Here is a 115,343-nt window from a genome sequence, read left to right as displayed (position 1 = left end):
GTCCTCCATTGTATAACCAATTTGAAAAATCATCTATAAACATCTCTTCTTTAAATTGTTTTTTCAAATCATCGAAGTGCTGTTTTCCATAAAAAATATATTGTTTTTCAATTGGTTCTCCTAAAACAAGCTCTGTAATAAAATCGCACGAACCTTCTTTTAGGGTATGGTGTAATAATGAGTTGTTTTCATTTGGTTTTTGTTGTGTGTGTACATATTCATGAATATTTAGTGAAATAATATTATCAAGTGATTGCTTCGCAAAAACATTTTTTAGCCAATCATTTTCAAATTCTGAAACATCTGTTTTTGGAATTCCTGTAGCGATTTCAGAACCAACTAAAACCATATTTTCATATAAAGTTCCACCTGAACGCAAGCCACCAATTGTAAAATACATTTCTCCTTCTTTTAGCTCAGGATATAGTTTTTTTAGTTTTTTTACAGCTTTAGTTAATTCTTTTGTTTTATTTTTTATGGTAAGTGTATTAGGTCTAATAGAATTCCAAAACTTAGGATAATTATCAATAAGTTTAATATAAAGAGTATCATTATAATCTCTTACTTTCATAAAGGATTTTAAACCTTTTGTCCCTTTATCAATGTATAAAGTATTAATGAATTTTATTTTTTGTGAATAATTATTTGTAGTTTGAATACTATCAAAAGCTATCCAGAAATTATCTATATCAGAAGTGTAAATTTTATTAGCTATTGAATTTTGTCCAAATGAAATACTCGTAAGAATAAAAAATATTAAAGCTAAAGTTTTATTTTGCATATTGTGTTTTTATATGAGATGTCAATTTAATCAAAAAGTTACAAAATGATTCAAAAAAAAAAAAGCAGCTCTTCTCAGAACTGCTTTTGTATATTGTGATGAATTATTTCTTACAATTTAGTGCATTTTACAATTTCCAAACCGTATTGCGTCGTATGTGGTTCTTCTAAAGTGCGTGTAATCAAATTCATTTTTTGGATGCCTAAATCTTTGATGATTTGAGAGCCAATTCCGTGATCTTTTTCATCGGCTGGTAAAACACCTGATTTAGATTTTCCTTCAGAAAAACTTTTGAAAATCTCTAATTTTTGTTCAATCAACTCAGAACTTTGAATGTTATTAATAAAAATTACAACACCTTTTTCTTCTTCATTGATGATGTTCATTGTTTTTTCTAACAATGGTGTTTCGCCGTTTTGTAAAGCGCTAAACAAATCATAGTAGCTATTTGTCGATTTTACACGAACTGGAACTACATCATCTTTTGTCCATTTTCCTTTTTTCAAAGCGAAGTGAACTTGATTATTTGTTGTTTGTTGATAAGCGATTAATTCATATTCTCCGAATCTTGTTTTTGCAGGAAATTGCTCGATACGTTTTACCAAGGATTCATTTTCTAATCGGTAAGCAATCAAATCTTCAATCGAAACAATTTTAAGATCAAATTTCTTCGCAATCTCTAACAATTCTGGCAAACGAGCCATTTCTCCATCTTCTTTCAAGATTTCGACAATACATCCAGCAGGATAATGTCCCGCCATGCGAGCTAAGTCAACAGCAGCTTCTGTATGTCCCATGCGAACCAAAACTCCACCATCTTTTGCTATAAGAGGGAAAATATGTCCTGGTTTTCCTAAATCATCTGGATTTGTATTTTCGTCAATTAAAGCTTGAATAGTTTTAGAACGATCCGAAGCCGAAATTCCTGTCGTACATCCGTGACCTTGTAAATCCACAGAAACCGTAAAATTAGTTTCGTAAATTGCAGTATTGTGTCCAACCATAAGATCTAAACCTAATGCTTTACATCTTTGTTGTGTAAGTGGTGTACAAACTAATCCGCGTCCGTGCGTAACCATAAAGTTGATGACTTCTGGCGTTGCAAATTCGGCGATACATAGGAAATCTCCTTCATTTTCACGATCTTCATCGTCAACTACAATGATAACTTTTCCTTGTTTTAAATCTTCTAAAGCTTCTTCAATTGTGTTTAATTGAGATGATCTATTTTCCATTGTTTTATGTTATTGATAACGAGAATGCTCCTCGTTTTTGTTTGTTTTCTTAAACTTATTAAAGTATCTTACAATTGGATCAACGTAAATACTGATGTCAAATAATCCAGAATCTTGATTGGCTTTGTAACTAAACAAAATAGAGAACGGAAGCGCAATAATATTAGCTGCCCAAGCGGCAAAAGTTGGATCTAATTTTCCGTTTTTCGCCATATTTTCCGCAGAGAAATTAAGGATGAAATAAATAACGAAAATGATAATTGAGATGACAACTGGCATTCCGATTCCTCCTTTTTTTACGATTGCACCTAATGATGATCCAATCAAAAAGAAAATAATACACGTTACTGCATACGAGAAATTTCGTTGGTAATGAATATTTACTTTTGAATATAATTTTTCTCTGTTTACAATTTCTTGTTCAGAAAACGTCATATTTTCTTGATCACGATTTACCATTTGTATAGCTTGATTAAGCACTTGATCTTGTTCTTGGCGATTTCGCTTTTTCAAGTCAAAAATCATATTTGTTTTTACCGTATCAATATCTTTTATTTTGATTGAATAGAAATAGTTTTGATTAAACATATTCGTTTTCAAATCTTTGTAATACTTCTTATAATCTGTATTTAATGAATCGATAAGATGTCTTAAACCTTTTCCGTCCAAATATTTATAAGAGTTTCCTGGGTCTTCGTCTTTACCAGAATTTAAAATATCCGAAATGTCAATATAATAGTTTAATGTATCAAATTTAGTATATTGATTTTCTTGACGTTTGCGTTGATCAAAGTTTTTATTTTTGATGTTGTCGGTATAAGCAATTCCATCAAAAAGTTCCATTTTTAGATAATGATTATCGTTTTTGTCTGGCGCAAGATTTCCTCTTTTAGAAATAATTGTCATCGTATTTTCACCAAACGGTGCATTTTGATGAACAAAAACATCTTCTAATTTTTCTGAATTTTCACCCGAAACTTTATTTATTTTCATCTGAAATCCTGGAACGGTTTCGATAAAAACGCCTTCTTTCATACTTACCGTTGGTTTGGTTTGTAAGATATTGAAGTACATTGTTCGCGCTTTTTGTTGGGAATAAGGCATTACTTTGTCTCCGAAAAAATACAATCCGACAGACATTAAAGCAACTAACGTAAACAATGGTGCAAGGATTCTGGTAAGTGAAATTCCAGACGCTTTCATTGCAGCTAATTCGTATCGTTCTCCAAAACCTCCCATGGTCATAATAGACCCCAAAAGAATTGTAAGCGGTAATACAAGCTGAATAACGTTAATTCCTAACCAAAAAAGTAATTCGGTAATAGTGTACCATTCTAAACCTTTTCCAACAAATTTTTCCATTTGTTGCCATGCAAATTGCACGATAAAGATGAAAAACAGAACACTAAATATGAAAAAAAATGGACCTAAAAAGGTCTTGATTATATACCAGTCAAGTTTTTTTAACATTGATTATAATTGAGTAATCATATAGCCTTGCGACTTATATTTCTTTTGGTCAAAGTTAAAGTAACTTTTGTGAATAAGTAAATTTTGAACGTAATCTTTTACAATGATTGATGTTGTATCACCATTTTTACCATATTCCTTGTAATCGTAGATTTCATTATTCGCTGTATTGACTCCTAAAACCGAATATTTGATTGTTGAAGTTTTAGTTGGCGTTAATTTTATATACTGAATTGTTTTTCCTCCAACGGTTTTTTTATCTGTTAAAGCGTAGCTGAAATCAGTACGATATGTGTTTAAAACTTTAGTTGGTGTTAAGAAATCATCTGTGTTAGATGCATCAGAAATAGTTACTTCTTTGTCATCTTTTGCAATTGTATATAATTTAGTTCCTGTGAAAATTTGGTTGATATCGCCTACATTCAAGTTAAATTTTTGTTTCATTGCAAAAACTTCTCCCGAACGACTTGTTGATTTTCCATTTGCATTATGGCTAAAATCAAATTTGATGTAATACGAGTTTGCGTTGGTATATTTAGCGTAAACTTTGTCTAAGATTTGTTTTGCTGATTGAGCGTTTAATGTTCCAACCCCTACTAATAAGAGTATGAAAGAATAGATAATCTTTTTCATACAATTTAATTTTCTATCTGTTTTTAATAAATTTTAGTTCAAATTATTCAACAACTGTTCCAAACTCATGTCATCTTGTATCAATACCTGTCTTGCTTTACTTCCTTCGAAAGGACCAACAATTCCAGCAGCTTCCAATTGATCAATTAATCGTCCGGCGCGATTATATCCTAATTTTAATTTTCGTTGTAATAAAGACGCGGAACCTTGTTGATTCATTACAATTAATCGTGCAGCATCTTCAAAAAGTACATCACGATCAGATAAATCAATATCTAAATTAGATCCACCTTCTTCACCAACATATTCTGGTAAATGCATTGCATCTGGATAACCACGTTGTTCACCAATAAATTCGGTGATTTTATCGACTTCTGGTGTATCAACAAACGCACATTGTAAGCGAATTAATTCGTTTCCAGTGGTGTACAACATATCACCTTTACCAATTAATTGATCGGCTCCTTGCGAATCTAAAATCGTTCTCGAATCGATTTTTGACGTTACACGGAAAGCGACACGTCCTGGGAAATTGGCTTTAATTGTTCCTGTAATCACATTTACAGACGGACGTTGAGTTGCAACAATCAAGTGAATACCAACAGCACGAGCCAACTGAGCTAAACGAGCAATCGGTAATTCAACTTCTTTACCAGCTGTCATAATCAAATCTGCAAACTCATCCACGATTAATACAATATATGGTAAGAATCTGTGACCAGCTTCTGGATTTAATTTACGTTGTTTGAACTTCGCGTTATATTCTTTGATATTTCGAACGAAAGCATTTTTCAATAATTCGTAACGATCATCCATTTCAATACAAAGTGAATTTAACGTGTTAATTACTTTTGTATTATCTGTGATAATTGCTTCTTCCGAATCTGGTAATTTTGCTAAATAATGACGCTCGATTTTAGAATATAAAGTAAGCTCAACTTTCTTTGGATCGACCATCACAAATTTTAATTCAGATGGATGTTTTTTATAGATTAACGAAGCGATAATTGCATTCAAACCAACCGATTTACCTTGTCCCGTTGCACCAGCCATCAACAAATGAGGCATTTTTGCTAAATCGGCAACAAAGGTTTCGTTCGTAATTGTTTTCCCGAAAGCAATTGGCAATTCCATATCAGCATTTTGGAACTTTTGCGAAGCAATTACCGAATGCATGGAAACCATCGAAGGATTAGAATTTGGAACCTCAATACCAATTGTTCCTTTTCCAGGAATCGGCGCAATAATACGAATACCAAGCGCAGCCAAACTTAAGGCAATATCGTCCTCAAGATTTTTGATTTTAGAAATACGAACACCAGCTTTTGGTACAATTTCGTACAATGTAACTGTAGGACCGATTGTTGCAGAAATTTCATCGATTCCGATTCCATAGTTTCCTAAGGTTTCGACAATTCTATTTTTGTTCGTTTCTAATTCTTTTTGATCAATTAAGGTATTTCCGTTGTCATATTTTTTTAACAATGAAATAGGAGGAAATTGATAATTTGGTAAATCTAAACGTTGATTGTATTCACCTTGCTCTTGTACCAATCGAGCAGAAGTCGCTTCAAATTCTTCTTCTTCATCAACGTGTTGAACTTTTAATTCTAATCCATTTTCAGAAGAGTTTTGAGTTGGTTGAATTTCTGTTTCTAAATTTTCTTCATCATTAATTGATAAAAAATCTACTTGATTATTTTCTTCCTCATCATCTGCCAAATCTTCAACCACTAATTCTGTAATATTAAGTGGAGTTTCTTCGATTGTTTCTTCCTCTTTTGGTTGATTAATTTTAAATTCTTGATGAAATGCTTCGTTTGGATTTACTTTATGAGATTGAATTGCTTCTTTCTCTTGTTGTTCTATCAATTCTAATTCTTGCAATAAACTATCTTCCTGTTGCTTTTCAGCATCTTGATTGAATTTATTTATCTTTTCTTGTTCTTCTTTTTCCTTACGTTTTCTTAATTCAAGCTGTTCTCTCTTGATTTTTTCTTGCTCTTTTTCTATGCGCTCAATTTCTTTTTGTTTCGCACGTTCTTCCATTTTTTCTTGGATAGATTGGTACGTCATTCGGAAATGAATGACACAATAAATCAATAAACTAACGAAAAGCAATAAAATTACACCCCATTTACCAATAAAGCTATTTAGGAAATCATTAATTTCAAATCCCATTACGCCAGAAAGCATGTGTTGAGTAGGTAAAATACAACCAAAAAATATTGGTAACCAAATCATGAAGAAAATGCTTTGATAAAGCGTTGTGAAAGGTTTAATTTTTTTCCAATTTGTAGCAACTTTAACTCCTAAGAGAATAAAGAAGACTGGGACAAAAAATGAAACAATTCCGATTCCTTGCAAAATGAATGTTTCACCTAATAATGCGCCAAACTTCCCGAAAATATTTTCGGCGGTTTGACTTTTATCTAATAAATCAGAGATTTGGCTCTGATCCATAAAACCATTAAAAAAATAAGAAATAAACGAAGCTAATAGTAATAAACCGATTACTAAAAACAGTATACCTATAATTGTTTTGACGATTTGTTTTTTAGGAGTTTTTGGTGTTTCCTGTGTGTTTTTTATAGCCATTTTAAGGTTGAGTATAATTGAAGCAAAAATAATAAATCTAAAAGTACGAATCTAACGAAAAGTATTTAATTTTATATAAAATGATAAAGACTAAGATGATTTAATTTTTTTTTATGATGAATACAGAAAGCCCTTTTTTTATTTTATCCTTATTATTTGGTCTAATATTTATAATTATGGGAATTGTACAATTAATTTTTCCTGCAAAAAATATTAATCCATTATATGGTTATAGGTCAAACTTATCAATGAAAAATATTGAGAATTGGAATTTTGCACAAAAATATTCCAGAAAAATTATGTTTTATTTTGGAGTAATTTTTTTATTAATTGCCTTATCAGGACTTTTATTTGAAATAAATTACATCTTTGCTTCAATTATTTCACTAGGTTGTATGACTACCTTTTGTTTTTTAACATTCGTTTTGACAGAAAAAAAAATAAAAAAAATGAATAGATTTAATTCTTAAAATTATAACCATTATATTTGCCAATAGTATGGAAAATTTTGTTGTTTCAGCCAGAAAATATCGCCCGTTAAATTTTGAAGATGTAGTTGGACAAGCGTCTATTACAAATACTTTGGAGCAAGCGATAAAGTCAAATCAATTGCCACAAGCTCTTTTATTTTGTGGACCAAGAGGTGTTGGAAAAACAACATGTGCTCGAATTTTAGCACGTAAAATCAACGAAGAAAATGGAGTAGAAGGCGATCAAGATTTTGCTTTCAATATTTTTGAGTTGGATGCGGCATCTAATAATTCGGTTGATGATATCAGAAATTTAATCGATCAAGTACGTATTGTTCCTCAAATTGGGAAATATCGTGTCTACATTATTGATGAGGTTCATATGTTGTCAACAGCTGCTTTCAATGCGTTTCTGAAAACCTTAGAAGAGCCACCAGCGCACGCTATTTTCATTTTGGCAACTACAGAAAAACATAAAATTATTCCTACTATTCTTTCTCGTTGTCAGATTTATGATTTCAAACGAATTGGAGTTGAAGACATCAAAGGGCATTTGAAAAATGTTGCTGAAAAAGAACAAGTAACTTTTGAAGATGATGCATTGCATTTGATTGCTCAAAAAGCAGATGGTGCGTTACGCGATTCTTTATCAATCTTTGATAGAATGTCAACTTTTACCAATAAAAATTTGACCTATTCTTCAGTAGCAGAAAACTTGAATGTATTAGATTACGATTATTACTTCAAGATGACAGACGCGTGTTTGGAAAATGATATTCCGCAAGCGATGTTGCAATTGAATGATATTTTGAACAAAGGTTTTGATGCACATTTATTTATTTGCGGTTTGGGCGCTCATTTCCGAGATTTATTGATGGCGAAAACAGCTAATACAGTAAGTTTGTTGGAAGTTGGTGAGCGTATAAAAGCAAAATATTTGGAGCATGCACAAAAATGTTCAGCAACGTTTTTATTTGGAGCAATTGAAATTTGTAATGAGGCCGATTTAAACTACAAATCGAGTAAGAATCCTCGTTTAACAGTTGAAATTGCATTGATGCAATTGGCTTCGTTAACGGCAGAAGAAAACGGGCTTAAAAAAAAAAGTATAGGATAGTTCCGCCAACGTTTTATTTTTCTGAACAACAAACTTCTAAAATTGAAGTTCTTCAAATTCAGCAAAATAATTCTATTCCTCAAAATGGACAAACTTCACAACAGGTAAATACGCAACACGTTAAAACTTCGATTTCAGAAGAAGTCAAAGAATATACGCGTGCTTCAAAACCGATTAGAACAAATGGTAATTCGTCGTTTAGTCTTAAGATGGCTTTGCCTGGAGCAAAAGTAGAAGAACATCAAGAGGAGATTTTACGAAATGATTTGCCTCGAGAAAAGTTTACATTGGATCAAGTAAAAGAAGGCTGGAAAAGATTTTTGGATCGATTAAAAATCGAACATAATATTCCGTCCTATAATGCTTTGATGACAACTGAACTTGGCTTGGAAGGTGATGAAATTATTTTCGAATTTACTTCTCATTCATCGGAACAAGAATTTGAGGAATACCGTGATCGAATCAGAAATAGTTTGAGAGCATTCCTTAAGAATCACTATTTTAGTATTCAAATTAAGTTTTCTGAGAAGGAAGCAACGAATCATATCTTATCAAACAAAGAAAAATTTGAGAAATTATCAGATAAAAACCCGATTTTGTTAAAATTAAAAGAAGAATTTGGTTTAGATTTGTATGATTAATGAAAGTTTCTTATTAAACTTGCAATAAATTTTTATAAATAATGAAAAAAGTTCTTTTAGGGATTTTTGTTGTTGCGTCGTTAGTGTCTTGTAACAAAGGAAAATCTGTAGACAAATTAGAAAGCGAAGATCAAAAAGCTTCTTATGCTTTCGGAACTGGTCTTGGTGAGCAAATCAAAGGTCTTGGAGGACGTTTAGTTGAAACTGATAGTATCAACTACGATCAATTAGAAAAAGGGATCCGCGATTACTTAAAAGCAGGTAAAGAAGGTAGAGAATCTTACGCGATTGGTCAACAAGTTGGTCAGCAAATTGAGACGGTTATTAACCAACAACAATTAGATCAAATGGACAAGGATATCATTGTTCAAGGGATTATGGATGTTGTACGTCACAAAAAATTGTTGATTACACAAGAAGCGGGAATGGGAATTTTAGATACGTATGCAAAAAATCACCAACAAAACTTGGTGAAGAAAAATGCAGACGAGTCTAAAAAATTAGTAGACGAGAAGAAAAAAACTTCTGGTGCTAAAACAACTGCTTCTGGATTAGTTTATGTTGTAGAAAAAGAAGGAACAGGTGCTAAACCAAACATTAATAGTATTGTTAAAGTAAAATATACTGGTAAAATTTTAGCTACTGGTAAGACTTTTGACAGTACAGATAAAAACCCTGAAGCTAAAGGAGGTGTAGAATTTCCTTTGAATCAAGTTATTCCAGGATGGTCAGAAGGTTTACAATTAATGTCTAAAGGATCTAAATACAAATTCTATATTCCTGCTAACTTAGGTTACGGTGAAATGGGAGCTCCTGGAGGACAAATTGGACCAAACCAAGCATTAGAGTTCGAAGTAGAATTAGTAGACTTTAAAGAAGGTCAACCAGCTCCACAAGGACAACCAGGTGCGCAAGGAGGACAAGGTTTATCTGATGAGCAAATCAAAGAATTACAAAAACAATTCGAAGCTCAATCACAACAAGGTAAATAATCATCGATTAGATATAACAAAAAAATCCACTCAATTGAGTGGATTTTTTTATGGATTAATTTTTAAATTATTTCAAATATTTAAAAATTTGATTTGCTTCTACAGAACCTTTTTTGATTGTAACAAGATTTTGATCCTTGTCGAATAAATAAAATGTAGGAATAGAAGTTGGTTGAAATGTTGGACCAAATTCGTAATTAGAATCATATAATAATTCTACATTTTTATTGTTTACAAAATTAGGTGCATGCTCTTTTAGGAAAGGGATAGCGTCTTTTGCTTCGTATTCAGAAACTAAAATAATCTGAGTATTTTTTAAATGTTCTTCGTAATTATTGCTAAAATGATTCAAGGCTAATTGGCAGTGAATACATGTTGGCGAATATAAAACGATTAACGTTTGTTTTCCTTTTTTGATATCTTTTGAACTGAAAATTCCTTCGGATTGCATTTTTACGAAAGAAAATTCTGGAATAGATTTTAGCGTATTTTCTGTTTGTGCAAATGTAAAAATCGAACAAAAGAATATCAATAAAGCAGTAATTTTTGTTTTCATGTTTTAAGAAAAATTTTGACGGAAGTTAGTCAATTCTATCCAAAGTAAAAACGACAGTTTATAAAACTGTCGTTTTCCTATTAAATAAATGCTAAAAATATGTTTAACTCTGAGAAAATTAGAATTTAAATACTACTTGTCCTGCCATGTTAAATGGATCGATTTGGTTGATGTAACCTCCTCTGTAGTATGAGTTGTATCCGATTTCGTCTGTAATATTATTGAAGAATAAACGGAAATCGAATTTGCGTGTAGAATATCCAATTTGCGCATTAAGCGTTGTATATTCTGGCATTAAGAAAGGAGCTTGTCCATTCATTACATTTCCATGTGCATCTTTTGTTGTGCTTCTATCATTAACAGGTCGTGATCCAACATAATAAAGACCACTTGAAATAGATAATCCATCAATAAAAGTGTTTGTTTTCTGGAATTTATATTGTACCCATGCATTAGCTGTATTACGAGGAGCATTCATTGGACGAGAACCATCTACATAAGAAGGAGAACCTTGGTATTGTGTGTCTAAATAAGAGTAACCAAGCATTACTTGAACATTAGGTAAAGGACGCCCTGTTACTTCTAATTCTATTCCTTTACGTTTTAAATCTCCTGCTAGTTGATATAACCCAGTTCGTGTATTTCCATTCACAATTTCATACGCTAAGTTCTCGTTAACCATATCGAAGTATGTAACATTTGCTCTAAGTCTGTCATTAAACCAATCTGTTTTAATACCAGTTTCAAATTGTTTTGTACGAGAAGTTCCAACTGTTCCTCCACCCTGTAAAGGATTTGAAGCAGAACGTAAAGATGACGTTGTTGTATATGATCCAAATAAATTAATATTTTTAATAGGAGAAACCATTAATCCAATCATAGGATCTAAAATGTCTTTTGAATTTACACCAGAATATGACCATCTCAAAGCTCCAACAACTTTTACGTAATCTGTAATATTAAGATGATGTTGAGTCATAAATCCGTAGTAATAACCATTATCAAGAGGACTTGATGTATTGATTGTTAATTGAGAAAAATCAAAATTATTAGGTAATTTATTATTGATATTTTGTAGTACATTAATAGGGTCTTCTACCACAGGAATAGTAGATGTCATAATAGGGTTACCATCTTTATCTTTTTTTCCTGAATCGATTTGTGCACTACGAGAATCTACACGATAGGTTGTATAATCATAACCAGCTTGCCAACTCCATTTCAGAATTCCAGCTTGAAAATCTTTTCCCATTACATCAATTTGAATTGTTGTATTTCTATCATTTCTAGTAGAATGTCCTAATGATCTAGTTCTTAAAGAGTAATCGGCTACATTTCCTGCCTTGTCTTTTATTGTAGCTAATGAAGTGCTCTGTTGATCTCTATCATTAATAGAACCATAATATGCAGCACGTACACTAATCTTATCAGTTAATTGACGTGTAGCACGTAATGAGTATGTTGTTGCTTCACTTTTATCAAAGTCAGTATCAAAACCTAAGAAGCGATGTCCCATATTAGCTAATGCTTGCGTGAAGTCATTATTTAAATTTACTGTACCTGCATCAGGAACGCCTTCAAAATTTAAATAATCCATTTCTGCAATTACTTCTGTTTTATCATCAGGTCTCCAAGCAAGAGAAGGTTGTATATAGAATCTTTTATTGTTTACAACATCTCTATAACTATCACCTTGTTGATATGCACCATTTAGACGAAATGCAAAGCTTTTAGCGTTATCAACTACGCGTTGAACATCAAAAGTTGTACGAACTTGATTCCAAGACCCTACACGTAAACCTATATTTCCAGCATTTATAAAACGAGGCGTTTTTGTAGCTAAATTAATTACTCCACCAGCAGAACCTAGACTGTTTCCAACTCCTTGAGTAATTGCAGCAGATCCTTTGATTACCTGTATAGACTCTATTCCCTGCATATCAGCTATTGCACCAGCAGTTCTAAAATCTGAATCTTGTCTAACTCCATTTCTTAAGACTGGTGTTCCTCTATATCCACGAATTGACATAGACTCTCTATTTCCTCCGTAAGAACCGAATAAGGTAACACCAGGAACATTACGAGCTGCGTCTGTAATGGTTAGAGCTCCTTGCTCTTCAATTAATTTTTCTGAAATTGTAGATATAGTTTGTATTTGTTGATTTGGCGAAACAGGAAAACGGGTAATAGCTTCTAACCCTCTTTGTTTTTTATTTCGGTCCCCAAAAATCTCAACTTCTTGTAGATTACTTACTGTATCCTTTTTTTCTTTTTCTTGTGCGAATGCAGTAGAAAAACTTAGTATAGTAAGTGTAGCTAGTAAAAGTTTATTCCTTTTCATATGTTATATATATTTATTCTAAATAAAATTAATGCTGCAAATTTAATTAGACTTAGTATAAATAAAAAAAAGAAATCGACTGATAGATATCATCTATCAGTCGATTTTGTTAAATATTTTAAGAAAATGGATGTTTACTCGAAAAAAGAGAAGTGTACGTTTCCGTATTTTTTGTGCTGTACAAAGTTTGGATGCTCTTCAAAAGAAATGCTTGATGGATGTTCTAAAACAAAATTTCCACCTTCTTCTAACCATTTATTATCGATAACCAAATTTGGGATTTTTTTGTAAATTTCTACATCCAAATCGTAAGGAGGATCAGCAAAAATAATATCAAACTTTTTGATTGGTTGCTTGTCCAAATATTTCATGACATCACTTTTTACAGTAGAAATAACATCATCTAATTTTAATTGTTTCGCTGTTTCGTCCAAAAATTTTACACAACCGTAGAAGTTATCAACTGAAGTTACTTTTTTTGCTCCACGTGAAGCAAATTCTAATGAAATACTTCCAATTCCAGAGAATAAATCTAAAACGGTAATTTCGTCGAAATACCATTCGTTGTTTAAGATATTAAATAAAGCTTCTTTCGCGAAGTCTGTTGTTGGGCGCACCGGCAAGTTGGTTGGTGCTGTGATTCTTTTTCCTTTTAATGTTCCTGAAATGATTCGCATTCGAATAATTTATATAATGTAAAATATTGACCAAGTTGTTTGTCTGCTTCGTTAAACGAAATATGACGCACATATTTTTGTAAAGTTTCGTAATAATCTGGCGAATTCATGATGTCACCAAAAGCATACAACGAAACGGTATTTGGACTAATATTTAATTGATTTAATGTATACAAAATGTAAAACAAAAAGTCTTCTTTCGTTTTTGTTTCAAATAGATTATAAAAAATAAATTCTCCATTGCTTAACACACAAACTTCTAATTTTTGATGCATTAAATTGATATAAATTTCATCGTTCTTGGTATTAATCATTCCATAATCTATCAAGAATTTGCCCGAATGATACAAACGCGCATTTTGCAAATTCGGTAACGAAAGCAAAATATCTTTTAGCGGATAATGAATGTTGTATACAATAGAAGCATCTATATTTTCTAATGGACAATCAATTGCTAATTTGATAGGACTATAATCCGAAAGAGATAACAAATCTTCGAAAGGCTTGTGCGAAAGATGTGAGGGAACGACATTGATTGTAGTCGATAAAAAACAAATGTGCACATGGTCGTATTCTTGCAATAGAGTTAAATTAGAACGCAATTCATGTTCAATTTCAATCTCCGTTTTGTTAAGATTTGTAAAATCCACCGAATAGTCATACACATCCGAATACGAAGTCGATATTCCGTCGGTTGTTTTGGTAATATAACTAAGCATATCGTGTGATAATAAAATCGCTAACGAACGTTGAGTTGGTTTTGACATAAATTTTTCTTTATCCTTGAATTTTTAACTCGCTGATTAAGATGAAAATCAATCCTAATGAAATCAAAAAATAACAAAATTTTGAAAGCAATCTTCATACAGAAAATTTATTTCAGTAAAGATACTACAATTATTTTATTGATTAAAAATGCATTTCAGCCGAATCTACTTAAATTTACAGAAATTTGAAATAAAAAGTAGTGAAAAAAATAGCCGTAATTCCAGCTCGTTATGCAGCAACACGTTTTCCAAGTAAATTGATGCAACAATTGGGCGATAAAACTGTGATAAGAATGACGTACGAAAATGTTGCCGCTACTAATTTGTTTGACGATGTTTTTGTGGTGACAGATTCTGATTTAATTTTTGATGAAATTGTTTCGCACAACGGAAAAGCAATCATGAGTATCAAAGATCACGAAACAGGAAGTGATAGAATTGCCGAAGCTATCGAAAATATAGAATGCGATATTATTTTGAATGTTCAGGGTGACGAACCATTTGTGAACGAAAAAGCTTTGGCAGATATTTTATCCTCTTTTGATGGAGAATTGGGAAAAACTGTAGATGTGGCGACTTTAAAAGAATCCATTACAAAGGAAGAAGATATTAACAATCCTAATTTTGTAAAAGTGGTCACTGATATTAACGATTTTGCACTTTATTTTTCGCGTTCAGCAATTCCATTTGCACGTGAAACTAATTTTACACCAAATTATTTTCGTCATTTAGGGATTTATGCGTTTAGAAAAGAAGCTTTGTTGAAGTTTTCAACACTTGAAATGCGTCAAAATGAGCGTGCAGAAAAATTAGAACAATTACGTTATTTGGAATATGGAATGAAGATTAAAGTGATTGAAACTGAATCGATAGGAGTAGGAATTGATACACCAGAAGATTTAGAGCGTGCAAAAAAGTACTTATCCACTATTGTTAAAAAATAATCTTTAAACTTTTTATGATTTATATTTGCCCTAAAATTAGCTATACTTGACATGGAAATGAAACAATTAAGTTAATTAATACTTAAAAAAATATTTCGGTATGAATGTTGTTGTAAAATGGAGTAAATAAGTAAAATAGTGATTATGAGTGATTCATGGAAAGAATACGAAGCAGAAGGATTAATTGAAAAAAGATCCTTTTTAGTTTCAAAAGATGGTCTTGTAAAAAAATTATACACAGGACAAGATAAATACAAAATCTTAGAAGGAGCGATTAACAACGGTTATCGTGCGATTTGGGTAACAAAAGCAGACGGAAAACGTACGGCTAAATATGTACATAAAATGGTTGCCGAAACGTTTTTACCAAATAAAGACAATAAAGAATATGTAGTGCATTTGGATCATAACAAATTAAACAACGCAATGGATAATTTAAAGTGGGCTACTTTAGACGAATGGAAAGAACACAACAAGGATTTATTTAGAATGATGAAAGGACGTTCTCGTTTAGACAGTATTCCAAATAGTAAGTTGACAGAAGCACAAGTTATTCGTCTAAAAAAGAAATTAATTGATCCAAATAGAAAAACAAAAATTTCTACACTAGCAAAACAATTTAATATTTCTCAAGGTCAGGTTTACCGTATTTTAAGAGGTGAAAATTGGGCTCATATAGAAGTTAAAAAAGACTAAAAGACAATATTTCTTTACAGAACTTTAAATTAGTTTTTATATCTTGTTCGACAGATTGTTAAAAATTAAAAAAGTTCTTATGTCGAAATTGACGTTTAGCACGCTTATGATTTCATTATTTTCTGTGACTACATTTGCACAAAATGCAGATAAAATAATAGAAACTCATATTAAAAAAACAGGAGGAGAAGCAGCTTGGAATAATTTGAACAGTATTATCCTAAAAGGAGAAGCCATTATAAATGTTGGAGATTCTTATCCAATGATTGTTTATCATCAACGCCCTTACAACAAAAAAGTAGTGTTTGTGATGAATGGAAAAGAAATCTTGAACGAAGGATATGATGGTAGAATGGGATGGACATACAGCGAAGTTGCTAAGAAAAATGTAGCTGTAAAAGATTATAAACCAGACTCTTTTGATTCGGATATTTTGAAATATAAACAAAAAGGATTTAAAGTAAAATACTTAGGTGTAGATAAATACGATCAAAATAATAGCTGTTACAAAATAGAATTAACAAAAAATACAAATTCTACAATATACTGTTTTGATAAAAATTCGTACGAAATTGTAATGGAAAAAAATAAAGACGAAACACTTTATTACTCTAATTTCAAGACGTATAACGGATTATCTTTCGCCACAAAAGTGGTAGGAAAACCAGTTGATGGAGGAGAATATGTGATAAAATTTAATGACATAAAAATCAACCCAGCAATAGATAAGAAAAATTTTAAATTCTAAATATATAAAAAGTGGTTCATCAAGAATCACTTTTTTATTTCTTTTGATTTATACTGCTTAGGTAGTATAAGTTTTTTACTTTTGTACTCTGAATGAAGAAATTAAAATATGGCTTTAGACTCTATATTTGATCAAAATAAAAAATACGAGAAGAGCTTTTTTCTAAGATTATTAGAGAAAGCAAGAAAAGATTATCCAGATTCAATTTCTTTTATAGATGATCTAATTTCTAAACTTCAAAATAACCCTACATATCGATTAATTTTTCGCGAAGAACTTCAAAATACATTCGGGAAAATCAATTTCGTTAGCTATTTAGTAGATAGTGGAATTCATCTGGAAGATAATTTATTATCCATTTTTAGAAAGAAAATAATGGATTCTCTTTTACCGGATATTGAAGATAATAATGAATTAACTTCTGTGGTAAATGAGATTTTTTATAATTCGAAAAACTTATCAGCAATCCGAATTATTCCAAGAGATCGTTGGCGAAAATTTTTCGAAGTATTGTATCAAGATATCGAACCAGATAATTTTAAAGGAAACGTTAATAATATTCAAAATCAGCTTTTACAAGCAATTTCTATTTTGACGGTTCGTATTACTGGTGGGTTTTCGGACAAAGAAATGATGCGTTATAGTAACGAGGTTAATTATCTTGATAATCCTTTCTCTAAACTTTCGATGCAGATTAGTAACATTATCGAAAATCCACAAGCTGGCTTTGATATGTTAGAAATTAAAGAAAGTATTTCGAAATGTAAACATTTGTTAAACGATATTTTAACACAAAAAGATTACAAAGGAATTTCATTGAAAGTTGCATCAAAAATCAATCGTTTGCAACAACAATTAGTTCGTTTGCAAACAATTTTAAATAGTTATAATGAACTAAGATTACACGGAATAATTTCTTTCTATAGTCTTGCAACAAAGAAATGGGTTGAGTTTTATGCGCCAAAGAATTTTATGAGTAATCAGTTAGGTTCTACGGTTTATTTAATCACTTTCTTAGTGACTTATCATAATGGTAAAACGGGCGAAAAATATATTACGCAGACAGCCAAAGAGTATAATAAGATGTTTTGGACAGCTTGTGGAGGTGGCTTTATTGTTTCTTTTTTGTGTTTTATCAAAACTGGAATTGGAAATATACATGATACATCGCCACTGTTTAAAGCGTTTTTCTTTAGTATTAATTACGCTGTTGGTTTCTGTACGATTTATTTGACACATATGACGCTTGCTACAAAACAGCCTTCTATGACAGCGGCTCGTTTAGCTCGTTCGCTTGTGCCAACTTCTGGTTCTGAACTGAATGTGAAAGATTTTACAACTTTATTTGCGCAATTAGTAAGAAGCCAAATGATTGCTTTTTTAGGAAATGTTGTTGCGGGTTTTGTGGTTTCATTAGGAATATTTTATTTACTCAACGAAATCTTAGGATTAGAAGTTTTAAAATATTCTAAAGCTTATCATTATTGGGAAGAAGTGGTGACAATGGATTGGCATATTTTTTACTTCGGAGCAATTGCGGGAGTCTTCTTATTCCTTTCAGGATTAATTTCGGGAATTACAATTAATAATCAACGTTTTCATAATATTCCAGAACGTATTTATAATCATCCAATTTTGAAGAAATCATTTTCAGAACGTAGAAGAAGAAGAATTTCGAATTGGTTTGAGAAAAATATGGGAGGAGTTGTCGGTAATGTTGCATTCGGTTTTATGATGGGATGTGCCTTTTTGATTGGGGATTTTACAGGTCAACCTTTCGATATTCGACATATTACTTTCGTTTCAGGAAACTTCGCGATTGGTATTGGTGGAATGGGCTATCATTTTGATATTGGACCAATGATTATAGGTTTTATTGCAATTTTCATGGTTGGTTGGAGCAACTTCTTAGTTAGTTTTATCTTATCATTATTAATGGCAATGCGATCTAATAATATTCCTTTTTATAAGATTTTTACGATGATTTCACATACATTAAAAGCATTTTTCCGAAATCCATTACCATTTTTTATTCCGCCTTTATGGACAAAAAACAAAGAAGAAGCTTAGTTAGAAATGGAAACAAACTTTGAAAAACTATTACGTTACGATAAAGCTTATCTTAAAATGGCTTTTGAATGGGCGAATCTATCCTATTGTGAACGCAAAAAAGTTGGTGCAATTATTGTTAAAAATCGAATGATTATTTCTGATGGTTACAATGGTACGCCAAGTGGTTTTGAGAACAAATGCGAGGACGAAGCAGGGAATACAAAATGGCATGTTTTGCACGCCGAAGCCAATGCAATTCTAAAATGTGCAACGTCTACACAATCTGCAGAAGGAGCGACATTGTATATTACACTTTCGCCTTGTACAGATTGTAGCAAACTTATTCTGCAAGCAGGTATAAAGCGCATTGTTTACATTCAACAATACAAAGATCTTTCTGGGTTAGAGTTTTTAGAAAAATCAGGAATTACAATTCGACAAATTACAGAAGAAGAATTATACAGTTAGCATTTTAATGAGAAGTTTTTTCAAGGTTATTAATATCGTATTAGTTGTGATGATTATTTTCTTAATCGGTTTTATGGTTGGGAAAAAATACGACTTTGCGTTCGATGAAAACAAGGATATTGTAGGTTTGCAATATTCGGATAACGAACAAAAAATTCGTCGATTAGTTTCTTTGATTGACAATGAATATGTGAACGATGTTAATTCGGATAGTTTGGTTGATGATGCGATTCATTATATGGTTGCCAAGCTAGATCCACATAGTACATATATCGACAAAGCTTCTGTACAAAAGGCAGAAGAACAATTGAAAGGTGAATTTGTTGGAATTGGTATTCAATTTCGTACAATGAATGACACCATTGTTGTTGAACGTACATTACTTGGAACGAAAAATTATGGTAAACTAGAGTTTGGAGATCAATTAGTTGCTGTAGATAATCAATCTTTGGTTGCAAAAGATAATAAAACAATAGAAGGTTTATTGAAAGGTAAGAAAGGATCGGAAGTTAAACTATCTGTTATTCGCGATCGAAAACCAGTTTCTGTTACGCTAAATCGTACTATTGTTCCAATTCCTACGGTTACTGGAAAACATATGTTAACGAAAGATATTGGTTATCTTAAATTGACTCGTTTTTCTGAAAATTCTGCAAATGAAGTTCACGAAGGTTTACAAAATTTATTGGATCAAGGCATGAAAACTTTGGTGTTCGATTTACGCGGAAATCCTGGAGGAATCATGCATATTGCAGAAGAAATTGCAGATGAATTTTTGACGAAAAACGAATTGATAGTTTACACACAAGACAAACAAAAACGTAAAAAATATATTTACGCTACAAATAGAGGTCTTTTCGAGCAAGGGAAAATTTATGTTTTAATGGACGAAAATTCTGCTTCCTCGAGTGAGATTGTTGCGGGAGCTTTGCAAGATTACGGACGTGGAATTATCGTTGGTCGTCGTTCGTTTGGTAAAGGTTTGGTGCAACGTGAAATTAATTTAGGCGATGATACTAAAGTTCGTTTAACGGTTGCAAACTATTACACACCTTCTGGACGATCTATTCAAAAACCTTTTGATAAAAAAACGGCAAAATACAGCGACGATTTATACAAACGTTTAAAATCGGGTGAATTATATAGTAAAGACTCAATTAAAATCAATAAAGACTTAGAGTTTACAGCGCCTTCAGGTAAAAAAGTCTACGGCGGTGGTGGAATTATTCCTGATGAATTTGTTGCATTAGATACAAATTCGGTTTCGAACTGGTTGTATTATAATCAAGATGCAAATTATTTTAATGACTTTTTATTCAAGAAAATTTATTCAATTCACGATTTTTTCATGTTTCATAACGAAGCAATTTATTTGAAATATTTCAGTGCTGGAATGTATAGAAATGAGTTTTTAGGTGTTTTAGGAATTCCTTCAAATGAGTTTAACCCTGTCTTTTCAACAACTGTTGATAACTATATGAAAGCCACAATTGCTGGAACTTTATATGGTTCTCGTGCATTTTATCAAGTTTGGATGCTCGAAGATGAAATGATAAAGCGTATTTTTGAACTTGAAAAAATAACGAAGTAAATGCTGTGGAAAGATGCTTTGTATGACTATCAAATGTATCTGAAATTAGAAAAAAGAGTTTCTGCCAATACAATTGAAGGTTATCTACGCGATATTCAAAAATTAATTAATTATTCTGATAAACAACCTTTAGATTATTCACAAGATGATTTGAGGGATTTTGTACACGATTTTGCATCGAGTGAATATAGCGTGCGTTCGCAAGCGCGTGTTATTTCTGGCTTGAAAAGCTTTTTTGGGTACTTACAACTCGAAGATTTTAGAGAAGATAATCCAACTTCTTTGCTCGAAACTCCAAAAATTGGGATGAAACTTCCTGATGTACTTTCTGAAAAAGAAATTGATAAAATGATTGAAGTAATTGATTTATCAAAACCAGAAGGACAGCGCAATCGTGCGATTATAGAAGTGCTTTATGGTTGTGGTTTGCGTGTTTCGGAATTGATAAATCTCAAAATTTCTGATCTTTTTTTTGATGATGGTTTTATTCGTGTTATTGGGAAAGGAAACAAACAAAGACTTGTTCCGATTAGCGATTATACGATAAAATATATTAACTTGTACAAGGATAGTATTCGTATTCATCTTCCTATACAAGCTGGTTTCGAAGATTTTTTGTTCTTAAATAGACGAGGTAAAAACCTTACTCGTGTGATGATTTTTACAATCGTGAAAGAATTATCGATAATTGCTGGAGTTAAAAAAACAATTAGTCCGCATACATTTCGTCATTCTTTTGCGACTCATTTATTGAAAAATGGAGCAGATCTTCGTGCAATTCAGTTAATGTTGGGACACGAAAGTATTACGACGACTGAAATTTATACGCATGTTGATCAAGAATTTATTCGAGATGCGATTATCAAATTTCATCCAAGAAATAAATAATAATCATTAACCTAAAAAGATGATAAAATCGTTTAAATTTTGTCCAAATTGTGGACATTCTATCGATCATTTTGATTTTAGAAAAATGTCGTGCAACAATTGTGATTTGGTTTATTATCAAAATGTGGCAGCTGCTGTGGCGGTTATTCTAAAAAAAGAAGATAAAATTCTTTTTACAGTTCGAAATAGAGAACCAAAGAAAGGAATGTTAGATTTGGCTGGAGGTTTTACAGATCCAAATGAATCGGCAGAAAGGACCTGTCAACGAGAGATTGAGGAAGAATTAGGAATTAAAATTCCTTTAGAGAATTTCAAGTATTTTCTTTCTCAACCTAATACATACGAGTACAAAGAAGTTCCATATAAAACGTGTGATTTAGCGTTTATTGCTGATTTTCCAGACGAAGAAATTACGCTTGAAAAAGATGAAATAGCAGAAGTAAAATGGGTTTCTATCAACGAAATTAATTTAGATGAAATTGGTTTTGATTCGTTAAGAAAAGTGGTGGAAATTTATATTACTTCTTTGAAATAACTAATGTGATGCGATGTTGAAGCGAGTTCAATATGACCTGTATGCCAACCTGAACTTGTTTCAGGTACTCATCTTAAAAATTAAAACAATGAAAAAAATACTTTTACTAAGCGCGTTATTTTTAACAATTGTTTCATGTAGCACGCAAAATATAGCGGTAGATTATGACCGAGATTTTGATTTTGAAACAAATAGAACGTATTCTTTTACACAAACGGGAAATTTAGGTTTGAATGATTTAGATTCTGCCAGATTATATTCGTCGATTGAAAAAGGAATGTTGTACAGAGGTTTTCAGAAAACCAATGAAGGGAATTTAATGGTTGATATTAAACCAGAAGAATTTGTTTCGACACAACAAAATTCTAATGTTGGAATTGGAATGGGAACGGGTGGTTATGGTTTTGGAGGTGGAGTTTCGGTTGGAATTCCGATTATGTCTCAAAAATTAAATCAAAATTATACCATTTCGATGAAGGATGAAGGAAGATTGGTTTGGGAAGGAACCTTGAAAATTCAAATGCCCTTGAAAGCTTCGCCAGAAGTTCGTGCAGCAAATATTCAGAAAGGTGTAACGAAATTGCTACAAAAATTTCCACCTAAAAAGAAATAATAATTAAAAAATCCCTCGAAAACTAAAATTACGAGGGATTTATATTTTGTCCGATTTGGATATGCCGTTTCAACGGCAGAATGCGCCTTACAAAGAAGTTTCTGAATCAATTTTATTTATCCAAAACAGCACTTTCACAATATCAATAATTTAACCTAAATTATTTAGATAGATAATAATCATTATGTTTAGTAAGAAAAATTTTGTTTTTTTATAAATTATTGTATTTTAGTTTTAATTAAAACTAAAAATCTATGAATAAACACTCTTTTAAAGTATCTACTGATGCTTATTCCTTGTTTGTTTTTTGTATACAGTTGTGTGTCAGAAGAAGATATAATGCAGACAGAAAAAATAGAACAAGAGAAAAAAACGTTTGCTATTTTTTCACAATCTTCAAAAATTCAAGGGAAAAGTAATAAATCTACTATTGATTACGCAAATGGTTTTTCAATATTAATGCAAAGATATGACAGTATACATCATACTAATATATCAGGTCTTGTAAACACAACAAACATTATCGAGCATAAAAAGAATTCTCGACAAAATATTATTTTAGAAAGTAGAGATTTTTACATTGAAACTCGATTACATTCACAAACTATTTTTGATGAGAATGGCGATATATGGGTAATGTATCCGAAAATTAAAAACAAACAAGTTAAAGATTTACTAATTGCAAGCTATACAGATGATGGGACAAATGTTTTTTTTAGTTATGTAAAAAAGGATAGTAAATTATTTGCAATTAATATCAATTTATTTCAACTTGAATATGATAAGCAATTTAACAGCTCTATAAATAAAAAAGCAAACGTAGATGATTGCGGTTTTGAAGGTTTGCCTTCTTGTGATTTAGGCGAGGTAATTATAACTCCAAATCCAGGAGGAAGTGGTTGTTCCAACTGTTATACTACACCTCCTGAAAATGGAGGAAGTAGTGGTTGTTCTCAATTTGTTGAGTGTCTTGATAATCCTCCAGGAGGAGGTGGAGGAGATGGTATTGACCCTATAATAGATCCTTGTTTACAAGCCTTAATAAACAATATAGTAGCGAAAGATTATTTGAATTCACCTGAAGTTAAAGAAACTCTTGAAAAATTAAAGAAAGGATTACCTTTAGATGAAATAGAAAAATATTTTTTATTTGCAAAGTATAATTCTTCTGGAATTATCAAACCTACACCTATTATAGATGGTAATAAAGGTAATACAGGTAATGTAAGTGTTGGCCCAAGTGATACTAAAAACATATTAGGAAGAGTTCATAGTCATACAAACGGTTATTATTCAGCTCCTTCTCCAGGAGATTTTTATTTTTTATCTAATGCAAATATAAAAAGTTCTAGTTTTTCTTTTTGGTATACTGTTTCTTATAATGGAGATATTTATGTTTTGTCTATTAATAATTACCATTATTTCATTAGATTTCAAGATAATTTTCCTAAAGATATTTACCTAACTGATAAAGGTGAATGGAAAGAAGGTACTTCTATATATAATGACTATACAAATGTTTATGACAGTTTTTTTGCTAATGGTAAATCAGATAATGAAGCCGATTTTTTAGCAATGAGTTTTATAACAAATAAATTTAATATGGGATTAGGTATTAGTAAACAAGATAGTGATGGTAATTTTAACTCTACTTTCGTCAATGAATCAAAAAATCAAAGTAGCGGAAAAAGTGAATTTTCTGAATCAAGTGATTGTAATTTTAAATAATTAATAACATGAAAACATTGTATATGAAAACGTTTTTTATAATAGCATTTTTTATAAGCTCTATTTGTTTTTCACAACAAATAGATACTTTAAGCTATATAAAACAATTTGAAATAAATAAAGCAAACTATATAGGTAAACCATTTTCAGTTTTATTAAATGATATGACAAAAATAAAACCAAAAACAGTTTGGTTTACACCACTTCGTGAGAAAAACATCATTAAAACCTCTCGTTTTAAATTTACAAGTAAGGAATATAGTTTTGGAAATGCTATAACATTATTAATTACTTGGAAAGATTTTATACCTTATCGTGATGTAAAATATCTTTATCAAAAAAATGATTTTTATTTCACAAACGAGGAAAAGGATTTTTATGGAGAAAAGATAATTCAAGATATTTCTGTCTATAGATAGGTATTATTAACATCTATAACACCTTTTATGTTAAGTAAAAGGTGTATTATATTTTAAAAATTAACTCATTTTCTTCTGATTGTTGAAGTTTAGATTTTTGTAAAAGTTTTAACGTTTCGGGTTGATTTGCATTTGCTTTTGCAGCAATTTTATCTAATTTCAATTCATTTTTTGCATAATCTACAATCGTATTCAAAACTTCTGTTCCGTAACCTTTGTTCTGAAATTTACGTTTCAGACGAATGTTGATAACTGCGCCGTATTTTGTTTGACGCAAACCTCCCCAACCAACAAATCGTCCGCTTTTTTTCTCGTGAACACCCCAAAGACCAAAACCATGTTCTTGGTAATGTTTCTCCATATTTTCGATAAAAAACTTCGCTTCGTCTTCAGATTTATATGGTTTTTCGTTGACGATTTTCATCAATTCTTTGTCAGAATTTAATTGAAATAATTCGAATGCATCAATTTCGAAAAACTCTCGTAATACCAAACTTTTTGTTTCGCAAATAACTTTCATTAAAACTTTTTAGTTCTTGCAAAGTTACTTCGATTTAGAGAATAAAAAAAGTCTTACCAATTATGATAAGACTTTTATATTTACTTTTTTGTTGTTGTTTTTGGTTTTGCTGGAGTTGTTGTTTTAGGAGGCGTAGCTGTTGCTTCCGAAACCTTTTGGTTAATCTCTTGTGTTAAGATTTGTCTTTTTAGATTGAAGATTTCTGTATCTTTTTGATCAATCTTAGCATCTAAATCTTTTACTTTTTGCGTTAATTCTGCAACTTGCTTTTCTTTTTCGTTTAATTGAGTATAGAAAAGTTTTGATTTTTCTCCAGAACTATTCAATGCAGAATACAATTCTTGCAAATTAGTATCATGTTCTTTTTGAGCCATTCTAATCATAGCTTGTGCATTTGTCAAAGCTGTATCTTTGATGTATAATTCGCTTTTAGCTTTTGCTAAATCTTTTTCAAGAGTTTCGATTTTCAAATTAGCTAATGTCAAATCTTTAGATGTATTTGATTGATCGTCTAAAGCTCTGTAATAATTAGCTTCCAATTCTTGGTGTTGTTTCTGAGGTACGCAACTTGTAATTGCGAAAAGAGCGAAACAACAAAGTACAATTTTTTTCATTTCTATAATCTTAAACGTCTAATTCTAATAAAACAGGACAATGATCTGAGTGCTTTGCTTCTGGTAAAATCGTGGCACGCGTCATATTTTTTTCTAATGTATTACTCACCATATTGTAATCGATTCTCCAACCTTTGTTATTATTGCGCGCATTTGCACGGTAAGACCACCACGAATAATGATGAGGTTCTTTTACAAAATAACGAAAAGAATCAATCATATTACATTCATCAAGAAAAGCAGTCATCCATTCTCTTTCGACAGGTAAAAAACCAGAAACTTTTGCATTACGAACAGGATCGTGAATATCAATTGCTTCGTGACAAATGTTATAATCTCCACAAATCACAATGTTTGGATGAGAGATTTTAAGTTCTTTGATATAATCTTTAAAATCTTCGCAAAATTGTAATTTAAAATCTAATCGATCAATATTTGTTCCACTTGGCAAATACAAACTAATTACCGAAACATTGTCAAAATCAAGTCTCAAAACGCGACCTTCTCTGTCAATATAATCTATTCCAGTTCCTATTTGTACATGATTTGGTTTTATTTTCGAGAAAATAGCCACTCCGCTGTATCCTTTTTTCTCTGCTGCATGCCAATAAATGTGATAACCCAATTCCTCAAACGGTTTTGTGTCCACTTGTTCTTGCGTTGCTTTTGTTTCTTGAATACATAAAACATCTGGTTGTGCAGCTTCTAACCATTCAACCAAACCTTTCGTCATCGCAGCGCGAATTCCATTTACATTGTAACTGATGATTTTCATAGTTAGCGAAATTACTAAATATTTATGACGGATTGATTTAGAATGATAAATAAAGTGAATATTTTTTGTAACTTTTTAGAAGTTAATGCGTCTATATAATAAAAGACATCTATATGAAATACATTTTTCTTCCAATTTTAATATTCAGTTCGTTAGGATTTGCGAGCTGTTCGGTAGATTTAAATTCTAAATCGCCAGTTTCTAATTATTTAGACCGAGTAGAGGCAAGTAGTAATACAGTTACAGAAATGCGTAAGATATCTTCTTTTGAAGGAATTGATGTAAGCAGTGCAATAAGTGTTACAGTCGAGGATGGTAATTATAATGGTCAAATTTCGGTTGAAGCGCCAGATAATATTATGAATAGAATCACGACTGAAGTGAAAAATGGTGTTTTGGTTATGAAAATTAATGGAACAGTAAACTTGAAAAATTCTTCTATTAAAATTAAATTCCCTCATCAAAAATTACGTTCATTTAATCTTTCTGGAGCTACGAATGTAACCGTTTTACCAACACAAAAAGTAGAAAAAATGGCGGTTGATTTATCAGGAGCAAGTAATTTGAAATTAGATGTGGTTTCTAATTCTATTTCGGTTGATAATTCTGGTGCATCAAGTATGAAAATTTCTGGAAATGTACAGGATTTAAACATTTCAGTTTCGGGAGCTTCTTCATTTGTTGGAAAAGAATTGAAAGCTGCGAATGTAGTTGTTGATTGTTCAGGAGCAAGTTCTACAACAGTTTGGGCTGTGAATAGTTTGACTGCTGATAGTTCTGGAGCGAGTTCTGTTCGTTATGTAGACGAAAATGGTTTGAAAACGAAAGTGAGCACTTCTGGAATGTCTTCTATCAAAAGAATAAACTAATAGTTTTTGTTTAAAACTATATTACGTTAATATTTAGTACTACAAAAAAAAATCGGATGAATTTCATCCGATTTTTTTTATATCTATTTTCTTTATTAGAATTGCCAACCTAATGTCAATAAGAATAAATTGTTGTTTAATTTAACTTTTGGAGCGTAAGTGTTAGGTAAAGAAACAAATTCATTATTAGTATTAATATAATCTGTTCCACCAATCAATTGTTGATATTTTTGAGTTTGATACTGATAAGCTGCATCTATATAGAATCCGCCAAAATCATATCCTAAACCAAAACTTGCACGATTAATATCTCCTTGAAATGCTTTCGATAAAACAGCAGCGTTTGTTACAACATTATTTTCGTTTGCAATATCCATTGTAAAATCTTTGTAAGGAGAAGTTATATAATTATAACCAGCTCTTACTTTGAAACGATCTACACGGTATTCCGCACCAACTCTAACTTCACTTGATTTTTTTACAAAATCATTGATGAAATTATTAGAAGAATTAAAATATTGTGATGGTTTTAATTTTGTATCATTGTTCATGTGATAGGTATAATCAGCACCCAGAGATAAATTTTTACCCACAACAAAACCTAAACTTCCTACAAGACGTCCACCACGAGTCATATCATAATCAGAAGAATACATATAATAAGAATCTACAGCAGTTCCGTTATTGATGAAGTTTGCTGCATAATAATCTTCCGAAACATTGTACCAAACAGGAGAATGATAGGCTGCGCCTAAACGTACATTATGATTCACTTTGTAAATAGCACCTAAAGAGAAAGAAAATCCTTGTCCAATTTCACTATATGGAGCTCCATCTGCATTGTATACGTAGGTTTTTCCATTGTTGTCATCACGTTCTGCGTATTGTTCGTAACCAGAATAGTTAGTTTCGTGGAAGTTTAATCCAAGTCCTAAATAAACTTTGTCATCGTAACTAGTTCCTAGATTAACAGAAAATTTAGATTTGTATCCATCTATATCTTTGATGTAGCCATTGAAAGTTCCGTCTGGATCAGCAAATTTAATACCTTCATTTGTTCCAATTGATGAATAATTGTCTAAACGCTGATTAAGATAAGCGACACCAACTGTGAAACGATTCCATTTTGAAGCTTCATTTGCAAAAACAAATGTTCCTCCAAATTGTTGGAAATCAAAATTACTTTCAGATTCTTTGATATTTGTTCCGAAATTAGTTTTGTTGCTAAAAGTAGAAACACCAGCTGTTACTTGGACATCAGAGTTAATTGCTACTCCTAATCCAGCAGGGTTTTGCTCGACAGAAGTAATGTCACTTCCTAATGCACCAACAGCTCCACCAACACCAATATATTTAGCATTTCCGCTGTTAATATCTTGCGAATATAAATTTATAGCATTTGTAGAATACTGAGTTTCGTATCCTTTGTTCTGTTGTGCAAAAGCCAATGTACCAACAAAGGTACAAAGGCTTAATAATATTTTTTTCATTTATATATGATCTAAATCTAGTTATCTTCTTCCTCCACGAGAGCCTCCTCCTGTGCTACTTCCGCGAGAACCACCTCCCATGCTTCCGCTACTCATACTACTACCTCTACTTGGAGAAGGTGTAGAATATGATGGGCGAGAATTGTTCATGCTATTTGTTCTTTCATAGCTTCTCGTTGGTTGTTGGTATTGTTGAGCTTCGCGAGTCGGTCTTGTGTTGTAAGTAGGCTGTTGTGTTTGTGTCGGTCTTACTTCACGAGTTGGACGCGTGTTGTTCATTTGTCCTTGATTAATTGAAGGTCTAACTTCTCTTGTAGGACGAGTTCCGTTAATTTGACTTTGGTCTACACTTGGTCTTACTTCACGAGTTGGACGTGTATTATTCATCTGTCCTTGATTAACAGAAGGTCTAACCTCTCTTGTAGGACGAGTTCCGTTAATTTGACTTTGGTCTGCACCTGGTCTTACTTCGCGAGTTGGACGTGTTGTATTGTTAATTGTATTATCACGAGTTGGTCTTAAACCTGTAGAGATTTGGTTGTTTCTACCATTTAAACTTCCAACAGGACGAGTAGAATTAATCGTGTTATTTAAACGACCACCATTTCTGTAACCTGGTTGAGAATAAATTCCTCTTGGACGATTGTATCCATATCCATATCCATAATAACCAGGATATCCGTACCAATTGTTCCATCCGTAGTAACCTCCGTAATATCCACCGTAGTAAGGTCTATTCCAACCCCAACCATAATATCCATTATACCATGGATCGTTCCATCCCCATCCGAATGAAATACCAAATCCGTTTCCGTACCATCCACCATACCAAGGATTGTAATATCCCCAACGATATGGATTATAGAAACCTCCCCATCCGTAGCTGTACCAAGGATAGTTGTTCCAGATATTAATTTCTACACCATCATTACGTCCCCAGTTATAATTACTCGATCCGTTATAAGTTAATGTATAGTCGTTGTTTCCAAAATAATTGTAACCACCTAAACCATATCCGTTAATTTTAACTTTGGTTGCTGATTTAGATTGAGTATTATCATTTGTGCTATCAACATCATCTTGGTAATAAAATTGTTCAGCACCATTTCCTTCTGCATCGAAGTATGGACTACCAATTTTTATTTCCCCTTTATTTTCTTGTTCTCCTTGCTCGTTACCATGTTGTAGTTGAGCTTGTTGATAGGTTTTATCTGTTTTCGGATTATAGTAAACTCCGTCGCTTTCGTAACCACTTGGTTGATAAGTCGAACAAGATGAAATTCCTAATGCAGCCACAAGAATTAATGTAGTTGCAGAAATTTTATTAGAAATTTTATAAACTTTGTTCATAATTATAAATTTACATCGTTTGTAATAATTAAATTTGCATAAATTTATAGGCAATTTTAATGCCAAGTAAAGATACGAAACTTATCAACAAATATAAAAGATTATGGCAAAATTAACAACTCGTGCTGAGGATTATTCTAAGTGGTACAATGAGCTTGTTGTAAAAGCAAATTTAGCTGAGAATTCGAAGGTTAGAGGGTGTATGGTGATCAAACCATATGGCTATGCTATTTGGGAAAAACTACAAGCAGAATTAGACAAAAGATTTAAAGAAACAGGTCATCAAAATGCTTATTTCCCCTTATTTGTTCCTAAAAGTTTATTCGAAGCCGAAGAAAAAAATGCAGAAGGTTTTGCGAAAGAGTGTGCGGTTGTAACGCATTATCGATTGAAAAATGATCCTGATAACAAAGGAAAGTTGATTGTAGATCCAGAAGCAAAATTAGAAGAAGAATTAATTGTTCGTCCAACTTCAGAAGCAATTATTTGGAGTACATACAAAGGTTGGATTCAGTCGTACCGCGATTTACCAATTTTGATTAATCAATGGGCAAATGTTGTGCGTTGGGAAATGCGTACGCGTTTGTTTTTGAGAACTGCCGAGTTTTTATGGCAAGAAGGGCATACAGCTCACGAAACAAAAGAAGAAGCAATTGCGGAAGCGCAACAAATGCAAGAAGTATATGCGGATGTTGTAGAGAATTTTATGGCAATTCCAGTTGTAAAAGGAAGAAAGTCAGATTCTGAGCGTTTTGCGGGTGCTGATGATACATATACAATCGAAGCGTTGATGCAAGATGGTAAAGCTTTACAAGCGGGAACTTCTCACTTTTTAGGGCAAAACTTCGCAAAAGCTTTTGATGTAAAATTCGCAAGTAAAGAAGGAAAACAAGAATATGTTTGGGCAACTTCTTGGGGAGTTTCTACTCGTTTGATGGGTGCATTAATTATGACGCATTCTGACGATTTAGGATTAGTATTACCTCCAAAATTAGCACCAATTCAGGTTGTTGTTGTTCCAATTTATAAAACAGAAGAACAATTAGAAGAAATTCGTCAAGTGGTGGATAAATTTTCGTCTGAATTGAAAGCAAAAGGAATTTCGATCAAATTTGATGATGATGATAAAACGAAACCAGGTTGGAAATTTGCTGAATACGAATTGAAAGGTGTTCCTGTTCGTATTGCAATTGGACCAAAAGATTTAGAAAAAGGTCATGTTGAGGTTGCTCGCCGCGATACATTAGAAAAGCAATTTATTGCATTGGATGATGTGTCAACTGAGGTGGAAAAATTGTTAGAAGATATTCAAACTAATTTAATCCAAAAAGCGTCAGATTTTAGAGATACTCACACAACAGAGGCAACAACTTTTGAAGAATTCAAAGATATTATCGAAAATAAAGGTGGTTTTGTTTCAGCTTTATGGGATGGAACTGAAGAAACAGAAGAAGCTATAAAAAATGCGACGAAAGCAACAATTCGTTGTATTCCTCAAGCTTTTGAAACGCCTACTGAAGGAGTAGATGTTTTCTCTGGAAAACCAGCAAAATACAGAGTTTTATATGCAAAAGCGTACTAAATTTTAAAATATATCAAAAAGGAAAAGGAGCTATTAATTAGCTCCTTTTTTATTTTGATGTTTTTTGGCGTGCAATTCTTTTAAACGTAATTACTATAGCAGAATATTATTTTTTTGTTAAATATCAATCATTTACAAAAAAAGGAGTATATTCGATTACTAATTAACACTAACATATATGAGAAAAACTCTACTGTCGGTATTCTGTAAATCGTCAGCAAAAAGTGGACATCTAAGACCTAAAATTTAAGGTAGTGTTTTAAAAATCATTAACTTTAATTATGGCAAATTCAAAAAAGAAAACTCCTGAAAAATTTGTAAAAGATATTCGTCAAAACACAAGACGAATATTTACAGCGGAACAAAAGATTTTAATTGTGATGGAAGCCTTACGTGCTGAGATTTCAGTAGCTGAACTTTGCCGCAAATATGCTATTTCACAATCTCAATTTTATAAGTGGAATAAAGAATTTTTAGAAGCTGGTAAAAAACGATTATCTGGAGATATTACACGAGAAGCAACAAGTGATGATGTAAGTGATTTACGCAAAGAGAATCAGCGTTTAAAAGAGATTGTAGCTGATTTAGTTGTTCGCTATGATATCGTAAAAAAAACCTTGGATTCGTTGGATTAAAGACAAAATTCAAGAAATATATGCGATTATCAGCAAGTGAAAAACACGAAATTATACAGATTGTAACTCGTTCTGAAATTGGAGTTAAACGAACTTTAGCGGAATTTGGAATTGCACGAAGTACTTTCTATAAATGGTATTCAAATTTTCTAGAGAATGGATTTGAAGGTTTAGAATCAAAAAATTATTCAACCCATCGAAAATGGAACAGCATTCCCGATTCTCAAAAGGATTTAATTGTAGAATTAGCGTTGGATTATCCTGAATTATCTGCTAGAGAACTGGCTTTTAAAATGACCGATGAATTAGGGATTTATATCTCAGAATCGAGTGTTTATCGGATATTAAAGCAGAGAGATTTAATTCCAGCACCCAATCATATTTTAATTTCAGCCGCAAACGAATTTAAAGATAAAACGAATTTTGTTCATCAAATGTGGCAGACTGATTTTACTTATTTTAAAATTATAGGATGGGGATGGTATTATTTAAGCACGATTTTAGACGATTACAGCCGATATATTATTCATTGGGAATTATGTAGTTCGATGAAAGCAGAAGATGTAAAAAGAACCGTTAAAACAGCTATTGAAAAAGCACAATTAAAGACAAAACAGAAACCAAAATTATTATCAGATAATGGCCCTTGTTATGTGTCAAGTGAATTAAAAGATTACTTGAAAAATACGCAAAAAATGGAGCATGTTAGAGGTAAACCACTACACCCGCAAACACAAGGGAAAATCGAAAGGTATCATAGAACAATGAAAAATGTAGTGAAATTAGATCATTATTATCATCCTGATGAGCTGAAAGAAGCTCTAAATAAGTTTGTAGAAAATTATAACAATTCTAGGTATCATGAGGCTTTGAACAACCTTACACCTTCGGATGTTTATTTTGGTAGAGCAGATAAAATTTTGGAACAAAGAGCAATTATTAAACAACAAACAATTGCAAAAAGAAGGCAGTTGTATTTTCAAGAAAAAATAATAAATTTATAAACCAAACACTCTCTTAATTTTTAGAAAGAGGTGTCCAAATCATTTTGACAACGTACAGAAGTCAACCACATTTCTCTTATTTTTTCTTTTCCTTCTTCGGGTACTGTAAAACTATAGTGGTAACGATTAGCTCGATAATCGTAAACATCAATAATTCGGTTGTTTTTTCGAATGTCACGAGGGTCTAGTTTAGCTTGACTATTAGAATCATTGAAGAGAAAACCTCCATAGGCGATTTGTCTATTATTTAGTTTGAGAGGAGGAGCATCGAGTTTGGTTGTACCATCTTTGAGATGGATAGTTGATAATTGAGCTGTCGAAATAGTATCAATTGTGTTTCCTCTGCCTTTATCTTGAAGCATAGAGTCTATTATACGGTATTCATTGCGATAGAAATAGGTATAAATAACATTTTTTATAATAGGATCATAAGCAAAAGTACCATCGGTATCAAAGACTCCATCCATTTTTTTTCGAGTATTTTAGTATTAAATGAAATATGATGTGTAGTCGTATTTTGTAATCCCAGAATATTTTCTCCTGTTTGTGTACTTTGACCTCTAAAAATATAATTGGAGGAACTTGTTTTGACTATTCTTGAAAAATAGGCTTGATTTTCGAATTGTCTGTATGCTTTTTTAGAAGGAAGTTTACCTTCAAAAATTGCAGGAACATAGCCGTCAACTAAGCTGTAATCTGGATAATTAACTTGTATACGTGCATTTTGAAAAGGTAAATCCATTTGGTCTAATTGTATAGTGTCTATTTGTAATATATCGTTTTCAGGAAAAATTGTTCCTAATAATAGAGGAGCGGTTGTTACACCTAAGAAAATAGTATCTCCTTGAGCAACTGCAAAATAAAAACCATTAGAAGGTAATGTTATGTTGGTTGGATGATCAATTGCATGTGGTTGAAATTTTCGAATAAAAGGATTGTTGATCCTCATTGTTTTTTCGGAAGAAATATGAAGAAAATAGAGTAATCCAATGCCTATAAAGATCTCAGTGAATAATAGTATACTAATTTTAAACTTCGAATAAGAGGTTTGAATAATAATGGCAATATATGCGAGTAAAACAAAAACAAGATTAAAAACTATGTGTTGTTCCCACGATAATTTTTCGAGAATCCCTCCACAAGAACATGGAATAAAATCGCTGTAATGTAAGATAATGTAAATGTAGGCAGTAAATGCGATCATTATAATGAAAGAGGCATGTAATGCAATTTGTCGTGTAGAACGAAAACACAATAATAGCGTAATAATGAGCTCTATACTTATTACGGCATAACCAATCCATGTTGCATAAGCTGTAAGAATAGGTGATTGTCCCAATTGCGTTTGAAAAGTCTCAAAATCGATAAGCTTACTGACTGCTGCATAAACAAATAAAACAATAAAAAGGTAGCAGATGAGTGTTTGTAAAATAGGAGTTACTTTTCTCATGTTTTTGTGTTTTACGGTTAACGGTAAAAGGTTAACGGTTAATGCTATACAAAGTTCAGAGAAGTTATTGAGCAAGTCAATACCTATTTTTAGAAAAAACAGACCAATTTTTGTTAATTCTACTCATTTTTTAAAAATAGAACTCATTTTTTTGAAAAACCTCTCATTTTTGATGAGTTTTAGAATTGTTCTATATAAGGTAGTCTTATTTTAACCAGATTATTTGAAAACCTTTTTCTCGATACAAAATTCTTTTAGAATTCCACTCGAAATGATGGTTGTGTAATTGAAATGGGCAGAATCTACAATGTGATTGTATTTATTTTAACCACATAGAGGTATAGAAATTAGAAGATTTACAAAAGAGTAATCAATAGTTTACCATAGAGTTTTCATTTTATGAAAATGAGAATATTTTTAGTAGAGAGGTTTACGGCCAAGAGTTGCTTGTGCTGAGCCTGTCGAAGCATTGATTACTTTTTTGCTCTCTTCCCTGTAAGGCATATGAATACCGATAATTAAAATAGATAAGCTATGAATAAAAAAGTGACAAAAGATTTCTCGATACCTCGAAATGACATATTGAATGCGATTCTGAGACAAGCCTAGAATGACAAAATCCGTAAAACGTTAAGCGTAGAACGTAAAACGTAGCAAAACCTATGTTTCTATTGTGGTTAGAGAAATTAAGTGTTAAAAAGTGTTAAATTCCTGTATCGGTGTATATCGAAAATGACACTTTTCTGTATCGGTTGTGTATCCGCGCTGTACCCATTCTGTATCCATTGTATATGCGTTCCGTATGGTTTGTTCGGTGTTCGTGTATCGGTGTTTAGTTTGTAAAAAGTACTATGTATTAAGTAAAAGTCACTTCGAGAGCCTCAGTGACCTTATTAATAATGAAAACGAATTTGAATGTAAAAAAATCCGACGATTTAGAATCGAAATGCAATTCAACTCTAAATTATTGGAATAAAAAAGTTGAGGTGTTTGAACGAAGTGAGTTATCAACTTTATGGAAATAATTTATTTAGTTGAATCATTGAGAGACTACTGTCGGCATCTTTTTTTGTTTCGTTTTTTGGATGAGCAAAAAATGAAAAGAAAATTTCATAAAATGACAGAATATTAGAGAAACAATATGTTAAAAAGTGTTAAAATCCTGTATCGGTGTATATCGAAAATGACACTTTTCTGTATCGGTTGTGTATCCGCGCTGTATCCATTCTGTATCCATTGTATATGCGTTCCGTATGGTTTGTTCGAGGTTCGTGTATCGGAAGGGATTGTTAAGATGTAGTATGTATTAAGTAAAAAGTACAGATTAGATGTTAGAATTGTAGTATGTAAAAAGTATAATGTAGTAAGTATTTGAGGTTAAGAATGAGGTTCTGAACATAATTACGAGAATAAGAAGATAATTAGTAGTTCATTATTTTATTACGTTCATTTTTGTCTTGACACAAAAACGAACCAAAAAAGTCAAGTCTGTGCTTACAAGTCGGTCAATAACGGCTACTCGCTAAATGCTTTAGAACATTCGCATATGAAATGCGAACATAAATCATTTTTAACGCTCTTTACGCCGAATTGACACTCGACTTTTCAGCAATGACGATTTATAAATTCATTGTTAAAAAAGGATTTGAATATTGAAAAAGGATGAAAAAACCGGCATTAAAACTCTCACGTTAAGAAAATGGATGAATGGAGCGTTAAAAAGATTTTAGCCCGTAGGGTTTTTAAAATCTTTAGTGGAATGAGAATATTTTTAGTAGAGAGGTTTACAGCCAAGAGTTTTTTGATTACTTTTTTGCTCATAAAAAAGTGATAGAAAGTATTTTACATTCATTTTTTATTCATGAGTCATTATTGTTTTCAAATGAATTCATATACCCTTCAGGGAACCTTGATGAAAAAACATTTGAGATTAAGAGGAGAAGCTTTATAAGCTTCGGTATATTACTTTTTTGCTTGATCAAAAAGTAATCAAAAAATCAAGACCGCGATTTTCGACGTTCAATTACCATCTCACGCACTAAAAAGATTAAATGATTCGCATACACGCTTGTTTCAATGGATTGAAACTCGTCTACAAATCGTATGTCGACTCTAAAATCCGTTATTAAAAAAGGATTTGAATATTGAAAAAGGATGAAGAAAATGGCATTAAAACTCTCACGTTAAGAAAATGTTTGAATGCAACGTTAAAAAGATTTTAGCCCGTAGTTTTTTTTAAAATCTTTAGAAAAATGATAACATTTTTAGTAAAGAGGTTTACAGTCAAGCGTTTTTTGTTTCGTTTTTTTGCGCTCAAAAAATGAAAAAACCGTATACAATGGCTCATATTTCTTTTAACTTATCTTGAATTAGCTATACACAAATTACACGTGTATGAAAAAACAGAAGAAGTTGATTATGTAGCTCGGGAGAACAAGTATAGCCGTTATGAAAAGCGTTTAGCTATGAAAATGCAATGGCAGAAAGGGTTAATGGAATAATTAAAATGGAGTTTAACCTGTATGAAAGTGCATTAGGTTTTAACCAAACAAAGATTAAAGTTATTAATAGTATTACCCGTTGTGAATTTTGATTACTAAATAATAAAGTTGTTCATTTGATTGAAAATCAGTAAATTGCTTTAACCACAAAACATTTACAATGAACAACTTACTTGCAAATTACGAAAGAATATTGGAAGTTCTACGAAAAATTTCCACAGATACACTTTTAATTTATTAACGTAGAAGACCTAAACTTTTTGATTTAGAAGTCATAAGTCTTGTTTTAACAGCTGAATTTATGGGTATTGATAGTAAAATCATTTATTTCGAAATCTTCCTAAAGGGCTAAGTTGTAAAATTGAGCGTAGTATTTACAATCGTAGAAAACGAAGATTATCAGAGCAAATTAATAGTATTCGACTTAAATTAGCGAAAGAATTTAATGAATTTGAAAATTGTTTTATCGTTGATAGTATGCCCTTGGAGGTGTGTAAAATAGTAAGAATTAATCGCTCAAAAATTTGCAAAGAACATCAGTATAGTGCACCAAATAGAGGTTTTTGTGCTTGCAAATGTCTTTTTATGGCTATAAACTTCATGCTATTTGTTCTTTAAATGGTGTTTTCCAGAGTATTGATATCAGTCCCGCATCTGTTCATGACATTCATTTTTTGAAAGATGTTAAAACTCAAATGTGTGATTGTTTGCTACTTGGAGATAAAGGGTATTTATCACAAACAATTCAAATTGACTTATTTAATGAAGCTAATATTCGATTAGAAACACCGAAAAGATCCATTCAAAAAGATTACAAACCTCAGTTTTATCCATTTAAAAAGTATCGAAAAAGAATTGAAACGTTATTTTCTCAACTATGCGATCAATTTATGATTAGACGTAATTATGCAAAGACTTTTGAGGGGTTTAAAACCAGAATTCTAGCTAAAATTACTGCACTTACTGTGGTTCAGTACATTAATAAAACATATTTTAATCGAAATATTAACAATCTAAAAACTCAAATTATTTAAAATGCACAACGGGTTAATAGTATTAAATCATATAATGAATTAAGACCATATACAAGTTGTGATTATTTAACTCCAAATGCTGCACATTTACAGTCAGAAAATTAAAGAAAAGATGGAAAAACTATAATAGAAGTTTTAATAATCAAAACTTCCTTGTATAATAAATTTAGGATTAAGATCAATTGGTGTATAACTATAACAGGATTTATTTAAAAACATGTATAGTTATTTTAGGACGGGTCATAGTACCGGGATACTCCCAACATCAAGGCAAGATGAAGGCAACATAGTGGCAGTAGAATGTATGTAAAAGATTTTTGTAGTTTAAGTATTATGATGATAATATAGTTGCTTTATACAAAAGCATAAACGTATTAAGTTACAATAATTATTAAAATAAAAAAGGAGCTATTAATTAGCTCCTTTTTTATTTTGATGTTTTTTGGCGTGCAATTCTTTCAATGTTGCTTTTTGTTCTGGCGTAAAAACAGCATTGATTTCATTAAACTCCTTTTGACGAACTTCTTTCATTTTCTTTTTCAATTCCAGTTTTTCGTCTTTGTAGCTGTCTTCAATTTGTTTGATTTTAATGACTTGCGCATCTGTCAAGTTCAAATCTTTTTTTAATTGTTGTAATTTCTGCTCTCTCGATCCTTCATTTCTGTCTTGCGCTGAAGCAGTTGTTAAAGTGAAAGCAATTAATCCTAATCCTACATATTTATAAAATGCTGTTCTCATAATTATCAACTTTTTTTGTTTATTTATTCTTAAGACTTCAAAAAATTAAAAAGGTTTAAAACAATAAATGTTAAAATTTTTCGGTTATGATGAAATCTTTTAAAAGATGTAACATTTGAGATGAATAATCGACCAATATTTTTTTAAATTATTTTTGAAATCGATTAAACCTTTTTCAAAAAGGATTGTCAAACAAGTTGTAAAATTATAAAACTACAAAACGAAAAATTAAACAAATGAGGTTAAGAAGTTTATTTGCTTTGATTTTTATTTGTGTTTGTGCAGGATTGAATGCGCAAGAGCTTTTAAAAATTAAAGGGAAAGTCTTATCAAGTGAAAACAAACCTGTAGAATACACTACAATATCGCTTGAAAGCTCGGAAGATGGAGTTGTGGCAGAAGCGGCAACGGATGCAAAAGGAGAATTTACAGTAGAAGCAAAGGCTGGGCAATATGTTCTTGTGATTGAGCCATTGGGATACGATGTAATAGAAAAACAGATTAATTTAGAATCTGCATTAGATTTAGGAACTTTTACTGTAAAAACGACGCAAACAGTTTCGTTAGGAGCAGCGGTTGTAACAGCGGAAAAACCAATTTATAAGGTAGAATTGGACAAAAAAGTGTATGATATGGCGAATGATCCAATGTCGCAAGGTCAAACATTGTCTGATGCTTTAGCAAATGTACCATCGGTTTCTGTTGATGCAGAAGGAAATGTTTCGTTGAGAGGAAATGATAATGTAAAATTCTTGATTGATGGAAAACCTTCGGGAATGTTAGGTGTTTCGGATGTAGCGGAAGCTTTAAAAAATATTCCAGCCGAAAATGTAGAACGTATTGAATTGGTAACAAACCCTTCTGCTCGTTACGAAGCTTCAGGTTCTGCGGGGATCATCAATATTGTATTGAAAAAAGGTTCTAATACAGGTTTTAATGGTTCTGTAACCTTGAATGGAGGAATTCCTAAAATGGTTGGAGGAAATGTAAACTTGAATTATAAAACAAAAAAATATAACATTTTTACAACTTTAGGTTCTCGTTATATGGATAGAGAAGGTGAAGGTTCTGCTTTTATGACAAGTTATAATGAAGGAACAGATGTTGTAAAACAATATAGATCTACAAACCGAGATAATAATAGAATTCGTAGAAATTACAACATTCGTTTGGGTGGAGAATATTATTTAGATGATAAAAATACAATAGGTTTATCTGCAGGTTATCGTTACAATAATGGAAATAACAATGCTTTAGTTGATTATAATTATTTTGATAATGCAATGACTTTCTTGAAGAATGAATATAATCTTCAGAATGAGAAAGAAATTGAAAATAACTTTGATTTAGATTTTAATTATAAACACGAGTTTGATAAAAAAGGTCATGAATTTGTTTTTACAGGTCGTTTTTCATCTCAAAAAGAAGACGAAGATGGTCTTGTTGATGGATTGACAAAAGAACTTGATAAAACAACTGGAATTTATAAAGATAAAATTACAAATCGTATTACTGATAATTTAGAAGATCAGAAAAATATTGTTTTAACGGCAGATTACGTTCGTCCAATTGGAGAAAAAGGAAAATTTGAATTGGGTGCTCGTGCTGATTTTAGTGATACAAAAACAGATAACAGAACGTATTTTTTACAAGCTAATGGAGATTACGAAGCTGATAGTAGATTTTTTGCAAATGTAGATAATCAACAAAATGTATTAGCGGCTTATGCACAATATGGAGATGCAATTGGAGAAAAATTTCAATACTTCGCAGGTTTACGTTTAGAGAGTTCTGATATGAAAATCAAAAACTACACAAGCGGAGAAAATATTTCAAAAAAATATACAGATTTATTCCCAACATTAACGTTGAATTATAAGTTTACTGAGAAAAACGAATTACAATTAAGTTATTCTCGTCGTGTTCGTCGTCCAATGGGATTCATGTTAATGCCTTTCTTTTCTGCAACAGATGATAGAAATGTAAGAAATGGTAATCCAGATCTTAATCCTACTTATACAAATTCATACGAGTTAGCTTATATCACAACTGTAGGAAAGTTGATGGTAACGCCAAGTTTATTTTACCAAAGAACAACTGATATGATTAATCAGTTTCAACGTAAAAATTATAACGATAACGGAGATGAAGTATTTATTACAAAACCAATCAACATTGGTGATGAAGATCGTTATGGTTTAGATTTAACAGCGACTTACAAACCAGCTAAATGGTGGAGTTTGATGTTCAATGTAAATTTATTTGGATACAATAGAACAGGTTTCTACGAAGAAACAAACGTTGTAAAAGATCCTGTAACAGGAGTAGAAAGTACAAAAGTAGATACGCAAGATTTCTCTGGAGACGGATTTAGTTCTCGTGGACGTTTGTCTTCTAACTTTATATTACCTGCAGATTTCAAAATTCAGGTTGCTGGAAATTACATGGGAAGCATGAAAACGGCTCAACAAAAAATTGAAGATAATTTGTCAATGGATTTTTCTTTATCAAAAGATTTATTCAACAAACAAGCTACATTATCTTTAAATATTCGTGACGTGTTCAACTCAAGAAAAAGAGAATCTACTACTTATGGAGCAGATTACACTAATTACGAAAGTATGCGTTGGATGAAACGTTCAATTAACTTATCGTTTACATATCGTTTTAAGAAAACAAACGAAAGAGAAAAGAATAAACAACAACGCCCAGATGGAGAAGAAATGGGAGGTGGAGAAGAAATGCAAATGCAAGCAGCTTCTTAAGAGTTTGAAAATAATCGATAAAAAAATGGATCGCAATTGCGATCCATTTTTTTATCATTTTGAATGAAAACGAATTATTTGTTTTTTAACAAATCACGAATTTCAGCCAATAATTCTTCTTGTGTTGGTCCTGCAGGAGCTGGTTCTTCAGCAGGGGCTTCTTTTTTCAATTTGTTAATTCCTTTAATCATTACGAATAAAGCAAATGCAACAACTATAAAAGAAATAGCAGCAGCTAAAAAGCTACCATATTTAATTGCAGTCCCTGGTATTACTAATGCAGCTAAATTTTCAGCGTCAATAGCTTTCAAGGCTGGATTTAAAATGGCTGGCGTAATGATATCTTCAACTAAAGAAGTAACAATTTTACCAAAGGCACCACCGATAACTACACCGACAGCTAAATCTACTACGTTACCTTTTACTGCAAACTCTTTAAATTCTTTAAAAAATCCCATAAGTCTATAATTTATTTCTAAGTTTATAATAATTCTAAGGTTGATTGATATCTAATCTATTTTTAGAAGAGATAAATAAGTATAAACCGATTAACATAAAAGGAATACTTAAGATTTGACCATTGTTTAATCCTATATTCAACATTTGAGCAACTGCTTCTTCTCCTTGATTTTCTTTATAGAACTCAACAACAAATCGTATTAAAAATAATAAAAATAAGAATATGCCTAACAAAGCTCCCAAATATTTTGTCTTATCTGTTTTGTTGTACATATAAAGCATAATAATTCCTAAGATAACATATCCAATCGCTTCATAAATTTGAGCTGGATGACGAGGAATTACTTCTCCATATCCCAAACTTTGTTGATGAAATTTTACTGCCCAAGGTAATTCTGATGCTTTTCCTACAATTTCTGAGTTGTAAAAATTTCCAATTCGAACCGCAGCTCCACCAAAAGGAACAACAACAGCAATACGGTCTAACAACCACAATACATTACGATGCAAATATTTTCTACTAAATAAATAGGAAGTTAAAATTACACCTAATGCTGCTCCGTGACTTGCAAGTCCACTAAATCCTACAAATTCGTAATCTTGTAATAAACCAAAGAAAGCACTTTGTCCTGGTGAATGTTGTACAGGTAAGAAAACTTCGATTGGTCGTTCGATAAACGCTGCTGGATCATAAAAAATATATTCTCCGAGTCTTGCACCTACAATTGCTCCAATAAATGTGTAAAGGAATAAAGGGTCAAGTAATTCTTTTTTCTGATTTTCTTTCTTGAAAATATTTGACATCAAATACCAGCCTACGACAAAGGCAACTATCCAACATAAACTGTAAATATGTACTTTGAATCCTGCTATTTCAAATAAATAAGGTTTTGGATCCCAATCGATAAACGAAATTAAGTTAATCATTAATTTTTCTTTTTAGGTACAGGGTCGTATCCATGTCCTCCCCAAGGATGACAGCGACCAATTCTTTTTGTTCCGAGCCACAAACCTTTTAGCAAACCATGTTCTTTTAGCGCCTCTATCATATAAGAAGAGCAAGTTGGTTGATATCTACAATTGCTTCCCATCCAAGGAGAAATTGCTAATTGATAAAATCTTACCAACAGAATAAATGGTGTAACCAAAATTTTGTTCATCTCACAAAGTTAATCAATAACCGAAATAAAAAAGAATCAATCTAAAAAGTTTATGCTTTTGCAGATTGATTCTCTATACGATACGTGCTTAACGCATATTATTTTTTAGTATAACTCGCTGGATCTAATGCTTTGTAAGACCAGTTTTGTAAAAACTCTAACACAACTTTCGGATCATGTCCTTTCACTTCTTTGCTTTCAAGATAAGCTGAGTTTTGTGTGTGAATTAAATTTCCTTTCTCATCTAAAATTACAAAAACAGGAAATCCAAAACGCTCTGGATGTTTCAATGCATCTAACGTTTCTTCGTTTTTATTTTTTGGAGAATAATTTACATGAACCACTTCATAATTATTCGCAATATAATCTTTTACTTCTTGATTTTCTTTTGTCAATTTATCAAACATCACACACCAAGCACACCAATTACCTCCAATTTGCAATAAAACGTGTTTCTTTTCTGCAGAAGCTTTTTGCACCGCATTTGCGATATCTACTTTCGGATTTGCTTCTTCGCTATAAATTTTTGGTTTTTCAGTTTGTTGACCAAATGCAAAACTTAACGATAAAATCATTAAGCTAAAAAACATAGTTAATTTTTTCATTTCAAATTCTAAATATTAAGTCGAATTTACAATAAAAAATTATGCCGAAAACGTTTTTCTACGAATTAATAATCGTGTAGTATAAATTTAGTTTTTCTTGAACAGAATTTATTTCATTATTTTTTTCGTTTTGATTAAATTGATTAATCATATTGATTGAGAATTTTGATTCAAATTCTAAACGGTCCAATTCTATTTCATAAAAATTAATTTGATGATGAATTTGTGTGAAATAATAATTCACCAATTCAACATACATCAATCTAAGTTCTTGATTAACTCTGATAAATTCTACAAATTCTTGCAATTCGACCAAAAACTCAATCATTTGTTTATTGATTTCTGATTGTTTATCTTTTAGTTTAATCTTTTTCAAATAATCAGTTGATAAAGCAATTTTATCACCCAAAAGTTGGTGCTTTCTTGTTAAAATTAAAGCACATTCTAACGCTTTCTTCATCATTTTAATTTTTTATTCTAACACAAAGAAAATAAATCTAAATGCCAAAATATGTCGCCCAAAAAATCATTCATTTTGACAAAACATTCCCTAACTTTGAAATCTAAACAAGATTTTATGAATGCGCCTTTAGCAGAAAGAATGCGTCCAAAAACGCTTGAAGAATACATTAATCAAAAGCATTTGGTGGGCGAAAACGGACCAATAAAAATGATGTTGCAACATGATATGATTGCTTCGATGATTTTTTGGGGACCGCCAGGGACAGGAAAAACGACACTAGCTCAATTGATTTCCGAATTAACTGATCGACCTTTTTATACGTTGAGCGCCATAAATTCTGGTGTGAAAGAAGTGCGTGAAGTAATTGAAAAAGCAAAGAATCAAAATTTGTTTTCGGGAACGAAAAATCCGATTTTATTTATAGATGAAATTCATCGTTTCAATAAATCACAGCAAGACAGTTTGTTGGGAGCGGTAGAAACTGGTTTGGTGACTTTGATTGGAGCGACAACCGAAAATCCAAGTTTCGAAGTTGTGCCAGCTTTGCTTTCACGTGCGCAAGTTTATGTGTTGAAACATCTCGAAAAAGAAGATTTAGTCGATTTAATTGAACGAGCTATAAAAAAAGATACAGTTTTATCTAAATTAAATATTGAATTAGTTGAAACAAATGCATTATTAAGATATTCGGGAGGTGATGCAAGAAAATTATTGAATGGTTTGGAGTTGGTAATTAATAGTTTTTCTCCAACTGATAAAATCATCATCAACGATGAAATTGTGCATGAACGTATTCAGCAAAATTTAGCACGTTACGATAAAACGGGTGAACAGCATTATGATATTATTTCGGCTTTTATCAAATCGATTCGTGGTTCAGATCCGAATGGAGCGGTTTATTGGTTAGCTCGAATGATTGAAGGTGGTGAAGATTTGAAATTTATTGCGCGACGAATGTTGATTTCAGCTTCCGAAGATGTAGGAAATGCAAATCCAACTGCAATGATTTTGGCGAATAATACATTTCAAGCTGTTTCGGTGATTGGTTATCCAGAATCTCGAATATTATTGAGTCAATGTGCGGTTTATTTGGCGAATTCTCCAAAAAGTAATGCGACTTATTTAGCGATTGGTAAAGCGCAACAAGTTGTGAAACAAACAGGGGATTTACCTGTTCCGTTGCATTTACGAAACGCACCAACTAAGTTGATGAAAGATTTGGATTATGGAAAAGAGTATAAATATTCGCACGATTTTCCAGGTAATTTTGCTGAACAAGAATTTCTGCCTGATGAAATTTCTGGAATGACATTTTATGAACCAGGAAATAATAAACGTGAGCAAGTAGATAAACAATCACTTAATCAAAAGTGGAAAGGTAAGTATGGGTACTAAAATTAAAAATCCCAGTTAATCATTTGTTAACTGAGATTTTAAGGTTTGGTTGATTTTTTGGTTTAGATTGATTTTTTGGTTTAGATTGGTTTTATATGATAATAGGTTGGTAAATGTATACACACAAGGTTTGTGCCAAAACTTAATAAAAAGTAAAAAATTGATTAAAAAATAGAAAGAATTAAACTTTTTCTATTTGAAAAAGAGATTTATATTTATAAAATAAAGAAAATGAAACAAATACAAATTATAAACGGACCTAATTTAAATTTACTTGGGGTTCGCGAACCAGAAATTTATGGAACACAAACTTTTGAAGATTTTTTTGAACATGAATTGAGAAAGCAATTTCCAGAAGTTTCGTTGCATTATTTTCAATCAAATCACGAAGGAGATATTATTGATAAATTGCACGAAATTGGTTTTAAATATGACGGAATTATCTTGAATGCTGGTGCGTATACGCATTATTCGTATGCGATTGCAGATGCGATAAAAGCGATTACGACGAAAGTAATAGAAGTTCATATTTCGGATATTTATGCGCGCGAAGATTTTAGAAAAAATAGTGTAACAGGTGAAAGTTGTCTAAAAATTATTTCAGGAAAAGGTTTGCCAGGTTATGTTGAAGCTGTGAATGATTTTGTGAAATAATTAATAATCATTATCTTAACAAGATTAAAATCTATTACCTATGAAGAAAATTATTTTAGGATTAATCTTTGGATTAACCATTGTTAGTTGTAATTCGAAAGCTGATAAACACAATGCAGAGCAAAAAGCTCAGGCAATGACGGCTTGTGAACAAGCGGCAATAACACCAGGGATATCTGCGGCTAAAAAAGAACTGATTACAAAATATTGTGACTGTTCGACAGATAAAATGATGGATGAATTTACGCATACAGAAATGATGCAAATGAATAATCCAACACCTGAATTACAAGAACGATTAATGAAATTAATAGAACCTTGCATCAATGATTTGAAAACAAAATCTGCTGAATTAGGAGAGTGATAAACAAAAAGTCGGAACTTCGTTCCGACTTTTTTAATATTCTTTTTTGTATTGTTCTTTCTTGAACTCGTCTACAAGATGTTCGTTCAAACTATCAATGTAGCCTAAGATTTCTAATTTACCAATTTTACTCGAAGCCGAACTTGTAAAAATTTTTGGTAACTCTTCCCAAGTTTTTAATAACTCGTTTTTGTAATGATTCAAGTTTTTTTGCATTTGTGTACTCGTTAGTTTATCTAATTTTGTAAACACAATCGCAAACGGAATTTGTTTGTTTCCTAACCATTCCATAAACTGTAAATCTATTTTTTGAGGCGTGTGTCGAGAATCAATCAATAAAAAAACATTGACCAAGTTCTTGCGAAACTCAATGTAATCATAAATCATTTTATTGAAACCACCACGAACACCTTTTGGTGCTTTAGCAAAACCATAACCTGGTAAATCGGCTAAATACCATGTGTCATCCATTTCGAATGTATTAATCAATTGAGTTTTACCTGGAGTTGCAGAAGTTTTAGCTAACGCTTTTTTATCTGCTAACATATTGATTAATGATGATTTTCCAACATTAGAACGCCCAATAAAAGCGTATTCAGGTTTGAAAGGATCTGGACAGTCTGTATATTTTTGCGAACTTTTTACGAATTCAGCTTTTTTAATCATAATTATGCTTTAGTGGCTGGATCTAATTGTTTTTCGATTAGCCATTTGTATAAAATTTCGTTGAATAATTCAGGGTGTTCCATCATTGGAGCGTGCCCGCATTTATCAATCCAAAATAAAGAAGCGTCTGGTAATTCTTCTTCAAATTCTATTGCAACTTCTGGTGGAGTTACATTATCTTGTTTTCCCCAAATCAAACAAACAGGCATTTTGATGTCTTTCAAATCGGCTTTCATGTTAGATTTGATGGCATCTCTTGCAATATATAAAGTTTTGATAGCTTTATTTCTGTCATTTACAGTGTCAAAAACATCATCTACAATTTCTTTTGTCGCGATTGCAGGATCGTAAAAAACTTCGCGCGTTTTACGTTCTACATATTCGTAATTACCACGTTTTGGGTAAGTTTCTCCAAAAGATTTTTCGTACAAACCAGAACTTCCTGTTAAACAAAGTGCCTTTACATATTCTGGATGTCTGTGACAAACCATCAAACCAATGTGCCCTCCTAAAGAATTTCCAACTAAAATAGCTGGTTCTTTAACGACTTCTTCAATAAAATTTGCAACATGTTTTGCAATATTTTTGATATTGGTATTGATGACAGATAAAGAATATAATGGTAATTCTGGTGCGAAAACCTTATATCCTCTTTGTGCATAATAATTTGTAAGTGAGCTGAAATTGCTAAGTTCACCCATTAATCCATGAAGCAAAACAATTGGTTGTCCCTCTCCTTCTTCTATGTAAGAGAACTTATCTTTTTTCTTTAAGCTAAAAAACATTTACTCGATATTAAGTCGACAAATTTAATTAATTATATTTTTTATTTCGTGGTTTATATGAAAAACTTTAACAATCTATATTAATCAATTACCAAAACAAGGTCTATATAAAAATTATTTTTGATTTTATACATGGTATTTGCGTTAGAAAAAACATAACTATCTGATACTAAATTTTAAATTGTTGATAACTATTTCAATAAAAGTGGTAAAAAATGGTAATTTGTGGTAATATTTTCTTTATTTTTGGAAAAATTCTATCATGAATTCATTAATTGGAACATATGAGTGTAAGGTAGATACAAAGGGTAGACTCCCAATACCAGCGGGTTTGAAGAAACAACTTGCTGAATATTTGGAAGATGGCTTTGTATTGAAAAGATCTGTGTTTCAAAATTGTTTAGAACTGCACCCTATGAAAGAATGGGAAAAAGTGATGAATGATTTGAATAAATTGAATCGATTTGTGAAGAAAAACAATGATTTTATTAGAATTTTTACGGCTGGATTAAAAATTGTTGAAGTTGATGCAAATGGAAGGCTACAGATTTCAAAAGATTTAGTGAAATTTGCAGAAATTAATAAAGAAGTAGTTCTTAATTCTTCTGTAAACATGATCGAGATTTGGGATAAAGACAAATATGAAGAGTCGATTAATGTAGATGATTTAGATTTTGCTTCTTTGGCAGAGGATGTAATGGGAAATTTAGGAGAAGATGAGTGAATATCATAATCCAGTATTATTAAAAGATAGTGTTGATGCGTTAATTATTAACGAATCAGGTATATATGTAGATTGTACGTTCGGTGGTGGAGGTCACTCACGTGAAATATTAAGTCGTTTGGATCAAAATGGGAAATTGTTTTCATTTGATCAAGATATAGATGCGGTTCGTAATAAAATTGATGATAATCGATTTGAGTTAGTTGAGCAAAATTTTAGATTCTTGAAAAATAATTTAAGATTTCGTGGAATAAAACAAGTGGATGGTGTTTTGGGGGATTTGGGAGTTTCTTCTCATCAGTTTGATACGCCTGAACGTGGTTTTTCAACTCGCTTTGATGGAGAATTGGATATGCGAATGAATCAGAATGCAAAACTTTCTGCCAAAACAATTATTAATGAATACGAAGAAGAAGATCTTGCTCGTGTTTTTTATGATTTTGGAGAATTGCAAGGTTCGTATCGTTTGGCGAGAGAAGTTGTGAAAGCAAGAGCAAATAAACAAATCAATACAATTGATGAGTTGAAGCAAATTTTTTCATTCATTCCAAAAATGAAAGAAAATAAATTTTTCGCTCAAATGTTTCAGGCTTTACGTATTGAAGCAAATGATGAAATGGCTGCATTGAAAGAGATGTTGACGCAATGTGGTGAAGTGATAAAACCAGGTGGTCGTTTGGTGATAATTTCGTATCATTCGTTAGAAGATCGTTTAACAAAACGCTACATGAAAAACGGAATGTTTGAAGGTGAACCTGAACGTGATGTTTTTGGAAATTGGTCGGCGCCTTTCAAACCTTTACAATCAAAGGTGATTGTGCCAACGCAAGAAGAAATTAATGAAAATCCTAGAGCTCGTAGTGCGAAAATGCGTATTGCGGTTCGTAATGAGGATTAAAAAATAGGAATGGCAAGAAAGAAAAAAATATTACCAGAGAAAAAAACTTTTACAGGTTTGTTGAGAGGTGAGTTTTTAATCAAAACTGGCTCAGAACAAAACTGGAAGTTCATGTTGTATCTGGTAGGTTTGGCTTTTTTGAGTATTTCGAGTTCGCATTTAGTTGATCGAAAAGTGGTTCGAATCGCTGAATTGCAAGATAAAGTAGAAGATTTAAAATCTCAATATACAGATAAGCATCGCGATTTGATGCGTATGCAATTAGAAACGGAAATTTTGGAGCGTACGGCAGTGTATGGTTTGAAAATTCCAGATAAACAACCTTATTATATAGTAGACAAAGTTTATGACGAAGTCAGCGAAAAATAAAAACAATATTGTCATCAAAGGATGGATATTTGCCGGCGCGCTAGCGATTTGGGCTATCTTTATTATTGTTTTTATGTTTCGAATTAATATTGTAGAAGGGATTGAATTAGAGCGTTTTGCTGAAAAGAATAATTTTAGATTAGATACCGTTACGGCGGAGCGTGGTAATTTATATGCTTCTAATGGTGCATTAATGGCTACAACTGTTACAAAACACAACGTTTATGTGGATTTGACGGTGATCAAAGATGAATTATTTAAAACAGAAATGCACAATCTTGCCGATTCTTTAGGTAAGATGTTTACAAAATCTCCCTCTTATTTTTACGACAAATTTTCTACAGAACGTAAAAAGAAAAATCGTTACATGATGTTGGTGAAAGATTTGGATTATGAGCAATATCAACGCATCAAAAAATTTCCAATCTTCAACAAAGGTCAAAACAAAGGTGGATTTATTCATGAAACTGAATCAAAACGAGAATTAATCGTTCAAGATATTGGTATTCGTACAATTGGTTACGATGATCAACGCGGAAAAGTTGGATTAGAAGGAGCTTATTCTGACTTATTAAGCGGTATTGAAGGTCGTCGTTGGGAGCAATTTATGGGACGTGGAAAATGGAAACCAATGAAAAGTTGGGAACAAGAGCCTCAAGCCGGATCATCTGTTTACACAACAATAGATGCCGATTTGCAAATGGTTGCTTATGATGCTTTGTACAAACAACTTTCTGAATTTGAAGCGCAACACGGAAGTGTGGTTGTGATGGAAGTTCAGACAGGAAAAGTTCGTGCAATTGTAAATTTATCTCGTAAAAAAGACGGAACATATATCGACGATTATAACTATGCGGTTGGTGAAGCTGCTGAGCCAGGATCTACTTTCAAAACAGTTTCGTTGCTTGCGGCAATGGATGATGGATTTATCAATAAAAATTCGACAGTAGAAACGGGAGGTGGAAGTTATAAATTCTATGGACGTACAATTACAGATACACATGGTTATGGAACCTTAACTGTAGATGGAGTAATGAAGAAGTCCTCAAACATCGGGACAGCAAAAATCATAAATAAATTTTACGGAGAAAATCCAAAGGCTTTCTTCGAAAAAATGGATAAATGGCATATGACTTCGCCTCTTGGAGTAGATATTCTTGGAGAAGGAAGTCCAATTATGCACCGTCCAGATAGTAAATCTTGGAGTAATATTACGTTACCTGTTATGGGATACGGGTATGGTTTACAATTAACTCCAATTCAGATTGTGACTTTCTATAACGCAGTGGCAAATAATGGTAAAATGCTGAAGCCATTATTTATGGATAAAATCACACGTAAAGGTGAACCTGATAAAATTTTCGAACCAGTTGTTTTGGTTGATCAATTAACTACTTTGGAAAATGTAAAACAAATGCAAGAAATGCTTCGAGGAGCAGTAGAACAAGGAACGGGACGTATTATTAGTAATAGTAATTACGATATTGCTGGTAAAACAGGAACTGCTCGTGTTGATTATTGGAAGCGAGATGGTAAAGGAATGCAATATCGTGCATCATTCGCAGGATATTTTCCAGCAGAAAAACCAAAGTATTCTTGTATTGTTGTTGTTCACAAACCAAATACAGCCAAAGGGTTTTATGGAGGTAGTGTAACTGCTCCAGTTTTTAAGAAAATTGCCGATTGGGTATATTCAAAAACTCCCATACCTTTGCCACGCGATTTAGTAAAAAAGAACGCGGTGAAAGAGTTTAAAAAAGGAGATGATATTAATGTTAGTAATTCTAAAAATATAGTGCCAAATGTGACTGGTCATACAGGATCTAAAGCAATTCCGGTATTAGAAAATTTAGGTTTAGATGTACAATATTCAGGGTTTGGAAAAGTAACAAATCAATCCATTCCTGCGGGAACAAGATTTAAGAAGGGTGAGACAATTTATTTAATGTTGGAAGGATGAGAAATTTAGTTGATTTATTATATAAAGTTTCCATCTCAGAAACGATTGGTTCAACAAAAGTTGAAGTCAATAATATTCAATTTGATTCAAGAAAAGTATCAAACGATGATGTTTTTGTCGCTGTAAATGGAGTTACAGTTGACGGTCATCAGTATATAGAAAAAGCGACTGGTTTAGGTGCTAAAGCAATTGTTTGCGAAGTTTTGCCAGAAAATTTAGTTGAAGGAGTAACGTATGTGAAAGTTGAAAATTCAACGATTGCATTAGGAATTTTAGCTTCTAATTTTTATGGAAATCCAACAAAAGATTTAAAACTTGTTGGAGTTACAGGTACGAATGGAAAAACAACAACGACAACTTTGTTGTACGAATTGTTTACAAAATTAGGTTATGCTTGTGCATTAATTTCGACGATTAAAATTGTAATTGATGGTGAAGTGATTCCGTCTACCCATACAACGCCAGATATTTTGACATTGAACAAAATGTTTCGCGAAGCGGTAGATAGAGGATGCGAATTTGCTTTTATGGAAGTTTCTTCGCACGGAATTCATCAAAATAGAATTGCTGGTTTGCATTTTGAAGTGGCTGGATTTACGAATATCACACACGATCATTTAGATTATCACAAAACGTTTGCAAATTATCTTGCAGCAAAAAAGAAATTCTTTGACGATTTACCAAAAACGTCTACGGCAATTTCGAATGCAGATGATAAAAACGGAAAAGTAATGCTTCAGAATACAGTTGCTACGAAAAAATTGTATGCGCTAAAAACTGATGCAGATTTTAAAGGAAAAATTATTGAACACCAATTTGATGGAATGCAATTAGAATTCAATGGAAAAGAATTCTGGACATCATTAATTGGTCAATTCAATGCATATAATTTATTATTAGTTTTTGGTGTAGCGTCAATATTAGGACAAGATGAATTAGAAGTTCTAAAAGCGTTGAGTACACTTGGAAATGTTGATGGTCGTTTTCAAACATTCAAAACAGAATCAGGAATTATTGTAATCGTAGATTATGCACATACGCCTGATGCGTTAGAAAATGTATTAGATACAATAGAAGGAATTCGTACCAAAAATGAAAAACTAATAACAGTTGTAGGTTGTGGTGGAGATCGTGATAAAACAAAACGTCCAGAAATGGCGGATATCGCGAGCGAAAAATCTAATCTTGCCATTTTTACATCAGATAATCCAAGAACAGAAGATCCAGAAGAAATTCTTCGTGAGATGGAAATTGGTGTAAAAGCGCAATTTTATAATCGCACCTTGAAGATTACAGATCGAAAAGAAGCTATAAAAACAGCACTTAAAATGGCCGAATCAAAAGATATTATTTTGATTGCGGGAAAAGGTCACGAGACGTATCAAGAAATTAACGGAGTAAGAACACATTTTTCTGATGTAGAAGTTGCATCAGAATTGAGTAAAATATTGAACAAATAAAGAATGTTATACTATTTATTTGATTATTTAGAAGGTATCCATTTTCCAGGAGCGCGTATGTTTCAATACACGTCTTTCCGTGCGGGAATGGCAATTTTATTGGCAATGTTCATCAGTTTGTTTTACGGAAAACGAATCATCAGTTATTTACGTAAAGAACAAATGGGCGAAATTGTTCGTGATTTAGGTTTAAAAGGACAAATCGAAAAAGCAGGAACGCCAACAATGGGTGGTTTAATCATCATTTTGGCGACATTAATTCCGACTTTACTTTTTGCGAGATTAGATAATATTTACATTATCATTTTGTTGGTTTCAACAATTTGGTTAGGTGTGATTGGTTTTTTAGACGATTACATCAAAGTTTTTAGAAAAAACAAAGAAGGTTTACAAGGTAAATTTAAAATTTTAGGACAAGTTGGTCTTGGAGTTGTAGTTGGATTAATGCTTTATTTCAGTCCAACAGTGACTGTAAAACATCAAGAAAATAGAGTAAAAACGCCTGTAGGAACAGAACAAACAGAATACAGCCGACAAATAAAATTTGGTTCAGAAGAAAAAACGTTAGAAACAACAATGCCTTTCGTGAAAGGAAATGAATTTAACTATTCTGATATTTTATTTTGGATGGATGCGCAAGATCGACCAACATGGGCGGTTGCAGCGATTTTTATTTTTGCAGTAATTTTTATCATTACAGCAGTTTCGAATGGAGCAAATTTAACAGATGGAATCGACGGTTTAGCAGCAGGTAGTTCGGCTGTGATTATGGCGGCAATCTCGATGTTTGTTTTCGTTTCCGGAAATTTAATGTTCGCCGATTATTTGAACATTATGTTTATTCCGCGTTCAGAAGAAGTCTTGATTTTCTGTGGAGCTTTCCTTGGAGGTTTGATAGGATTTATTTGGTATAATACCTATCCAGCTCAAGTGTTCATGGGTGATACAGGAAGTTTAACAATCGGAGGAATTATTGCTGTTTTAGCAATTATCGTTCGTAAAGAATTATTATTACCAATTTTGTGTGGAATATTTTTCGCAGAAAGTTTATCAGTAATGTTACAGGTGTCTTATTTCAAGTACACGAAAAAGAAATTTGGTGAAGGTCGTAGAATCTTTTTGATGTCTCCTCTACATCACCATTTTCAGAAGTTAGGTTATCATGAAAGTAAAATCGTGGTACGTGCAATTATCATCGGAATCATTTTAGCAGTAATTAGTATTATTACCTTAAAGATTAGATAAAAAATGAAAAGATTAGTCGTTTTAGGAGGAGGAGAAAGTGGCGTAGGAACAGCTATTCTTGCGAAGAAAGAAAACTTTGATGTTTTTCTTTCGGACATGGGACAAATAAAAGACAAGTATAAACAACTTTTGGAGGAGCACGGAATTGCTTATGAAGAAGGTCAGCACACAGAAGAATTAATTCTGAATGCCGATGAAGTAATGAAAAGTCCAGGTATTCCAAAAAAAGCAGCGCTAATTCAGAAATTAGAAGCGAAAGGAATTTCAATTATTTCTGAAATTGAATTTGCGTCTCGTTATACAGATGCAAAAATTATTGCGATTACAGGATCTAATGGAAAAACAACAACAACAAGTTTGATGTTCCATATCCTAAAGCAAGCTGGATTAAATGTAGGATTAGGTGGCAACATCGGAAAAAGTTTTGCAAAATCTGTAGCTGAAGATAACTTCGATTATTATGTACTAGAAGTAAGTAGTTTTCAGTTAGATGATATCAAAACAGATTTCAAACCGTATGTTGCAATTTTGCTGAACATTACACCAGATCATTTAGACCAATACAATTATCAGTTTGATTTGTATGCAAAGGCTAAATTCAGAATTACTGAAAACCAAGATGAAAACGATTATTTTATCTACAATTTGGATGATCCAAAAACAATGGAGATGATTGATCAGATTGATATTCGTGCTCATCGCAAACCGTTCACAATGATGGATGCAACAAATGAAGCATACGCAAACAATGAATTGTTCCGTGTGAACGATTCGAATGGTGATTTTACAATGTTAGTAAATGATTTAGGATTAATTGGTAAACACAATGTTTCTAATTCATTGGCTGCGGCTGTAGCTGCAAAAATTATTGATATCAATAATGAGGAACTAAAAAAGAGTTTGTCTGATTTTAAATCGGTTGAACATCGTTTAGAGCCTGTTTTGACAATTGGAGGAATAGATTTTATCAACGATTCTAAAGCAACAAATGTGAATGCAACATATTTTGCTTTGGAAAGTATGACGAAACCAGTTGTTTGGATTGTTGGAGGAACTGATAAAGGAAACGATTACAACGAAGTTTTACCTTTCGTGAAAAAGAAAGTGAAAGCAATTGTTTGTTTAGGTGTTGATAACGCAAAAATTGTTGATTTTTTCAGTCCATATATCGATACAATTGTTGAAACAAATACAATGAAAGATTGTGTAGAACAATCATATAAATTAGCAACAAAAGGAGAAACGGTTCTTCTGTCACCAGCTTGTGCAAGTTTCGATTTGTTCAAAGGTTACGAAGATCGTGGAGATCAATTTAAAGAAAACGTACGCAAATTATAATAACATAACCAACCAATGTCTAACATCGTACAAAAATATTTTAAAGGCGATAAACCGCTTTGGGCTTTCATTTTATTGTTAGCACTATTTTCGTTCTTACCTGTTTATTCTGCAAGTTCTAACTTGGTGTATACGGTAGGATCGGGAACTATTTTTGGGCATTTAGGTAAGCACGCTGTGATTTTATTAATTGGTTTATTTATCATTTATGGATTACAACGTATTGATTATCGTTGGTTTGGTTTGTTTGCTTTAACAGCGGTTGTTATACTTTCTGGAGTTTTGGCAATAACACTCGTACAAGGACAAACCATTGGAGGTGCAAATGCTGCGCGTTGGTTAACTATTCCAGGGACTGGAATTGGTATTCAGCCTTCGATGATTGCTTCGCAAGCGTTGTTGATTTATATAGCTCGTTATTTAACAAAAAATAGAGACAAAGAATATACATGGAAAAATACAGCAGTTCCATTATTCTTACCAATTATTGTAATTGTAGGATTAATCTTTCCTTCTAATGGTTCAACAGCGTTGATGTTAGCTGGAATGTGCGGAATATTGTTGATTATTGGTGGATTTCCATTCAAATATTTATTTACAATTGCCGGAGTAGGTTTAATACTCGGTGGCGGATTTGTGTGGATGGCTTTATCTCGACCAGATTTAGTAACAAATTCTCGTGTGCACACATGGATGTCACGTATCGAGAAATTTAATGATGATTCTGGATTAGAAAGTTATCAAGTTTTACATGCAAAAGCTGCAATTGCAAGAGGATTGAATGAAATGGCTGGGCCAGGAAAAAGTGTTTTCAAACAAACTTTACCTCAGTCATCATCCGATTTTATCTTCGCGATTATTGTAGAAGAATATGGTGCAATTGGTGCAATTCTATTAATCGGAATTTTCCTTCTGATTTTAATACGGATTTGTATCATCGCATCAAAAATTCATACCGTTTTTGGTACGCTACTTGTGTTTGCAGTGGGCTTACCAATTATTATACAAGCAATGGTAAACATGGCTGTAGCGGTTAATTTAATTCCAGTAACAGGGCAACCTTTACCAATGATTAGTTACGGAGGAACATCCATTTGGATGACATGTATTTCGTTCGGAATAATTTTGAGTGTAAGTACTCAGATTAAATCGCAAGAAGAATTAGAACAAGATAGAAAAGTATTAAGTGAAGAATACATCGAAGACATCGCCTAAAGTTTTAATAAGCGGCGGAGGAACAGGTGGACATATTTATCCAGCCATTGCAATTGCAGACGAAATTAAAAGACGTTTGCCAGATGCAAAAATTTTGTTTGTTGGAGCAGAAGGAAGAATGGAAATGCAAAAAGTGCCAAAAGTTGGGTATGACATAAAAGGTTTACCAATTTCTGGATTTGATAGAAGTAACATGAAAGCGAATTTAAAGTTCCCTTTCAAATTGATAAAAAGTTTAAATCTTGCAAAGAAAATCTACAAAGATTTTCAGCCAGATTTAGCCGTTGGTACAGGAGGTTACGCAAGTGGACCAATGTTGTGGGTAGCAGGAAGTAAAAATGTTCCGATTTTATTACAAGAACAGAATTCGTTTCCAGGAGTTACCAACAAAATTTTGAAAAATAAAGCGGCTGTAATTTGTACAGCTTATGAAGGAATTTCACAGTTTCCACAAGAAAAAGTGCATTATACAGGAAATCCTATTCGTGCTGAGATTTTTCAAAATTTACAATCAAAGGCAGAAGCAATTTCAGCTTTTGGATTAGATCCAGAAAAGCCAACAATTTTATCAGTTGGTGGTTCACAAGGATCAAGAGCAATGAACAATGCTTGGTTAGAAAACCTTGACGAATTTGTTGCAAGTGGCGTTCAGTTGATTTGGCAAACAGGAAATTTAGATTATCAAAAAATCAAAAATTTGGTTGGCGATAAATATCCAACTATTCATGTAACTGAATTTATTTATAACATGAAAGATGCATATGCAGCTTCGGATATGATTGTTTCTCGTGCAGGAGCAATGGCGATTTCTGAATTGTGTATTGTTGGTAAAGCAACTATTTTGCTTCCATTGCCAACAGCGGCAGAAGATCATCAAACCAAAAATGCACAAGCATTGGTTGAAAAAGATGCAGCGATTATGGTAAAAGACGCAGATGCAAAACAAATTTTAGTCAAAGAAGTAATTGCTTTGTCGAACAATGAAGAATTAAAAAATAAATTATCTCAAAACATTAAGCAACTAGGGAAACCGAACGCGACAAAAGAGATTGTAGATATATTATTGAATTTATTATAATGAATATTTTAGATAAAACATATTATTATTTCATCGGTGCAGGAGGAATCGGAATGAGTGCTTTGGAACGTTTCTTCAAGTCAATCGGAAAAGAAGTTGTAGGTTATGACAAAACACAAACCGAGTTAACAACTGAATTGATTGCTGAAGGAATTGATATTCATTTCGAGGATAACATCGAGTTAATTCCAGCAGGAATTAATGCAGAAAATACGTTGGTAATTTATACGCCAGCGATACCAAAAGATCATTCAGAACTAAATTATTTTTTAGTGAATGATTTTAAAGTTATGAAGCGTTCAGAAGTGTTAGGCGAAATTACCAAACACACATACAATATTGGTGTTGCGGGAACGCACGGAAAAACAACGACTTCGTCTATTTTAGGACATATCCTAAAAGTTGCGAATGTAGAATGTACAGCTTTTTTAGGTGGTATTGCAGAGAATTACGATTCGAATATCATCTTAAATGGTTCTAAATATACAGTTGCAGAAGCCGATGAGTTTGACCGTTCTTTCTTACGTCTTTCTCCAAAATTAGCGATTATCACTAGTGATGATGCAGATCATTTGGATATTTATGGTGAGCGTGATGAAGTGAAAAAATCGTTTCAAGAATTTGCGGCAATTGTCGAAGAAAAATTATTTGTTCACAAAGGTTTGCCTTTCGAAGGAGCTTTTACGTATGGAGTAGATTTGGACGCAGATTATGATGGGCACAATGTAAGAATTATTGATGGACATTATGTGTTTGATGTAAAAACGCCAAACGGTTCATTGACAGACGTTGGAATTTTATTACCAGGACATCACAATATGGAAAATGCGGTTGCTGCTTTGGCTGTTGCAGATTATATGGGTGTTCCTCATGATAAAATTAAAGAAGCTTTATCAAGTTTTGTTGGAGTTAAAAGGCGTTTTAATCGTTTCGAAGCAAATGGAAAAATTTACATCGACGATTATGCACATCATCCAACAGAATTGAATGCAGCAATTCGTTCAGTTCGTGAACTTTATCCAGGTAAAAAAGTGTTGGGAGTATTTCAGCCTCACTTATTTACACGTACAAGAGATTTCGCAAAAGAATTTGGACAAAGTTTATCGCAGTTAGATAGTTTGATTTTATTAGACATTTATCCTGCCAGAGAGTTACCAATCGAAGGAATTACTTCAAATTGGTTGCTAGAAAAGGTGAATTTAAATGAAAAAATAGTATCTTCATTAGAAGATAGTTTAGCAAACATCAAAAAACAAGATTTTGATGTATTATTGACTGTTGGAGCAGGAAATATTGATACAATTGTTAAACCAATAAAAGAGTGGTTAAGTGAAGCGTAAATTGAAAATCATAAAAGTGATTTTTGGAGTTGCCTTGCTAATCGGTTTGATTAGTTTTACGGTAATTAAGAATGCTTCGCGTACAGTGAATAAAATTGACGTGGCGTTTGTTCAGCCAGTTGATAATTATTTTATTAATGATGAATCGATAAGAGAAATTATCAACAAAGATGGAAAAAACATTATGAAACAATCTCTAAGAGAAGTGAATGTAAAAGAAATCGAACAAATAGTAAGTGAGAGTCCTTTTGTGGATTCTGTACAAGTCAGTAAAGATATCAACGGACATTTACGACTTGACATAAAAGCAAACTCGGCAGTAGCAAGAATAAAGACGCTGAAAAATGAATTTTATTTGACAACAAAAGGCGGAAAAATGCCTTTATCTAAATTAAATTCAGCGGATGTAATTTTAGTTTCTGGTGATGTAAAACCGAATGAATATGAAGATTTGAGTAAATTTGTTCAAGCTTTGAAAGCTGACGATTTATTAAAAAATCACATCATAGCCATTCAAAAAGTGGGACAACGTTCTTTTAATTTAATTGTAAACACAGGAAACTATTATATAGAATTAGGAACTTTAAACAACTTTGAACAGAAGTTACATAATCTAAAATTATTCTATAATCAATACATTGATTTTATAGGAACTGAAGATTATGAAAAATTGAGCTTGAAATTTGTAAACCAAGTTGTAGCAACCAAACGAATAAAAAATGGAGAACAATAGTAAGATTGCAGTTGGCTTAGACATAGGGACTACAAAGATTGTAGCGCTTGTCGGACGAAAAAATGAGAACGGAAAAATCGAAATTCTTGGACACGGACAAGCAAAAAGCTTAGGTGTACACAGAGGTGTTGTAAATAATATTACACAAACCATTAACTCGATAAAAGAGGCAATTGATAAGGCTGAAAGATCATCTGGTGTCAAAATTACTGATGTTACTGTTGGTATTGCCGGACAACATATTCGTAGTTTACAACATAGTGATTACGTTACTCGTACCAATTCAGAAGACGTGATTGATGATACTGATTTAAAGTTATTAACAAATCAAGTTTACAAATTAGTCATGTTACCTGGAGAAGAAATTATCCATGTTCTTCCTCAAGAATTTAAGGTTGATAACGAAGGTGAAATCCGCGAACCAATCGGTATGTACGGAAGCCGTTTAGAGGCTAATTTCCATGTGGTTGTAGGACAAGTTTCATCGATCCGAAATATTGCACGTTGTGTAAAAGCTGCTGGTTTACGTTTGGCAAGTATTACTTTAGAACCAATTGCATCATCTAGTGCTGCGCTTAGCGAAGAAGAAAAAGAAGCTGGTGTTGCATTGATTGATATAGGTGGTGGAACAACGGATATTGCAATTTTTAAGGATAATATTATTCGTCACACATCTGTTATTCCGTTTGGAGGAAATGTGATTACAGAAGACATTAAAGTTGGATGTTCTATTATTGGAAAGCAAGCCGAAGCTTTAAAAGAAAAATTTGGTTCTGCTTGGCCAGGAGAAAATAAAGAAACTGAAATTGTATCGATTCCTGGTTTAAAAGGACGCGAAGCAAAAGAAATATCATTAAAAAGATTGTCACAAATTATTCATGCACGTGTGCAGGAAATTTTGGAACAAGTATATTTGGAATTGAAAAACTACGGTTGCGAAGATCAAAACAAAAAATTGATTGCAGGAATCGTTTTAACAGGTGGTGGATCTAAATTGAAACACATTCGTCAACTTACAGAATATGTAACAGGAATGGATGTAAGAATTGGATACTCTAACGAACATATTGTCGGAGCAAAAGCTGAGGAAATTAGCGGACCAGAATATGCAACATCTGTTGGATTATTAATGAAAGGTTTAGAAGAATTAGCGGCGAATTATCAGCACGAAATTTATGAAAAACCAGTTATTAATAATTTAAATAACCAAGAAGAATTAGAAATTGGAATTCAACCAACACAACAAACAAAGACTGTGAAAGCTGAAATTGTTGTTGAGGAAGAAATTATCCAAAAACCAAAAAGAGAAGAAGTATTAGACGAATTCTTGGATCAAGAAATTGGTGAAAAGAAAGAAGCTAAATCTAAACCAGAAAAGAAAAATTTCTTTTCGAAATGGACGGATAAATTTATCCAAATGATCAACGAAACTGAATAATAAGAATAAACTAGAATAAATTACGAACCAATTTAATAAGAAAATATGAGTGATATGTTAACAGGAGATATTGTGTTCAACTTACCAAAGAGCCGATCTCAAGCTATCAAAGTAATCGGAGTAGGTGGTGGAGGTAGTAATGCCGTAAACTACATGTTTGAACAAGGAATTGCAGGTGTAGAATTTGTAATTTGTAATACGGACTCTCAAGCATTAGCAAATAGTCCAGTACCAACAAGAATTCAATTAGGACAAGCAATAACAGAAGGTTTAGGAGCTGGAGCAAATCCTGAGGTAGGAGAGCAATCTGCTATCGAAAGTATGGATGATGTAAAAGCTGTTTTAGACGAAGGAACTAAAATGGTCTTTATTACTGCCGGAATGGGTGGTGGTACAGGAACCGGAGCAGCACCAGTAATTGCTGGTATTGCAAAAGAAATGGATATCTTAACAGTTGGGATTGTTACAGCGCCATTCTTTTTCGAAGGAAGAATGAGGTTGGAACAAGCCGAAAAAGGTATCGAAAAATTAAGACAAAATGTCGATTCATTAATTGTTATCAACAATGATAAATTACGTGAATTATACGGAAACTTAGGTTTCAAAAATGGTTTCTCGAAAGCTGATGAGGTTTTAACAACAGCAGCTAAAGGAATTGCAGAAGTTATTACTCAACACTATGCAATGAACATCGATTTACGTGATGCGCGTACAGTACTTAAAAATTCTGGTACAGCAATCATGGGATCTGCGCAAGGTTCTGGTGAAAACAAAGCGAAAGACGCAATTTCTTCTGCTTTAGATTCTCCATTGTTAAACAACAACAAAATTACGGGTGCACGTAACGTATTGTTATTGATTTTGTCTGGTAATAACGAAATTACAATGGATGAAATCGGTATCATCAATGATTACATTCAACAAGAAGCTGGTAATAGTGCAAATATTATCATGGGTATTGGTGAAGACTTAGATTTAGGAGATTCTATCTCTGTAACTGTTGTAGCAACTGGTTTTCCTACAGAAGATCAGGCGTATACAGGAAAAGAGGAACAAAAAATTGTACATACATTAGAGGAAGAACAACCAATTAATAAAACGTTATCAGTTGAGCAACCTTTTGTGAATCGTGTAAAACCAATGACGTTAGATTTTGGTCGTTCTAATGCTTCTCAGCAAGCACCACAAACGCCTCAACAAAATCAAACGCCAGAGGCTCCTCAAAATAATTATCGTCAAGCAGATATTAACCAAAGTTTTCAACAACAAACTTATCACAATACGCCAGAAGAATCTTTCGAAGAAAATAATTCTCCAAAGCGTTATGTTTTAGATGATATTGATGATGAGCCAGTGCAAGAGAGACGTTCTTATGATGATTTCGAACCACGTTTGAAATCAGATTTTAATCGTCCGCAAGAACCAACGAATAATGTAAATAATAATCAAACATATAATTCATATTCTAATCCTGTAGCTTCAGAACAGTCAAATTATCCTCAAAATAATTATGCTGGATATCAAGCTCCAAAGAACGAAGGATATGGAAATGTAGAGCCAGTTCAATCTAATGTAGCTCATTCTGTTGCTCCACAAGCTGAAGAAGTACAAGTTGCTATAGATCCATTTAGTCAACCAATTGAGCAATCAAATGATCCTGAATTGAATAGTATGATTGAAGAGAGAAGAAATCGTTTGAAACAATTTAATTTTAAATTCAACAATACGATGACGAATTCTCAAGTAGACGAATACGAAGCAATTCCTGCTTACAAACGTCAAGGATTGAATTTATCTGATCGTAATGATAATCAATCTTCTGATTTTTCTGTCGGAACAAATCGTAATAACGAAACACAAATTCGTCCAAACAATTTTCTACACGATAACGTAGATTAACAAACGATCACTCGTAAAAAATATTCTTATTATAGAAAAGGTTCATTGCTTTTGCGATGAGCCTTTTTTTGTCTTAAATTTGTAGTCTAAAAGCAAAACAAATGAATTTAGAAACTCAAATAATGGCACAGTTAAAAGAAGCGATGAAAGCTAAAAATACTGTTGCTTTAGAAGCTTTAAGAGCTGTAAAATCTGAATTATTATTAGCAAAAACATCTGGTGCTAACGGTGAATTATCAGAAGATCAAGAAATTGCTTTATTACAAAAATTAGTAAAACAACGTAAAGAAGCTGCTGAACAATTCGAAGCAAATGACCGTGCAGAATTAGCTGAAAAAGAATTGGCGCAAGCAGAAGTTATTCAACAATTTTTACCTGCTCAATTATCAGACGAAGAATTAACAGCTGCAATTACAGAAATTGTTGCAGAGGTTGGCGCAACTTCTCCAAAAGATATGGGAAAAGTAATGGGGGCTGCTGCTTCTAAATTAGCTGGTAAAGCGGAAGGAAAATTAATTTCGGCTAAAGTAAAAGACATTTTAGCTAGTTTATAATTGATTTTTAAATCTTTAAAAATTAAGAAAAGGTAAAGTTTACAAAACTTTACCTTTTTTATTTCTTTATTTGATAAATTTCTTCAAATTATATAAAATGATTATTTATTGATAATCAGTAATATATCCGATTTAAGTAAATAATTGCCAAAAAAATTATGATTACAAGTTTATTTTAACATTAAATTAACAAATCGCTGTAGGCATCTAAATTCGCAAAGCACAAGAGATTTTAGAATTAAAAATCAATCGATTAGAATAATTCTAAATAAGAAGCTGTTTATACCCTTAAATTTGCAAAGTAAATCAGAAATATCTAAAGGATGACGAAAAGCATTACAGCGTTTATAGCAATGTTAATGATTTTTCCAATAGCAAATGCTGATGGTAAAATTTTTAAGGATTCTGGTAATAATGACACAATTATTATGCCAGCTTCTGAGAAAAGATTTAGTAAAGATATTGATAATGATACCATCAAAAAAGATACATTATCAGTTGAAGATGAAAAGTTGGTTGGAGAACTTATCGAGAATAGCGCTCGAAAAATCTCGACAGGAGTTGTTTCTTGGTATGGAGACAAATTCCACGGACGCAAGACAGCTAGTGGTGAAACGTATGACAAACACGAACTAACAGCTGCCCATAAGTCTTTACCATTTGGTACGAAAGTAAAAGTTACGAATATCAGAAATGGTAAATCTGTGGTTGTAGAAATCAACGACAGAGGTCCATACGCTAAATCTAGAGTTTTAGACTTAAGTCAAGCTGCATTCAGCGAAATTGGTCACACCAACACAGGAGTGATGCAAGTTGAATACGAAATTATCAAAAGCGAAGACTAGAAAGACTAAGATGTTCAGAAAAAATTAAAAGGTTTGAGAATTTATTCTCAAACCTTTTTTATGCTCTTAAGTTTCGTGCAAAAAAAAAATCCTGATAAATGAAAATCAGGATTTATAATTATATGATGTAAGAAAATCTTAATCTAAAATTTTAAGCACTTTAGTTGTACGAGCTCTTGATGCTTCAACTAATTCAGCTTGTGCTAAATCTTCTCCGTAAGAAGGAATCATTTCTTTGATCGCTTCGTTCCAGTTGTTTTTCATCAAGTCTGGGAAACATTGTTTCATCAAGTTCAACATTGCGCTAACAGATGTAGATGCTCCTGGAGACGCTCCTAATAAGGCAGACATTGTTCCATCTTGAGATGTTACGATTTCTGTACCAAATTTCAAAACTCCTTTTCCGTCTTGTTTTTCGATTACTTGAACACGTTGTCCTGCAGTTTGTTCGAACCAATCTTCTAATTTCGCCTCTGGGAAATATTCTTGTAATTCTTCTACTTTTTTCGCTTTAGACAACATCACTTGTTCTACCAAGTATTTTGTTAAATCGATATTGTTTAAACCACAATTCATCAAAAATCCTACGTTTCCTAAGTTTACAGATTTGAATAAATCGCAATTAGATCCGTATTTTAAGAATTTTGTTGAGAATGTTGCAAATGGCCCAAATAATAAAGATTGTTTTCCATCAATAACACGTGTATCTAAGTGAGGAACAGACATTGGTGGTGCACCAATTTTTGCTTTTCCATATACTTTAGCATGATGTTTTTTGATAACTTCTTCGTTTTGACAAATTAACCATTGTCCACCAACTGGGAAACCTCCAAATTTTTTCGATTCAGGAATTCCAGATTTTTGCAACAATAAAATTGCTCCTCCACCTGCACCAATAAATACGAAATCAGCATTAAGTGCTTTGTTATTTCCAGATTTTAAATCTTTTACTTTTACTGCCCATTTTCCGTTGCTAAGACGAGTTAAGTCTTTTACTTCGTGTTCAGTTTCTAATGTAATTTCTTTTTTGTCTTGTAAACCTTTGAAAATTTGACGCGTTAATTCACCAAAATTTACATCAGTTCCCAAGTTCATATGCGTTGCCGCAACTTTTTCGTTACCTTTTCTACCATCAACAATTAATGGAGCCCATTCTTTGATTTTAGAAACATCATCCGAATATTCCATATCCTTAAATAAAGGATGTTGAGATAATTTTTCGTAACGTTTTTTCAAGAAATTTACATCGTCATCGCCCCAAACAAAAGACATATGTGGAGTAGGACGTAAGAATTTTTCTGGAGAAGAAACGTAATTATTTTCGACTAAGTAAGACCAAAACTCTTTCGAAGTTTCAAATTGTTTTGCAATATTAATTGCTTTATCAATATTAACCACTCCATTTTTGTCCATTGGCGTATAATTCAATTCACAAAAAGCAGAGTGACCAGTACCTGCATTATTAAAAGCATCAGAACTTTCAAATCCAATCTTATCTAATTTTTCGAAAACAGAAATCTTAATAGCCGGATTAATTTTTTTAAGAAGTATGCTTAAAGTAGCACTCATGATACCAGCACCAACTAACACTACCTCTTGAGGTTGTTTTTCCATTTCTCAAAAATATATTTACGTTGCAAAGGTATTAATAAATAGCCTTTTTTGCGAAATAATACGCAGAAAAAACAATGATTTTTTACATAAATTATTGTTTTGAGATAATTTGAATAGATTTTATTTTATAGAAAATTATTCAACTTCAAGATTATTAGATGTCTTTACTTGATAAATAGAGAGAAATTATTAATTTGAATTCATGAAATTTAAATTTTATCTTCCATCCAACGTCTAAGATTGATGTAATTGGTATTTCTTCGCAATAGATTTTGATTGTCCGAATCTTTCAAGAAATCATCTAATTCTCTGAAAGCTTTAACTTTTTCATGTGGATACAAATCATTCAACTCAATAAAAAATAAACTAATTTTTCGTGTAATAATGTTACTATTTTTCATCTTTTTGCAGAATTGATGCGTTTTGTACGAATACATATCCAATTCTTGATCGTTGCCAGAATCATATAAATTCATCATAATCAAAACCAGGGTATAAAAATGTAAATCTTCTTGAATTGTAGATTCACTATTGATAATTTTTTGACAATAATCAAAGGAATTATCCCAATCTTTATTCAGAAAATAATACGCAGCAATCTTTAAATAAAGCACCAAAATATGATGATTATCGATTTTATGTTGATGCAATTTTATTTCGCGCAAAATATCTTTAATCAAAAATGGACTAATATTTTCTTTCGGATTAATGAAAAAATAATTCAGTTTACTATTAAATTTATTGATAAACCAAAGCGCTTCCACATTATCATTTTGAGGTAAAATCTCATAAACAGATTCTAATTTATCAAACCAAAATTTGAATTCTTCCGAATTTTTTTTCAGATATAAAATCTTCAATAAATATGAATTTCCTTTGATAAACCAAACAGGATGACTAAGAATTCGTTCTTTTTTCTCGTAAAATAACTCAACCCATTTTTTCGAAAATTCATAGGCAGAATGAAGGTTTTGCGTTAACATCGACAACCAAACATTTGCTTTATAAAACCACAATTTCTCTTTGAATTTTAATTTCTTAAAATCGATATTTTTTGTTTCCGAATCAAAGAAATTCTGAATTTTTTTAATTTCTTCATCATCTTTTGCATACCCATTTTCGAGCAAAATGCTATATAATTTCAGCGATAAATTAGATAATTTACTCGCTTGTAAATTCTGTAAACTTAACTCTTCTGATTGCTCAATCAATTGATCTGCACGACCAGAAATACTTCGCGTAATAAATTGCGATTCGATAATTTTTTCGAGCTCTAAAATATCATAAGCAATAGCTTTTTCGTCAAAATCTAAGGCTTGAGTTTTGGCTTTGTCCAACATTTTTAGACTTTGCTTGTGCAAGCCTTTTTGGTATAAAATTGTAGCAAAATCAAATTGTTCACGTATTTGCATACGCGAATTCTGTTGCGAAGGATTCATCCTCAAGCTAAACAAAATTTGTTTGTACAAATGCGCTTTTAGATTTGATAATTGTTGTTTCGTGGTAATTTTTTTCTTCAAAATTAACGTTTCATCATATTCTTCCAACTTATCCAACGCTTCAAATAATAACAAAAATTTTGCATCTGCATTAATTTGCAAACGATTTACATAAAGCTTGAATTGACGTTTTTCGGAACGATTAAGCGACTTTATTAAACTAAATAGTGCGTCTTTGTTATGATTTGACATTGTAATTAAATTGTATGTAATTGATTGAAAATAAAATAATTGAGTAAAATATTTCGGCTTTAAGAATTGTAAAACCTATTTCAATTTGAAAATTTAAAGTTAGTACAATTTTAATTTTACATCACAATAACAAACAAAACTAATTGCAATGAGTGCTGAGAAGATTCAAATTTTTGATACGACACTGAGAGATGGAGAGCAAGTGCCGGGGTGTAAGTTAAACAAAAAACAGAAGTTAGAAATTGCGGCTCGATTGGACGAATTAGGCGTTGATATTATCGAGGCTGGTTTTCCAATTTCAAGTCCTGGAGATTTCGAAGCCGTAAATGCAATTTCAAAATTAGTGAAAAATGCCACAGTTTGTGGTTTAACTCGCGCAAACAAAAAAGATATAGAATCTGCAGCTAAAGCTTTACAATATGCCGTAAAACCAAGAATTCATACCGGAATTGGAACTTCGGATTCTCATATTATTCACAAATTTAATTCGAATCGTGAAGCGATTATCGAACGTGCAGTTGAAGCGGTTGCATATGCAAAAACATTTGTAGATGATGTTGAGTTTTATGCTGAAGATGCAGGAAGAACGGATAATGCTTTTCTTGCTCAAGTTTGTGAAGAAGTGATAAAAGCTGGTGCGACGGTTCTTAATATTCCAGACACAACGGGTTATTGTTTGCCTTTTGAGTATGGAAATAAAATTAAATATTTAAAAGATCATGTTCAAGGAATTGATAATGTGATTATTTCTTGCCACAATCATAACGATTTAGGTTTAGCGACAGCGAATGCAGTTGCAGGAGCTATAAATGGAGCACGCCAAATAGAATGTACAATTAATGGAATTGGTGAGCGTGCTGGTAATACGGCCTTGGAAGAAATCGTGATGATTTTTAGACAACACAAAGAATTGAATTTTTATACAGATATCAATGCTCAAATGTTAACAGAATTAAGTCAATTAACTTCTGAAACAATGGGAATGATGGTTCAACCAAACAAAGCAATTGTAGGATCGAATGCTTTTGCGCACAGTTCTGGAATTCATCAAGATGGTGTGATTAAAAACCGTGAAACATACGAAATTATCAATCCAGCAGATGTTGGAGTTAATGAATCCTCTATTATTTTGACAGCTCGTAGCGGGCGTTCGGCGTTAGCTTATCGTCTAAAAGATATCGGTTTCGATACATCTAAAAATGAATTAGATATTTTATATGAACAATTTTTAGAAATTGCAGATTTGAAGAAAGAAGTTGTTCGTGAAGATTTACTTGGATTAATGCATCAGTTTAATCAAACATCACAGAGAAAATTCGCATGAGAACATTATTCGATAAAGTGTGGGATGCCCATGTTGTCAGCCAAGTAGAAAATGGACCACAAGTGATTTATATTGATAAACATTTAATTCACGAAGTAACAAGTCCACAAGCTTTTGCAGAATTAGAAGCGAGAAATATTCCAATTTTTCGACCAAATCAAATTGTTGCAACTGCGGATCACAATGTACCAACGATTAATCAAGATAAGCCAGTTCGAGATCCATTATCAAAACAACAATTAGAGCAATTAGCGATTAATTGCGAAAAAAATAATATTACTTTTTATGGTTTAGGTCATCCGTATCAAGGAATTGTTCACATTATTGCGCCAGAATTGGGTGTTACGCAACCAGGAATGAGCATGGTTTGTGGCGATAGTCACACATCTACGCATGGAGCTTTTGGAGCAATTGCTTTCGGAATTGGAACAAGTCAAGTTGCACAGGTTTTTGCTAGTCAATGTTTGTTGATGAATAAACCAAAATCGATGCGAATTACAGTTAATGGAAAACTGAATCCAAATGTTCAACCAAAAGATGTGATTTTGTATATCATTTCTAAAGTTGGAACAAATGCAGGAACAGGTTTTTTCTGTGAATATGCAGGAGATGTTTTCGAGAATATGTCGATGGAAGGTCGAATGACAGTTTGTAATATGTCGATAGAAATGGGCGCTCGTGGCGGAATGATTGCACCAGATGAAACAACTTTTGCTTATTTAAAAGATAAACCATTTGCACCGAAAGGAGAAGATTGGGAGCAAAAAGTAGCATATTGGAAAACTTTACCAAGTGATGCTGATGCAATTTTTGATGAAGAAATAGAATTTGACGCTGCGGATATTTATCCAATGATTACGTTTGGTACGAATCCAGGAATGGGAATTTCGGTGAAAGACAGTATTCCTTCTAAAGATTCGTTAAGCGATAATGAAAAAGAATCGTTTGAAAAAGCGTTGAAATATATGGGATTCCAAGATAATCAATCAATCATCAATCATCCAATTGATTATGTGTTTATCGGAAGTTGTACAAATGCAAGAATCGAAGATTTGCGTGAAGTAGCAAATTATGTGAAAGGAAAACAGCGCAATGAAAATGTAACTGCGTGGATTGTTCCGGGATCGAAACAAGTAGAAAAGCAAGCGATAGAAGAAGGTTTGGACAAAATTTTTGAAGCCTCTGGATTCAGATTGCGCGAACCAGGTTGTTCGGCTTGTTTGGCGATGAACGACGATAAAGTTCCAGAAGGAAAATATTGTGTTTCGACTTCGAATAGAAATTTTGAAGGACGTCAAGGTCCAAATTCTCGTACATTATTAGCAAGTCCTTTGATTGCTGCTGCTGCTGCAATTCACGGAAAAATTGTTGATATCAATTAAAATTTACTCAAAATGGATTCAATCAATCAATTAAAATCATCGGCTGTTCCGATTAAAATAGAAAATATAGATACCGATCAAATTATTCCAGCTCGTTTTTTGAAAGCGATTAGTAGAGAAGGTTTTGGAGATAATTTATTCAGAGATTGGCGATTTAATCAAGATAATCAATCAATTGATAATTTCCCGCTGAATGATTCAAAATATGCTGGAAAAATATTAGTTGCAGGTAAAAATTTTGGTTGTGGAAGTAGCCGAGAACACGCTGCTTGGGCAATCAAAGATTACGGATTTGATGTGGTAATTAGTAGTTATTTTGCAGATATTTTCAAAGGAAATGCATTGAATAACGGAATTTTACCAATCGTTGTTTCAGATGAAATTTTAAATCAAATCTTTGAGATCATCGATCAAAATCCTTCAACAGAATTTGAAGTTAATTTAGAAAATCAAACCTTAAAAATTCAAGATCAAACCATCAACTTTGATGTTGATTCTTATAAAAAAATCTGTTTATTAAATGGATATGATGACATTGATTTTTTAATCAGTCAAAAAGATAAAATAGAAACTTACGAACAAAACCATAAATCTTTACAACATGAAAACGCATAAAATTGCAGTACTTTCTGGCGATGGAATAGGACCAGAAGTCGTTTCGGAAACAATAAAAGTTCTGAAAGTCGTTGAACAAATTTTTAAATATAATTTCGAATTTGAGGAAGCTTTGATTGGTGCAATTGCGATTGACGAAACGGGAAATCCTTTGCCTGATGCGACATTGCAATTATGTAAAGATGCAGATGCGGTTTTGTTTGGTTCTATTGGTGATCCAAAATATGACAATAATCCGAACGCTAAAGTTCGTCCCGAACAAGGTTTGTTAAAGCTAAGAAAGGAACTTGGTTTATTTGCAAATATCCGTCCAATCAAGGCTTACGAATCTTTGTTGGGGAAAAGTCCATTGAAACGTTCGCACATCGAAGGAACAGATATGGTTATTTTTCGTGAATTGATTAATGGAATTTATTTCGGAGAAAAATTTACAGCACAAGATGGTTCTCATGCGTATGATACGTGTTCGTACAACAGAAAAGACATTGAGCAAATTACACATTTAGCTTTTCAGGAAGCAATGAAGCGTCGCAAAAAAGTAACGTTGGTAGACAAGGCAAATGTGTTGGATACCTCTCGTTTATGGCGAAAAGTTGCGATGGATATTAGCCAAAAATATCCTGAAGTTGAATTAGATTTCTTGTTTGTTGATAACGCAGCGATGCAATTAATTATCAATCCAAAACAATTTGATGTGATTTTGACAGAGAATATGTTTGGTGATATTATTTCGGACGAAGGAAGTGTAATTGGAGGAAGTATAGGTTTGTTGCCTTCGGCTTCTATTGGTACAGAAAATGCATTGTTCGAGCCTATTCATGGTTCGTATCCACAAGCAAAAGGAAAAGGAATTGCAAATCCGATGGCTTCTATTTTGAGTGCCGCAATGATGTTGCGTTATTTGGGATTGGAAGAAGGAGCAAAAGCAATAGAAAATGCGGTGGGAAATGCGATTAATAATTTGATTGTAACTTCAGATTTAGATGAAACGAGCGATTATTCAACGTCTGTTGTAGCAAATTATATTGCGAAGATATTATTGAGCGATCATGATCATCATTCATATTTTAATTTTGAAAATGTATTGATGGGGAAATCGACGATTATATAGTTTTTATTATTTATGACTTAATGAAAAAGCCATTCAGAGTTCTGAATGGCTTTTTCTATTGTATATTTTTATGAGTTGATGATTACATCATTCCTGGCATTCCACCTCCCATTGGTGGCATAGCTGGCTCATCTTTTTTAATTTCTGTAACAACCGCCTCAGTAGTAATTAACATACCTGCAACAGAAGCAGCGTTTTCTAATGCAACACGAGCGACTTTAGTTGGATCAATAACTCCAGCCTCGATCATGTTTACATATTCGTCAGTTTTTGCATTGTATCCGAAATCTCCATTTCCTTCTTTTACTTTTGCAACAACTACAGAACCTTCACCACCAGCGTTGTGAACGATTTGGCGTAATGGTTCTTCAACTGCACGCGTTACTATTTTAACACCTGTAGCTTCGTCAGCATTTGTAGTATCGATTGTTAAGTTAGATAAAGCTCTAACAAAAGCAACACCACCACCAGCAACGATACCTTCTTCTACAGCAGCACGAGTTGCGTGTAAAGCATCATCAACACGGTCTTTAATTTCTTTCATTTCAACCTCTGAAGCAGCACCAACGTATAATACAGCAACACCTCCAGCTAATTTAGCTAAACGCTCTTGTAATTTTTCGCGGTCATAGTCAGAAGTAGTTGTTTCTACTTGTGCTTTAATTTGGTTAACACGAGATTTGATTTGCTCTGCATCACCAGCACCATTAACAATAGTTGTATTGTCTTTGTCGATAACTACTCTTTCAGCAGTACCTAACATTTCTAAAGTAGCAGTTTCTAACGTAATTCCTTGCTCTTCAGAAATAACTGTACCTCCTGTTAAGATTGCTATATCTTGTAACATCGCTTTTCTACGATCTCCAAATCCTGGTGCTTTAACAGCAGCAATTTTTAAAGAACCTCTTAAACGGTTCACTACTAAAGTAGCTAAAGCTTGACCTTCAACTTCTTCAGAAATAATTAAGAATGGACGTCCTGATTGAGCAACTGGTTCTAATAAAGGTAAGATTTCTTGTAAGTTAGAGATTTTTTTCTCACATAATAAGATGTAAGGATTCTCTAATTCAGCAATCATTTTATCTGCGTTTGTAACGAAGTAAGGAGATTGATATCCACGATCGAATTGCATTCCCTCTACAACGTCAACGTAAGTTTCTGTTCCTTTTGCTTCTTCAACAGTAATTACTCCTTCTTTTCCAACTTTAGAAAAAGCTTCTGCGATTAATGATCCAATAGTATCATCGTTATTTGCAGAGATAGAAGCAACTTGTTTAATTTTTTCTGATGAATCACCAACTTCTTGAGATTGCTCTCTTAAGTTAGCAACGATTCCAGAAACAGCTTTATCAATACCACGTTTTAAGTCCATTGGGTTCGCACCTGCAGCAACGTTTTTCAAACCTTCGCGAACGATAGCTTGAGCTAAAACTGTAGCAGTTGTAGTACCATCACCTGCAACGTCGTTTGTTTTAGAAGCAACTTCTTTTACCATTTGAGCACCTAAGTTTTCGATTGGATCTTCCAATTCGATTTCTTTTGCTACAGAAACTCCGTCTTTTGTTACATGTGGAGCACCGAAAGATTTTTCTAAAACTACGTTACGACCTTTTGGTCCTAATGTTACTTTAACTGCATTTGCTAATGCATCAACACCTCTTTTTAAAGCGTCTCTTGATTCAATGTCGAATTTAATATCTTTTGCCATTTTTTTTATAAGTTTTGTTGTCTTAAGTCTTAAGTCGAATATAATTAAAAATAAAAAAATAAGTTACTTTGTACTTAATACATTTTACTAATTACAACTAAATTTAGATGATTGCCAAAATATCAGCTTCACGCATGATTAAATAGTCCTTTCCTTCTAATTTTAATTCAGTTCCTGAATATTTTCCGTAAAGAACTTTGTCTCCAATTGCAACAGTTATTGGTTCATCTTTTTTACCATTACCAACTGCTACAACGATTCCTTCTTGAGGTTTCTCTTTTGCTGAATCTGGGATAATAATTCCTGATGCTGTTTTAGTTTCTGCAGGAGCAGGCTCAATAACCACTCGATCTGCTAATGGTTTAATGTTTAATTGTGACATATTTGTATTTTTATTTTAATAATTGATGGTTTTAAATAAACGAAAAACGTGCCAACACACAATTTCTGCCATTATGGATAAGTTAATTTCACTCCTTAAAACAAAAATGCCAAGTTGTATGACAACTTGGCATTTAAAGTGATTTTTATGAATAATTATTTTTTGATAATCACTTTTTTCGTGAATTGTTCGTTACCTGCTTCAATCGAAACAATGTAAACACCATTTGATAAACTAGATAAATTAACTTGTTGAGATTTCGAAGAATTCAATTTGTTTGAGTAAACTGTTCTTCCTGCTAAATCTGTCACCGTAATTTTACCTGTTGTAAATGAGTTTGTAAAATCTAAATTGATTATTCCATTTGAAGGATTTGGAGAAATCGTACCTAAATCTTTTCCTTTTATATCATTTGTAGTTAAAGAACTTTCTATAGAAAAATCAGTAGAGTTAACAGCTAAGAAAACGTTATCAATAGCTTTAATCATAATTCTCGCTTTATTAGTAATTCCTAATCCTGCAGGAACTGTGAATGTATAAGAACCGTTGTTCGGAACTGATTCAGCTAAAACATAATCAAATGTTTTTCCTCCATCAACCGATAATAAAATTTTTACATTTTGTGTGTCAATACCGTTTGCATCAGTTCCTGCAACATTCCAAGTAATTGTAGCAGTGTTATCTTGTTTCCAATTTTCTGCAATTGATTGCGAAGTCACTTTGAATGGACCAAAATTTAGAAAGTTTAACTGAACATTTTGTCGAGCGGTTAATCCAACTTCAGAATTATTGTCACGAACTGTTACAGAGAAATTCATTGTACGAGGAACTGAAGGAATGACTTCCCAATTGTTTTTATCGTAATTTGAAACGTTTGACAGATATAGATTTGTTTGAAATACTAATTCATTTGAAATAATTTTTTCTAAACGAGGAAAATAGCGAATTCCAACTTTTTGTGGAGAGAATGATCTGAAATTTGGGCCTTGAGAATTAGAGGAAATAGGAGGAAGTGATTTAATAGAAGTTTCAGAAACTTCAGGATTCATCTGCTCCCAAGAATATGTTAATTGATCATTATTTGAGTCAGTGGCTAATGTTTCTAAAGCAAATGCAGTTGAAATTGGAATGTTATATTTTGTTTTCAAGTTAGAAGCTATAGTAGGTGCAGCATTAGTTGTTGTAACGAATTGTCCACAATTCACAGAATTTAGCGTTCTTGCCATTTCTTCTAAACTTTTTGTATGGAAATATGCATCACTTTGATTTTGTACGTTTGGTGAACAGATACCAGTGTAAGCCATAATTGTAGAACCACTTCCAGGTTCAACAGAACTGTTAAGTGTACGATTACAATTGTTGTTTTGTGTATGGTAGGCACCTAATTGATGACCAATTTCGTGGGCAGAATAATCAATATCAAAAGCATCTCCAATAGGAACTATTGTACCAGTCACTCCTCCTGCTTTTGCTCTATCATTACAAACTGCTGGCGTATTGGCTAATCCATTTGAATTATTATCATCATTCACTTGAAAAAATAAATGACCAATATCGTAATTAGCAACTCCAATAACATTATTTGTAACAGTAATATTTTCCTCAAGATTGTAATTTGCTGCAGAAATAGAATTAATATTAGGGTCTTGAAAAGAATCAGAATCAATAAAAAATAATTGATCAGTATTTGGAATTAATTCTAAAAAAACACCAACATCATTTTTTAAAACGCCATTAATTCGTGTGAGTGATAAATTGACTGCAGCTAATATTGACGCTTTCTTTTGAGCTTCTGTACCAGATGATAAATTAGCTTGTTTGATTACAAAATCTGAATACTCAGTCGTTGTTGTAATGGCTAATCTAAATTTTCTTAAACTTCCATTTTGAGTTGCTGTTCGAGAAGATTGTTTAATAGTTTCAAAATTCAAATTATCTATCCCAAGAGCACTTTCAGAAGGTTCTGTAGCACATTTGAAAGAATTTGTATTAACTAAATCTTTTTTATCATACACAATATATGACGCTTTATTTTTTGTGTAAGCGTCTATTAACATTGTTTTATTGCCGTTTGAGACTAAACCATACAAACCAAATTGAGGAGATAAACTAAAATTAATTTTCTCTGTCAAATCATTTGTATTGTATCCAGCAAAAGATTTTATATCTGGGTATTTAGTTTGTAATTCAGGAGATAAATTTGAAGTTTCTACAATACGATATGTATTAAACTTTCCGTTTTCAGTTGGAAATTTTAATAAAAAATTTTGTTGATTCGTATTGTTTAAATAGTTGACCAAATTATCATAAGCTAAGTCTAATTTAACTGATTTAGTTGGTATATGCGCTCTTGTATTTAATTGCTCTTTAGAAATAGTTCCTTTCGCATTGGTAGTTTTCCAAAAGTTTTGTTGAGCAAATAAGTTTGTGCTAAATGCAAGACAAAAAAGTAAATATTTAGATATAGATTTTTCCATTTTTATTTAGTTTTTACTAAAATTTTCTTCACTGATTTAGGTACAATCATCATCAATAAATTTGAAGAGTCTTGTATTTGATTAATTCCTTTTATAGGTGTTAAATGTAAATTATAAATCTTTTCATTACCAGTAATAGATTCAATATTATATGAATTAATATGTTTGTGAGGAATCAAAATTATTTGATTTTGTTCATAATCGATAACGAAACGAGGTAATGATTTCTTGTAATCTTTTGGTAACGTAGCATACATGTTATTTAATTCAGTTTCATTTTTGAAGAAATGTGTTCCTGATAATTCATATTGCGCAGAAAAAGTTGTGAGCAATTGATAATTTTCTTTTGGAATTTTCTGATACACTTTTTGACCAACACAGCTTATAAAAGTAAGTAGGATGATTATAAATGAAACGAATGTTTTCATAATTTAGGTTTTGATAAATTTAAAGATAATATTAATCAATCAACAAAAAAAGCCTCACAATTTGTGAGGCTTGTATATTTTCTTATCAAAATTACTTCGCTGGTTGAGCTGGTAATTGATTTTGACTTGCTCCGTTTGCAGCAGGTTGCGTTGGTAAATTATTAGCTGGTGCCGTAACATTTGGCTTAATTGGTTTTATCGCATTTGGATTTTCATGCGAAGCACTTGCTCCAATAATCAATACGATTACAGCGATAAATAATCCCCAAGTTGTGTTGTCTAAGAATTTATTCGTTCTTTGAACTCCAAACATTTGGCTTCCTCCGCCACCTCCGAAAGTAGAAGATAATCCTCCTCCTTTAGGGTTTTGAGATAATACGATTAGTACTAATAATACACATAAAATCATGATAATAATCATGAAAAACTGAAATAGTCCCATTTTATTATTTAGAGTTTTTTAAATTTTCAATTTCTTTAATTCGATTTGCAAATAAACTATTTTTTTCTGGATATTTCAAAATTAATATCTTATAAGCTTTAATTGCCTTATCATATTTTTTTTGCTCAATATAAATTTGAGCCAAAGTTTCGGTCATCAAATCCGAATATTCTTCCGTATTCTGAACGAAATTTGATGGTGTGTTAACTGGTGTAATATCCGTTTTTTTCATCGGAACGATTTTCGGATTTTTTTCCAAAAAGTCATCAATCAACTTATATTTTATTTCTCTTTCAGCAGTTTCTTGCTCTTCCTCAATCTCTTGTTGAGTTTTTGATTGAGAAGGAACTTTCTTCAACCAATCCGAAAAAGAGAACGTCGAATCATCCGAATTATTTTCAATGATCTCTACTTTTTCTTCAACCATTTCAGGTTCAGATTCTTCAATTACTTCAGCATTTTCAGACAATCCTTCTACAATTTCTTCTTCCTGATTATCTTCAATTATTTCAATTACCTGCTGAGGTTCAGATTCAATAATTTCAATTCCAGAAGTTTGTTGAACAGCATTTTCGATATCATTCTCAGAAGTTAAATTTTCTTCTTTCGAATTATTTTCTACCACAACTTTATTCGTGATTTCAGCAACTTCGTTCAATTCTTCATCCGAAATAATATCAACAACATGATCCGTTCTCAATTCAGATTCCTCTGTATCATTTTCGATCATTCCGTCTACAATATCTTCATTGATTTCTTCTGAATTAGTTTCAGAAATAACTTCAATTTCTTTGTTTAATTCTTCTTCTATTATCTCATCAATAACTTCAATTGTTTCGTTATTGTTTTCGATGATTTCTGAAGTAGAATTTTCTAAAATAGGTTCAGAAATAAATTTGTTTTCAGCTAATTCTTCCACTTTTTCTTCTACCATTTCAGGAGAAATAGTTTCAGTTTTTGTTTGAATTTCTTTCTGAATTGGTTCCGAATTGATGTAATGATACAAATCGACACGATTGCTGCTGTGAATTGACGTTTTGTTCAAATAATCCTCAAAAGAAGGATGATTTTCCTTTTTCAAACCATAAAGTAACAATGCACGCAATGTGTAGAAATACGGATATTTTTCTACTTCTTTTTTAAGAAGTGGAATGTCCGATTTCTCGACTTCGTACGGATGTGCTACTAAATATTCAATTCTGGTCATTGCTCAAATATAAGGTTATTTTTTTACCAATCCATCGCAATAGACGCAAAAACTTGGTCGCGAATATCATCAATAATTAATGGAACAATTGACGATTCTACAGCGCTTAACATAGCATTTCCGTCATATAATTGGAAAGCAGAAAATGTTCTGTCATAACTTTTTGATTCGTCTTTATTGTTGATATATCGAACTTTTACATAAATTGTCAAACGGTTTTTTGCTGCAATATCATTCGATTGAATTGCTTCTGGAACAACGTCGTATCCCGTAATTTCACCTTCGATAATTAAGTCAGAATTTTCGTTTGAGTTTAACTTCAACTTCGTTCTACTTCTAAAAATATCTTGAATGGCAATCGTTAAATCTTGACTTAAAGTAGGATTTTGTTGAGGTGCGTAATTCGGGAAAGTTGCCACATAAATTGTGTTCCAATCTGGTTGAATTGCAGCTCCCGAAAGTGAATATTTTATACATCCTGTTAAACTAAAAATAGCAAAAATACTAAGGATGAATAGTTTTATTTTGTTCATATTACAAATGATATTGTTTGATTTTTCGGTACAATGTTCGCTCAGAAATTCCCAATTCGTCAGCCGCCATTTTACGTTTTCCTTTGTGTTTTTCTAACGCCAATTTTATCATTTCCTTTTCGTTATCCTGTAATGAAAGCGATTCTGGTTCTTCGATTGGACTTACATCATATACATCGTTCGAATAATCGTATTGCGATTGTTGATAATTTGGTGTAATTGGAGCAGATTTCGTTGGAACCAAATTATATTGACTTGGCACAAAATCTTCTTCTGGTTCGTTTTGATCTTGATAAACGCGCTGAATCAATTCTTGCGTGTTGCCATTAAAATCTTCAACATCTTTGTGTTTGATCAAATCTAATGTTAAAGCACGTAAATCGTTCAAATCTTTTTTCATGTCCAATAAAACCTTGAACAATAATTCTCGTTCCATAAAATCAGAAGAACTTCCATCTTTTGATTTGTTTGTAACCGTTAACATTGTTGAATTATTGGGTAATAATTCCATGATTTTTTCTAACGAAATCACGCGGTCTTTTTCAACAACAGAAACTTGTTCAGCAAAATTTCTCAATTGACGCACATTTCCCGGCCAAGGATAATTCGCAATATAATTTTGGGCTTCTGGAGAAAGCTCGATATGAGGCATTCTGTATTTATTTGCAAAATCTGAAGCAAATTTTCGGAACAATAAATTAATATCTTCCTTACGCTCGCGCAAAGCAGGAATATCAATTTGAACTGTATTTAATCGATAATATAAATCTTCACGAAATTTACCTTTTTCAACAGCTTCTTTCAATTTTACATTCGTTGCAGCAACAACACGAACATTTGTTTTTTGAAGTTCCGAAGAACCAACTTTCATAAATTCACCCGACTCTAAAATACGCAATAAACGCACTTGTGTAGCTAAAGGCAATTCACCAACTTCATCTAAGAAAATAGTTCCACCATCTGCTACTTCAAAATAACCTTTACGTGTTTGTGTAGCGCCTGTAAAAGCACCTTTTTCGTGTCCAAATAATTCAGAATCGATTGTTCCTTCTGGAATCGCACCACAGTTCACTGCAATATAATTGTTGTGTTTGCGTGCAGATTGATTGTGAATAATTTTCGGAATAAATTCTTTACCTACACCACTTTCTCCGATAACAAGAACAGAAATGTCTGTAGGTGCAACCTGAATCGCCTTTTCTAAAGCACGATTCAAGGCTATATTATTTCCAATGATTCCAAAACGTTGTTTGATAGTTTGTAAAGAATCCATTTTTTTATTTTTTAGGTTTTTGAAAAATGATCTATCAAATTTCAATTATTGTCTTATTAAAACCGTCATTTCGAGTAAAATTCTTTAGAATTTTGTATCGAGAAAAAGGTTTTAAACTATTAAAATTCTATTCTCGATACAATTTTTAATCATTTCATTTATAAAAATCACTCGAATTGACGAATTTTATTTTTAGTATACAATTGACGGATTGATTGTTTATCCTTCTATCATTTCACCAATCAAAGTAGCCGTTGTACAGCTATTTGCTTTTACGTTTACAAAATCTCCTATTTTAGTTCCTTCTACTTTAGGGAAAACTAAAACCGCGTTTTGTGTATTACGTCCGTACCAGAAATTTTCGTCACGTTTAGAGTTTCCTTCAATCAAAACTTCATGAGTTTTTCCAACATAACTATTCATACGCTCTGCAGAGTGTTTTTGTTGCATTTCGATGATTTCTTGTAAACGACGTTTTTTATCTTCTGGTAAAACATCATCAGGCATTTTTTTGTGCGCTGGCGTTCCTGGACGCTCAGAATAAGCGAACATATAACCGAAATCATATTTCACATATTCCATTAACGATAATGTATCTTGATGTTCTTCTTCTGTTTCGCCACAGAAACCTGCAATCATATCGTGAGATAAAGCACAATCTGGAACGATACGTCGAATTTTATCAATCAATTCGAAATATTCTTCACGAGTATGTTGACGATTCATACGTGCTAAGACAGTAGTAGAACCCGATTGAACAGGTAAGTGAATGTATTTACAAATATTTTTGTGTTTCGCCATCATTTGCAATACGCCTTCTTCCATATCTTGTGGATTAGAAGTTGAAAAACGTAAACGAATGTTAGGAAACTGCGTAGCAACCATGTCTAATAATTGAGCAAAATCTACAGCAGTCGCTTTCTGAATATCAGTTGCATTTTTGAAATCTTTTTTTGGTCCTCCACCATACCATAAATATGAATCGACATTTTGACCTAAAAGTGTAATTTCTTTGTAACCAGATTCTGCTAATTCTTTACATTCATTCAAGATTGAGTGAGGATCACGAGAACGCTCACGACCACGCGTAAAAGGAACAACACAGAATGTACACATGTTATCACAGCCACGAGTAATCGTAACAAAGGCTGTAACGCCATTTCCACCTAAACGAACAGGAGAAATTTCGGCATATGTTTCTTCTTTTGATAATTGTACGTTTACCGCATCACGACCATCTTCTACATCGTTGATTAAGTTTGGTAAATCGCGGTAAGCATCTGGTCCTACAACGATATCTACTAAATGTTCTTCTTCTAAGAATTTATGTTTCAAACGTTCCGCCATACAACCTAAAACTCCAATTTTAAGACTTGGATTTTGTTTTTTGATTGCGTTTAAAGTTCCTAAACGTTTACGAACTGTTTGTTCCGCTTTTTCACGAATAGAACAAGTGTTTAAAAGAATTAAATCTGCTTCGTCAACTTTTTGAGTGGTTTGATAACCTTCGTTATTTAGAATAGATGCAACAATTTCACTATCCGAGAAATTCATTTGACATCCGTAACTTTCTAAGAATAATTTCTTTGTTGCATTACGAGTAGGAGCAGTCATCAAAGCCTGTCCTTGTCTTGCTTCATCTATATGTTTTTCTTCTGTATGCATTCTAAAATGGATATTTTATCGTGCAAAAATAATAAATCTATGTGACATATTGGCAGTAAAATTTTCTTTTGCATTTTATTAACATTTTGTAGATTTGAGGAAATCTAAAAAAATATAAAACTATGGATGATAGAATTAGACAAAGAATAGAAGAAATTAAACAACGAGGAGTAAATATAAACGTTGGCGATATTTTTTCAAAATCATGGGAAATTTTTTCAGGAATCGCTTTATATGCAATTCTTGCAATTGTAATAACATTCGCAATTAGTTTCATGATTAATTTCTTCTTAGGATTAATCATTTCAGCACCAACTATGGTTATTAATGATCCATCTGATTTAAATGAAGTGTTTGCAGAAGCATCATCTCCTTTAGCGTGGGTGAGTAATATTGTTAGTATTGTAGTTGCAGCAGCTTTAGCACCGATTACAGTAAGTATTTTGACAATGGCTAAAAAATTTAATAAACATCAAAATCCTGATTTTTCAGATTTGTTTGTTCATTATAAAGATGGAAAATTTGGTGTGATTTTTACAACATATTTAGCTGTTCAATTTTTAGGATTCATAGGTATTTTATTATGTATTGTACCTGGATTTATTTTCTATGTTACATCAATACTAGCAATTCCTTTTGTATTGTTTACAAGTTTTACTACAACGGAAGCTATAAAATCAAGTGTAAGTATTTTATTTAAAAACTTCGGATCAGCATTTGTTTTTTGTTTGGCTTGTTTTGGAGTTGCAATTTTAGGCGTACTTGCTTGTGGAGTTGGATTATTAGTAGCAATGCCTCTAATTTATATTGCTACATATGTTTTATATGAAACAGTTATAGGAACAGAAGACAATGAACAATCAGAAATAGACCAAATAGGAACAGATATTTACAAGGATAATCCTTACATGAAATAGACAAAATTATGAAGCAGTTGAAAATCATTTTTGGCTGCTTCATTTTTTTGTTATTAATTTTGCAGAAATTTTTTAAGAAAACAATATGTCTAAAAATCTCGTTATTGTTGAGTCCCCAGCAAAAGCTAAAACCATTCAAGGTTTTTTAGGTGATGATTTTATCGTGGAATCAAGTTTTGGTCACGTGGTCGATTTACCAAAGAAAGGAATGGGAATCGAAATCGAGAATCATTATAAGCCAATATACGAAGTAACACCTGATAAAAAGGAGGTTGTAAGTAAACTGAAAAAATTGTCTTCGAAAGCCCAAACAATTTGGTTAGCATCCGATGAGGACCGCGAAGGAGAAGCAATTTCTTGGCATTTGTATCACGTTCTTGGATTAGAAAAGAAAGATACAAAACGTATTGTTTTTAATGAAATTACAAAAAAAGCGATTCAACGTGCGGTAGAAAATCCACGTCAAATTGATGAGAATTTGGTTGATGCACAACAAGCTCGTCGTGTTTTGGACAGATTAGTTGGTTTCGAAATGTCGCCAATTTTATGGAAAAAAATCAAACCAGGCTTATCTGCAGGTCGTGTTCAATCAGTTTCTGTTCGATTAATTGTTGAACGTGAAAAAGAAATTCAAAATTTTGTTCCAGTTTCGTCATATAAATTCATTGCAATTTTCGAAACAAATGAGGGAAGAACATTAAAAGCAGTTTTAACAAAAGAATTTTCTACGTTAAAAGAAGCCGAAGATTTCTTAGAAACATGTGTTGGAGCAGATTTTAAAGTAAATGATTTACAAAAGAAACCAGCAAAGCGTACACCTTCAGCACCATTTACAACATCAACTTTGCAACAAGAAGCATCTCGTAAATTAGGTTTTTCAGTTTCAAGAACGATGCGTGTCGCACAACAATTATACGAATCTGGACATATCACATATATGAGAACAGATAGTGTGAATTTGTCTGATGATGCATTAACAGCAGTAAAAGCTGAGATAGAATCTGCTTACGGAAACAAATATGTTGAGATAAGAAAATATAAAAACAAAAATTCATCTGCACAAGAAGCGCACGAAGCGATTCGTCCAACGCATTTCGAAAATCATTCAATAAATGCAGACGATTCTATGCGAAAATTGTACGAATTAATTTGGAAACGTACAGTTGCTTCTCAAATGGCAAATGCAGAATTGGAACGAACTATTATTGATATTGATAACAACAAAAACAACTTTATTTTCCAAGCGAAAGGAGAAGTAATTGTGTTTGATGGTTTCTTAAAAGTATATCAAGAATCGTTTGACGACGAAGATGCTGATGATGATAAAGTATTATTACCAAGTGTAAAAGTAAATGAGCAATTGAAAGCAGATGAAATAAACGGTACTGAACGTTTTTCTCGTCCTTCGGCTCGTTATACAGAAGCATCTTTGGTAAAAAAATTAGAAGAATTAGGAATTGGTCGTCCATCAACTTATGCGCCAACGATTTCTACAATCCAGAATAGAGGCTATGTGGAAGTTGGGGAATTGGATGGTCAAGAACGAAAATATAATACCTTAACGCTAATCGATAATCAAATCAAAAAAGTTCAACAAAAAGAAATTTTTGGAGCTGATCGTCGCAAATTAATGCCAACTGATATCGGAATTGTGGTAAATGATTTCTTGGTTGATTATTTTACGAATGTGATGGATTACGATTTTACAGCGCGTGTCGAAAATAGTTTTGATGATATTGCGGAAGGTAAATTGAATTGGACAAAAATGATTGATGAATTTTATACGAAATTTCATCATGTTGTAGAAGATGTTCAAGAAAATGCTGATCGTGCAACTGGAGAACGCGAATTAGGAATTGATCCTGTATCGGGTAAAAAAGTGCATGCACGTATTGGACGTTTTGGGCCAATGATTCAGATTGGTGAAGCAGAAGATGAAGAAAAACCTCGCTTTGCAAGTCTTCAAAAACATCAATCTATTCATAATATTACCTTAGAAGAGGCAATGAAATTGTTCGAATTACCGAAAACTTTAGGCGAGTATAAAGCGCACGAAGTTGAGGTTAATATTGGACGTTTTGGACCTTATGTGAAATTTGATGATAAATATATTTCGATTCCGAAAGAGGAAGATCCAATGGATTTATCATTTGATCGTGCAGTAGAATTAATCGAAGAAAAATTAAAAGCTGATGCACCGATTGCACAATACGAAGGGTATGATGTAATAAAAGGAAAAGGACGTTTTGGACCATTTATCAAATGGAATGAATGGTTTATTAATGTTCCGAAAAAATACGATTTCGATCATTTATCTCAAGCTGATATTATCGAATTGATTGAAGATAAAAAACGTAAAGAATCTGAACGTGTTGTTCGCGAATGGTCAGAACAGGAAATTCGTTTGGAGAAAGCACGTTGGGGACGTTATAATTTGATTCAAGGAAAAATAAAAGTTGAGCTATCGAAAGAGACGAATCCAGAAGCGTTGACTTTGGCTGAGGTTGAAAAATTAATAGAAGCAGCAAAACCTAAAAAGAAAGCGCCTGCAAAAAAGACAACTGCGAAGAAAACGACAACTAAAAAAACAACGACTAAAAAGTAATAATGTACAACGACTTTTTAAAACCCGTTTCTGAAGAATTACAAGATTTTGCTAAATCTTGTAATTCTTTTGCGTTAGGACAAGCTATAAAATTTCGCGAAGATGTGATCGAAAGCGATGAAAAATCGAACGATAAAATTGCGATTATTGGTGTGACAGAATCTCGTTCGAAACAAAAAGATTTGATCGAAGATGTAGATTTTAGCCTTGTTCGTACACAATTGTACGAATTGCAAATGGGAAATTGGTCGATCGATTTGTACGATTTTGGTGATGTTGTTTTTTATGATGATAAATCCGAAACCGAAAAAGTTTTTAGAGAAGTTACAAACGGATTAATTCGTGATGGATACGTTGTTGTTATTTTGGGTGGAAATCCAAGTTTAGGTTATCAACAATATCGTGCGTATGATGAAATTGTTGATAAAGTTTACTACTTAACAATCGATCATAAATTACGATTAGGAAAAGATGAAGCGCAAACAACGGAAAATAATTATTTAACAAAAATTATTTCTAATGAGCCTTTCAATTTATTGGATTACACAAATATTGGTTTTCAAACGTATTTTGTTGCTCAAGAAAAATTAGATTTGTTAGATCAGTTAAATTTTGATGCTATTCGTTTGGGTGTGATTTCTGAAAATGTAAAAGAAATAGAACCTTATTCGAGAGATGTAAATGCGGCTTTGCTTAATTTATCGAGTTTACAAGGTTCGGATTTCTCTTCTTCAAAAAATATGACGCCAAATGGATTTACTTCGCGCGAAATTTGTGCGTTGACAAGATATTTAGGTTTCAGCAATAAATTGACTTCACTTTACGTTTGTGATTATATCGAGAATTATAAAAAATTAGATCATCTATTAATTTCGCAGATGATTTGGTATTTTATTGATGGAAAAAATCACCGTCCAGAGATAAAAAGTTTTGACGATACACAATATTTTGAAAAAATTTTTGTTCCTACAGAAGGATACAATTATATTTTTTACCGAAATGTATTAACCAATCAATTGTGGATAGAAGTTGATAACACTGTTGATGGAGAGCGAAAATTTGAAATTATTCCGTGTTCAGAAAAAGATTATGAGCAAGCCTTGAATGGAGAAATACCGAATAGGTGGTGGAAATATTTCAAAAAATTTTATTAAAAAATAAAGAACAATTTTAAAAATCAATTAATAAATTGCCTTAATTTGTAGCCTTATTAATTGAGAACTAAAAGTATAAAACCTGTATAAAAATAAATCTATAACAGAATGAATAGAATTTTGGTAAGTGCATTGTTGCTATCTCTTTCTTTATCATCATGTAAAATGTTGAAGAACAGAGGGAGTAGTGATAGAAATGATGGACAAATAGTTTCGAAAACATCTTCGGCTTGGACGCCAGTTCGTCCAAAAGGAATGGTTCCGATTCCGAGTGGATCGTTTGTTTTAGGACAAACCGATTACGATTTTACAAAAACAAATGATGCTCCAGTAAAAACGGTTACTGTTACAGGTTTCTTTATGGATGATACAGAGATTACAAACTCTGAGTATCAGTATTTTGTAAATTATGTAAAAGATTCTATCGCTCGTACTGCTTTGGCAAACAAGGCAGAAACTTTAGGTTTTGACCCTATGAATCCAAATAATGGAGCAGGAGGTATTGGTGATTATGCATATATTTCTGGTTCACAAGATGGACAAGGGACGCCATATGATGAATATATTAAAAACAGTAATACAGGTCGTGATGGTCAATCTTTAGATGGTAAGAAATTAAATTGGAAACAGCGTTTGGAGTGGGATAAATACAAATATCCAGATGTAGATTATGCTGAGGTTATGGAAGGATTATATTATCCTCCAGAAGAGCGTATGAATGGAGAAAGACGTATTGATACGCGTAAATTAAACTATTCTTATGTGACAGTTGATCAAACTGCTGCAGCAAAAAAACGTGGTACTTTCCGTGTAGATTTTCGTAAAGAATTTAGTTTAAACATTTATCCTGATACAACAGTTTGGGTAAGAGATTTCAACTATTCGTACAATGATCCAATGCACCAAGACTATTTTTGGCATAAAGCTTATGCAAATTATCCTGTTGTAGGTGTTAACTGGAATCAAGCAACAGCTTTTTGTGATTTCCGCACAAGATATCATAACACAGCATTGAATAATAAAAAGAAAAGAGGAAGTCAAGTAAAAGTTATTAGTTACCGTTTACCAACAGAAATTGAGTGGGAATACGCAGCGAAAGGTGGTTTAGAAAATGCACCTTATCCTTGGGGAGGTCCTTATTTAACAGATGATAGAGGTTGTTATCTAGCGAACTTCAAACCAAAACGTGGAGATTATTTAGAAATCAACGATGGCAAGAAAACTGGTTACATGTATACGGCTCCTATAAAAACATTCCGTGCGAATGGATATGGTCTTTATGACATGGCTGGTAACGTAGCTGAATGGACAAGTTCTCCGTATAACAGATCATCTTATACAATGTCTTCATCACTTAATCCGTCAATTACAATGTCTGGAGAAGTAAATAGAAGTGTAAGAGGAGGATCTTGGAAAGATGTTGGATATTTATTAATGACTTCAGCAAGAGATTGGGAACACAAAGATTCTGCAAGAAGTTTCATCGGATTCCGTACAGTTCAATCTTTCCCAGAAGGATCAAAAGTAAATTTTAGAAAAACCAAATAACCTAATTAATAAAACAATTTAATAAAAAGCACTCTTATGGCAGTACAAGCTTCAAAACAAGAACGTCTTACAAATTTTTTGTATAATTTCTTTGCCGCAGTAGTAATTATCGGGGCATTATGTAAAATTACGCACACGAATTTAGGACCAATATCAGCCAATTTAATCTTAACAATCGGATTAGTAGCTGAAGCATTCGTCTTCTTTTATTCAGCATTTTTCGATAAACCTCAAGGAAGCTATGAATGGGAAAAAGCTTATCCAGAATTATTAAATGGAGAACCAGTACAAAGAAAAACTGCTGCTGTTGCAACTGCAGGAAATAATTTAACTGCTGAGTTAGACAAAGTATTAGCAGATGCAAAATTAGATAAAGAAGTTTTCGAAAGATTACGTGGTTCTTTAGATAAATTTGGTTCAGCTGTTAACGAATTAAACACAACAACATCAGCTGTCGCTTCAACAGAACAATATAGCAACGAAATTGCAAAAGCATCAACTAACATCAGCCAATTAAATGCTGTATATGCTGAGCAAATTGTAAATAGCCAAAAACAAGTAGAATTAAATAAACAATTTATCGAAGAAATGCAAAAATCTTCAGGTAGTTCAGAGCAATTCTTGAAAGAAATGCAAGAGCTTTCTGCTAACATTAATGCATTAAACAAAGTATACGGAGGTATGCTTTCTGCAATGAAAAACAACTAATACATTGCTCCGATAAATTAAACTAATTATTCATTAATTCTATAAATTATTATGGCAGGAGGTGGTAGACTAACCGGACGTCAGAAGATGATTAACCTGATGTATCTCGTGTTCATTGCAATGATGGCTTTGAACGTGGATCGTGAGGTGTTGAGATCTTTCGAAACGATAAATACTTCTTTAGAGTCAACAACGACTTTAACGAAAACAAATAACGATACCTTCTATGGTCAAATTGATCTAAAAGCGAAGGATGATCCAACTTATGCAAAAACTCAAGCTGAGGCTGCAGAAGTTAAAAAGCAAACAAATGATTTTGTTGCTTATATCGATGGATTGAAAAAAGAATTAGCTGGTGCTGATTTTATTTCTGGATCAGAAGATACAGATTACAATGCATTGTCTAATACAGAGCCTGTTGTATCTTTATTCTTTAAAGGAAAAGGAGGTGACAAAGGAAATGAGAAAGCACAAGAGTTTACAAACAAAATTGATGGTTTCAGAAATTTCTTAATGACTTTTGCAAAACAAAGTCCTGATGCTAAAAATGCGGAAGCTCGTATCAACGAATTTTTTGGAACAACTCCAAAATCGAAGAAACAAAGTTGGATGCAAGAAAAATTCTATGATCAACCAATGGTTGCTTCTTTAACGAATTTATCGAAAATGCAAATGGATGCTCGTACAGAAGAAGGTAACTTAGTGAGAGCATTATTATCTGGTAAATTAGAAGAAAAAATCGAATTGGATGCTTTCCAAGGTTTATTCTTATCTCCAGGTGTTGTTAAAGTCGGAGATGAAGCTGTTCTTAATGTAGTTTTAGGAGCTTACGATAATTCAATCAAAGGTTCTGTTTCTACAAGTGTTGGTTCTGCTACTGTTGTTGATGGTAAAGCATCTATTAAGCTGAATACATCTGCAGTTGGTATGCATCAATTAACAGGTAACATTACATACGTATCGAATGGAAAAACGAAAACGGTAGCCATAGCACCTTCAACTTATCAAGTTGTTGCACAAACATTAGATAAAAAAGCTGCTGAGATTATTGAAAAAGATCCAACAGGAGGTTCTATTGTTGCAGATAATTTACGTGTAGTTTATCGTGGAGTATCTAATCCAATTTCAGCAACAATTAACGGTGCAAACGGACCTGTTAGTTTAAGTGCTTCTTCTGGAAGTCCTTCTGGAGCGGGAGCTAACAAATGGAATTATACGCCTGGAGGAGGAAACGAAGTGGTGTTTACGGCATCTGCAAGAGCAAGTTCTGGTAAAACATTATCAGTTCGTGAAACATTCCGTATCAAACCAGTTCCACCAGCACGTGGTGTTATTTTAGGAAATACAAGTCCAGCTATTCCAGATAATGGAATTGCAGCGCAAACAATTCGTGTAGATTGGCCAGATTTCTTATTCCCAATTTCAGGTGAAGTAACATCTTTCAATGTTAAAGTTCCTGGTCAGGCAACGGCTCGTGTTTCTGGAAATAAAATGTCAGGAGCAGCTGGAGTTATTTCGAAAGCGAAAAAAGGTGATATTATTGGTGTTTTCGATATTAAATATCGTACAAATTCAGGAGCAACTGGAGAAGCATCATCTATCGCAATTCAAGTACAATAATTTAAAAAGTAAAAATTTAAAATATGAAGTATCTTTTGTTTGGTTTAATGAGTTTTTTCTCAACTCTTACAATGGCGCAAAATGTTCTTAACGCTGTTTCGCCAGAACAGTTAAGAAAAGACCGCGAAAATAAAACAAGAGTTGATGAAGCTGGAGATACAGTAAGTACGGCTCAAGATCCTATGAAATATGGTTTTATCGAAGATAAAGATGTTTTATGGTCGAAAGTTGTATGGGAAGTAATTGATTTGAATGAGCGTCTAAATCAACCTTATTATAGATCTGGTGATGAGTTAGTGCAAAATTCTAAATCATTATACGATGTATTGGTTGACGGAGTTCGTAGCAAAAAGATTAGAGAAGTTTACGATGATGAGTACTTTCAAACTAAAATGAGTTATGAGCAAATTATGGCTCGTAATGAGAAGAAAGATACACAGCAGTATTACTACGATATGAAAGCTGCTGGAGAAACTCCTGACGAAGCTGCTATTTTTAATTATAAAATTAAATCTGACGATATCAAAATGGTAAAAACGAAAGGTCTTTGGTATATCGACCGTCGTTTAGGAGAATTAAAATATCGTTTGTTAGGTTTAGCAATTATGGGGCCTGATGCGCAATCGTTAGGAACAGAATTTGCTGACGGAGCTTACGTAGATTTATTTTGGATTTGGTATCCTGATGCTCGTAATGTTTTGGTGAATGCAACAGTATTTAATCCAAGTAATTCAAATTCGGCAATTACATACGATGAGATGTTAAATGCACGCAGATTTAGTTCTGTTATTTATAAAGCTCAAACAATGTATGGAACGAAAATGATTGATGATTACATTCCAAATGATGCGAAAGGTCAATTAGAAGAACATCATAAAATTAGAAATTCTATTATTCAGTCAGAAGCTGATATGTGGAATTACTAATCAGAATACAATAAAAAAACTCCAATCATTTGATTGGAGTTTTTTTTATTTAAATTAGGTCGATTAAAAACATAATGATGAAAAGTATTATTTTACTACAACACTATTTGTTTCAATTAATAGTTTTGGACAAGCAAAAACTCTTTCTAATTCTATTAAAAAATCAACAACTAAATTAGACGAAAGCGAAAAAAGAATCACCTTAAGAGACTTTGTAGAGAATATCTATATTAATGCTCTAAATACTTTTGAAGGAGAAAAAATAGTTTAATTTTTCTACAATGTTTTTTTTCAGAATTTAGTTAATCCTTAAAATCTAAAATAGATACCTTTGTAAGCAAATTTTAGAAATTGAAAAAAGTAGAATATATCATCGTTGGTCAAGGTGTTGCAGGGAGTTGTATGGCGATGAAATTGTTGCAGGAAAAGAAATCTTTTGTGGTGATTGATAATCATTTTCACAAAGCATCGGCGATTGCTGCTGGAATTTTTAATCCTGTTGTGCTAAAACGTTTTTCAATTGTTTGGAATGCGACAAAACAAATTGAAAGATTGCGCGAAGTTTTTGGTGATTTCGAACAATTATTAAACAAAAAATATATCTACAATTTTCCAGTTTATAGAATTTTTAATGACGAACAAGAGAAAAAAACGTGGTTGAAAAAAGCGACAACTCATCCAGATTTGATTGATTATTTAGCAACTGATACAGAACAATTGAATGATTTTTCTTCAATAAATTCTCCGATAGGTTCTGGCGAAGTTTTGCATACAGGCCGTGTTGATTTGACAAATCTTTTGGCTGATTTTAAAAATTATTTAGTCAAAAATGATTTGTTTCTTGATGAAACTTTTGATTTTAATGAATTAAAATTAGAGGATAATCAAACGAGCTATAAAAAAATCGAAGCAACTAAAATAATTTTTGCCGAAGGTTATAATATTTTGAACAATCCTTATTTCAAAAATTTACCTATAATTGGTGTAAAAGGCGAAGTGTTGAGAATTAAAACAGAAGCTAATTTACCTGAAGCAGTTGTGAAAGGAAAAGAATTTTTGATGCCTTTAGAAAATAATCAATATTTTGTAGGCGCAACTTACGATCGTGATCATGTGAATTATGAAAATACTGAGGATGCAAAACAATATTTGGTTGAAGGTGTTCAGAATTTTTTTAAAGATGATTTTGAAGTTGTGGAACAACATGCGTCAATTCGTCCAACGGTTGTGGATCGTCGTCCAATTATAGGAGCGCATCCAACGCATCAACAATTGATTTGTCTAAATGGAATGGGAACGCGTGGGACAATGTTAGCGCCTGTGATGGTGGATGATTTGTACGATTTTTTAGAAAATAATCAACTAATTGACAAAGAAGCGAACATTGCACGTTTCTATGATCGATTTTAAACCTATTTTGAATGAAAAAATTTGACATAAAAATATTTGCAATTCAACTTGTAGCAAGCGTTTTGTTATTTTTAGGAATTCAACAATTTTACGTCTTGGCTGAATTAGATTTGATTGAATTAATTCATTCAATGGGAAAAGATAATTTTGCCTTTTTGGTTAGAAAAAGTGACGAATTCGGAATCAGCGAAAAACTGAAACATTTAGCTACAATGAAAACAATTTTGAGTTTTGTAGGTATTGTTTTGGCGTATATTTTATGTTCAGTAATTAATCATAAACGCAATTACGATTGGAAAATGTCTGTAATTATAGTAGTATTGTGTTTTTTAGTTTTTCAATTCAGATTAATGAACCTTCCAATTAATTTTATTGCAACCAAAAATCTCGCATTGGCTTATTTTGTGCCAGCAACTTTTTCGATTTTAATCAGTTTTGTATTGTATTTTTTGAGTTATCGTTTAAAACCTTAAAAAAAATCAATGCAAAATTCTACAATTAGCATTAATATTTTTAGCTTCTTTTATAAAAGTTAAAGCTAATTGTTCATCGTTAACATCAATTGTTATTGAATGTCCATCTAATAATTTGTCAACATTACTTTTAGCAACTTTTAATGATATTTTTAGTAAGTCAATTTGTAGATGTGTTAAAGTGACTTTTTGAAATCCTTCATTCCAGCCATCAAATATTATCTTCATAAGTGATTTTAAATATTGTTAAAAATAGAAATGAATACTTGTTTTAAGTTCTAATGCTTTATGAAATATATTAATAATATTTTCACATTCAGGATATGTTTTCTTCAATTGATTATAAGTGTTTTCAATTAAAACTAAATTATTAATTTTTTCGTCTTCATAATCGTCAATTATTGAATTACAAGTTTGATTAATTAAATCAAAAACACCTTTCTTCCATAAAATATTAAATTCTGATTCATTTAACCTAATTTCGATTAATTCGTTTGGAGAAGCTGTATCATAATCTAATTTTAATTCAGCTTCTTTATTAATAGGAACAATAATAATTTTACTCATAATCATTAATTGAAAGGTGATTGTTATTTTTAAAACACTTTCACAATATACTACTTATAGTTTTGAGATAAGTTTTCATCTAACAAAAAACATTGTATTTTTGCAAAATGTTATTAGTACAAAATTTAGGAGTTTATTTTGCGGGTAGATATTTATTCGAAAACGTTTCGTTCCGCATCAACAAAGGAAACCGTGTTGGTTTGGTAGGGAAAAATGGAGCAGGAAAATCTACTTTGCTTAAAATTTTAGCCAAAAGTCAGCAATCTTCAGAAGGTGAAGTTGTTTACGAAGGCGACGTTACAATCGGATATTTATCGCAAGATATTGATTTTGTACAAGGAAGAACGGTTTGGCAAGAAGCGGATTCTGCTTTTGAGCAATTGGTTGAAATTCAGGGACGTATTGATTTTGTAAACAAAGAATTAGCTGAAAGAACAGATTACGAGTCGGACGAATATGGAAAATTAATTGAAGATATTTCCCATTTAACAGAACGTTTCGGACTTTTAGGTGGCTATACAAAAGATGCTGAAATCGAACAAATTTTAATTGGTTTAGGATTCAAAAATTCAGATTTTCACCGTTCAACAGAAGAATTTTCTGGAGGTTGGAGAATGCGAATTGAATTAGCAAAACTATTGTTGCAAAAACATGATGTAATGCTTTTAGATGAGCCTACCAACCACTTGGATATCGATTCGATTGTTTGGTTAGAAGATTTCTTGAAAGATTATCCTGGTGCTGTTGTGTTGGTTTCGCACGACCGTCAATTTTTGGATAATGTAACCAATCGTACCATCGAAATTGCGAATCGTCATATCTCAGATTTCAAGGCGAATTATACGCGTTATTTGGAATTGCGTGAAGATCGTCGTGAGAAATTAGAGCAAGCGCAGAAAAATCAGGAACAAATGATTAAGCACACGGAAGATTTGATTTCCAAATTCCGTGCAAAAGCGAACAAAGCTTCGATGGCGCAATCATTAATCAAAAAATTAGATAAAATAGAACGCATCGAAATTGAAAATGATGATGTGACGAAGATGAATATCCGTTTTGTGGACGCTGTTCAGCCAGGTAAAATTATTTTCGAGTTAGATGACGTAGGAGTTGCTTTTGGCGATCATCAAGTTTTTGATCATGTTTCGTTTTATGTAAATCGTGGAGAAAAAGTAGCCTTTGTTGGTCAAAATGGTCAAGGAAAAACGACTTTATCGCGTGCGATTATCAACGAACAAGAACATTCAGGTAAAATAAAACATGGACATAATGTAGAAATTGGATATTTTGCCCAAAATCAAGCACATGTTTTGAATGATAAATTAACGGTTTTAGAAGAAGCGGAAAATTCTGCAACAGAAGAAACACGTAAACATGTTCGCGACTATTTAGGAGCATTTATGTTTGGTGGCGAAGCGGTAGAGAAAAAAGTTTCAGTTCTTTCGGGAGGTGAGCGAAATCGTTTAGCGTTGTGTAAATTGTTGTTGCGTCCATTCAATGTATTAATCATGGATGAGCCGACGAATCACTTGGATATTGTATCAAAAGAATTATTGAAAAAAGCGTTGCAAAAATATTCAGGAACATTAATTTTAGTTTCTCACGACCGTGAATTTTTAGAAGGTTTAGTGGATAAAGTTTTCGATTTCCGTAATGGTCAAGTGAAAGAATATCTTTCTGGAATTGATGATTATTTAGCACAAATTAAAGCGGGAAGTTTCCGTGAAGTGGAGAAAGGAAATAGTTTGGCTGCACCAAAAGAAGAGAAGCCGATTGAGGTTAAAATAGAACAAGCGAAACGAGTTTTATCTTTTGAGGAAGAAAAAGAGCAAAAACGCCTTAAAAATAGATTGTCAAGAATCGAAACAGAGATTTCTGATTTAGAGACGAAGATTGCAGATTTAGAAAATAAATTGCATTCAGGTTCGCAAACGCAACAAGAATTGGATAAATACTCGAATTTGAAAAATGATTTAGATAAAAAAATGTTAGAGTGGGAGGAGGTTTCTGAACAAATTATCTAAGGAAAGAAATAGAATAAAAAGTGCTACAATTTGTAGCACTTTTTTTGTACATTATATTTTTAGAATAACACAAAATGCATAAACAATCTTTTGCTGCAATTATATCAGAACAACCAAAAACATTAATTCTTGGCTCTTTACCTGGTGATTTATCGTTAGAAGTCAATCAATATTATGGACATCCGCGTAATCGATTTTGGAAAATGATGTTTGAGATTTTTGAGACAGAATTTTCAGAAGATTATGAAATAAGAAAACAACTTATTTTACAGAATAAGTTTGCGCTTTGGGATGTTGCACATTCTGCTGACAGAAAGGGAAGCATGGATGTGGATATGAAAAATGTTTTGCCAAATCAGATTGATGAATTGTTGAATGAATATCCTACAATTGATAAAATAATTTTCAATGGAAAGAAAGCGGAACAATTATTTTGGAAATATTTTGATGAAAATACATCCATAGAGTATATTTCTTTGCCAAGTACAAGTCCAGCTAATGCTCAATTTTCTTACGAACGATTGCTTAAAATCTGGAAAAATGCAATTATTTAAGATGAATTTTTAATGTTCAAAATAATTTAATCAAAAAAAAGTAAAATTATTTTAGTACTTAAAAATATTATGATGAGAAACTTAGCTTTTAATGTAAAATAATTATGAAAAAAATGTTTCCTAAAAGTTTTGTAATTAAAAAAGCTGTTCTATATTTGCACTCACAATCGCGGGAATAGCTCAATTGGTAGAGCGTCAGCCTTCCAAGCTGAATGTTGCGGGTTCGAGTCCCGTTTCCCGCTCTAACTTCTTTCTTAGAAGTGGATGCCTTGGTGGTGGAATTGGTAGACACGCAGGACTTAAAATCCTGTGTCCATTAGGACGTGCGGGTTCAAGTCCCGCCTGAGGTACAACAAAGCTCAAGAATTTATTTTCTTGAGCTTTTTTTGTTATATATTTTTTTCATAAAATAGATTTAAAAAAAACCACCTAAACAACTTTAGATGGTTTTTAAAATTATAAGTTGTAATAAATTACTTATTCATTGAGATTAAAAACTCTTCGTTAGAGCGTGTATGTTTGATACGATCGTGTAAGAATTCCATCGCTTCTACAGGATTCATATCCGATAAATGGTTGCGAAGAACCCACATTAATTGTTGTGTTTTGTCGTCTAATAACAAATCGTCTTTACGCGTAGAAGAACTTACTAAGTCAATTGCAGGGAAAATACGTTTGTTCGAAATCTTACGATCCAATTGTAACTCCATATTACCTGTTCCTTTAAATTCTTCGAAAATAACTTCATCCATTTTAGAACCTGTATCAATCAATGCAGTTGCAATAATTGTTAAAGAACCTCCATTTTCGATGTTACGAGCAGCTCCAAAGAAACGTTTTGGTTTGTGTAATGCATTTGCATCAACACCACCCGATAACACTTTACCAGAAGCTGGCGAAACTGTATTGTAAGCACGAGCCAAACGCGTAATAGAATCTAAAAGAATCACAACATCGTGTCCACATTCTACCATACGTTTTGCCTTCTCTAAAACGATATTTGCAACTTTTACATGGCGATTTGCTTCCTCATCAAACGTAGACGCAATAACCTCTCCGTTTACCGAACGTTTCATATCTGTTACCTCTTCCGGACGCTCATCAATTAATAAAACAATCAAATAAACTTCTGGATGATTTTGCGCAATTCCATTCGCAATATCTTTCAATAACGTTGTTTTACCCGTTTTTGGTGGCGCCACAATCATTCCACGTTGACCCTTACCTATTGGTGTAAATAAGTCAATCACGCGATTTGATAAAGATTTAGAATTACTTAAATTGAATTTCTCGTTAGGGAAAAGTGGAGTTAAATGCTCAAAAGCGATACGATCACGTACATAATCTGGCGTACGACCGTTGATTTCTTTAATTTTGATTAAAGGAAAATATTTTTCACCTTCTTTTGGAGGACGAACTTCTCCTGTAATTGTATCTCCCGTTTTTAATCCAAATAATCTAATTTGAGATTGAGAAACATACACATCATCAGGCGAAGACAAATAATTAAAATCAGATGAACGTAAAAAACCATAATTATTATCTGGTAAAATCTCTAAAACACCTTCAGTTTCAATAATTCCATCAAATTCATAATTCGCAGCGCGATATTTATTTTTTTGATTTTGATTGTTGTGGTGATTATTTTGTTGAGATTGATCGTTTTGATTACGATTATCAGATTGATTATTTTTCTTCTGATTATTTTGGTTATTCTTTTTCAGATCTTGGCTTTTGTTCGCTCGTTCCTGAAATTTATTAACGCGAGGATTATTTTCTTCCTTTTTTTCTGTTTCGGTAGAAGTATTTTCAACTTTTTCAGTTTTTACTTCTTCTGCAACAGCCTCTTTTTGTTGAACTTCTCCTTCCGAATTCTGAACTCGTTTGCGTTTCGGTTTCTTATCTTCTGTAGGCAGATTTTCAGCTTCATCTTTTTTAGCAGGTTTTGTTTCATCTTTTTCTTCAACCTTTGGTTGGCTGTTGATAAAACCTAAAACTGTGTCTAACAACTCACCTTTTTTTAATTTCTTATACCCATCGATTTTTAATTGCTCTGCAACTTGTTGTAAATCTGGTAATTTGAATGATTTTAATTCTTCGATATCAAACATAATCCTATAATGAAGGTATTAATGTGTTTATATTTTTTTATTCAATAAAGTAATTGGGAATCATAACAATAGAATTGTTATAAAGCGTATAAATTTGAGATTTATTAATGCAATAGTACGAATAATTATAAAAACTCAAAAAGTTTTTTTACATTTGTATTCGAAATTTAAGAAATGATTCAAAGAAAGCAAAGTATATATTTATTCTTAAGTGGAATAATTTCGAGTATATTCGCCATGAATTTTGATAAGCTGTTTGATATTCCATTAAATTGGTTACAATATCCGGAGAAAGGAGATTACATTTTTTCGTTAGCCTTTTTCTCATCAGCTTTAATTTCATTTTTAACCATTATGTTTTTCAAAAAACGTAAGTTACAAATTAGCTTAGGATGGTTAAACATTATTTTGAATGTTTTATTAATTGGTTCTTTTGTATATTGTCTATTAACATTACCTGGAGAAGGAAATTCTGAGAAAGGTATTTGGGCATTAGTTCCTTTAGCTTCGATTGTGCTTCTGTCAATTGCCAATCGTTTGATTAAGAAGGATGATGATCTTGTAAAATCAGTAGACCGTTTCAGATAGACCAAAAACTTTTTATATTATGAGTGTCTAAAAGCAGTTTCAAGCAATTGAAACTGCTTTTTTCGTTTAAAGAAGTTTATTCGAATTTTAAATAAAAATTAATTTTATATTGAAAATTTTTAAAAACAAAACCAAAAAAAAGGGGTGTTGGATTTATTTGTGATAAAATTTTAATACAACCCCTAAAAAAATCAGGGTGTTTTTATTTTATGTTTAATTTTTATTTATTTTTGCATCATAAAACAACACAAAGTAATTTTCTTATGACATCATTTCGTTTTGAAGCATTAAAAGCCGCAAGCAATCGCAAACCGGTAGCTGTTCCTGAATTAGGGAAAAAATCAGAAATTTTTGCAAGCAATGTTTTCAATGACAAAGCAATGCGTCAACATTTAACTTCAGAAGCTTATAAAGCCGTTCGTTCTGCAATGGATTATGGTACTAAAATAGACCGTAAAATGGCAGATTTTGTTGCTTTAGGAATGAAAGAATGGGCGATGAGCAAAGGTGTAACACACTATACGCACTGGTTTCAGCCATTAACAGGAACAACAGCAGAGAAACATGATGCATTTTTCGAAACTTCATTTGATGGAGCAGATCCTGTAGAAAAATTTAGTGGATCATTATTAGTTCAACAAGAACCAGATGCATCTTCTTTTCCAAATGGAGGAATTCGTAATACATTCGAAGCACGTGGATATACCGCTTGGGATCCAACTTCACCAGCATTTATTTTTGGAACAACATTATGTATTCCGACAGTATTTGTTTCGTACACAGGAGAAGCTCTAGATAATAAAGCACCTTTGTTAAGAGCGCTTTTATCAATTGATGAAGCCGCTACAGAAGTAGCGAAGTTCTTCGATAAAAATGTGAAGAAAGTAATTCCGACTTTAGGTTGGGAACAAGAATATTTCTTAATTGATGATGCTTTAGCGGCTTCTCGTCCAGATATTTTACAAACTGGTAGAACATTGTTAGGACATGTTTCTGCAAAAGGTCAACAATTAGAAGATCATTATTTTGGTTCGATTCCTACACGTGTTTTAAATTATATGCGCGATTTAGAAAACGAATGTATGTTGTTGGGAATTCCTGTAAAAACTCGTCACAACGAAGTTGCTCCAAATCAATTTGAGTTAGCCCCAATTTTTGAAGAAACGAATTTAGCAGTTGACCACAATTCATTATTAATGGATGTGATGCAAAAAGTAGGAGAGCGTCATCATTTTAAAGTGTTATTCCACGAAAAACCATTCAAAGGAGTTAACGGATCAGGAAAACACAATAACTGGTCGTTAGCAACTGATACTGGAGTAAATTTATTAGCGCCAGGAAAAACACCAAATAGCAATTTACAGTTTTTAACGTTTTTTATCAATACCATCAAAGCAGTTTCAATTTACGAGGAATTGTTACGTGCTTCTATCGCTTCGGCTTCTAATGACCACCGTTTAGGTGCGAATGAAGCGCCACCAGCAATTATTTCGATTTTTATTGGTCAACAATTGACAAAAGTATTGGAAGAATTAGAAGGTGTTTCGACAGGGAAATTATCTCCAGAAGAAAAAACTGATTTAAAATTAAACGTTGTAGGTAAAATTCCAGATGTTTTATTAGACAATACTGACAGAAACAGAACTTCTCCTTTTGCTTTTACAGGAAATAAATTCGAGTTCCGTGCTGTAGGATCGACTGCAAACTGTGCAAATGCAATGACAACGTTGAATGCAATTGTTGCAAAACAATTGATCGATTTCAAAAAAGAAGTTGATGCGTTGATTGAAACAGGTTTGAAAAAAGACGAAGCAATTTTCAATGTATTACGTGAATATATCAAAGAAACAAAGAATATATTATTCGAAGGGGACGGATACAGCAAAGAATGGGAAGAAGAAGCGGCTCGTAGAGGATTGTCAAATCACAAGACAACTCCATCTGCTTTAAAAGCAAAAGTTTCTCAAAAATCATTGGATTTATTCTCGGAACTTAATGTAATGAACAACACAGAAGTTGAAGCGCGTTACGAAATCGAATTAGAAGATTACATCAAGAAAATTCAGATTGAAGGTCGTGTTTTAGGTGATATTGTGAGAAATCATATTATTCCGACAGCTTTCAAATATCAAAACATATTGATCAAAAACATTAAAGGATTCAAAGATATTTTTGGAGATGATTATGAAGAATATGCAGGCGAGCAATTAATTATTTTGAAGAAAATTTCGATGCATGTAAACGAATTAAACGCAAAATTGCACTTAATGATGGATGCACGTAAAGAAGCAAATCTGGTTGAATCTTTAGAAGAAAGAGCACATGCTTATTGTGACAAAGTAAAACCATATTATGACGAAATTCGTTACCACGCTGATAAGTTAGAATTAATGGTTGATAATGAATTCTGGGTTTTAACAAAATACAGAGAATTATTATTTACGAGATAATATTTTTAACAATAAATCACAAAACCGATGAGAAATCATCGGTTTTTTTTATTCAAATTTTCTGAATCCCTTGAGTTATTGTATCTTTGCAATCCAATAAAAGTATATGGCAGATTTAGGTCTATTAGATAAATTAAGAGCAATCAAACAACGTTTCGATGAGGTGGCAGATTTAATCATCCAACCAGATATCGTAACAGATCAAGCTCGTTATGCGAAATTAAACAAAGAATATTCTGATTTGAAAGACTTTGTTGAAATGCAAAAACAATACGAAAACTTAATCAATGTAATTGAGGAAGCAGACGAAATTATTCAAGATGGTTCTGATGCTGAAATGGTTGAGTTAGCTAAAATAGAAAAAGACGAAGCAATCAATGCGATTCCACCTTTAGAGGAAGAAATCAAAATGATGTTGATTCCAAAAGATCCAGAAGATGAGAAAAACATCATTGTCGAGTTACGTTCTGGTACAGGAGGAGATGAAGCAGCGATTTTCGTAGAAGATATTTACCGCATGTATTCAATGTATTTCAAAGAAAAAGGATGGAAACACGAAGTATTAAATACTTCTGAAGCATCTGGAAAAGGATACAAAGAGTTGGTGATGCAAGTAGAAGGAAATGCAGTGTATGGAACGATGAAATACGAATCGGGTGTTCACCGTGTACAACGTGTTCCTGAAACAGAATCGCAAGGACGTGTGCATACATCGGCGATTACGGTTGCGGTTTTACCAGAAGCAGAGGAAGTTGATGTAGTGATTAATCCAGCAGATTTGGAGTATCAAACAGCTCGTTCGTCTGGTGCGGGAGGACAAAATGTAAATAAAGTTGAAACAAAAGTTCAATTAACGCACAAACCTTCTGGAATTGTAATTGTTTGTCAAGAAGCGCGTTCTCAACACAAGAACCGTGAAAAAGCGTTACAATTATTACGTACAAAATTGTATGAAATAGAGTTCGAGAAAAAACATTCAGAACGTTCTGCTCAACGTAAATCGTTAGTTTCGACTGGTGACCGTTCGGCTAAAATTCGTACATACAACTATCCGCAAGGACGTGTAACAGATCACCGTATCAACAAATCAATTTATAATTTGGATAACTTTATGAATGGAGATATTCAAGAAATGATTGATGCATTGAAAATGGCAGAAAATGCAGAAAAATTAAAAGGTTCGGAAGAAGATTTCTAACATCAATTCTAAATCTTAGATCATACAAAACACTTCAAGAAATTGAGGTGTTTTTTTATATATTTATAGTATTAAGAATAAAACAAATGATGAAAACAAGAGTTAAAATTTGTTGTATTAGTAACAAAGAAGAAGCGCAACAAGCGATAAAATATGGAGCAAATGGATTAGGTTTAGTTGGTAATATGCCAAGCGGACCGGGTATTATTGGAGATGATTTAATCAAAGATATTACACAAATTATCCCACCAACATTAGCTTCGTTTTTATTAACAAGTGAAACAACTGCAGAAACAATTATTCAACATTATAAAAAAGTTTATACGAATACAATTCAGTTGGTTGATGAGCTGAAAAACGAAGAATATCAAATTTTGAGAAACGAATTACCTTGGGTAAAATTGGTACAAGTGATTCATGTAATTGATGAAAATTCGGTAACTGAAGCGATAGAGAAATCTCAGTTTGTAGACGCTATTTTATTAGATAGCGGAAATCCTAACTTACAAGTAAAAGAACTGGGAGGGACAGGGCGCACGCACAATTGGGCGATTAGCAAAAAAATTAGAGAAGAAATTAACATTCCTCTATTTTTGGCTGGCGGTCTTCATCCTGATAATATTCGTGAAGCGATTGATGTTGTTCAGCCTTTTGGCGTAGATATTTGTAGCGGTGTACGAACTGACGGAAAATTAGACCAAAAGAAATTAGACGCTTTTTTTAGAGCAGTTAATGGATAGAAAAAAACTCCTTGTCAAGGTTTTAAAACTTGACAAGGTTTTTTAGTTTGTGTTCTATGACTGTGTAATATAGTTTTGTCATACAGACAAGACGAAAGCTTAGTTATTAGTTGAACCTTACCTGAGTGCTTGGTTTATTATAAACAGGTATGTTTATCCTTACCTGAGTCCTTGGTTGATTATAAACAAGGGTGTTTTACCTTACCCGAGTCCTTGGTTGATTATAAACAGGTCTGTTTTACCTTTCCTGAGTTCTCGGTTTATTAGAAATAGGTCTGTTTTACCTTACCTGAGTCCTCGGTTTATTACAAACAGGTCTGTTTTACCTTACCCGAGTCCTCAGTTGATTACAAACAGATCTGTTTTACTTATTTAGTTATTAAAACTATTGTTTGATAATAATATATTGATTAAGTTTATAAGATTCTAATATTAAATGAATTATAACCTAAAATAAATTATTATGAAAATTACATTAACTTCATTATCGACAAAAAATCTGGCGACATTAGCGCAGCGAACTATCAACTCTTCTCAAGCCGGAAATTACACCATTGTAGAGAACCACCCTTTGTTGCTGTCGCTTATTGCGAGTTATCAAAACTACGACACGGTATACACAAAGTTGACCTACAGTGGCAAAGGAAAAGAGGTGGCGACAGCGGATAAAGAGAGAGATGTTGCATTTAGTAACATGAAGGCTTTCTTGAATGGTTATCGTAAATTGACTTCTGTCGCGAACTATCAAGATGCGGAAGCTTTGTACAAAGTTTTCCAAATGTTTGGACTGGATTTAGACAGATTGAGTTATTCTGCCGAAACAGCTCAATTGAAGAAGCTTATCGAAGAATTAGAAAAGCCAGATAATACATTGCGTATTATTAACTTATCGCTTGTATCAGCTTTTGATGATTTGAAAACAAAACATACCGATTTTGAGATATTATTTGCGCAACAAGCAGAGGCTAATGCAGATCTTCGTCAAATATCGAGTGCGTCATCTTCTCGAAAAGAATTGGAACAAGTACTGCGATCTTACCTCAATCTAATTACAGCAATGAAAGATGTACCGGATTGGTCTAATTTGTACCACGATTTGAATGAGATTGTGAAAGCAGCAAGAAATAGTGTGTTGCCTGCAAGTTGAACAAGTAAACAAACGAGCCGAAATTGTAAAAATACTAAACGTTAATTATTGAATAATAAAACCTCCACCCAAATTGCTTGGGTGGAGGTTTTTTTGAGATGATTTTTCGAAATATTTAATTAGATTTATAAATAATTAACTACATAATAATGACTAAACTATTAACACTAATTATCTTATTTGTTTTTACAAACTTATTTGCTCAAAAACAATTTACTATTTCTGGAAAACTTGATGGATTTGATGAAAATGCATTGGTCAAAATAAGTATTAATAATGCTCCTATTGATAGTGTCGTATTAGTTAAAGGGGGTTATAAATTAGAAGGAAAATTAAAAGAGGTTCCATCTTCGGTTTATATTACAGTCAAAAATGGAAAAGATTATCATTCTGCACTTCTTTTTATTGGTAATGAAAAAATTACACTAAATGCCACAAAAAAAGATTTTCCTTATGATGTAAAAACTTCTGGATCTGAGTATGACGAGATGAGGTATAAATATGCTCAGTTTGATAAAGATTATACGATAAAACGACGAGAATTTTTAACTGATATGATGTCGCTTCGTGAACAAAATAAATGGAATGATAGTTTACAAAAAGCATACTGGGGTAAACCTTATGGTAAAATAACTGCATTAGATAATGAATTTGCAAAGAATAGTCTTCAATTTTATCAAGATAATATAAATTCATACTATACACTTTCATTAGTTAATTCATACAAGACAGAATTGTCAAAAGAAGTTTTAATTGATTTGATGAATAAGTTAGAATCTAAATATAAAAAATCAGCCTATTACAAATCTATCATGACAGATATTAATACAGAAAAGTTAAATATTGGCGACAGTTATATAGATTTTATGGCGTATAATCAATCAAATAAAAAAGTTAATTTTTCAGATTATTTCAAAGGAAAATATGTGTTATTAGATTTTACAACTTTTTATTGTGGATTCTCTTTAGAATCTATTCCTGTTTTAGATCAAATAAAGACTAATAATCGTGATAAGTTAGAAATTGTAAGTTTCTATGTAGATAAAGAAGAAATTGGTTATAAAAACTTTCTTTTAAAACATGCAGAAGATTGGATTTCGCTTTGGGATAAAGAAGGTAGAACAGGAGGTACTTATACAAAATACAAGATTATCGGTACACCAACTTTTTATCTTTTTAATCCATAAGGAAAACTTATTCTAGCAGATTTTGGATTAGATGAAAAGAAAATTACAGAATCAATCAAATAAAAAAAATCCATCCCAATAAATTGAGATAGATTTTACATTTATAAAAAACTGAAAATTAAAATAATTATTCTTTTTTAATGTCCTGCACTGATTACTTTACCTGCTCCTTTTTTGATAAAGAACAGAATAAATGGAATACAGATTAGGAAAACTACACCCAAATACAAGAAAACATCCATATAAGTTAACACAGTTGCTTGTTTGGTAACTTGTAAATCGAGTAGGTTATAGGCTTTATTTAATGCTTCATTTGGGGCAAAACCTTTACTAATGAAGCTCATTTGTAAATTCTGAATATGTTTTTGTACATCAAAATCGGATGTATCAAGATGCGAAACTAAATTTGTTCGGTGTCCAACTGTCCAACGCGAAATAAATGTTGTAATAATCGCGATACCAAAAGATCCTCCTAACTGACGCATCATTCCTGTAAAGGCAGCTCCTTCACCAATTTGTTGCCCTCTCAAACTTGAAAGTGAAAGTGTGGTAACAGGTACAAATAATAATCCCAATCCAACTCCACGAACAATTAATGGCCAAAAGAAATGCTCGGAACCTGTGTCTGGTGTTAAGATTTTGTATGACCAAAAACTGTAACAGAAAAAGATAAAGAATCCTCCTGCAACCATATATTTTGGTGGTACACCTTTTTGTAACATTGTTGCGATGATTGGCATCATGAAAGCAGTCATCAACGATGAAGGAATTAATAATAAACCTGCATCAGTTGCAGTCCATCCTAAGATTGATTGTGTATAAATTGGAATAATGAATGTCGATCCATATAATCCAAATCCTAAGATGAAGGATAAAATAGTACCAACTGCTAAGTTGCTATCTTTCAGTACACGTAAATTTACAATTGGATGTTTGAAAACTAATTCTCGCCAAACAAATAAAATGAATCCGAAGAAACTTGCGATACTCAAGGTTACAATTGTCGAATCTGAGAACCAGTCGTCTTGTTGTCCGTGTTCTAATACATATTGTAACGATCCAACTGCAATGGCTAACAAAATAATTCCCAAGAAATCGACTTGGCTTAGTTTTGATTTCTCTGCATATTTTGGGCTACGAACAAATGATATCGTTAACAATACGGCAATAATCCCGATCGGAATATTGATGTAAAATATATATGGCCAAGACCAATTATCAATAATATAACCTCCTAAAGGCGGACCAAGCGTAGGACCAACAATAACTCCCATTCCATAAATTGCCTGCGCTAAACCACGTTTTTCGGGTGGATAACTTTCGGTAATGATAGTTTGCGAAGTTACCAACAGTGCTCCACCACCAAGTCCTTGTATAAATCGGAACAAGATAATTTCCCACAACGTTGTTGCATTTCCACAAAGAAACGAAGAAACTGTAAAAATAATAATCGAAGCCGCAAAATAATTGCGTCGTCCAAATTGTTGCGACAACCAGCTGGTCATCGGTACTACAATTACGTTGGCAATTGCGTAAGCGGTAACCACCCACGCAATATCAGTTAAAGAGACACCCAAACTACCTTTCATGTCATTCATTGCAACGTTAACAATTGTTGTATCAACAATCTCTAACAACGCACACATGATTGCGGTAATGGTGATGATTACACGTCTTGCACCATATTCAACTAAATTATTTTCTTCCATAATTTTTCTGAATAGGTGTTATTACTTTGCAGAAGTATTCGATTTTAAAAGAATATCAGCTTCCACGTTCATACCTGGACGAATCATTTTCAACATTTCATCTTTTTGATCGATAAATTCGATTTTAATAGGAAGACGTTGAACTGTTTTTACGAAGTTACCAGATGCATTATCTGGAGGTAATAACGCAAACTTAGCACCTGTTGCAGGAGATAAAGACGTTACTTTCGCTTTGAATTCGTGTTTTGGATAAGCATCAACTTTGATGATGGCTTCTTGTCCAACTCTAATTTTTTCTAATTGAGTTTCTTTGTAGTTTGCCACAACCCAAATATTATTTGTTGTCACAATATTAAACAAAGATTGACCAGCTTGTACCAATTGTCCTGGTTGTAAATTAATTTTAGAAACTTGTCCATCTTCAGCCGCAATTACATACGTATAAGACAAATATAATTTTGCATTATCGATGTTTGTTTTGCTTTGACCAATTGCTGCTTCCGCAACTTTAATTTGTGCTTTTGAAGCATCAGCTTGTGCTTTCGAAGTGTTCACTTGTTTTGCTGTAGCTTGCGCTTGTTTTGCTGTAGAAGCTAATTGAGCACGAGAAACACCTAATTGTTCTTGTACAATTCGCAATTGTTTTTCTGCTGTTTCTTTTGCTGCTAAAGCTTGCTCGTATTGTTGTTTTGTGATCGATTGATTTTGGTATAATTTATTGTAACGATCAAAATCATTTTTCGTTCTCCAAACTTGTACTTTTGCTGCTTCTACATTTGCTTGAGCTGTATTAACACTTGCTTGAGCTGTTTCGATTGTAGTATTTGCTGCAACTGCACCAGCTTCTGTCACTCCAATTGCTGCACCAGCTTGAGAAACACCCGCGTGAGCAACTCCTAATTGACCTTCTGCTTGTAATAAAGCATCTTGCGATTGTTGCAATTTCAAGGCAAATTCAGATCCGTCCAAAACAACTAATGTATCACCTTTGTGAACCATTTGGTTATCTTCTACTAAAATCTTCTGAATGTATCCTGAAACTTTAGGAATAACAGGTGTTATTTTTGATTCAATTTGTGCATCATCAGTAATTTCGTGCGCTTGTCCGTGTAAATATTTATAAACTCCATATCCACCTCCAAGGATGATTAATGCTGCTAAAACGATGATAAATTTTGAATTTATTTTTTTCTTTTCTTGATTATTTTCTTCCATATCGAGAGGTGTTATTGTACGTTTTCTAATAAAATTCCTGTAGTATAGTAATATTCGTAGATCGCTAATTGTTCGTCAGCATCTCCGACAACTTGATTGATTTTTGCTTGCAATTGTTGTACATCCGCTTCTAATAAATCGTCTGTATCAGCCAATCCGTTGTCATTTTTATCTTTTACAATTCTGTAGTTTTCGTTTGCTTGTTCTACAGCTTCCTTGTAAACATTATTTTTCTTTTTTGCTAAATCATACTTTTGAAAAGCTTCGTTCATTTCAACTTTAGCTTTATCAATTGTCGTTTCTTTTTGCATCTCATTTTCTAATTTCTGAGCTTTTGCAATTTCAACTTCTGCTTTATTTTTATACAAAGAAGATAAATCATATTTTAATCCAACACCGACATTTGTTGCATTTGTAACCGAAGCAACTTTATCAATATCCATCGCAATATATCCAGCTGAAACCGCTAATTGAGGGTAATAAGCTGCTTTCGCAATTTTGATTTGACTATCAGCAATCTGATTTTTTACATCATATGATTTAACATCTGTACGATTGACGTAATCTTGAGAATTTTGATTGATGGTTTTCAAGGTTTCTACATTATCAACATGAACGATTTTACTTTCGTCTTGTCCAGTCAATAAATTCAATCGGTAATTGATGTTTTTGTATTGCGTTTCGGCTTCATCAATTGCAACTTGTACATTCGATGCTTGTAATTTTGCTCTCAACAAATCATTTCTCGCGATGATTCCGTTATCCAAAAAGTTTTGAAAATCTTTCACACGTTGATTTGCTCTCACTAAGTTTTCATTCAAAACATCGATAGAACGTTGCGTTTTGTACAATCCAAAATATAAATTGATAGCTTGCCAAACCACATTTTCTTTTGTTGCTTCGATTTGTAAGTTTGATAAATCAACCATTAATTCACTGCTTTTGATTGCATTTTTAATTTTAAATCCTGCAAAAACAGGAACAGATGCACTTGCTTGTCCTAATAATAATTGGTTTGGTTCAACTCCCATTCCTCCACCAGAAGATTGCATCGGAAGTTTGATGTCTACATTTGTTGTCGTAAACAAATGCATGTATTGTCCACTCAACGAAATGTCTGGTAAACGATTGTTTTTCGCGCTTTGTACTTTATACTCATTTGTATTTTTGGCAGCTTCGGCAACTTTCACAGATTTGTTGTTCTGCAAACTTTGTTGAATAACTTCCTGCAAAGAAACGTTGGTTTCCTGCGCATGAGCGAAAGTAGCAACAACTAAACAAATCGGTAAGAAAATTTTATTTTTCATCGTATAGTAAAATTGCTTTTAAAGAATCTATTAAATAAGGGTAATATTCTTCGTGAATATGTTCTGTAAACTCTTCATGAGAAGATAATCCCCATTGTTTCATATATGTTTTTTCGTTCAAAATCAAATAAGATGTTCCACCAATAACTACCATTACAACAGCTTCGGCAGGAGCTTTTCTTTTAAAAACGCCTTCAGAATATCCTTCACTAATAATATTTGTGATATATTCTAAATTTTTTGTTTTTAAGTCATTGACTTTACAATCAATTTCTAAAATTGAATCTCTTTTCGAATATTCTCTTGCCATAATTCGATGAAATTCAGGTTTATCCAAAATTCTATTCAAATAAGCTTTTAGGATTGACTGTAACTTTTCAAATGGAGAAAGTGTAGAATTTTGTGAAATTGAGGCCAATGATTCATTGAAAGTTGTGATACGCCAACTAAATAAATTCTCGACCAATTTATCTTTTGATCCAAAATAATAGCTAATCATCGCAATATTAATGTTTGCTTCTTTTGCAATTTCTCGAACACTTGCAGCATCAATTCCTCGTCTTCCAAAAACTCGTTCAGCCGCGCCCAAAATTTCTATTTGCTTCTCACTTAATTTCATCTTATAAAAATTGAACGCGCAAAGTTAAACAAACGTTTAATTAATTTAAAAAAAATAAGTATTTATTTTAATGATTTTTTATAATTCATTGATTAACTTTTGTCTATGAAAGAAATTTTTCTACATCATATTTGGAAATTGAATCAATTTTCACATCAAAGCTTACAAACTTTTCATGGAGATTTCATTGAAATTGTGAAAGTTGGAAAGTTAAACCATCATGCTGGGCCAGATTTTTTGGAAGCAGAAATCATCATTGGCGATAAATTGTGGATTGGAAGTGTCGAAATGCATGTCAATTCTTCGGATTGGAATTTTCATCAACATTCGAATGATTTATCGTATCAAAATGTGATTTTGCATGTTGTATGGAATCACGATTGTGAAGTTGATATTTTGCGTCAACGTAATGTACAAACTTTGATTTTACAAGATTTTGTAAAACCGGAAATTGTTTTTAATTATCAAAATATTATTAATTCTAAGTTGGATAAAATTTATTGTGAAGAATTTTTAGATTCAATTGATTTGAAGCAATTTTCTTTTTGGTTTGAACGAATTTTAATCGAACGTTTCGAAGAAAAAACAAACGATATTGTACAAATTTTAGAACACAATAATTCCAATTGGGAAGAAACATTGTTCAAAAGTTTGGCAAAGAATTTTGGATTAAAAGTTAATGTAGAAACTTTTGAGATTTGGGCAAATTCTTTTCCGTTCAAAGTTTTGCAAAAAATACAATTTAATGCCCAAAAAGTTGAAGCCTTGTTTTTTGGACAAGCCAGTTTTTTAGAAGAAAACTATGAGAATGATTATTCTAAGCAATTAAAAAACGAATATCAATTCCTGAAAAATAAATATCAATTAGAATCAATTGAAAATAGTTTGTTCCGATTTTCGAAAATGCGACCAATTGGTTTTCCGACGATTCGTTTGGCGCAATTAGCATCGATTTATGTGAATTATCAAAGTTTGTTTTCTGAAATTATTCAGCCAAAAAATTTGAAAGAATTTTATAAAATCTTCGAAAATTTGGAATTAAATTCTTTTTGGGAAACGCATTATACATTTAAGAACGAATCAAAATTTCAACTCAAAAATCTTTCAAAAGATAAAATAAATAATTTGCTCATCAATTCTATTATTCCGATTCGTTATGCTTTTGAGCGACAAAAAGATGAGGTAGAAATTGATTTTTATTTGGATTTATTAAATGAAATGGAAGCGGAAAATAACTCGATTTTAGATGAATTTGAACGAATTGGTTTTGAAAATAAAACCGCAAAAGATTCTCAACAATTAATTCAACTTAAAAAAAGATATTGCTCCGAAAAAAAATGTTTAAATTGCGCTATCGGACAACAAATTTTACGTTAAATGAAAGATCAAATTAGGAATTTTACCGAAACAGAATGGTTTAATGTGATTTCGCGATTTGCAGACAAATTGGGAATTCGCGTTGCAAAATTACGTTTGATTTTCATTTATTTAACCTTTGCAACTTTCGGTTTAACCTTTATTGGTTATTTTATTATGTTATTCTTTTTTTGGGTAAAAGATTGTTTTGTTATCAAACGAAAATCGGTTTTTGATTTGTAAAAAATATTTACAAATACTTAAAACCTTTTATTAATTTTAGATTTCTTAATTTGTTAAATATTTGATGGTTATGTCGTTTTCGATATCGTGAGTGTTTGATAAGGATATTATTTTCACTTCTTTTCCAACCAAGATGAAATATTTAAAAAAATCTACTTTTTACCTGAATAAATCGCAAAGATTTGGCTTGTATTTATTATTTGTTTTGATTTTGTTATTTGAGATTTTTCAACATATTTCAGTTGAAAAAGAAACATATCAATTATCAGAAGCAGATAAAGCTTTGCTAGCAAATTATCAAACAACTCTGAAGAATTATACATTTAATTCTACTTCAAATAAACAAGTAAAAGATTCAATCAAACCCTTTAATCCAAACGAATTATCTTTAGAAGATTGGATGAATTTAGGGTTTTCGGAACGTCAAGCCGAAGTTATTTTGAAATATAAAGGAATTCTTGGTGGAGAATTTACATCGAAAGAGCAGCTTAAGAAATGTTATGTTATCGATGAAGGAAAGTATAATGAATTAGCTCCTTTTGTTCTTTTACCAGAACAATCTAAATCGAGTTTTATAGATTATTCATCACCAAAAACTAAAATAGCTTACAAAAATTTCAATCCAAATGATTTGCCACAACAAGGCTGGGAAAAACTTGGTTTTTCGCCAAAACAGGCAGAAATAATCATGAAATATAAACAGATTGTTGGAGGAAAGTTTACGTCGAAAGAGCAATTGAGGAAATGTTTTGTGATTGATGATGCGAAATATGCAGAGATGAAAACGTATATTTTGTTACCAGAAAAATCAAAGGAACATGAAAGAAATGAGAAGAAACAAAGTGGCAAAAAGATTCAATATATAAAATTTAATCCAAATAGTTATTCTGAAAATGATTGGCAAAAAATAGGTTTTTCGTCTAAACAAGCTGTTTCAATTCTAAAATATAAAAATATTTTGGGAGGACAGTTTAAATCGAAAGAACAATTGAAAAAATGTTATATGATTTCGGACGAAAAATATGCGGAAATGGAACCTTATATTGATTTGCCTGAAAATATAATTTATAAAGCTAAACAGCCAAAAGTTGAGCAACCAAAAACAGAGGAAAAAGTAGTTGAAAAAATAGAAATAAAAGGCAAGTTTAATCCAAATAATTTGAGTCATGAAGATTGGATGA

Annotated in this window: 102 protein-coding genes, 2 tRNA genes and 2 pseudogenes (2 of these 106 only partly in view); 64 read left to right on the top strand and 42 right to left on the bottom strand. The window is 32.3% G+C overall.

Going from position 1 to position 115,343, the window contains the following annotated elements:
- The 5 genes from ACTS9J_RS14490 to ACTS9J_RS14470 all read right to left on the bottom strand — a co-directional run.
- On the bottom strand, positions 1 to 781 hold the 5' portion of the coding sequence (locus tag ACTS9J_RS14490; protein ID WP_219034404.1) for a gliding motility protein GldB-related protein. 533 nt of this gene lie to the left of the window's left edge; the window shows 781 of its 1,314 coding nt (coding positions 1–781); its start codon is at positions 779 to 781; its stop codon lies beyond the left edge, outside the window.
- Positions 782 to 891: 110 nt separating this feature from the next.
- A complete protein-coding gene (gene ribB / locus ACTS9J_RS14485; protein WP_115001841.1) occupies positions 892 to 2,016 on the bottom strand; it encodes a 3,4-dihydroxy-2-butanone-4-phosphate synthase in 1,125 nt (374 codons plus the stop codon).
- A gap of 9 nt (positions 2,017 to 2,025) precedes the next feature.
- Positions 2,026 to 3,486 carry an LptF/LptG family permease gene (locus ACTS9J_RS14480; RefSeq protein WP_448353405.1) on the bottom strand — a complete coding sequence of 487 codons (1,461 nt, stop codon included), beginning with the start codon at positions 3,484 to 3,486 and terminating at the stop codon, positions 2,026 to 2,028.
- A gap of 3 nt (positions 3,487 to 3,489) precedes the next feature.
- Positions 3,490 to 4,119, bottom strand: a complete 630-nt coding sequence (locus tag ACTS9J_RS14475; RefSeq protein ID WP_115001837.1) for a LolA family protein — start codon at positions 4,117 to 4,119, stop codon at positions 3,490 to 3,492.
- Positions 4,120 to 4,152: 33 nt separating this feature from the next.
- On the bottom strand, positions 4,153 to 6,717 hold the full coding sequence (locus ACTS9J_RS14470; protein ID WP_448353404.1) for a DNA translocase FtsK 4TM domain-containing protein: 2,565 nt from the start codon (positions 6,715 to 6,717) through the stop codon (positions 4,153 to 4,155).
- Positions 6,718 to 6,830: 113 nt separating this feature from the next.
- On the opposite strand from ACTS9J_RS14470, the gene ACTS9J_RS14465 reads away from it, so the two are divergent.
- The 4 genes from ACTS9J_RS14465 to ACTS9J_RS14450 all read left to right on the top strand — a co-directional run bounded on the left by ACTS9J_RS14465 (position 6,831) and on the right by ACTS9J_RS14450 (position 9,937).
- Positions 6,831 to 7,187: an SdpI family protein gene (locus ACTS9J_RS14465; protein WP_448353403.1), complete on the top strand. Its 357-nt coding sequence runs from the start codon at positions 6,831 to 6,833 to the stop codon at positions 7,185 to 7,187.
- A 28-nt stretch (positions 7,188 to 7,215) separates the two neighbouring features.
- Positions 7,216 to 8,304, top strand: coding sequence for a DNA polymerase III subunit gamma/tau (gene dnaX, locus ACTS9J_RS14460; RefSeq protein ID WP_115001827.1), 1,089 nt, complete (start codon positions 7,216 to 7,218; stop codon positions 8,302 to 8,304).
- A gap of 209 nt (positions 8,305 to 8,513) precedes the next feature.
- Complete coding sequence (locus ACTS9J_RS14455) at positions 8,514 to 8,945, top strand: hypothetical protein (RefSeq protein ID WP_115001825.1); 432 nt, start codon at positions 8,514 to 8,516, stop codon at positions 8,943 to 8,945.
- Positions 8,946 to 8,986: 41 nt separating this feature from the next.
- Entirely contained in the window at positions 8,987 to 9,937 is a 951-nt protein-coding gene (locus ACTS9J_RS14450; RefSeq protein ID WP_221854529.1) for an FKBP-type peptidyl-prolyl cis-trans isomerase, read from the top strand.
- Between the two features lie 67 nt (positions 9,938 to 10,004).
- Here the strand turns inward: ACTS9J_RS14450 and ACTS9J_RS14445 are convergent, their stop codons facing one another.
- The 4 genes from ACTS9J_RS14445 to ACTS9J_RS14430 all read right to left on the bottom strand — a co-directional run bounded on the left by ACTS9J_RS14445 (position 10,005) and on the right by ACTS9J_RS14430 (position 14,278).
- Positions 10,005 to 10,493 carry a TlpA family protein disulfide reductase gene (locus ACTS9J_RS14445; protein WP_291062038.1) on the bottom strand — a complete coding sequence of 163 codons (489 nt, stop codon included), beginning with the start codon at positions 10,491 to 10,493 and terminating at the stop codon, positions 10,005 to 10,007.
- A 118-nt stretch (positions 10,494 to 10,611) separates the two neighbouring features.
- Positions 10,612 to 12,834 (bottom strand): TonB-dependent siderophore receptor, encoded by a 2,223-nt coding sequence (locus ACTS9J_RS14440; RefSeq protein ID WP_448353402.1) that lies wholly within the window; start codon positions 12,832 to 12,834, stop codon positions 10,612 to 10,614.
- Between the two features lie 134 nt (positions 12,835 to 12,968).
- Entirely contained in the window at positions 12,969 to 13,511 is a 543-nt protein-coding gene (locus ACTS9J_RS14435) for an RsmD family RNA methyltransferase (RefSeq protein ID WP_038332694.1), read from the bottom strand.
- Entirely contained in the window at positions 13,487 to 14,278 is a 792-nt protein-coding gene (locus ACTS9J_RS14430) for a DUF3822 family protein (protein ID WP_448353401.1), read from the bottom strand. The genes ACTS9J_RS14435 and ACTS9J_RS14430 overlap by 25 nt, the downstream gene beginning before the upstream one ends.
- Positions 14,279 to 14,478: 200 nt before the next feature.
- On the opposite strand from ACTS9J_RS14430, the gene kdsB reads away from it, so the two are divergent.
- From kdsB to ACTS9J_RS14375, 11 genes are all read left to right on the top strand, one after another.
- On the top strand, positions 14,479 to 15,222 hold the full coding sequence (kdsB, locus tag ACTS9J_RS14425; RefSeq protein ID WP_448353400.1) for a 3-deoxy-manno-octulosonate cytidylyltransferase: 744 nt from the start codon (positions 14,479 to 14,481) through the stop codon (positions 15,220 to 15,222).
- Between the two features lie 144 nt (positions 15,223 to 15,366).
- A complete protein-coding gene (locus ACTS9J_RS14420; protein ID WP_038332702.1) occupies positions 15,367 to 15,918 on the top strand; it encodes an HNH endonuclease in 552 nt (183 codons plus the stop codon).
- A gap of 79 nt (positions 15,919 to 15,997) precedes the next feature.
- Positions 15,998 to 16,666: a LolA family protein gene (locus tag ACTS9J_RS14415; protein WP_291091061.1), complete on the top strand. Its 669-nt coding sequence runs from the start codon at positions 15,998 to 16,000 to the stop codon at positions 16,664 to 16,666.
- Between the two features lie 108 nt (positions 16,667 to 16,774).
- Positions 16,775 to 18,736: a site-specific recombinase Gcr gene (locus ACTS9J_RS14410; RefSeq protein WP_280035452.1), complete on the top strand. Its 1,962-nt coding sequence runs from the start codon at positions 16,775 to 16,777 to the stop codon at positions 18,734 to 18,736.
- Between the two features lie 6 nt (positions 18,737 to 18,742).
- Positions 18,743 to 19,186, top strand: a complete 444-nt coding sequence (locus ACTS9J_RS14405; RefSeq protein ID WP_291047243.1) for a deoxycytidylate deaminase — start codon at positions 18,743 to 18,745, stop codon at positions 19,184 to 19,186.
- A 7-nt stretch (positions 19,187 to 19,193) separates the two neighbouring features.
- Positions 19,194 to 20,777, top strand: coding sequence for a S41 family peptidase (locus ACTS9J_RS14400; protein ID WP_448353399.1), 1,584 nt, complete (start codon positions 19,194 to 19,196; stop codon positions 20,775 to 20,777).
- The gene (gene xerD, locus ACTS9J_RS14395) at positions 20,778 to 21,665 is read left to right on the top strand and encodes a site-specific tyrosine recombinase XerD (protein WP_448344376.1); all 888 of its coding nucleotides are present in this window, start codon (positions 20,778 to 20,780) and stop codon (positions 21,663 to 21,665) included.
- Positions 21,666 to 21,684: 19 nt separating this feature from the next.
- Entirely contained in the window at positions 21,685 to 22,200 is a 516-nt protein-coding gene (locus tag ACTS9J_RS14390) for an NUDIX hydrolase (RefSeq protein ID WP_115001815.1), read from the top strand.
- Positions 22,201 to 22,288: 88 nt separating this feature from the next.
- Positions 22,289 to 22,813 (top strand): DUF4136 domain-containing protein, encoded by a 525-nt coding sequence (locus ACTS9J_RS14385; protein WP_448353398.1) that lies wholly within the window; start codon positions 22,289 to 22,291, stop codon positions 22,811 to 22,813.
- Between the two features lie 321 nt (positions 22,814 to 23,134).
- On the top strand, positions 23,135 to 24,541 hold the full coding sequence (locus ACTS9J_RS14380) for a hypothetical protein (RefSeq protein ID WP_448353397.1): 1,407 nt from the start codon (positions 23,135 to 23,137) through the stop codon (positions 24,539 to 24,541).
- Between the two features lie 23 nt (positions 24,542 to 24,564).
- Positions 24,565 to 24,960: a hypothetical protein gene (locus ACTS9J_RS14375; protein ID WP_448353396.1), complete on the top strand. Its 396-nt coding sequence runs from the start codon at positions 24,565 to 24,567 to the stop codon at positions 24,958 to 24,960.
- A gap of 46 nt (positions 24,961 to 25,006) precedes the next feature.
- On the opposite strand, the gene ACTS9J_RS14370 is transcribed toward ACTS9J_RS14375, so the two are convergent.
- The 3 genes from ACTS9J_RS14370 to ACTS9J_RS14360 all read right to left on the bottom strand — a co-directional run bounded on the left by ACTS9J_RS14370 (position 25,007) and on the right by ACTS9J_RS14360 (position 26,869).
- A complete protein-coding gene (locus tag ACTS9J_RS14370; protein ID WP_291062155.1) occupies positions 25,007 to 25,480 on the bottom strand; it encodes a GNAT family N-acetyltransferase in 474 nt (157 codons plus the stop codon).
- Between the two features lie 80 nt (positions 25,481 to 25,560).
- Positions 25,561 to 26,094, bottom strand: coding sequence for a hypothetical protein (locus ACTS9J_RS14365; protein WP_448353395.1), 534 nt, complete (start codon positions 26,092 to 26,094; stop codon positions 25,561 to 25,563).
- A gap of 10 nt (positions 26,095 to 26,104) precedes the next feature.
- Complete coding sequence (locus ACTS9J_RS14360) at positions 26,105 to 26,869, bottom strand: exodeoxyribonuclease III (RefSeq protein WP_448353394.1); 765 nt, start codon at positions 26,867 to 26,869, stop codon at positions 26,105 to 26,107.
- Positions 26,870 to 26,982: 113 nt separating this feature from the next.
- On the opposite strand from ACTS9J_RS14360, the gene ACTS9J_RS14355 reads away from it, so the two are divergent.
- A complete protein-coding gene (locus ACTS9J_RS14355) occupies positions 26,983 to 27,738 on the top strand; it encodes a head GIN domain-containing protein (RefSeq protein ID WP_448353393.1) in 756 nt (251 codons plus the stop codon).
- 95 nt (positions 27,739 to 27,833) lie between these two features.
- Here ACTS9J_RS14355 and ACTS9J_RS14350 read toward each other — a convergent pair whose 3' ends face one another.
- Together ACTS9J_RS14350 and ACTS9J_RS14345 are read right to left on the bottom strand one after the other, a co-directional pair.
- A complete protein-coding gene (locus ACTS9J_RS14350; RefSeq protein WP_448353392.1) occupies positions 27,834 to 29,228 on the bottom strand; it encodes an OmpP1/FadL family transporter in 1,395 nt (464 codons plus the stop codon).
- A 21-nt stretch (positions 29,229 to 29,249) separates the two neighbouring features.
- Positions 29,250 to 30,578, bottom strand: a complete 1,329-nt coding sequence (locus tag ACTS9J_RS14345) for a hypothetical protein (RefSeq protein ID WP_448353391.1) — start codon at positions 30,576 to 30,578, stop codon at positions 29,250 to 29,252.
- A 103-nt stretch (positions 30,579 to 30,681) separates the two neighbouring features.
- Here ACTS9J_RS14345 and proS point away from each other — a divergent pair, with 103 nt between their 5' ends.
- A complete protein-coding gene (gene proS / locus ACTS9J_RS14340; protein WP_448353390.1) occupies positions 30,682 to 32,160 on the top strand; it encodes a proline--tRNA ligase in 1,479 nt (492 codons plus the stop codon).
- Positions 32,161 to 32,441: 281 nt separating this feature from the next.
- Positions 32,442 to 33,799, top strand: a pseudogene (locus tag ACTS9J_RS14335) (IS3 family transposase).
- 20 nt (positions 33,800 to 33,819) lie between these two features.
- Here ACTS9J_RS14335 and ACTS9J_RS14330 read toward each other — a convergent pair.
- Both ACTS9J_RS14330 and ACTS9J_RS14325 read right to left on the bottom strand, forming a co-directional pair.
- Complete coding sequence (locus ACTS9J_RS14330) at positions 33,820 to 34,266, bottom strand: hypothetical protein (protein ID WP_448353389.1); 447 nt, start codon at positions 34,264 to 34,266, stop codon at positions 33,820 to 33,822.
- The gene (locus ACTS9J_RS14325; RefSeq protein WP_448353388.1) at positions 34,215 to 35,249 is read right to left on the bottom strand and encodes a MauE/DoxX family redox-associated membrane protein; all 1,035 of its coding nucleotides are present in this window, start codon (positions 35,247 to 35,249) and stop codon (positions 34,215 to 34,217) included. Before ACTS9J_RS14325 ends, ACTS9J_RS14330 begins: the two co-directional genes overlap by 52 nt.
- A gap of 2,661 nt (positions 35,250 to 37,910) precedes the next feature.
- Between ACTS9J_RS14325 and ACTS9J_RS14320 the strand changes: the two are divergent.
- Positions 37,911 to 38,784 (top strand): annotated as a pseudogene (locus ACTS9J_RS14320) (IS982 family transposase).
- A 411-nt stretch (positions 38,785 to 39,195) separates the two neighbouring features.
- Here the strand turns inward: ACTS9J_RS14320 and ACTS9J_RS14315 are convergent.
- A complete protein-coding gene (locus tag ACTS9J_RS14315; protein ID WP_280051108.1) occupies positions 39,196 to 39,522 on the bottom strand; it encodes a hypothetical protein in 327 nt (108 codons plus the stop codon).
- Between the two features lie 236 nt (positions 39,523 to 39,758).
- Here ACTS9J_RS14315 and ACTS9J_RS14310 point away from each other — a divergent pair, with 236 nt between their 5' ends.
- Positions 39,759 to 42,287, top strand: coding sequence for a TonB-dependent receptor domain-containing protein (locus tag ACTS9J_RS14310; RefSeq protein ID WP_448353387.1), 2,529 nt, complete (start codon positions 39,759 to 39,761; stop codon positions 42,285 to 42,287).
- A gap of 74 nt (positions 42,288 to 42,361) precedes the next feature.
- Here ACTS9J_RS14310 and mscL read toward each other — a convergent pair whose 3' ends face one another.
- The 5 genes from mscL to ACTS9J_RS14285 form a co-directional block, all read right to left on the bottom strand.
- Positions 42,362 to 42,745, bottom strand: a complete 384-nt coding sequence (mscL, locus tag ACTS9J_RS14305) for a large conductance mechanosensitive channel protein MscL (RefSeq protein WP_125349655.1) — start codon at positions 42,743 to 42,745, stop codon at positions 42,362 to 42,364.
- A gap of 34 nt (positions 42,746 to 42,779) precedes the next feature.
- Positions 42,780 to 43,673: a prolipoprotein diacylglyceryl transferase gene (gene lgt / locus ACTS9J_RS14300; RefSeq protein ID WP_125349654.1), complete on the bottom strand. Its 894-nt coding sequence runs from the start codon at positions 43,671 to 43,673 to the stop codon at positions 42,780 to 42,782.
- Complete coding sequence (gene yidD / locus ACTS9J_RS14295; protein ID WP_125349653.1) at positions 43,673 to 43,906, bottom strand: membrane protein insertion efficiency factor YidD; 234 nt, start codon at positions 43,904 to 43,906, stop codon at positions 43,673 to 43,675. Before yidD ends, lgt begins: the two co-directional genes overlap by 1 nt.
- A 98-nt stretch (positions 43,907 to 44,004) precedes the next feature.
- Positions 44,005 to 44,496, bottom strand: coding sequence for a thioredoxin family protein (locus ACTS9J_RS14290; RefSeq protein WP_448353386.1), 492 nt, complete (start codon positions 44,494 to 44,496; stop codon positions 44,005 to 44,007).
- A 73-nt stretch (positions 44,497 to 44,569) separates the two neighbouring features.
- Entirely contained in the window at positions 44,570 to 44,974 is a 405-nt protein-coding gene (locus ACTS9J_RS14285; RefSeq protein ID WP_291100865.1) for a hypothetical protein, read from the bottom strand.
- A 114-nt stretch (positions 44,975 to 45,088) separates the two neighbouring features.
- On the opposite strand from ACTS9J_RS14285, the gene ACTS9J_RS14280 reads away from it, so the two are divergent.
- The 3 genes from ACTS9J_RS14280 (at position 45,089) to ACTS9J_RS14270 (ending at position 47,387) form a co-directional block, all read left to right on the top strand.
- The gene (locus ACTS9J_RS14280) at positions 45,089 to 46,369 is read left to right on the top strand and encodes a replication-associated recombination protein A (RefSeq protein ID WP_448353475.1); all 1,281 of its coding nucleotides are present in this window, start codon (positions 45,089 to 45,091) and stop codon (positions 46,367 to 46,369) included.
- A gap of 231 nt (positions 46,370 to 46,600) precedes the next feature.
- Positions 46,601 to 47,023, top strand: coding sequence for a type II 3-dehydroquinate dehydratase (locus tag ACTS9J_RS14275; protein WP_125349650.1), 423 nt, complete (start codon positions 46,601 to 46,603; stop codon positions 47,021 to 47,023).
- Between the two features lie 40 nt (positions 47,024 to 47,063).
- Complete coding sequence (locus ACTS9J_RS14270; RefSeq protein WP_291064082.1) at positions 47,064 to 47,387, top strand: hypothetical protein; 324 nt, start codon at positions 47,064 to 47,066, stop codon at positions 47,385 to 47,387.
- Between the two features lie 33 nt (positions 47,388 to 47,420).
- Here ACTS9J_RS14270 and yihA read toward each other — a convergent pair whose 3' ends face one another.
- Positions 47,421 to 48,053, bottom strand: coding sequence for a ribosome biogenesis GTP-binding protein YihA/YsxC (gene yihA / locus ACTS9J_RS14265; RefSeq protein ID WP_084106860.1), 633 nt, complete (start codon positions 48,051 to 48,053; stop codon positions 47,421 to 47,423).
- 2 nt (positions 48,054 to 48,055) lie between these two features.
- Positions 48,056 to 48,838: an alpha/beta fold hydrolase gene (locus tag ACTS9J_RS14260; protein WP_448353385.1), complete on the bottom strand. Its 783-nt coding sequence runs from the start codon at positions 48,836 to 48,838 to the stop codon at positions 48,056 to 48,058.
- 262 nt (positions 48,839 to 49,100) lie between these two features.
- On the opposite strand from ACTS9J_RS14260, the gene mraZ reads away from it, so the two are divergent.
- The 15 genes from mraZ (at position 49,101) to ACTS9J_RS14185 (ending at position 65,934) form a co-directional block, all read left to right on the top strand.
- Positions 49,101 to 49,562: a division/cell wall cluster transcriptional repressor MraZ gene (gene mraZ / locus ACTS9J_RS14255; protein WP_291064081.1), complete on the top strand. Its 462-nt coding sequence runs from the start codon at positions 49,101 to 49,103 to the stop codon at positions 49,560 to 49,562.
- Complete coding sequence (gene rsmH, locus ACTS9J_RS14250; RefSeq protein ID WP_291064080.1) at positions 49,555 to 50,460, top strand: 16S rRNA (cytosine(1402)-N(4))-methyltransferase RsmH; 906 nt, start codon at positions 49,555 to 49,557, stop codon at positions 50,458 to 50,460. Before mraZ ends, rsmH begins: the two co-directional genes overlap by 8 nt.
- A 9-nt stretch (positions 50,461 to 50,469) precedes the next feature.
- On the top strand, positions 50,470 to 50,829 hold the full coding sequence (locus tag ACTS9J_RS14245; protein ID WP_448353384.1) for an FtsL-like putative cell division protein: 360 nt from the start codon (positions 50,470 to 50,472) through the stop codon (positions 50,827 to 50,829).
- Positions 50,807 to 52,789, top strand: coding sequence for a penicillin-binding protein (locus ACTS9J_RS14240; protein ID WP_448353383.1), 1,983 nt, complete (start codon positions 50,807 to 50,809; stop codon positions 52,787 to 52,789). The genes ACTS9J_RS14245 and ACTS9J_RS14240 overlap by 23 nt, the downstream gene beginning before the upstream one ends.
- Positions 52,786 to 54,249 carry a UDP-N-acetylmuramoyl-L-alanyl-D-glutamate--2,6-diaminopimelate ligase gene (locus ACTS9J_RS14235; protein WP_291064078.1) on the top strand — a complete coding sequence of 488 codons (1,464 nt, stop codon included), beginning with the start codon at positions 52,786 to 52,788 and terminating at the stop codon, positions 54,247 to 54,249. Before ACTS9J_RS14240 ends, ACTS9J_RS14235 begins: the two co-directional genes overlap by 4 nt.
- A gap of 3 nt (positions 54,250 to 54,252) precedes the next feature.
- Complete coding sequence (mraY, locus tag ACTS9J_RS14230; protein WP_221855353.1) at positions 54,253 to 55,494, top strand: phospho-N-acetylmuramoyl-pentapeptide-transferase; 1,242 nt, start codon at positions 54,253 to 54,255, stop codon at positions 55,492 to 55,494.
- 3 nt (positions 55,495 to 55,497) lie between these two features.
- Positions 55,498 to 56,832: a UDP-N-acetylmuramoyl-L-alanine--D-glutamate ligase gene (murD, locus tag ACTS9J_RS14225; protein WP_448353382.1), complete on the top strand. Its 1,335-nt coding sequence runs from the start codon at positions 55,498 to 55,500 to the stop codon at positions 56,830 to 56,832.
- A 15-nt stretch (positions 56,833 to 56,847) separates the two neighbouring features.
- Complete coding sequence (locus ACTS9J_RS14220; protein WP_180905153.1) at positions 56,848 to 58,047, top strand: FtsW/RodA/SpoVE family cell cycle protein; 1,200 nt, start codon at positions 56,848 to 56,850, stop codon at positions 58,045 to 58,047.
- Entirely contained in the window at positions 58,019 to 59,125 is a 1,107-nt protein-coding gene (murG, locus tag ACTS9J_RS14215; RefSeq protein ID WP_416409986.1) for an undecaprenyldiphospho-muramoylpentapeptide beta-N-acetylglucosaminyltransferase, read from the top strand. The genes ACTS9J_RS14220 and murG overlap by 29 nt, the downstream gene beginning before the upstream one ends.
- A complete protein-coding gene (gene murC, locus ACTS9J_RS14210) occupies positions 59,125 to 60,465 on the top strand; it encodes a UDP-N-acetylmuramate--L-alanine ligase (RefSeq protein WP_313253190.1) in 1,341 nt (446 codons plus the stop codon). Before murG ends, murC begins: the two co-directional genes overlap by 1 nt.
- Before the next feature lies 1 nt (position 60,466).
- The gene (locus tag ACTS9J_RS14205) at positions 60,467 to 61,198 is read left to right on the top strand and encodes a cell division protein FtsQ/DivIB (RefSeq protein WP_291064076.1); all 732 of its coding nucleotides are present in this window, start codon (positions 60,467 to 60,469) and stop codon (positions 61,196 to 61,198) included.
- Positions 61,185 to 62,636, top strand: coding sequence for a cell division protein FtsA (ftsA, locus tag ACTS9J_RS14200; RefSeq protein WP_448353381.1), 1,452 nt, complete (start codon positions 61,185 to 61,187; stop codon positions 62,634 to 62,636). The genes ACTS9J_RS14205 and ftsA overlap by 14 nt, the downstream gene beginning before the upstream one ends.
- Before the next feature lie 54 nt (positions 62,637 to 62,690).
- A complete protein-coding gene (gene ftsZ, locus ACTS9J_RS14195; protein WP_286494801.1) occupies positions 62,691 to 64,535 on the top strand; it encodes a cell division protein FtsZ in 1,845 nt (614 codons plus the stop codon).
- Positions 64,536 to 64,636: 101 nt separating this feature from the next.
- Entirely contained in the window at positions 64,637 to 65,089 is a 453-nt protein-coding gene (locus ACTS9J_RS14190) for a GatB/YqeY domain-containing protein (protein WP_291091211.1), read from the top strand.
- A 323-nt stretch (positions 65,090 to 65,412) separates the two neighbouring features.
- A complete protein-coding gene (locus ACTS9J_RS14185) occupies positions 65,413 to 65,934 on the top strand; it encodes a septal ring lytic transglycosylase RlpA family protein (RefSeq protein WP_180905147.1) in 522 nt (173 codons plus the stop codon).
- Between the two features lie 138 nt (positions 65,935 to 66,072).
- Here ACTS9J_RS14185 and mqo read toward each other — a convergent pair whose 3' ends face one another.
- Positions 66,073 to 67,548 carry a malate dehydrogenase (quinone) gene (gene mqo, locus ACTS9J_RS14180; RefSeq protein WP_286484939.1) on the bottom strand — a complete coding sequence of 492 codons (1,476 nt, stop codon included), beginning with the start codon at positions 67,546 to 67,548 and terminating at the stop codon, positions 66,073 to 66,075.
- A gap of 209 nt (positions 67,549 to 67,757) precedes the next feature.
- Entirely contained in the window at positions 67,758 to 69,239 is a 1,482-nt protein-coding gene (locus ACTS9J_RS14175; protein WP_416409984.1) for a hypothetical protein, read from the bottom strand.
- Between the two features lie 148 nt (positions 69,240 to 69,387).
- On the opposite strand from ACTS9J_RS14175, the gene ACTS9J_RS14170 reads away from it, so the two are divergent.
- The 4 genes from ACTS9J_RS14170 to leuB are packed head-to-tail and all read left to right on the top strand — an operon-like array spanning position 69,388 to position 73,671.
- The gene (locus ACTS9J_RS14170; RefSeq protein ID WP_221855341.1) at positions 69,388 to 70,563 is read left to right on the top strand and encodes a 2-isopropylmalate synthase; all 1,176 of its coding nucleotides are present in this window, start codon (positions 69,388 to 69,390) and stop codon (positions 70,561 to 70,563) included.
- Complete coding sequence (leuC, locus tag ACTS9J_RS14165) at positions 70,560 to 71,945, top strand: 3-isopropylmalate dehydratase large subunit (protein ID WP_221855339.1); 1,386 nt, start codon at positions 70,560 to 70,562, stop codon at positions 71,943 to 71,945. The genes ACTS9J_RS14170 and leuC overlap by 4 nt, the downstream gene beginning before the upstream one ends.
- Positions 71,946 to 71,957: 12 nt before the next feature.
- A complete protein-coding gene (gene leuD / locus ACTS9J_RS14160) occupies positions 71,958 to 72,560 on the top strand; it encodes a 3-isopropylmalate dehydratase small subunit (RefSeq protein WP_219034380.1) in 603 nt (200 codons plus the stop codon).
- Positions 72,547 to 73,671, top strand: a complete 1,125-nt coding sequence (gene leuB, locus ACTS9J_RS14155; protein ID WP_286494786.1) for a 3-isopropylmalate dehydrogenase — start codon at positions 72,547 to 72,549, stop codon at positions 73,669 to 73,671. Before leuD ends, leuB begins: the two co-directional genes overlap by 14 nt.
- 82 nt (positions 73,672 to 73,753) lie before the next feature.
- On the opposite strand, the gene groL is transcribed toward leuB, so the two are convergent.
- From groL to miaB, 9 genes are all read right to left on the bottom strand, one after another.
- Entirely contained in the window at positions 73,754 to 75,379 is a 1,626-nt protein-coding gene (gene groL, locus ACTS9J_RS14150) for a chaperonin GroEL (protein WP_125349630.1), read from the bottom strand.
- A 103-nt stretch (positions 75,380 to 75,482) separates the two neighbouring features.
- Positions 75,483 to 75,761 carry a co-chaperone GroES gene (locus tag ACTS9J_RS14145; RefSeq protein ID WP_125349629.1) on the bottom strand — a complete coding sequence of 93 codons (279 nt, stop codon included), beginning with the start codon at positions 75,759 to 75,761 and terminating at the stop codon, positions 75,483 to 75,485.
- Between the two features lie 155 nt (positions 75,762 to 75,916).
- Entirely contained in the window at positions 75,917 to 78,238 is a 2,322-nt protein-coding gene (locus ACTS9J_RS14140; protein WP_416409983.1) for a zinc-dependent metalloprotease, read from the bottom strand.
- A 2-nt stretch (positions 78,239 to 78,240) separates the two neighbouring features.
- Positions 78,241 to 78,666, bottom strand: a complete 426-nt coding sequence (locus ACTS9J_RS14135; protein ID WP_286494783.1) for a hypothetical protein — start codon at positions 78,664 to 78,666, stop codon at positions 78,241 to 78,243.
- Between the two features lie 91 nt (positions 78,667 to 78,757).
- A complete protein-coding gene (gene secG, locus ACTS9J_RS14130; RefSeq protein ID WP_038332909.1) occupies positions 78,758 to 79,108 on the bottom strand; it encodes a preprotein translocase subunit SecG in 351 nt (116 codons plus the stop codon).
- 4 nt (positions 79,109 to 79,112) lie between these two features.
- Entirely contained in the window at positions 79,113 to 80,315 is a 1,203-nt protein-coding gene (locus ACTS9J_RS14125) for a tetratricopeptide repeat protein (RefSeq protein ID WP_291064631.1), read from the bottom strand.
- A gap of 23 nt (positions 80,316 to 80,338) precedes the next feature.
- Positions 80,339 to 80,848 carry an LptE family protein gene (locus ACTS9J_RS14120; RefSeq protein ID WP_115001709.1) on the bottom strand — a complete coding sequence of 170 codons (510 nt, stop codon included), beginning with the start codon at positions 80,846 to 80,848 and terminating at the stop codon, positions 80,339 to 80,341.
- Between the two features lies 1 nt (position 80,849).
- Positions 80,850 to 82,121, bottom strand: a complete 1,272-nt coding sequence (locus tag ACTS9J_RS14115; RefSeq protein WP_125349624.1) for a sigma-54 interaction domain-containing protein — start codon at positions 82,119 to 82,121, stop codon at positions 80,850 to 80,852.
- Between the two features lie 219 nt (positions 82,122 to 82,340).
- Positions 82,341 to 83,786 carry a tRNA (N6-isopentenyl adenosine(37)-C2)-methylthiotransferase MiaB gene (gene miaB, locus ACTS9J_RS14110; RefSeq protein ID WP_448353380.1) on the bottom strand — a complete coding sequence of 482 codons (1,446 nt, stop codon included), beginning with the start codon at positions 83,784 to 83,786 and terminating at the stop codon, positions 82,341 to 82,343.
- 122 nt (positions 83,787 to 83,908) lie between these two features.
- Between miaB and ACTS9J_RS14105 the strand changes: the two genes are divergently transcribed.
- The 9 genes from ACTS9J_RS14105 (at position 83,909) to ACTS9J_RS14065 (ending at position 95,147) form a co-directional block, all read left to right on the top strand.
- Positions 83,909 to 84,703: a hypothetical protein gene (locus ACTS9J_RS14105; protein WP_125349622.1), complete on the top strand. Its 795-nt coding sequence runs from the start codon at positions 83,909 to 83,911 to the stop codon at positions 84,701 to 84,703.
- Between the two features lie 85 nt (positions 84,704 to 84,788).
- Positions 84,789 to 87,308, top strand: coding sequence for a type I DNA topoisomerase (topA, locus tag ACTS9J_RS14100; RefSeq protein WP_448353379.1), 2,520 nt, complete (start codon positions 84,789 to 84,791; stop codon positions 87,306 to 87,308).
- A gap of 2 nt (positions 87,309 to 87,310) precedes the next feature.
- The gene (locus ACTS9J_RS14095; protein ID WP_448353378.1) at positions 87,311 to 88,462 is read left to right on the top strand and encodes a hypothetical protein; all 1,152 of its coding nucleotides are present in this window, start codon (positions 87,311 to 87,313) and stop codon (positions 88,460 to 88,462) included.
- Between the two features lie 108 nt (positions 88,463 to 88,570).
- Complete coding sequence (porK, locus tag ACTS9J_RS14090; protein WP_185144160.1) at positions 88,571 to 90,010, top strand: T9SS ring complex lipoprotein PorK/GldK; 1,440 nt, start codon at positions 88,571 to 88,573, stop codon at positions 90,008 to 90,010.
- Positions 90,011 to 90,046: 36 nt separating this feature from the next.
- The gene (porL, locus tag ACTS9J_RS14085) at positions 90,047 to 90,718 is read left to right on the top strand and encodes a type IX secretion system motor protein PorL/GldL (RefSeq protein WP_125349619.1); all 672 of its coding nucleotides are present in this window, start codon (positions 90,047 to 90,049) and stop codon (positions 90,716 to 90,718) included.
- A gap of 51 nt (positions 90,719 to 90,769) precedes the next feature.
- A complete protein-coding gene (gene porM / locus ACTS9J_RS14080) occupies positions 90,770 to 92,338 on the top strand; it encodes a type IX secretion system motor protein PorM/GldM (protein ID WP_219034384.1) in 1,569 nt (522 codons plus the stop codon).
- 23 nt (positions 92,339 to 92,361) lie between these two features.
- Complete coding sequence (gene porN / locus ACTS9J_RS14075) at positions 92,362 to 93,264, top strand: type IX secretion system ring subunit PorN/GldN (RefSeq protein WP_257468103.1); 903 nt, start codon at positions 92,362 to 92,364, stop codon at positions 93,262 to 93,264.
- A gap of 351 nt (positions 93,265 to 93,615) precedes the next feature.
- Entirely contained in the window at positions 93,616 to 94,674 is a 1,059-nt protein-coding gene (locus ACTS9J_RS14070) for an NAD(P)/FAD-dependent oxidoreductase (protein ID WP_219034385.1), read from the top strand.
- Between the two features lie 11 nt (positions 94,675 to 94,685).
- Complete coding sequence (locus ACTS9J_RS14065; RefSeq protein ID WP_115001691.1) at positions 94,686 to 95,147, top strand: hypothetical protein; 462 nt, start codon at positions 94,686 to 94,688, stop codon at positions 95,145 to 95,147.
- A gap of 6 nt (positions 95,148 to 95,153) precedes the next feature.
- Here the strand turns inward: ACTS9J_RS14065 and ACTS9J_RS14060 are convergent, their stop codons facing one another.
- The gene (locus tag ACTS9J_RS14060) at positions 95,154 to 95,375 is read right to left on the bottom strand and encodes a hypothetical protein (RefSeq protein ID WP_115001689.1); all 222 of its coding nucleotides are present in this window, start codon (positions 95,373 to 95,375) and stop codon (positions 95,154 to 95,156) included.
- Positions 95,376 to 95,393: 18 nt separating this feature from the next.
- Entirely contained in the window at positions 95,394 to 95,714 is a 321-nt protein-coding gene (locus ACTS9J_RS14055) for a hypothetical protein (protein WP_115002126.1), read from the bottom strand.
- A gap of 107 nt (positions 95,715 to 95,821) precedes the next feature.
- Here ACTS9J_RS14055 and ACTS9J_RS14050 point away from each other — a divergent pair, with 107 nt between their 5' ends.
- From ACTS9J_RS14050 to ACTS9J_RS14035, 4 genes are all read left to right on the top strand, one after another.
- On the top strand, positions 95,822 to 97,738 hold the full coding sequence (locus tag ACTS9J_RS14050; protein ID WP_448353377.1) for an ABC-F family ATP-binding cassette domain-containing protein: 1,917 nt from the start codon (positions 95,822 to 95,824) through the stop codon (positions 97,736 to 97,738).
- Positions 97,739 to 97,812: 74 nt separating this feature from the next.
- Positions 97,813 to 98,292: a DNA-deoxyinosine glycosylase gene (locus tag ACTS9J_RS14045; protein WP_448353376.1), complete on the top strand. Its 480-nt coding sequence runs from the start codon at positions 97,813 to 97,815 to the stop codon at positions 98,290 to 98,292.
- Positions 98,293 to 98,461: 169 nt separating this feature from the next.
- Positions 98,462 to 98,534 (top strand) — tRNA-Gly (locus ACTS9J_RS14040).
- A gap of 24 nt (positions 98,535 to 98,558) precedes the next feature.
- Positions 98,559 to 98,642: transfer RNA gene (locus ACTS9J_RS14035), tRNA-Leu, on the top strand.
- 123 nt (positions 98,643 to 98,765) lie between these two features.
- Here ACTS9J_RS14035 and rho read toward each other — a convergent pair.
- On the bottom strand, positions 98,766 to 100,403 hold the full coding sequence (gene rho, locus ACTS9J_RS14030; protein WP_448353375.1) for a transcription termination factor Rho: 1,638 nt from the start codon (positions 100,401 to 100,403) through the stop codon (positions 98,766 to 98,768).
- Positions 100,404 to 100,577: 174 nt separating this feature from the next.
- Between rho and ACTS9J_RS14025 the strand changes: the two genes are divergently transcribed.
- From ACTS9J_RS14025 to ACTS9J_RS14000, 6 genes are all read left to right on the top strand, one after another.
- Positions 100,578 to 100,991: a DUF4293 domain-containing protein gene (locus ACTS9J_RS14025; RefSeq protein WP_291074032.1), complete on the top strand. Its 414-nt coding sequence runs from the start codon at positions 100,578 to 100,580 to the stop codon at positions 100,989 to 100,991.
- Positions 100,992 to 101,254: 263 nt separating this feature from the next.
- Positions 101,255 to 103,441: a glutamine synthetase III family protein gene (locus ACTS9J_RS14020; protein WP_448353374.1), complete on the top strand. Its 2,187-nt coding sequence runs from the start codon at positions 101,255 to 101,257 to the stop codon at positions 103,439 to 103,441.
- A gap of 106 nt (positions 103,442 to 103,547) precedes the next feature.
- Entirely contained in the window at positions 103,548 to 104,639 is a 1,092-nt protein-coding gene (prfA, locus tag ACTS9J_RS14015; RefSeq protein WP_038332970.1) for a peptide chain release factor 1, read from the top strand.
- 89 nt (positions 104,640 to 104,728) lie between these two features.
- The gene (locus tag ACTS9J_RS14010) at positions 104,729 to 105,379 is read left to right on the top strand and encodes a phosphoribosylanthranilate isomerase (RefSeq protein ID WP_448353373.1); all 651 of its coding nucleotides are present in this window, start codon (positions 104,729 to 104,731) and stop codon (positions 105,377 to 105,379) included.
- A 463-nt stretch (positions 105,380 to 105,842) separates the two neighbouring features.
- Positions 105,843 to 106,526 carry a DUF6261 family protein gene (locus ACTS9J_RS14005; protein ID WP_448353372.1) on the top strand — a complete coding sequence of 228 codons (684 nt, stop codon included), beginning with the start codon at positions 105,843 to 105,845 and terminating at the stop codon, positions 106,524 to 106,526.
- Positions 106,527 to 106,675: 149 nt separating this feature from the next.
- On the top strand, positions 106,676 to 107,713 hold the full coding sequence (locus ACTS9J_RS14000; protein ID WP_448353371.1) for a thioredoxin-like domain-containing protein: 1,038 nt from the start codon (positions 106,676 to 106,678) through the stop codon (positions 107,711 to 107,713).
- Positions 107,714 to 107,850: 137 nt separating this feature from the next.
- Here the strand turns inward: ACTS9J_RS14000 and ACTS9J_RS13995 are convergent, their stop codons facing one another.
- Genes ACTS9J_RS13995 through ACTS9J_RS13980 form a run of 4 tightly spaced genes read right to left on the bottom strand, consistent with a single transcriptional unit; the run spans position 107,851 to position 112,563 of the window.
- On the bottom strand, positions 107,851 to 109,422 hold the full coding sequence (locus ACTS9J_RS13995; RefSeq protein ID WP_221854137.1) for a DHA2 family efflux MFS transporter permease subunit: 1,572 nt from the start codon (positions 109,420 to 109,422) through the stop codon (positions 107,851 to 107,853).
- Positions 109,423 to 109,443: 21 nt separating this feature from the next.
- On the bottom strand, positions 109,444 to 110,637 hold the full coding sequence (locus ACTS9J_RS13990; protein WP_448353370.1) for an HlyD family secretion protein: 1,194 nt from the start codon (positions 110,635 to 110,637) through the stop codon (positions 109,444 to 109,446).
- Positions 110,638 to 110,648: 11 nt separating this feature from the next.
- A complete protein-coding gene (locus tag ACTS9J_RS13985; RefSeq protein WP_221854139.1) occupies positions 110,649 to 111,944 on the bottom strand; it encodes a TolC family protein in 1,296 nt (431 codons plus the stop codon).
- A complete protein-coding gene (locus tag ACTS9J_RS13980; protein WP_280062831.1) occupies positions 111,934 to 112,563 on the bottom strand; it encodes a TetR/AcrR family transcriptional regulator in 630 nt (209 codons plus the stop codon). Before ACTS9J_RS13980 ends, ACTS9J_RS13985 begins: the two co-directional genes overlap by 11 nt.
- 105 nt (positions 112,564 to 112,668) lie before the next feature.
- On the opposite strand from ACTS9J_RS13980, the gene ACTS9J_RS13975 reads away from it, so the two are divergent.
- The 3 genes from ACTS9J_RS13975 to ACTS9J_RS13965 all read left to right on the top strand — a co-directional run.
- Positions 112,669 to 113,940, top strand: coding sequence for a DUF2851 family protein (locus ACTS9J_RS13975; RefSeq protein ID WP_125349609.1), 1,272 nt, complete (start codon positions 112,669 to 112,671; stop codon positions 113,938 to 113,940).
- Positions 113,941 to 114,162 carry a PspC family transcriptional regulator gene (locus ACTS9J_RS13970; protein WP_125349608.1) on the top strand — a complete coding sequence of 74 codons (222 nt, stop codon included), beginning with the start codon at positions 113,941 to 113,943 and terminating at the stop codon, positions 114,160 to 114,162. It begins immediately after the preceding gene.
- Positions 114,163 to 114,295: 133 nt separating this feature from the next.
- Positions 114,296 to 115,343, top strand: the 5' portion of a protein-coding gene (locus ACTS9J_RS13965; protein WP_448353369.1) for a hypothetical protein. The gene runs 152 nt beyond the window's last position; 1,048 of the gene's 1,200 nt are visible here — the first part of the coding sequence; its start codon is at positions 114,296 to 114,298; its stop codon lies off the right edge, out of view.

This window comes from Empedobacter sp. ULE_I140, assembly GCF_053482575.1.
Note: the sequence above shows the minus strand (reverse complement) of the source record. Positions and strands in the feature narration are given on the sequence as shown.

Excerpts from the sequence above, each read along its gene's own strand:
- ribB (WP_115001841.1), bottom strand. The coding sequence starts at position 2,016 with ATGGAAAATAGATCATCTCAATTAAACACAATTGAAGAAGCTTTAGAA.
- ACTS9J_RS14480 (WP_448353405.1), bottom strand. The coding sequence starts at position 3,486 with ATGTTAAAAAAACTTGACTGGTATATAATCAAGACCTTTTTAGGTCCA.
- ACTS9J_RS14475 (WP_115001837.1), bottom strand. The coding sequence starts at position 4,119 with ATGAAAAAGATTATCTATTCTTTCATACTCTTATTAGTAGGGGTTGGA.
- ACTS9J_RS14470 (WP_448353404.1), bottom strand. The coding sequence starts at position 6,717 with ATGGCTATAAAAAACACACAGGAAACACCAAAAACTCCTAAAAAACAA.
- ACTS9J_RS14465 (WP_448353403.1), top strand. The coding sequence starts at position 6,831 with ATGATGAATACAGAAAGCCCTTTTTTTATTTTATCCTTATTATTTGGT.
- dnaX (WP_115001827.1), top strand. The coding sequence starts at position 7,216 with ATGGAAAATTTTGTTGTTTCAGCCAGAAAATATCGCCCGTTAAATTTT.
- ACTS9J_RS14455 (WP_115001825.1), top strand. The coding sequence starts at position 8,514 with ATGGCTTTGCCTGGAGCAAAAGTAGAAGAACATCAAGAGGAGATTTTA.
- ACTS9J_RS14450 (WP_221854529.1), top strand. The coding sequence starts at position 8,987 with ATGAAAAAAGTTCTTTTAGGGATTTTTGTTGTTGCGTCGTTAGTGTCT.
- ACTS9J_RS14445 (WP_291062038.1), bottom strand. The coding sequence starts at position 10,493 with ATGAAAACAAAAATTACTGCTTTATTGATATTCTTTTGTTCGATTTTT.
- ACTS9J_RS14440 (WP_448353402.1), bottom strand. The coding sequence starts at position 12,834 with ATGAAAAGGAATAAACTTTTACTAGCTACACTTACTATACTAAGTTTT.
- ACTS9J_RS14435 (WP_038332694.1), bottom strand. The coding sequence starts at position 13,511 with ATGCGAATCATTTCAGGAACATTAAAAGGAAAAAGAATCACAGCACCA.
- ACTS9J_RS14430 (WP_448353401.1), bottom strand. The coding sequence starts at position 14,278 with ATGTCAAAACCAACTCAACGTTCGTTAGCGATTTTATTATCACACGAT.
- ACTS9J_RS14420 (WP_038332702.1), top strand. The coding sequence starts at position 15,367 with ATGAGTGATTCATGGAAAGAATACGAAGCAGAAGGATTAATTGAAAAA.
- ACTS9J_RS14415 (WP_291091061.1), top strand. The coding sequence starts at position 15,998 with ATGTCGAAATTGACGTTTAGCACGCTTATGATTTCATTATTTTCTGTG.
- ACTS9J_RS14410 (WP_280035452.1), top strand. The coding sequence starts at position 16,775 with ATGGCTTTAGACTCTATATTTGATCAAAATAAAAAATACGAGAAGAGC.
- ACTS9J_RS14405 (WP_291047243.1), top strand. The coding sequence starts at position 18,743 with ATGGAAACAAACTTTGAAAAACTATTACGTTACGATAAAGCTTATCTT.
- ACTS9J_RS14400 (WP_448353399.1), top strand. The coding sequence starts at position 19,194 with ATGAGAAGTTTTTTCAAGGTTATTAATATCGTATTAGTTGTGATGATT.
- xerD (WP_448344376.1), top strand. The coding sequence starts at position 20,778 with ATGCTGTGGAAAGATGCTTTGTATGACTATCAAATGTATCTGAAATTA.
- ACTS9J_RS14390 (WP_115001815.1), top strand. The coding sequence starts at position 21,685 with ATGATAAAATCGTTTAAATTTTGTCCAAATTGTGGACATTCTATCGAT.
- ACTS9J_RS14385 (WP_448353398.1), top strand. The coding sequence starts at position 22,289 with ATGAAAAAAATACTTTTACTAAGCGCGTTATTTTTAACAATTGTTTCA.
- ACTS9J_RS14375 (WP_448353396.1), top strand. The coding sequence starts at position 24,565 with ATGAAAACGTTTTTTATAATAGCATTTTTTATAAGCTCTATTTGTTTT.
- ACTS9J_RS14370 (WP_291062155.1), bottom strand. The coding sequence starts at position 25,480 with ATGAAAGTTATTTGCGAAACAAAAAGTTTGGTATTACGAGAGTTTTTC.
- ACTS9J_RS14365 (WP_448353395.1), bottom strand. The coding sequence starts at position 26,094 with ATGAAAAAAATTGTACTTTGTTGTTTCGCTCTTTTCGCAATTACAAGT.
- ACTS9J_RS14360 (WP_448353394.1), bottom strand. The coding sequence starts at position 26,869 with ATGAAAATCATCAGTTACAATGTAAATGGAATTCGCGCTGCGATGACG.
- ACTS9J_RS14355 (WP_448353393.1), top strand. The coding sequence starts at position 26,983 with ATGAAATACATTTTTCTTCCAATTTTAATATTCAGTTCGTTAGGATTT.
- ACTS9J_RS14350 (WP_448353392.1), bottom strand. The coding sequence starts at position 29,228 with ATGAAAAAAATATTATTAAGCCTTTGTACCTTTGTTGGTACATTGGCT.
- ACTS9J_RS14345 (WP_448353391.1), bottom strand. The coding sequence starts at position 30,578 with ATGAACAAAGTTTATAAAATTTCTAATAAAATTTCTGCAACTACATTA.
- proS (WP_448353390.1), top strand. The coding sequence starts at position 30,682 with ATGGCAAAATTAACAACTCGTGCTGAGGATTATTCTAAGTGGTACAAT.
- ACTS9J_RS14330 (WP_448353389.1), bottom strand. The coding sequence starts at position 34,266 with ATGGATGGAGTCTTTGATACCGATGGTACTTTTGCTTATGATCCTATT.
- ACTS9J_RS14325 (WP_448353388.1), bottom strand. The coding sequence starts at position 35,249 with ATGAGAAAAGTAACTCCTATTTTACAAACACTCATCTGCTACCTTTTT.
- ACTS9J_RS14315 (WP_280051108.1), bottom strand. The coding sequence starts at position 39,522 with ATGAGAACAGCATTTTATAAATATGTAGGATTAGGATTAATTGCTTTC.
- ACTS9J_RS14310 (WP_448353387.1), top strand. The coding sequence starts at position 39,759 with ATGAGGTTAAGAAGTTTATTTGCTTTGATTTTTATTTGTGTTTGTGCA.
- mscL (WP_125349655.1), bottom strand. The coding sequence starts at position 42,745 with ATGGGATTTTTTAAAGAATTTAAAGAGTTTGCAGTAAAAGGTAACGTA.
- lgt (WP_125349654.1), bottom strand. The coding sequence starts at position 43,673 with ATGATTAACTTAATTTCGTTTATCGATTGGGATCCAAAACCTTATTTA.
- yidD (WP_125349653.1), bottom strand. The coding sequence starts at position 43,906 with ATGAACAAAATTTTGGTTACACCATTTATTCTGTTGGTAAGATTTTAT.
- ACTS9J_RS14290 (WP_448353386.1), bottom strand. The coding sequence starts at position 44,496 with ATGTTTTTTAGCTTAATGATTTTATCGTTAAGTTTTGCATTTGGTCAA.
- ACTS9J_RS14285 (WP_291100865.1), bottom strand. The coding sequence starts at position 44,974 with ATGATGAAGAAAGCGTTAGAATGTGCTTTAATTTTAACAAGAAAGCAC.
- ACTS9J_RS14280 (WP_448353475.1), top strand. The coding sequence starts at position 45,089 with ATGAATGCGCCTTTAGCAGAAAGAATGCGTCCAAAAACGCTTGAAGAA.
- ACTS9J_RS14275 (WP_125349650.1), top strand. The coding sequence starts at position 46,601 with ATGAAACAAATACAAATTATAAACGGACCTAATTTAAATTTACTTGGG.
- ACTS9J_RS14270 (WP_291064082.1), top strand. The coding sequence starts at position 47,064 with ATGAAGAAAATTATTTTAGGATTAATCTTTGGATTAACCATTGTTAGT.
- yihA (WP_084106860.1), bottom strand. The coding sequence starts at position 48,053 with ATGATTAAAAAAGCTGAATTCGTAAAAAGTTCGCAAAAATATACAGAC.
- ACTS9J_RS14260 (WP_448353385.1), bottom strand. The coding sequence starts at position 48,838 with ATGTTTTTTAGCTTAAAGAAAAAAGATAAGTTCTCTTACATAGAAGAA.
- mraZ (WP_291064081.1), top strand. The coding sequence starts at position 49,101 with ATGAATTCATTAATTGGAACATATGAGTGTAAGGTAGATACAAAGGGT.
- rsmH (WP_291064080.1), top strand. The coding sequence starts at position 49,555 with ATGAGTGAATATCATAATCCAGTATTATTAAAAGATAGTGTTGATGCG.
- ACTS9J_RS14245 (WP_448353384.1), top strand. The coding sequence starts at position 50,470 with ATGGCAAGAAAGAAAAAAATATTACCAGAGAAAAAAACTTTTACAGGT.
- ACTS9J_RS14240 (WP_448353383.1), top strand. The coding sequence starts at position 50,807 with ATGACGAAGTCAGCGAAAAATAAAAACAATATTGTCATCAAAGGATGG.
- ACTS9J_RS14235 (WP_291064078.1), top strand. The coding sequence starts at position 52,786 with ATGAGAAATTTAGTTGATTTATTATATAAAGTTTCCATCTCAGAAACG.
- mraY (WP_221855353.1), top strand. The coding sequence starts at position 54,253 with ATGTTATACTATTTATTTGATTATTTAGAAGGTATCCATTTTCCAGGA.
- murD (WP_448353382.1), top strand. The coding sequence starts at position 55,498 with ATGAAAAGATTAGTCGTTTTAGGAGGAGGAGAAAGTGGCGTAGGAACA.
- ACTS9J_RS14220 (WP_180905153.1), top strand. The coding sequence starts at position 56,848 with ATGTCTAACATCGTACAAAAATATTTTAAAGGCGATAAACCGCTTTGG.
- murC (WP_313253190.1), top strand. The coding sequence starts at position 59,125 with ATGAATATTTTAGATAAAACATATTATTATTTCATCGGTGCAGGAGGA.
- ftsA (WP_448353381.1), top strand. The coding sequence starts at position 61,185 with ATGGAGAACAATAGTAAGATTGCAGTTGGCTTAGACATAGGGACTACA.
- ftsZ (WP_286494801.1), top strand. The coding sequence starts at position 62,691 with ATGTTAACAGGAGATATTGTGTTCAACTTACCAAAGAGCCGATCTCAA.
- ACTS9J_RS14190 (WP_291091211.1), top strand. The coding sequence starts at position 64,637 with ATGAATTTAGAAACTCAAATAATGGCACAGTTAAAAGAAGCGATGAAA.
- ACTS9J_RS14185 (WP_180905147.1), top strand. The coding sequence starts at position 65,413 with ATGACGAAAAGCATTACAGCGTTTATAGCAATGTTAATGATTTTTCCA.
- mqo (WP_286484939.1), bottom strand. The coding sequence starts at position 67,548 with ATGGAAAAACAACCTCAAGAGGTAGTGTTAGTTGGTGCTGGTATCATG.
- ACTS9J_RS14175 (WP_416409984.1), bottom strand. The coding sequence starts at position 69,239 with ATGTCAAATCATAACAAAGACGCACTATTTAGTTTAATAAAGTCGCTT.
- ACTS9J_RS14170 (WP_221855341.1), top strand. The coding sequence starts at position 69,388 with ATGAGTGCTGAGAAGATTCAAATTTTTGATACGACACTGAGAGATGGA.
- leuC (WP_221855339.1), top strand. The coding sequence starts at position 70,560 with ATGAGAACATTATTCGATAAAGTGTGGGATGCCCATGTTGTCAGCCAA.
- leuD (WP_219034380.1), top strand. The coding sequence starts at position 71,958 with ATGGATTCAATCAATCAATTAAAATCATCGGCTGTTCCGATTAAAATA.
- leuB (WP_286494786.1), top strand. The coding sequence starts at position 72,547 with ATGAAAACGCATAAAATTGCAGTACTTTCTGGCGATGGAATAGGACCA.
- groL (WP_125349630.1), bottom strand. The coding sequence starts at position 75,379 with ATGGCAAAAGATATTAAATTCGACATTGAATCAAGAGACGCTTTAAAA.
- ACTS9J_RS14145 (WP_125349629.1), bottom strand. The coding sequence starts at position 75,761 with ATGTCACAATTAAACATTAAACCATTAGCAGATCGAGTGGTTATTGAG.
- ACTS9J_RS14140 (WP_416409983.1), bottom strand. The coding sequence starts at position 78,238 with ATGGAAAAATCTATATCTAAATATTTACTTTTTTGTCTTGCATTTAGC.
- ACTS9J_RS14135 (WP_286494783.1), bottom strand. The coding sequence starts at position 78,666 with ATGAAAACATTCGTTTCATTTATAATCATCCTACTTACTTTTATAAGC.
- secG (WP_038332909.1), bottom strand. The coding sequence starts at position 79,108 with ATGGGACTATTTCAGTTTTTCATGATTATTATCATGATTTTATGTGTA.
- ACTS9J_RS14125 (WP_291064631.1), bottom strand. The coding sequence starts at position 80,315 with ATGACCAGAATTGAATATTTAGTAGCACATCCGTACGAAGTCGAGAAA.
- ACTS9J_RS14120 (WP_115001709.1), bottom strand. The coding sequence starts at position 80,848 with ATGAACAAAATAAAACTATTCATCCTTAGTATTTTTGCTATTTTTAGT.
- ACTS9J_RS14115 (WP_125349624.1), bottom strand. The coding sequence starts at position 82,121 with ATGGATTCTTTACAAACTATCAAACAACGTTTTGGAATCATTGGAAAT.
- miaB (WP_448353380.1), bottom strand. The coding sequence starts at position 83,786 with ATGCATACAGAAGAAAAACATATAGATGAAGCAAGACAAGGACAGGCT.
- ACTS9J_RS14105 (WP_125349622.1), top strand. The coding sequence starts at position 83,909 with ATGGATGATAGAATTAGACAAAGAATAGAAGAAATTAAACAACGAGGA.
- topA (WP_448353379.1), top strand. The coding sequence starts at position 84,789 with ATGTCTAAAAATCTCGTTATTGTTGAGTCCCCAGCAAAAGCTAAAACC.
- ACTS9J_RS14095 (WP_448353378.1), top strand. The coding sequence starts at position 87,311 with ATGTACAACGACTTTTTAAAACCCGTTTCTGAAGAATTACAAGATTTT.
- porK (WP_185144160.1), top strand. The coding sequence starts at position 88,571 with ATGAATAGAATTTTGGTAAGTGCATTGTTGCTATCTCTTTCTTTATCA.
- porL (WP_125349619.1), top strand. The coding sequence starts at position 90,047 with ATGGCAGTACAAGCTTCAAAACAAGAACGTCTTACAAATTTTTTGTAT.
- porM (WP_219034384.1), top strand. The coding sequence starts at position 90,770 with ATGGCAGGAGGTGGTAGACTAACCGGACGTCAGAAGATGATTAACCTG.
- porN (WP_257468103.1), top strand. The coding sequence starts at position 92,362 with ATGAAGTATCTTTTGTTTGGTTTAATGAGTTTTTTCTCAACTCTTACA.
- ACTS9J_RS14065 (WP_115001691.1), top strand. The coding sequence starts at position 94,686 with ATGAAAAAATTTGACATAAAAATATTTGCAATTCAACTTGTAGCAAGC.
- ACTS9J_RS14060 (WP_115001689.1), bottom strand. The coding sequence starts at position 95,375 with ATGAAGATAATATTTGATGGCTGGAATGAAGGATTTCAAAAAGTCACT.
- ACTS9J_RS14055 (WP_115002126.1), bottom strand. The coding sequence starts at position 95,714 with ATGAGTAAAATTATTATTGTTCCTATTAATAAAGAAGCTGAATTAAAA.
- ACTS9J_RS14050 (WP_448353377.1), top strand. The coding sequence starts at position 95,822 with ATGTTATTAGTACAAAATTTAGGAGTTTATTTTGCGGGTAGATATTTA.
- ACTS9J_RS14045 (WP_448353376.1), top strand. The coding sequence starts at position 97,813 with ATGCATAAACAATCTTTTGCTGCAATTATATCAGAACAACCAAAAACA.
- rho (WP_448353375.1), bottom strand. The coding sequence starts at position 100,403 with ATGTTTGATATCGAAGAATTAAAATCATTCAAATTACCAGATTTACAA.
- ACTS9J_RS14025 (WP_291074032.1), top strand. The coding sequence starts at position 100,578 with ATGATTCAAAGAAAGCAAAGTATATATTTATTCTTAAGTGGAATAATT.
- ACTS9J_RS14020 (WP_448353374.1), top strand. The coding sequence starts at position 101,255 with ATGACATCATTTCGTTTTGAAGCATTAAAAGCCGCAAGCAATCGCAAA.
- prfA (WP_038332970.1), top strand. The coding sequence starts at position 103,548 with ATGGCAGATTTAGGTCTATTAGATAAATTAAGAGCAATCAAACAACGT.
- ACTS9J_RS14010 (WP_448353373.1), top strand. The coding sequence starts at position 104,729 with ATGAAAACAAGAGTTAAAATTTGTTGTATTAGTAACAAAGAAGAAGCG.
- ACTS9J_RS14005 (WP_448353372.1), top strand. The coding sequence starts at position 105,843 with ATGAAAATTACATTAACTTCATTATCGACAAAAAATCTGGCGACATTA.
- ACTS9J_RS14000 (WP_448353371.1), top strand. The coding sequence starts at position 106,676 with ATGACTAAACTATTAACACTAATTATCTTATTTGTTTTTACAAACTTA.
- ACTS9J_RS13995 (WP_221854137.1), bottom strand. The coding sequence starts at position 109,422 with ATGGAAGAAAATAATTTAGTTGAATATGGTGCAAGACGTGTAATCATC.
- ACTS9J_RS13990 (WP_448353370.1), bottom strand. The coding sequence starts at position 110,637 with ATGGAAGAAAATAATCAAGAAAAGAAAAAAATAAATTCAAAATTTATC.
- ACTS9J_RS13985 (WP_221854139.1), bottom strand. The coding sequence starts at position 111,944 with ATGAAAAATAAAATTTTCTTACCGATTTGTTTAGTTGTTGCTACTTTC.
- ACTS9J_RS13980 (WP_280062831.1), bottom strand. The coding sequence starts at position 112,563 with ATGAAATTAAGTGAGAAGCAAATAGAAATTTTGGGCGCGGCTGAACGA.
- ACTS9J_RS13975 (WP_125349609.1), top strand. The coding sequence starts at position 112,669 with ATGAAAGAAATTTTTCTACATCATATTTGGAAATTGAATCAATTTTCA.
- ACTS9J_RS13970 (WP_125349608.1), top strand. The coding sequence starts at position 113,941 with ATGAAAGATCAAATTAGGAATTTTACCGAAACAGAATGGTTTAATGTG.